Consider the following 115,343-nt stretch of genomic DNA (forward strand, 5'->3'; position numbering starts at 1 on the left):
AATTTATCCTTATATTTTCTAAGCCCTTTAAACTGACCAAAAACTTTAAAGTTCTCGTAAGCATACTTGATGGTCTTTTGGGTAACATTTACTTCGTCCATTCCGGAAAGGGGCGCAAGGCCCATGTTTACGGAGGTGTAACCAGCAGCTTTGAGATAGAGGAAAGTTTTAGCCAGTAGCATGTCCAGTATGCCGTTAGGTGCGTCAGAAACTTTACGGATCAGGTCGTAGGTTGCCTCTCCGGCTGCATAATCCGGTACAAGATTTAAAAAAGCATAAATTTTCTCTTCTTCATCTTCTATGGTTAATATGGTCTGTTCTTTTAAAATAGGGATGTCAAATACCCCCTGAGTAAAAGCAACTTCCTTTTGATTTAAATCCTTAAGCCACTCCAGGGATACGCTTTCCAGTTTTTGCAGTACGCCCTCTTTAACAGGTGCCTGATATACCTTGAGCGAATACCCCTCGGCAGATAAACGGTTTACAGCACTCCGGGTAGTTTTCATTTTTCCGCCATCCATTGTAAAAGTACTGAGGTCTAAAATGGCTTCTTCACCAATCGGAATTGCTTTGCGTCCGGATGATTTGTAAAATTCCAATGAAGATTCTGGCACCCTGTAGTATGCACTAATGAAGCCGTTTTCCTGACAAAACTGTTCAAAGCTGTGAAGCATTTCGAGTTTAATCTGCTCGTTTTCCGCAACAGGGTCTTCCAGCACAATAGCAAAATGCCTGGTTACCTTAAAACTGATGAAAGCCGTCTTTTCAGCATTAAAATACAAAAATTTATCTGGGTAGGTTTTGAAATAATCCAGCGCAGAGGTGCCGAATTTTTTAAGTAATGCCCCGGCAATTTTAAAATCTTCTTCTGTATTGTAAGGCTTGGAAAAATAAGGCTTTAGCAGACTAAAAATTACAAACATGATCAAGCCGGCCCCGGCAGCGTAAATGGAATATTCAAAGCGTTCACCAAACTTTGTCCTTGGAATTAGTGCAGAGTCATCTACCAGGAAAAATAATTTAATGACGGCTACAATTGCCTGATCGAGGTGAAAATCTAACCCAAAATGTCTTTTGTCTATAAAATAAAAGCCAAGTACCCCATAGGCCAATACAGCCAGTACAGCGTAAAGTAAAACGAGAAAATTAAAAGAAATGAACCTTGGATGGGGCCTTAGTTTGTAGAAACTTCTGGTGTACCACAAGGATGAACCCGCAATAAAAGCAAGAATTGCCTCTTCAAAATCTGCTGCTTTAATGAGATGCCCAATCACCGAGAAAGCTGTAAGGGTTAAAGCTACATACCAGGCTCTTTTTGAACCCTGCAGCAGAAAGATACTAATCATCACCAGGATCAGTCCGAATACAAGTACCAGTGCATTACTGGTAATGATTACATCTTCTGGCAAAAGGTCCTTTACTAATCTTAGTCGTGTGGGTATAGCTGGCGTAATTGCTGAAATGATATTTACAATGCCTAAAACAAGAATGATACAGGCGGGTAGAATCCGTAAGATAAGGTTGTCTTTCTTTGTGATAAAACTTAAAATGCCGGCTAGTAAGGGAAGCCAGAATTCAAAAAATCTAAAGAGTAGAGTGATGGTTGCGGCAGCGAGTACCGGAAAGCCAAATTGCTGTAAGATGAAGGTAAGCGAAATTTCTATCGTGCCAATTCCTCTAAGAAAGGGGGAGGCAATAAGCAAGACCACCATAACCATATAGCCAATAATGGCGGCTGGCCAGCTTGCGTTCAAGCCTAAGGCCAGCATCGCAATATACAGGTGTACAATGCCAATCAGTTCGATGCCAACTGAAACCAGTAAAGTCATCCAGAATTGCTTGCGGTTTACCTTTTCATCAATCATATCGTCGAGAATGGTGACGATAGAAGGACGGACTGCGCCCAGCCATTTGTAGGCAACCCCTTTTTTAGCAATAGAATAAATTAAGAAAATGAGTGTTGCGGTTAGCAACAGCAAAAAGGCAAAGCTAAGTAGTTCCGCAGTTCCTAAATGGGTAAAAAGTAAGGCAATACCAATGACGGGAATTCCAACCAGCACCACAGATAGAATACCGCAAAAACCAAACAAGGTAGAGGCAAGATGGATTTGAGATTTTGTGATGTTTCGGGCTTCTATTTCTTTGGTGAAAAATACCAGCGAAGAGAAACCGCCTGCAGGAAGAAAAATGCTGATTAAATTTCTTTTTAAAAAAAGCCTTAGGGCAAGTGAAAGCGGTATTTTCTTATTTAACGCAGAAAAGCTGTGTACATACATTTGTGCCTGTGCCAGTACATATACGATAGTTAAAACGAGGCCGATACCTATAAAAAAAGGATCGCTATGCTCCAGCTGTTCTTTAATCTTAATCACCTCCAGGTGCTCTTGTCTGATGAAGAAGGCAGCCATGCATAACATGAACATTGCAGCGAAAAATTGCCAGAAGAATTTGTTATAGATAAGTTTTGACAGGTATTGTTTAGCCTTGTGCATAACTGCAATTTTAAAAAAATTAAGGTTAAGTTTCTTAAAAATCTAATTGCCGACTTAGGAATTGTAAAATCTATGATATAATTGATTTTAATTTCGCAATTTTACAGCCATTAACAAGGTATGGGTAAGAAGATAATTAAGCTTTTAAACAACAGGTATTTCATCTTGTTTGTTTGGCTGCTGCTGGCAGTAGTAGTTGCTTTAAAACAGTACCATAAAGGAACGTTTAACAATTACCTCATATTCAAGTATACTTTTAACCATGCCCTTGAGCAGGTCAATCTTTATGCTGAATATCCAAATGAGTACCAGGATAGTAATCATTATGGTCCTTTTTTTAGTCTGCTGATTGCACCTTTTGCCGTATTGCCAAATTGGTTGGGCATTTTGCTCTGGCAGATTGCAAATACTTTATTTTTATATTTTGCCATTAAGCAGTTGCCATTAAGCAGTTCAAAAGTGAATGCTGTATATTGGATTGTAGTACATGAATTGTTAACAGCAATGTTTGGGCTGCAGTTTAATGCTTCTATTGCCGCGGTAATTATTTTGGCTTATACATTGATTAATAGAGAAGAAAACTTTTGGGCTGCCTTTTTTATTGCCTTTGGAACATTTGTAAAGCTTTATGGTATTGTAGGACTTGCCTTTTTCTTTTTTGTCAAAAAGAAGCCTCATTTTATTGCTTATTGCATTTTCTGGGGACTGGTATTTTTAATACTACCAATGTTTTTCTTCTCTCCTCAATATATTTTATCACAATACCAGGAATGGTACCTTTCTCTTTCAGAAAAACAGGGTCAGAATGCCTCATTGGTATCTATGCAGGATATTTCTGTAATGGGAATGGCCAGGAGGATCAGCGGAAATGCAGGATTGTCAAACTTGCCTTTCCTGCTAACAGGCATAGTACTTTTCACTTTACCTTATCTTCGTATCAGACAATATAAATCAGAAATTTTCAGGATGATGTATTTGTCTTCCGCTTTGATCTTTGCCGTAATCTTCAGCAATTCATCCGAGTCGCCCACTTATATCATTGCATTTGTTGGCGTTGCCATTTGGTTTATGATCCAGGATCGCCCTGTAGGTCCTGTAATTATTGCTTTGTTTATTTTCGCATTGCTCTTAACCAGCCTATCTCCCTCAGATTTGTTTCCTGCCTTTGTAAGAAATAATTATATCAAGCCTTATTCTTTAAAGGCCCTGCCATGTGTTTTAATCTGGTTATTTTTAACTTTCCAAATGCTGACTAAAAATTACGTTTCCTCAGCACAGCCCCTTAAAAATGGATAAATTGATTTCTGTAGTAATTCCTGCTTATAATGAAGAAGATAATATTGTTGTCATCATAGATCGTCTTGAGCAAATTTTAATGCAAAGAACTTATGCTTTTGAAATTATTCTGGTGGATGATGGAAGCAGAGATAAAACACTGTCCGTAATAAAGAAGATGGCGGCTGTAAAACCGAATATATTCTATATTGAGTTCTCCCGAAATTTTGGTCACCAGGCAGCTTTAAAAGCAGGTCTTGATCAGGCAAAAGGAGATTGCGTCATCTCCCTTGACGCTGATTTGCAACACCCGCCAGAGCTGATTTTACAAATGCTGGAAAAGTGGGAAGAAGGATTTGAGGTGGTCTATACCCGCAGGCAGGAAGATAAATCTTTGTCTTATAAAAAGAGAAAATCATCTGCCCTTTATTATAAATTACTCAATGCCCTATCAGATATTGAAATAGAATCCGGTACGGCAGATTTTAGGTTGCTGGATAAAAAAGTGATTGATGTATTCAGGGATTTTGGCGAAAATGAGCCTTTTATCAGAGGGCTGATTAAATGGTTAGGATTTAAGCAATTTGCCATAGACTATATTCCCGGAACACGCTACGCCGGTTCCAGTAAGTACAACCTTCGTAAAATGATGAAATTAGCCATTCATGGCGTTACTTCTTTTAGCATTAAGCCCCTATATTCCGCGGTATATTTAGGTTTCATTTTCTCTGGTTTATCTATATTGTATGTTCCCTATGTACTGCATGCTTTTTACCGGGGCGAAGAAGTAGATGGATGGGCATCTGTCATCATGACCATTGTGTTTTTTGGTGGTTTACAGCTCATCATCTTAGGCATTATTGGAATCTACATCGGCAAAATGTTTATGCAAGGCAAAAACAGGCCAACTTACATCATCAGCTCATCAAATTTGAAAAAGGACTAAATGGTATTGTTAAGTTTTGACATTGAAGAATTTGATATGGCCTTTGAATATGGCCGTACAATTAGTTTTGAAGATCAGATTAGTATTTCTACTAAAGGAACCAATCTGATTTTAGATCTACTGGCTAAGTATCAGTTTAAGGCGACATTTTTTTGCACAGCCACTTTTGCACAGCATGCACCCGAAATTTTGCGCCGGATTAATGATGAAGGGCATGAACTTGCCTCACATGGATATTACCATTCTAATTTTATACCAGAGCATTTGTTGACATCCAGGCAAGAACTGGAGCGCTTGTCGGGCCGGGAGATAAAAGGTTATCGTATGGCCAGAATGATGCCTGTTGATGAGAAAGAAATTAAAAAAGCAGGTTATGTGTATAACAGCTCAATTAATCCTACCTGGCTACCCGGAAGGTACAATAACCTGAAAGTATCAAGAACGTATTTTGATCAGGAGGGTGTAATACAAATTCCCGCTTCGGTAAGCCCGATGCGTTTTCCTCTATTCTGGCTCTCATTTCACAATTTGCCCTTATGGTTATATAAATACCTGGTTAAAAGAACCTATAAAAAAGATGGTTACCTGAATGTATATTTTCATCCCTGGGAGTTTACAGATCTCCATGATCAGGAACGTTTTGGTTTTCCTGGCTATGTAAGCCGTAATTCGGGTGTGCAGATGGTGACAAGAATGGATAATTTTATGCAATGGATAAAGTTAAACAACTATCCAACTGGTACAATTAGTGCTTTTGTTTCTTCTTTGTAAATGTAACGTACGTTTGGAAGAAGTAACTAAAAAGGGATAAAATGACTATAATTAACGCTTGTGCGGGGGTTGCCCACATTTTCAGGTAGCCCACCAGGAAGTGGAGCAATGCGTAATCAAAATAAATACTCATTGCGGTAACCGTTGCATACCTGAACAATTGTACTTCTGCTTTTAAATCTGATTCCTGAAATACAATATATTTATTGAGTAAAAAGCCAACAGGAAAGCTGAAAGATAAAGCTATGGCATATGCGGCAATGTATCTGGTTAGTGCTATGTTCCCGAAATAAACGACATTATCTGTGAATATGAAATTATAACTGAGGAAAAATATACATAGATTGAGTGCTGCGTTACTTCCCCCGGAAACGGCATATCTGAACGTCTGCCGGGGGATATATTTTTCAAAGGGAGGGTAAAAGAAATCGATTATCGCGTGTATTGCTTTTTTCATCAGCTTTTATGTGCTTTAAGATCATGCAGTTTCAGCTTTATTCTCGTTATTGTTCCCCTGCCTTTCATTTGCTAAAGATAATTAATCTTTCAACATGTTAGTTCCTGAATTCCTCATACAGGTGGATGAGTTTATTTTGAAGTATCACAATTTCATTTTGAAGGCCACTAATTTTTATCTGTTGCAGAGAGATGAATGTCTTTGTGTCGTCTTTAGGGTCGGCATTGTCCAGGAAAAGTTCATGTAATTTGACACCGTAAATTTCGGATAGTCGCTTTAATTTGGTGTAAGAAATGTCTACCGTGCCCTTTTCCATTTTACAATAGGAAGCAACGGAACATTGTAGTTGCGTTGCAATTTGAATTTGTTTAAAATTGTTGCAGCGTCGCAATTCTTTAAGTTTTGAGGTGATTAATTTCATATATTTTATGAATAATGATAACTCCAGTGTTATCAATCTGTATTTTGTTTTTTATTTTTCGAAAAACCACAATTTATTTTAAAATTCTTACATCATGTCTATAGAATCTTGAAGATAAGCTGGGCTAAACTTTAAGGTAAGCAGGAGGAAAGTGGAGGTTTAGCTCAATCTTTAAATGCTTTTTAAACGGTGTCTCATCGGTGTTTCTTCGCTTATAGACGAACAAACCCCGATGAAACTGCGACTAAAAGACGATGTAATCTTCCGGTTTCCTTCAACTTACCTTTCACTTACCTTCGGATTACCCCTAACTTTTCTTCATCTTGATGCTGGTTTTGTGATTTCATGCGTTTTTTATTTTCCTTCATTAAACCAATTGAGAGTTGAACAGTCTTAAAGGTCAAAATTGAGAAAAATGAGTAAATACATATACACTGTTGGTACGCTTGCCCTAATTGGATTTTTAAATACTGCAATAGCGCAAAAAATGCCTGATGTGCAGGAAATAAGTAAGTTGGCTCCTGCTGGCATTAGGATAGATGGTAAAAATTTAGAATGGAACAATACTTTTGAAGCCAACAATAAAAGAACTGATTTGTCTTACAGCATGACTAATGACCAGAAAAATTTATATCTGGTGATTAAATCTACAGACATGACCAACAATTCAAAAATCATGGCTGGCGGGATTACATTGTCCATAAATCCGGATGGAAAAAAGAAAGAAAAGGAGAGTATCACGTTAACCTATCCTTTAATCAATACGGCTAATTTGCGTAATGCTGCAGGAAGTGGCAATGGAAGAAGAATGGGAGCGATGATGATGGGCATGAGCGGTGGTATGCGTCCGGGACAGATGGATACCAAACAAAGAGATTCTATGATGGCTGCAATGCAGAAAACACAGTTGGCGGGTGTAAAAGAAATTAGGATTAGTGGTTTTAAAACCACATCAGATACACTGGTTTCCATTTACAATGAGTACGGGATTAAGGCTGTGGCTAATATTGATAAAGACAATTCTTTTTTCTACGAATTGGCTATTCCATTGGAGGCATTGGGTATTTCTGTAGATGCGGCAAAGGAATTTGCTTATAATATTAAATTGAACGGTCTGCAAATGCCTGGCCTTGATGGTGGCGGTTTTGGTGGTGGCGGTGGCGGCCGGGGTCCTGGCGGTGGCGGTGGTCGTGGCCCAGGTGGCGGTGGCGGCGGTCGCGGAGGTTTCGACTTCCAGGCAATGATGAGTCCAACAGATTTTTGGGGAAAATATACTTTAGCTAAATAACATTGAAGTACTCCATCCAACTTTCGAAAAAGCTGTTTAATTTACAGACAGCATTACTTGGTATTTTATTAATATTAACTATAAGAGCTTCTGCACAAGTACCTAAAGGTACATTACCTCCGCCGCTCCCTGCCAGAGAAGTGAGCGGTATTGTAAAAGACAGTACTGATTTGGGCGTAATTGGTGCTACTGTTAGCCTTACCTCAGATAAAGATACTTTAAAAGCCAGCACAAATACAGACGGTATTTATGTGTTTAAAAATGTAAAATCGGCAACTTATACCATTTCAATTACAAGTATTGGTTATCAGGCCTCTCCTGTAATGCGTTTTAAGCAGAACGATGCCATCCCAAGAATTGTGATGGATCCGATTGTGCTAAAAGAGGAATCCAACACGTTAAATACAGTGGTTATTAATGGTACACCCTCCATTACTTACAAAACCGATACGGTAGAATACAAGGCAAGCGATTATATTGTACGAAAAAACGCAACCGTAGATGAGCTTTTAAAGAAAATGGAAGGTATGGAAGTAGGTTCGGATGGAAGTTTAGTACATCAGGGTGAAACTGTAACCAGGGCTAAATTAAACGGCAAGGAATACCTTGGAGGAGACATTGCTACGGCGATTAAAAACCTTCCGGCAGAGATTGTGGATAAAATTCAGATTGTGGATGATTATGGCGATCAGGCAGCGCGAACTGGAATTAAAGACGGTGATCCGCAGAAAATATTGAACATTACCACCAGAACAGATAAATCAGTTGGTAATATGCTAAACGTTAACGCTGCGGGTGGAACTGACGAACGAAAAGATGTAGGTTTATTTGGAACCCGGATTAACGGAAACCAGCAAATCGGCCTCAATGCAAATTACAAAGATTTCGTAAATTTAAGCGCCGTGGAAGGTTCTACAGAGACCACCGGGGCAAATTTCAGTATTCGTGACAAGGTTAAGGATAAGATTGAATACAACCTTAATTATAAGCTTAACAATTCAAATAGTGACAATGTAACCAGGAGAGAGTCTCTTGTGAACACCATTAGGGGTCCATTGTTTAGCCGTACTACAAACAATGCGCTGGCAAATTCTAAAAGCCATGAATTGAAGCTGGAATTTGAAGTAAATCTGGATTCTAATGATTATTTGAAAATTATTCCTACCTTCAAATACACTTCTTCTGATAATAGTGGTAATTCGGAAACCATTCAAAGACTCACGCCCAGGGACAACGTTAATCCGTATGACGGTAGTCAGGATCAGGATCGTAACAGCAGAAATTCAAGTTCAAGGACAGCGCCTGAGTTAGGTATTTCTGCTTTTTATCAGCATACCTTTAAAAAATACAGAAGAAATTTTTCCTCTCAAATAGACCTGAACCGAAATAACCAGGATCAGGACCAGGAACAATACCTGAGAAATTTCACCTACCTGACTACGGGAGGAACCGAAATTATTACCAATAATATTATAACACGTAAAAGCTTACGGAATAATTATAGAGGAAGTTTTACCTACGTGGAACCTTTGGGTGTGAATACGCAGTTTGAAGTAAATGCCCAGGTAAATTACAATGGATACGATAACAATGCCACCACAAGAAATATTATGGCCGATGGTTATTCTGGTGTAATTGATTCATTGAGTAATATTTACAAATATTCGTTTACACAGGGCCGGGTAGCCATGAATTTTAGATACGGCATGTCAAACATGTCTAAAGTTAGGTTCTCTATCGGCGTAACAGGTGTTCCGGCTTTGTTGTCCGGTACAAAAGTAAGTTTAGGTACCAGTACTAATCGTAGTAGTTTTAACCTGATACCAATAGCTAAGTTCGATTATTTATGGTCCAGACAGCAGAAAATTTCCTTTAATTATTCTGGAAGTGCAGTAGAGCCAACATTTGATCAAATTCAGCCGGTAAGAGATGTAACCAACCCCCGGAGTCCGGTTGTAGGTAACCCGGATCTGGCGGCTACCTTTGTTCATACGCTCAAGGCAGATTATAACAATTACATTGCCAATTCAAAACTAAACCTTTCATTTAACGGAACAGGTGCCTACACTAAAAATGCCGTAATCAGGAATTTAGTAGAGGTTAGGGATATTGACGGTGCATCGTTGAATGAAACCCGTTTTGTAAATGTAAACGGCGTTTATCGGTTAACTGGTAACTATAACATTAGTAAACAACTTAGTGATCGTAAATACAATTTGCAGCTTAATGGTACCATAAACTATAACCATAGCCTAAGTATGATCAACGGGCAATTGAATACCGCAAATATTACCTCTATCAATCAGCGATTTGGTCCACGGTTTACACCTACAGATTGGTTTGAGACCAATGCAAATTTTGGCTATCGTTATGATAAAACGGTGAGTTCAATTGCAGGGTTTGGTACAAGTAATCGCACCTTATCTGCCAATTTGGATGGCCGTATTTATTTATGGGATGTGTGGATGCTGAATTATGATGCAAGTAAACAGTTTATTAAAGGTATTTCAGGAAATACAAACAATAGCCCGCTGGTTATTAATGCAAGTGTGGAACGTCAGTTGTTTAACCGCAGAGGGCAAATCACCTTTCAGGCATTTGATTTGTTAAATCAAAATAATGTGGTGAGTTTCGAGGCAACCGATAATGGTGGTTATACCAATACTTTTGTAAACGAGACCAGCCGATATTTTATGCTGAAGTTAAGCATGAAACTGCAGAAATGGTCTGGTGCAAAAGGCCGTAACGGACGTGAAATTAGACGCCGTGGTGATGGTAGCTTTATGTAGCGATAATTCGCATTAAATTATAAAACAATCTGCTGTCTTTTTCCTTTTAATCTTAGTATATAAATAGGAAAAAGATGGACAGATTAATTATAGAATCGATATTAGCAGATGCTAATGATATTTCGTTATCGGATGATGAAAGCAATGAAGTAGGGGGTCCTTTACTTGTCTTGGGGTTCAGTCCCCCACATGCGGAACAGGTTGTTCATGCATTCAATGCCTTAAAGGAATTGATAAAAGATACTGCCGTCGATTTTGTAATCTGCGAGACGCTTGTATCCGGAATGTATGACCTGCAAATTGTTACGGATGCGCTGGATGAGCCCATTAGGATAGTTAACAAAGTGATAGGGAAAGAATTGCTAGCTGAATTGGAAACCTATGTGGCTAAAGAAATTAAGTTTTCCTTAACTACCGATGCTTCTGAGATAGGCGAATCGATCAAATTACACAAGGTTCAGTTAAAAAATTGTGTAGCCAGCGAATAGGCTTTGAATTTCAAATTACTGTCGGTTGATGTAAAATGGTTTTGCATCAACCGACAGTAATTTGTTAGTTTTTAGTATGTTTTTTGATTAGAATGAAAAGTCATCAGTAGATTGTTTCAACTCTGATACTTCCTGATGCTCAGAATACTCGTATCTTTTTTCGGTTACCTCCTGATTGTCTCTGATATACGCAACGGTTTCATTTAATCCCTCAGCAAATTTTTCGAAGTCTTCTTTGTACAAGAAAATCTTGTGTTTCACAAATACACCGTCATCCAATCTTTTTTTGCTCTCTGTAAGCGTCAGATAGTAATCTCCTGAACGTGTTGCTTTTACATCGAAGAAATAAGTTCTTTTACCTGCTCTTACTTTCTTAGAAAAAACCTCTTCTCTCTCTTTGTTGTCAAATTCTCCCATGGTTGGTACTCATCTTTGGTTTGGTTCCGGTAAATATAATGGAATATATATGAAAGTTCAAGAAGAGAGAGAATTATTTAAAATAATTATAAAGATTGATTTTCTTCCTCTAACAGTTGATTTTGGTACATTTCCTCGTAGGTTCCCTGCAATTTAAGGAGTTCGGAATGTGTGCCTTGTTCAATTATTTTTCCATCCTGTAGTACGATGATCTTGTCGGCATTTTTAATCGTGGAAATTCTATGTGCAATTAATACACTTGTTTTTAGCCGCATCACTTTTCCAAGGTTATTCAGGATCTCTTCTTCAGTTTTCGTGTCGACAGCCGACAGGCAATCATCAAAAATCAGCAGCTTTGGCGATTTAATCAAAGCTCTGGCAATTGAAACCCGTTGTTTTTGCCCTCCAGAGAGTGTGATGCCCCGTTCACCAAGCATTGTCTCAAACTTTATTTCAAAGTTAAGGATGTTGTCATATACAGCTGCGTTTTTGGCTGCTTCTTCAATTTCTTCAGTTGTCACTTCATCAAGTCCAAATGCGATATTGTTCTTTATGGTGTCTGAAAAAAGGAATACTTCCTGCGGAACAAAACCAGTCTGGCTTCTGTAATCATTAAGCTTAACATCTTTAAGGGCTTTGTCATCTATATATATACTGCCTTCGGTTGCATCATACATCCGCATGATCAGGTTGGCCAAGGTAGATTTTCCTGAACCTGTTCTTCCAATGATTGCCACAAACTGTCCTTGTTTAATTTCAAAGCTTACCTCTTTTATAGCGGTTATTCCAGTGTCGGGATAGGTGAAACTTACATTTTCAAAACGGATGTTGCCCTTAAAATCAGGTAATGCAATAGCGCCTGAATTGATATCTGGTTGCAATTGCAAAAACTCGTTGATGCGTTTCTGAGAGGCAGCTGCCCGCTGTATCAATGTGGTTACCCAGCCCAGCATGGTTACAGGAAAAGTGAGCTGGTTTACATACACAATAAATTCGGCTATGTTTCCTGCAGTAATTGCTCCATTTATCACTTGCTTGCCACCAATAAAGATGGTTAAAATGGTACTGAGGCCAACAAGCAGCAACATGGTAGGGTAAAAGAAAGCCTGTACTTTTACCAGGCCCATAGAATTCTTTTTGTATCCTTCACTTTCTTTCGCAAATACATCTTTGGTATGCCCTTCCCTTACATAAGATTTGATGACCCTGATTCCTGAAAAACGTTCCTGAACAAAACTAGAGAGGTTAGACAATTGCTCCTGGATCTGTTCGCTTTTTTTATTGATCAGTGTATTTACAAAATAGATAGTTACCACCAGAACAGGTAAGGGGAGCAGGCAAAACGTAGCCAGTGTAGCATTTACATCGTACATGGAGGTGATGATCAATAGAAAAAGTACCGCTGTGTTGATGGTATACATAATGGCTGGCCCTACGTACATTCTAACCCGGTTTACATCTTCAGTTGCCCTGTTCATTAAATCACCAGTATTATTTCTCCTGTAAAAGCCCAGGCTAAGTTCCTGGTAATGCGCGTAGATTTCATTCTTCATGTCAAACTCAATATGCCTGGACATCAGGATGAGGGTTTGACGCATAAAGAAAAGAAACAGGCCGCGCAGCAGGTAGAGCACCAGTACAATAACCCCGAAATAGAAAAGGCTATAGCTAAAAATAGTATAGACAATGGGTTGCTGGTTAAAACCGGCAAACAGGCTGTAAATCTCAATGTTTTCTGTGATAAGGTTAAAGGCGTGGCCGATGACCTGGGCGGGTATTACACCAAATATATTAGAGATGATGACAAAAAATACACCTGGAATGATCCACCATTTATACTTGTAAAAATATTTATTTAAAAAAAGGAGGTGTCTCATGAGGAGGCAAAGTTACTAAACCACCTTATTTTTTTTAAACTCTTTAGTTAAAACTAGGTAAAATAATGTTTTTATGCTAATTTTGCCGACCAAATGATAATAATTAACAATACAGCTTATCACTCGTTCTTACCTATATGTTAAACAGGAGACACCTACGAATTAAAGCGTTGCAAAACATTTTTGCATGGCAGATGACCGATAAAAGAGACCTCGCTTCTTCTAAGAAGGCCTTGATGAAAAGTATCGATGATGTATATGAAATGTACATACGCATGCTCGCCCTCTTATCGGAAATTACAGAGTACACGGCAATTGATGCCATAGAAAGGGCTAATAAACATTTCCCTACTGCTGAGGACCTTAATCCCAACCAGAAACTTTTAAACAACGAATTTATTGTGCTTTTGCAAAAGAACCCTGATTTTCAGGCTGCAGTCAATAAATATCAGGTCAACTGGAACGCTGATCCGGAGTTCATCAAAACCATTTACAACAAATTAAAAGCAACGCCAGAATATACGGCTTATCTAAATGATGGTCTTGAGGGGATTGAAAATTCTAAGGAAATTATCAAGTTCATTTTCAGAAAAATCATTTTAAAGAGCCAAAACATCATTCAGGCTTTTGAAGATAAATTTATCAACTGGTCTGTAGATAAAGAAGTGATGCAGGGTATGGTGGCTAAGACCATTAAAAACTTTGTGAATGAAGATCCTTTTAAAAATAAGCTTACCCCGATCAGTGCAGACTGGGCAGAGGATAGCAAGTTTGTAGAAGATTTGTTTGCCTATACCTTGAAAAACGATGCTAAATATCAGGAAATGATTGCTGATAGGACAAAGAACTGGGAATCTGAGCGTATTGCTTTGATGGATACCATTTTGATGAAAATGGCCATCTGCGAACTGATGAATTTTCCTTCTATCCCGGTTAAGGTAACTATTAATGAATACCTGGATTTGTCAAAAGATTACAGTACTCCGAAAAGTAATTCATTTATAAATGGCATCTTGGACAAAATTTTAGGAGACTTAAAGCGGACTGATACCCTTCATAAAACAGGCCGTGGATTAATTGAAGAATAATATGAAACAAATTTTAGTATTGGCAATTGCAGCGATGACATTCGCTTCTTGTCAGCAAAAAAAATCAGATTCAGCTGCAACTAACACTGCAGATACTACTTTAACTATGACAGGTGCCGCTGCGCCTGCATCAGCAGATGCACCTGTTTTGGTTTTTGATAAGAGCGTTTTTGACTTTGGGACCATCAAACAAGGCGAAAAAGTACATTACGATTTTAAATTTAAAAATACGGGTAAAACACCTTTAATTGTCTCAAACGCTACAGCTAGTTGTGGTTGTACGGTACCAGAATCACCAAAAGAGCCTATTGCGCCTGGTGCAGAGGGTGTTATTAAAGTGGTTTTTGATAGTACAGGTAAGAGTGGTAAACAAGATAAAGTGGTTACAGTGAGCTCAAACGGTAATCCGGCGGTAAACGAAGTTCATTTGATTGGTGAGGTAACAGCACCTTAAATTTTTCAATACAAAACAAAATATATGATAAGTACAGTAATTTTACAAGCCGGCGGTAGTACCTTAAGCACTACCATTATGATGGTTTTAATTATGATCGTGTTTTATTTCTTTATGATAAGACCGCAGGTTAAAAAAGCTAAAGACCATAAAAAACTGGTTGAAGATTTGAAAAAAGGTGATAGGATTGTAACTACTGCTGGAATTCATGGTAAAATTGTAGACATGAACGAAACTACATTTTTAATTGAAGTTGAAGGTGGTACTAAAATCAGGTTTGATAAATCTGCCATCTCCCTGGAAGCTACTAAAGCCGCAGTCCCTAAAACAGTTGAAGCCAAAGTAGATTCAAAAGCTGAGGTTAAAGCCTAATTGCAACGTTTTTTATACAGAAAAGCCGCTACCTAATTTGGAGCGGCTTTTTTGTTTGATTAGATTTGTTTAATTTCAGCCATGCCATTCATTAAACTTACAAACATAGAGCGAAAGCGATTTCTGGTATTTATATCCTGTTTGCTACTTGCTGTTGCTGGCTGGCTGTTCCTTGCCTTAAATAATAAATACGTTTATACGGCTAAAACGGTGCTTGTTTATACCAATTTCCCTCAAAAAAAAGCGTTCCATCCTTTGCAGTCTGATACCGTAGATTTACAGGTAGAAGGTACAGGATGGCAGTTGATCTTTGCTAGGCTGCGTATTAATCCCCAATCAATTTCTGTAAGTTTAAATAAGCTGAATGCAAGTAATTTTGTCCTGCTTTCCGAACAACTGTATAATGTTAACCGTCAGCTGGAGAGTTCTCAAAAAATTATATCGGTTATACCTGATACGCTTTATTTTGATTTCTCAAAACGAAGTGTAAAACGTGTACCCGTAAAATTATCTTCAAGATTTGATTTCGCACATCAATATGGAATTTCCTCTTTGATAGAAATCACCCCGCGGTATGTTACGCTGTCTGGTCCACAAAAAGAACTTGAAAAGATCAAATCCTGGGATACGGATACGTTAACCTTACACAACCTTCAAAACACCACCACCACAAGGCTGGCGATGAAGCAAAATAAGCTCAAAAATGTGAACATCTTTCCAAATAGCGTAGAGGTGAAGATTCCAATAGATGAGTTTACGGAAAAAACAATAGAGGTGCCGCTAAAAGTAATCAACAATACAGAGTATTATGACCTGAAGTTATACCCTAAAAAGGTTAAGGTTACATTTTTAGTGGCATTATCCAGCTATAGCAGAATTAACGACGATTTTATAGAAGCCAGGGTAGATGTGAATGAATGGAAGCAACTTAACCATCATCAACTAACAGTACAGCTTTCCCGCTTTCCTGATTATTGTAAAATGATTAAAATAGTACCTAATAAAATAGATTTTATCATAGAGAAGTGATGTTGAAAATTGGAATCACAGGCGGCATTGGAAGTGGTAAAACTACGGTCTGCAGAATTTTTGAAACCTTGGGTATTCCTGTATTTTATGCAGATACGGTAGCTAAAGAAATTATGACCCAGGATCCGGTTTTGATCTCTGGCGTTAAGGATACGTTTGGCGGGGAAAGCTATTTTGCAGATGGCAGCCTAAATAACAAACACATTGCAGGTATTGTGTTTAATGATCAGGCAGCGCTAGCTAAACTTAATGCACTGGTGCATCCTGCAGTATTCCGTGCGTTTGACAGTTGGTTGGAAACGAATGCTTCTGCTGCACCTTACATCCTGAAAGAAGCCGCTTTGTTATTTGAAAGTGGCTCCTATAAAATGTGTGACCTCAGTATTTTGGTGTCCGCACCCTTATCTGCCAAATTAAGCCGTGTAATGCAACGCGATGGTGTAACCGAAGCACAGGTATTGGCCAGGATGGATAAGCAGTTTACAGATGAGAAAAAGATGGAAATGGCCGATTTCTACATTTCAAATGACGAAACAACTTCTTTGATTGTACAGGTACTGGCCTTGCATGAGCAGTTTTTAAGCCGGATTTAGGATGATACTTGATGATTTTGTCGTTCAAACTAAAACAGGACTCTACTGTGTGTATGGCGATTTTTACCTGGATCCAAAAGTACCTGTAAAAAATGCCGTCATATCTCATGCACATGGTGATCATGCTATTCCTGGTAATTTCAATGTGTATAGTACCCTATCAACTTTTCTGTTTATGAAGTACAGGTACCGTAATGATGCCGCTGTTAATCTATTTACAAAGGCTTATGATGAGCATTTTATGCTGAATGGTGTTCGCATTACATTTATTCCTGCTGGTCATATTTTAGGTTCTGCCCAGGTATTGATGCAGTATGAAAACATTAGATACCTCTATACCGGAGATTACAAGCTTCAGCCTGATGATACTTGCGAAGCAATGAAATTTGTAGCGGCAGATGTACTGATCACAGAAACCACATTTGCCGATAAAAATACCCGTCATCCTGATGCGGAAACAGAAATTCGTAAGCTTAATGATACCAGCATGAATGTGATGCTGGGTGCATATGCCCTGGGTAAATGTCAACGTCTGATCAGTTTAATGACGCAGCACTGTATAGAAAAAAGGATTCTTGTGCATTACAGCATTGTACCTTTTATAAAAATTTATGAATCGCAGGGCGTAACTGTGGGGAAGTATGAACTGTTTGACCGCCGGATTTTAAAAAAGAACAAGAGTGGGATAATTTATCTTGTACCACCCATGGTTTTTAAAAGCAATAGTGGCGCTGCTAATTTGATAAGGGCTTTTGCTACAGGCTGGAAGGATCTTCAGGTTGCTAATGGGATCGCTTTATATATATCAGACCATGCCGACTGGGATGATATTATTTACACCATTGACCGGGTTAAACCTTCCCAGGTTTGGACTACGCATGGTGATGGTTTGCAACTTCAAAAACATTATGAACATAGTTTGGTCGTTAAATTGCTTTCATCATGAAGTCGGAGACCGATTTTTATTTCAATGAAGAAGGATTGATGGTTTTTACTGCAGAATATCATCTAAAAAGAGGATATTGTTGCAAAAATAAGTGTAAGCACTGTCCCTGGAATTATGGAAAGAAAAAAGAGGCGTTAAAAAACGATAAATAAGGGAGCTCAGGTAATGAATTTGCAAAAAGAAACCAAAACGAAGAAATTTGAGAATATATTTCAGCAGTCAATTGTAAATGTGATGTTTACTTACAATTGGTGTAATGAGCGTGTTAAACAAGCCGTTTTACCCTATGATATTACTGCGCAGCAATTTAATGTTTTGCGTATTTTAAGAGGACAGTATCCGAATGCCTCCACCATCAATTTGATTAAAGAACGGATGTTGGATAAGATGAGCGATGCTTCCAGGATTGTAGACCGCCTTAAACAGAAGGAGCTGGTTATAAAAGAAACAAATGGTGCCGACCGCAGGGCGGTAGACATCATGATTAGTGATAAAGGTTTGGCACTTTTGAAAAAAATGGACAAAAGCATCAGTCTGGCCGCTATTGTTGAACCAAATTTAACCAGTGATGAGGCAGAACAGCTAAACGTTTTATTGGATAAACTTAGGGGCGGGGAAGAGCCTACACTTTAATGTGCGTGAGCTGCTGTAAAATAACCAATCAATGCAACAGCTATACCTAGTAGTACCGCAACCATTTTCCTTTTGCTAACTTTATGGTCAACACTCGATTCAAAAAGAATGGTGGTTGAAATGTGTAAGAAGATCCCGATGACAACACCCATCATTTTATTGAAATACGCCTCTACGCCTCCAATACTCCCGTTGCTGATGCCGTAACTTACATAAAAGCCTAAAGGTGCCATTAAAGCAAAAAGGCTGATGTATAACATGATCTGTGGTTTTTTGAAATGGTTTTGTACCAATATACTGGCCAGCGCAAAAGCTGCCGGGATGTGGTGTAAAGCAATTCCGAAAATTAATTCATTGTGCTGATCTTTTGCCAGTGGCATCCCTTCTAAAAAGGCATGCAGGCAAAGGCTAACCATAATTCCGTAAGGAAATGCCTGTCCCTCATGGTGCTTATGAATATGTCCATGCTCAACCCCTTCAGAAAATTGTTCCAGAAATACCTGGAGTAAAAAACCAATTAAAATAAAAATCCCGATTTCTTCTTTATCAGTGCCACTGTAGGCATCCGGAATAAGGTGTAAAACGGTAATTCCAAAAAGATAGGCCCCGCTAAAAGAAAGGATAAGTTTTAACAATTGCGATTTATCGCTTTTAACCATGAAAATAGCCGTACCTCCTAAAAATGCACAGAAGAATAAAACCAGTGTTTTCCAGATTTCCATTAATAACGTGAGATAAATTTTTTATAAAGAAATGAAGTAAAGAGACCAATACAAGTGCCCAAAACAGCGCCAACCATGGTATCAACAGGATAATGGACACCTACATAAATTTGCGCAAAAGAAATCATGAATGCCCAGAAAAGTCCCAAAGGTAAAATTGGTTTCCAACGATCATAAAATAGCACAATTAAAAACACAGCGATGGCGAAATGATTGGTAGCATGAGAGGAAGGAAAACTAAAACCTGTGCCACAAGGTACACGGTGTATGATGTCATGAACCAGTGTAATTTCATTGCAAGGCCTTAATCTGGCTACCAGTGTTTTAATAATTCTCGAAGAAATCAGGTCTCCCAGGGCAAAAGTCAGCAAGATCATGCCGATGATGTATAAACCTTGTTTTTTATATTGTTTATAGCAAAATACAACAATAAACAGATACAGCGGCGACCAGAAAAAACGATTACGGACCAATGGAAGCAGCCAGTCAAAAAAACCGTTAGAAAGCCCTTTATGGATCTTCAAAAATAGTTCAGCATCAAAGGCTTGTATGCTCTCTATCATGCTTTTTTGCAAACTAAAATTAAGCGGTCTGATTTAAGCTCGTCGTATTCATCCAGCTTGTAGTTGCCAAATTTCGCGGTAACCCTAAGGCCGCTTTTGAGCAACATACTGTCAAAATCGGCTAAAGTAAAGGCCTGTACACGCTCTTCAAAGGCAAAAGCTTTGCCTTTGTGTTCAAAATTGATGTGCTTAATGATCTTTCCTTCAGATACAAATTTGTGCAGGTTAAATTCAATTCCCTCTATTGTTTTTGTTTCCTGATGCGTTAAATTGTTCAGGATTTTATTGGTGTTAAAATAATCAAGCACAAATGTTCCGTCATTTTTTAAACTCTTCCTGAAAGATTTTAATGCATTTACATGTTCTTTTTCAGTTTCAAAATAGCCGAAACTAGTAAAAAGGTTTACAGCAACATCGTAGTAATTAATGTATGATAACTTCCGCATGTCATGCACAAAAAAGTGAAGGCGTTTGTTCTCAAACTGCTTCGCGTACTTTATACTTTGTTCAGACAGGTCTATACCGGTAACATCATATCCTTTTTTGTTCAGGTAAACGGCATGTCTTCCTCTGCCACAAGCAATATCTAATACCCGCGCATCGGTTGAAGGGGTTAGGAAACTGAATAAATTGTCGATTAAAAATTCCGCTTCGGCATCATTCCGCTGACCATAAAGTATATGATAATAAGGGGAGTTGAACCAAATTTGAAACCATTTGCGCTGCATAGAGCTGATGTTAGGGTGTGATATAAAATACAAATATAGGATTTTCAAATGCAACCAAGTGTATTATTTGAATTCTGCAGGTAGCCCTTAAATTTTTGCTATGCTAATATCCTACACGACTTTGAGGAAATAATACATTAATACCGATGGAACGATAACTATATTTGAAATTTGTATTTATTCACCAAATATAAAGAGTTGGCTTAATCTGCTGCTTGTATAGAACTTAATGAAAAAACTATTCTTCTTCATCTGCCTGTTATCTATTCCTTCCTTCCTTACTTTTGCCATTTCACCTTTGCAAAAAAAGAGTCAAACCATTGTTATTGCAGCGCAAAGCAATGTTAGGATTAAATATGGCGTAGAAAAACTTTCTAAGGCGCTTAGCCTGGCTGGTTACACTGTAAAAGTGCTTTCGCAGGATAAGGTGCCCGGAGGAAAAGGACTAATTGTAATTGGTGTGGAAGGAGAACGTTTGCTTGCAGATAAAAAACTTTCTGCCACAAAGCCTGTAACACAAGGAGTAAAAGAAGGTTTCGGGATCAGTCATTTTTCCGGTAAAGGGATTGTAGTTAAAGGGACAGATTATTCAGGTGCTTTATATGGCTGCATGGAATTGGCAGATCAAATTAAAGCACAGGGAAAAGTTCCTGAAGATATTTCATTGACAGAGCAGCCGGAAATGGTATTACGCGGTACCTGCATTGGGATGCAAAAGCCAGATTACCTTCGCGGGAGGGATGTATATGAGTATCCTTATACGCCGGAAAGTTTTCCCTGGTTTTATGATAAGGAGTTGTGGGTTAAATACCTGGATATGATGGTAGAAAACCGTTATAACTCACTATACCTGTGGAACGGTCATCCATTTTCTTCTTTGGTGCGCCTTAAAGACTACCCGTATGCGGTAGAAGTTGACGATGCTACCTTCGCAAAAAATGAAGAGATCTTTAAATTTCTTACTGCAGAAGCAGATAAACGCGGCATCTGGGTAATCCAAATGTTTTATAATATTTTAATTCCTAAGCCATTCGCAGAAAAACATGGCTTAAAAACACAGGATAGAAACCGTCCAATCCTGCCCTCAATTGCAGATTATACACAAAAATCTATTGCCGCTTTTGTAGAGAAGTATCCAAACGTAGGTTTAATGGTTGCTCTGGGAGAGGCTATGGAAGGTGTGGGTCAGGATGATATTGACTGGTTTACTAAAACAATTATTCCCGGTGTTAAAGATGGATTAAAGGCTGCAGGGATAACCCATGAACCTCCAATTGTTTTAAGGGCCCATGATACAGATGCACCTGCTGTAATGAAGGCCGCATTGCCATTATATAAAAATTTATACACCGAAAATAAGTTCAATGGCGAGGCCTTAACTACGTATCAGCCGAGGGGTAGCTGGGCTGAACTCCATAGAAAACTGAGTGCTGTTGCTCCGGTACACATTGCTAATGTCCATATTTTGGCCAATCTGGAACCTTTCCGTTATGGCTCTGCAGATTTTATACAGAAGTCTGTACAGGCCATGCACAACATTTACGGCGCAAAAGGCTTACACCTTTACCCACAGTCTGGTTTCTGGGACTGGCCTTATACGGCAGATAAAGTTGTGGGCAGGGAATTACAGGTAGACAGGGATTGGATCTGGTACAAGGAATGGGGCAGGTATGCCTGGAATTCAAGAAGGGACAGGAGCCAGGAAATTACGTATTGGGGCAAAGAATTGGCTGGGAAGTATGGTACAGATACTATCGCTGGTAAGGAAATCCTAAATGCTTATGAAGAAGCGGGAGAAATTTCGCCCAAATTGCTGCGCCGTTATGGCATTACGGATGGCAATCGCCAAACCTTAACCCTGGGTATGCTGATGACCCAGCTGATTAATCCATTTCGCTACGGTTTGTTTACCTTGATGTATGAATCTGAAGCGCCGGAAGGAGAAATGATTATAGAATATGCAGAAAAGGAATGGAAGAAACAGGGCCACATTGGCGAAACACCTGTCCAAATTGCCAAAGAAGTAATTGAGCACGGACGTAAAGCAATTGAGTCTATAGAGAAGGCTGCCCCCGGCGTAACCAAAGACAAGGAAGAATTTGAAAGGTTAAAAAATGACATGTACTGTTACGATGCCATGGCAAATGCCTATGCAGAAAAAGTTAAAGCGGCGTTGTGGATTTTAAGGTTCAAGTATTCTCATGATGTTGCAGATTTGGATAAAGCAGTACCTTTTCTTCAAAAAAGTCTGGAGCAATACACCAAACTTGCCGCGTTCACAGAAGATCATTATCTATATGCTAACAGCATGCAAACCAAGCAACGTAAAATCCCGATGCGTGGTGTAGATAAGACCTTTATTCACTGGAGAGAAATGGTTCCGGTATTTCAAAAAGAATTGAGCCATTTTACTCGGAGCATTGATTCTTTAAAGTCAAGTAACCTGGCGGCAGAAAAAACTGTTCCTTTTAAAAATGCGGAAGTAAAAATACTTTGGGGCACAGAAGGTACGTATACCCTCGCTAAAAATGCAGTGGTTTTTGCTGATACAGCGGCTACCGTTAGTCTTGTTACCCAGAAGCTGAGCGGATTAAAGGCTTTGAAAGTTTCAAAAGCGCAACAAATTGCCTCGGGAACAAAAATCAGGTTTAGTACCTCAAAGCCGGTTAAATTATTGGTTGGCTTTTTTACCGAAAAGAGCCGCACAAACCTGACGCCGCCAATTCTGGAAATTGATGCAAGCGCAAATGATTACGGACAGGCAGAGATTAAAATTTCCAATGCCGTTGTGGTAAAAGATTTTGGCCCTGTAAATGTTCATGCTTATTCCTTTATACCAGGGATACATACGTTAACCCTGGCGAAAGGCGCATGTTTGTTACTTGGATTTATAGACGATAAAGAGGAGATTCGCGTTTTCAATGCAGGTCTTGATGGCAAAGGGAAAGATATTGACTGGTTGTTTGAATAACATGATGGTAAGGAAAAATATAATGGCAATTGCACTATTCCTGATTTTGGGAACCGGTGCTTATGCCCAACAGAAATTAGTTTCGGGAACAGGAAAGCTTAAGCAGTATGTAGATTATTTTAATGCTATAGATACAGAAGCGGTAAAGAATTTTGTTCCGAATTCGGAATCATTTGAATGGCTGTCTCAAAATGTTCCTTTGTTGGAATGTCCTGATGAAGTGATTGAAAAGAATTATTACTATCGCTGGTGGTCATTCCGCAAGCATCTGGTAAAAACTCCTGAAGGATTTATTTTTACGGAATTTATTGAGCCGGTAAAACACGCAGGTAAATACAATTCCATCAGTTGCGCCGCCGGACACCACATCTACGAAGGGCGCTGGTTAAAGAACACCAGTTACCTGCAGCAATATATAGATTTTTGGTTTTACAAGGCTGATGTTGGACAATCTAAACAACGTTTCCACCAGTTTAGCAGCTGGATAGATGATGCCATTTATCAGAACTTCCTGGTTAAGCCTGATCAGGAATTTGTAAAGCGACTTTTGCCTGCAATGGATGCGGATTATACCAAATGGGAAGAGCAGCGTAAGCTACCTAATGGTTTGTTTTGGCAGTTTGACGTTAAAGACGGCATGGAAGAATCTGTTAGTGGTTCTCGTAAAGACCAGAACATGCGGCCAACCATTAGCAGCTATATGTATGGCAATGCTGATGCTTTGGTAAAATTGGCTGCCATCAGCGGAAATGATACTCTTGTAAACAAATACAAACTGAAGGCTGCAAAACTAAAAAAGCTTGTTCAGGATAGCCTTTGGGACGGTAATGAAACTTTTTTTAAAACCAAACTGGCCAAAGGTGGCTTTGCAGGAGCCAGGGAGGCCATTGGTTTTATTCCATGGGCTTTTAACCTGCCGGCTGACCGTGCTGATTATGCGAAAGCATGGAGCCAGGTATTGGATACCGCAGGTTTCAACGCGCCCTGGGGTTTAACTACCGCAGAGCGGAGAGAGCCTACATTCAGAACCAGGGGAACAGGACATAGTTGTGAATGGGATGGTGCATTATGGCCATTTGCAAGTTCTCAAACTTTAAAAGGCATGTCTAACTTACTGAGCAATTATAAAAAACATGGTGAAATGAACACAACTGTTTTTTATAAGGAGCTGCGTAAATATGCTGCATCGCATCAAAAGAATGGCAAGCCATACCTGGGCGAGTACCAGGATGAGAAGAATGGGGAATGGCTTAAAGGTGATAATCCGAGAAGCAGTTTTTACAACCACTCCACTTTTTGTGATCTGGTCATCAATGATCTGATTGGTTTAAAGCCAAGGGCAGACAATGCCATTGGTATTTATCCTTTGTTGCCAAAAAATCAGTGGGATTGGTTTCTGCTGGATCAGGTGTCTTACCATGGCAAGATGCTTACTATACTTTGGGATAAGACAGGGAAAAAATATAACAAAGGAAAAGGATTCCACATTTATGCAGATGGGAAAGAAATCTATACCTCAGGTAGTTTAAAACCCGCTATAATTACATTGTAATCTATTTAACTACACATGAAACTTTATAAAAATACGATAACGAGTACACTTTACAGATTAATGCTAGCTGTTGCTGTGTGTACAATGGCAGTTTTTTCCAGTGAAGCAAGCGCACAGCAGTATTATAATGTACTTAAATACGGTGCAAAAAATGATAGCAGTAAACTGGCTACAACAGCTATTAAAAATGCCATTGAGGCAGCTTCGAAAGCCGGTGGTGGCACTGTTTATTTCCCCGCTGGGAAATACCTGACCGGTGCTATACACCTGAAAAGCAACATTACCATTTTTATTGACGCAGGTGCGGAACTTCATTTTAGTGATAATTTTGACGATTACCTGCCAATGGTAAAAAGTCGTTATGAGGGCGTGGATGTAACCAGTTTTTCTCCCTTATTTTATGCTTATAAAGCTGAGAACATCACGATTATGGGCCGCGGGATAATAGATGGACACGGTAAAAAATGGTGGGATTTTGTAGAAGGGTATAAAGAGGGACAAGCGCGTTCAAAATGGCAGCATACTTTTGATGGTTTAAATAAAGATATTCTGTTGCCCGATGATCCCAGACAAATGAAAAGGGGCTTTTTACGTCCCCCTTTTATCCAGCCTATGTTCTGTAAAAATGTATTGATAGAGGGAATTACCATTAGGAATTCGCCATTCTGGACCGTTAACCCGGAGTTCTGCGAAAATGTAACGGTACATGCTGTAACCATCAATAATCCACATTCACCAAATACAGATGGCATCAATCCAGAGTCCTGCAACAACGTGCACATTTCCAATTGCCACATCAGCGTAGGTGACGACTGTATCACCATCAAATCTGGTAAAGATGCACCGGGAAGGAAAATGGCTACTCCTGCACAAAATTATACCATCACCAATTGTACCATGTTATCAGGACACGGCGGTGTTGTGATTGGCAGTGAGATGTCTGGCGATGTGAAAATGATTACCATTTCCAACTGTGTTTTTGACGGTACAGACCGAGGCATCCGCATTAAAACTGCCAGGGGCAGGGGAGGTGTGGTAGAAGACATCCGTGTGGATAACATCGTCATGAAAAACATCCGCCAGCAGGCCATTGTACTTGACATGCAATATGCCAAATCAGAGGTAGAGCCTGTATCTGAACGTACGCCAAGGTTCAGGAACATTCATTTCAGCAACATTACCGCCCAGGCCAACCAGGCAGGATTTATCAACGGTATTGAAGAAATGCCTATAGAAAATATCACGTTTAATAACATGAATATTGATGCGAAAAGAGGCTTTACCATAAGGGAGGCTAAGAACATCAGGTTTCAGCAGTTTCAAATTACTTCCGAAATAGGTCCTGCAATTGACGCTAAAAACGTAAAGCAGTTTACCATTGACGGCGTTGTTAAGGATTACTAATTAATACTAAATGAGGTGTTCACAGTTTATTGTACTTTCCCTGTTTGCCTGTTTATTGCTCAGCAATGTAGTTTACGGTCAGGATCAAAACACACTTTGGTACACTAAACCTGCAGAAAAGTGGACTGATGCCTTGCCAATTGGCAACGGCAGGATAGGCGCGATGGTTTTTGGTACCATAGCAACCGAGCACCTTCAGTTTAATGAACAGACGCTTTGGACTGGCGGACCTCGCGATCCCAATCATAAGGGAGCGTCAAAGTACCTGCCTCAAATCAGACAACTACTTGCCGATGGAAAGCAGTCTGAGGCAGAGAACCTGGCAGCAGAGCATTTTATGGGTATTAAAACAGCCGCTGGAGATAAAGAGCAGTGGTTTAAGGCCATGCGCGCCTTACAAGGCATGGTCGGCAACCCCGCACTTGAAAAGTATGATGATCGCTCCTGGAAAGAAATAGCTGTACCTAGCTATGAGGGATGGGAACAGGTGGGTTTAACAGATGTAGATGGTGCAGTTTGGTTTAGAACAACCATTGATGTACCTGGAAATTGGTTAGGTAAAAATCTTGTACTCGACTTAAACCGTGTCAGAGATCAGGATTTTACTTATGTAAATGGGGTATTGATTGGCAATACGGACGGAACAGCTGCCAGAAAATATACCATACCGGCAAAGCTGATTAAAAAAGGCATAAATACCATTGCTGTACAAGTGCTTAATTACTTTGATAAGGGTGGAATTGCGGGATACAAGGATACCAAAAGGCATATTGGTGTTTATCCGGAAGGAGAAAATATAAATGAGGGGATCTCGCTGGTTAAATCCTGGAAATATAAAATTCAAGACAATGAACCTCCTGCTGTAGCACAGTTTCAAGCCAGTTACCAGCCCTTTGGTGATTTGTACCTGGACTTTAAGCTGCCAAAGGCTGTGCCGCTTCATTATAAAAGATCATTGGACTTAAGCACTGCCCTGGCCCGGACTTCATTTGAGCTTGCTGGTGTAAATTATGTGAGGGAGTATTTCGCCAGTCAGCCAGATCAGGCCATTGTCATTCGGCTCAATGCCGATAAAAAGGGCAGGATCAGTTTCAATGCAAGATTAATCAGCCCACATCATTATGCTGTACTTAAAAAGATTGATCCTCATACCGTAGCACTTTCCTTTCAGGTTAGCAACGGGGTTTTAAAAGGTGAAAGCAGGTTGCGGGTTCTTGTAAAAAGCGGTACAGTTCAAATTAAAGGAACTGAATTGAGCATTAGCAATGCAGATGAGGCCACACTTTACCTTAGCGCAGGAACCAATTTTGTAAATGATCATAATGTAACAGCGAAGCCTGATGTACAGTGCATTAAAGCACTAGCCGGACTTAAATCTAAATCTTATCAGCAAGTAAAGGCTGCTCATGTAAAAGAGTACCAGCAGTATTACAATCGTTTTGCGATTGATCTAGGAAAAGGGGAACATGAAAACTTACCTACTGATGAAAGGATAGCTTTATTTTCAAAATCTAATGACCCTTCATTTGCTGCCTTATTTATGCAATATGGCCGTTACCTGCTCATTTCCAGCTCAAGACCAGGTTCAGTAGAACCGGCAAATCTTCAGGGCATTTGGAACGATTTGCTAACACCACCCTGGGGTAGTAAATACACCACCAATATAAACCTGCAAATGAATTACTGGCCCTCAGAGGTACTGAACCTTTCAGCGATGAATGGGCCTTTGTTCCATAAAATAAAAGCATTGGCTGTTAAAGGTGCTGTTACTGCTCAAGAACATTATGCGGCTAAAGGATGGGTGCTGCACCATAATACGGATATATGGAATGCTACCGCACCCATTAACGCCTCAAACCATGGTATTTGGGTTTCGGGTGCAGGCTGGTTAAGTCAGCACCTGTGGGAGCATTACTTGTTTACAAAAGATCAAAAGTTTTTGGCTGAAGAGGCTTACCCAGTCATGAAACAGTCGGCAGAATTTTTTCTTGATTTCCTGACTAAAGATGCCAAAACTGGATGGCTGATTAGCAGCCCTTCAAATTCGCCTGAAAACGGAGGTTTAGTGGCGGGTCCCACAATGGATCACCAGATTATCCGTACGCTGTTTAGAAATTGCATTGCCGCGGGTAAGGCCCTGGGCACAGACGCTGCATTTAGTCAAGTACTGGAAGATAAAATTGCGCAGATTGCACCGAACCAGATTGGAAAATACGGACAGTTGCAGGAATGGTTAGAAGACAAAGACGATACCACCAATAAACACAGGCACGTGTCTCACCTTTGGGGTGTACACCCTGGAAATGACATTACCTGGAATACTCCAGAGCTGATGAAAGCAGCCAGGCAATCGCTGATTTATCGGGGAGATGAAGGTACAGGCTGGAGTTTGGCATGGAAAATTAATTTCTGGGCCAGGTTTAAAGAAGGCGATCATGCCATGAAAATGATTAACATGTTGATTAGTCCGGCGGCTACCGGGGGAGGTGCTTACGTCAATCTGTTTGATGCTCATCCTCCCTTTCAAATTGATGGTAATTTTGGTGCGGCGGCGGGTATAGCCGAAATGCTGGTACAAAGTCATACAGGACTGATTGAATTGTTGCCAGCTTTGCCCTCTGCTTTACCTTATGGAGAAGTTAAAGGCTTATGTGCCCGTGGTGCTTTTGTACTCGATTTTGGCTGGAACAATGGAAAGTTGCAGCATTTAAAAGTGACTTCTTTAGCGGGGGGCAGTTGTAAACTTAGTTACGGAAATAAAACAGCAGTTCTGGAAACCACAAAAGGTGCAACGTATACACTTGACGGAGATTTAAAATAATGAATAGGGTATTGAAAGTTTTAATGCTTGGTTTTTTCCTGCTTTTTGCTGGTCAGGACTTTGCTCAGGAGAGAGTAAGAAAAGATATTTTACTAAAATACGATTGGCACAGTGTGGCTGACGATCAAAAAGATGCTTTTACTGGATTTGAAAATCCCTCGTTTGAGGAAAAAAACTGGAAACGTGTTGATGTTCCGCACAATTGGGACCAGTACGAAGGCTACCGCAGAATGTTGCATGGCAACAGACATGGCTATGCCTGGTACAGGCATACTTTTACTACCGTAGAAAAAAAGCCCGGTAAACGTTTCTTTCTTTATTTTGAAGGGGTGGGCTCTTACGCTACCGTCTGGTTAAATGGAAAGAAAGCAGGTTATCATGCGGGCGGACGAACCACTTTTACAATAGATGTAACCGATATCATTAAATTGAACGGGCAGTCCAATGTACTGGCTGTTCGTGCTGATCACCCGGCAAATATCCAGGATCTTCCATGGGTTGATGGAGGTTGTTCTACTGAACGCGGTTTCTCTGAAGGTTCGCAGCCAATGGGGATTTTTAGGCCGGTCCATTTAATTGTGACCAATCCGGTTCGGATTGAGCCTTTTGGCGTGCATATATGGAACGATGAAAAGGTTTCCGAAAAGTCGGCAGTGCTTAACATGACAACCGAGTTCAAAAATTATTCCGGGGTCACAAAAGACATTACTGTAGTCAACCAGTTGTTTGACAGAGCTGGAAAAAAAGTTGAAGAGTTAAAGACGGCTAAGAAGGTCCTTGCGGGTGAAGCAGTAGTGGTTGCACAGCAGACCTCCCTGCTTAAAAATCCAACTTTATGGTCTTTGGAAAATCCCTATCTATATACTTTAAAAACGCTCATTACCGAGAGTGGTAAAGTGGTCGATGTATTACGTACCCCTTATGGAATTCGCTGGGTCAGCTGGCCTATTGGCAGCACCGTTAACAATAAACAGTTTCTGTTAAATGGTAAGCCGGTATTCATTAATGGCATTGCAGAATACGAACACCTGATCGGTCAAAGTCATGCCTTCAATTATGAGCAGATAGAATCAAGGGTAATGCAGATTAAAGCCGCCGGTTTTAACGCTTTTAGGGATGCACACCAGCCACATAACCTGTTGTATCAAGACTATTGGGATAAACTAGGGATTTTATCCTGGACTCAAATGGCCGCCCACATTTGGTATGATACGCCAGAATTCAGAGCCAACTTTAAAAGACTGCTTACGGATTGGGTAAAAGAAAGAAGAAACAGTCCTTCTGTGGTTTTATGGGGACTGGAAAACGAGAGTACGCTGCCAGAAGATTTTGCCAGAGAATGCACAGCACTGATTCGTAAACTTGATCCTACAGCCTCATCGCAGCGAAAAGTAACTACCTGTAATGGTGGAAAAGGGACAGACTGGGATGTGCCTCAAAACTGGACAGGAACATATGGTGGTAACCCGCTGGATTATGCAAAAGATGTAGAACGCCAGGTGCTGATTGGTGAATATGGCGCATGGAGAACGCTTGACTTGCATACCGAAGGGCCTTTTGTACAGAACAGTGCCTACAGTGAAAATAACATGACGCAGCTCATGGAGACTAAAGTTAGGCTTGCTGAGTCGGCGAAAGACAAAACTGCGGGACATTTTTTCTGGTTGTTCAGCTCACATGACAATCCGGGTAGGGTACAGGGCGGAGAAGGGATGCGGGAACTTGACCGTATTGGCCCCGTAAATTATAAAGGTCTTTTTACACCATGGGAAGAGCCATTGGATGTATTCTATATGTTTAGGGCTAACTACGCACCTAAAACTACGGAGCCCATGGTTTACCTGGTTTCTCATACCTGGGCAAACAGATGGATGAAAGCGGGCAAAAAGGACAGCATTACCGTATATTCAAACTGCGATGAAGTAGAGCTTTTTAATGATGTTAACGGAAGCTCACTGGGTAAAAGAACCCGCAATGGTATTGGGACCCATTTTCAGTGGGATGCTGCAGATATACGTTATAACGTACTATATGCCGTTGGTTATATAGCCGGAAAGGCAGTAGCGAAGGATTATATTGTATTGAACAATTTGCCACAGGCACCTGGTTTCAGCAAATTTTATGCAGGTGCTAAAAATGTAACTGCTGGAGAAAAAGGTTACAACTATATTTATCGCCTCAATTGTGGTGGCCCGGAATATAAAGACCACAATGGTCAGGTTTGGTCGGCCGACAGGCAATTACAAGGCGATAATGCTTTTGGTTCTTCTTCATGGACGGCAGATTTCCCCGGCATTCCTGCTTTTTTTGCGAGTCAGCGTAGAACATTTGATCCTATTGCCGGCACAGAAGACTGGAAGCTTTTTCAAACTTTCCGCTACGGACGTGACAAACTAAACTTTAATTTTCCTGTACCGGACGGTGAATATCTAGTAGAATTGTATTTTGCTGAACCCTGGTTGGGTACAGGCGGGGGACTGGACTGTAAAGCTATGCGGCTGTTTGATGTTGCTATCAACGGAGAAACCAAATTGAGAAATGTTGATATCTGGAAAGAAGCGGGGCACGATGCGGCGCTGAAAAAAACAGTTCGTGTAAAGGTTAAAGGGGGGCGTTTGTTAGTTTCTTTTCCTACGGTAAGGTCAGGACAGGCTTTGATTTCGGCCATTGCCATTGCCAGTACAGATCTAACCTTAAAGCCAGCACCAGAAAGTCCTTGCTTAATTGAAGAATTAACCGGTACGGGATTAACTGCAAAAACCTGGATGGATATGGGCGATCAGCAGTATTCAGATCAGGATGTACAGTTCCATTCGTTGCCTTCTAATTTATATGGTGCCGAATGGATCCAGACTGCTGGTACATCGGCTGATGTAAAGTTTAAACTACATGCTGATGCTGATGTTTGTGTAGCCTTGTCTGTTGCCATACCGCAAAAAACTGCTTGGTTAAACGATTATGAAGACACAAATACCTTTATTGAAAATAATAAAGGGAATAAATTCCGGGTGTACCGAAAGCGCTACCTGAAAGGACAGCAGGTTATACTGGCAGAAAATGGCGCATCGGCAGAGATGTATACGATAGCTGTATTGCCTGTTAGTAACCTGCAACCTGCATTCGATTTAAAAACTGTAAGCAGTTATAAGGCCACAAAGGCCAGCTTATCTGGCGCTGCCGTAAAAGAAGTACTCATAGAGAAGGAGCGCGTAACCTTCAAAAAACCAGCTGGAGCTGCCATAGAATGGACCATATCTGTAGGGGTTGCCGATACTTATTCTTTGACCATCAAATACCATAACCCGTTTGAGCATACTTTAAAAGGCAAGCTGGAGTTTTTAACGGCAGATGGGATTGTGATGAGAACTGTAGAGGATATTGAGTTTAGCAGTACCAAAAAAGGGAAGTGGAATTATTTCAATAGCAGTACCGGGAGTATGGTAAATGCGGGAACATATAAAGTACGGTTAACAGCAGTTTCTGCAGAAGGATTGAGCCTTGATGCGCTGGATGTGCAATAGAAGATTTGTAATACGGTAATATCCTACAATAGATAGCCAAAATATTATATTAATATAGGTGTCTACGCCATGATATTTGTTTTAACCAATTTATAATCCATCCGATAACCAAATGAAGGGTCTTCCCATTTTTGATTTAGCTATTATAGTCGTTTACCTTATTGGGATGATTTTGGTTGGGATTTATTTTTCCCGCAAAAACAAGAACTCGGAACAGTTTACTAAAGCATCAGGCCGGATTCCGGGTTGGGCAATCGGGATGTCTATTTACGCCACTTTCCTAAGCAGCAATACCTTTCTGGGCGTTCCTGGTAAAGCTTTTGGCGGAAACTGGAATGCTTTTGTGTTTAGCATCTCTATGCCACTTGCCGCCTGGGTAGCCTCAAAATACTTTGTTCCTTTTTACAGGGGTACAGGTGAAATTTCTGCCTATACTCATTTAGAAAACAGGTTTGGTTCATGGGCCAGAACTTATGCCGTAGTCTGTTTTTTACTGACCCAACTGGCCAGAATGGGCTCTATTTTTTTCGGTATTGCGCTAAGCTTACAGGCACTTACAGGCTATTCTATGTCTATGATTATGATTATAATGGGGATATGTATCATTATATACACGGTGTCGGGCGGAATAGAAGCGGTAATCTGGACAGAAGTAGTGCAGGCAGTAGTAAAAACTTTTGGTGCCGTGCTGATATTGTATCTTATTATCACAAATATGCCCGGAGGCGTACCTAAAATTATGGAGATTGGAAAAGCCGACCACAAGTTTAGTTTAGGTTCTTTCTCTCCTGATTTTGTAGGTTCTTCTTTCTGGGTGGTATTGTTATATGGTTTTTTCATCAACCTTAACAATTTTGGGATGGACCAGAATTATATCCAGCGTTACCATACGGCCTCTTCTTCTAAAGCGGCATCCAAATCCATTTGGTTGTGTGTATGGTTATACGTCCCGGCTTCATTGATGTTTTTTATTATAGGATCATGCCTGTATGCGTATTACGATGTGCATCCTGAACTGGTTGCTGTGATTAAACACCAGGTAGCCCTGGAGCGCTTACCTTTAAATGCCTCGGCAGCACAAGTGCTGAGTATGGAAAACTCGCTGTTGCCTACCGATTACGGCGATAAGATTATGCCTCATTTTATGGTGACCAAAATACCGGTAGGATTGGTTGGCTTAATTGTTTCGGCCATACTTTCGGCAGCAATGAGCACCATTAGTTCTGGAATGAATTCTTCCGCAACTGTTTTTACGGTTGACATTTATAAGAGATACTTTAAACCTGAGATCACTGATAAAGAAAACTTGTTTTTGCTGCACCTCTCTACCGTAGGTTTTGGCTTATTGGGAATGGGAGCGGGGATTGCCATGATTGGGGTAAAGAGTATACTAGATGTATGGTGGGAATTGTCAGGGATTTTTGCAGCAGGAATGCTGGGGCTCTTTTTACTCGGCATTGTAAGCCGGCAAACAAAAAATCACGAAGCCTTGCTGGCCACAATGGTTGGGATTGTGGTGATTTTATGGATGACTTTTTCTCCCCACATTTCAGATACTTATGCATTTTTACGTAGTCCGCTGCATAAAAATATGATCATAGTAGTAGGTACACTCAGTATATTTTTGGTGGGAATCCTTTTAACAAAACTCAAAAACAAAAATTTAAAATCGGCAGATTGAAGCACTGTTGAGGCTTAAGCCAGAAAATTCAAAATATTTAAGAAACTTATAGAAAATTAGAAATGGAAAACTCATCTAAAGGGTTCATCCCGGTAATGCTCACGCCTTTTTCTGCGAACGGAAATATCGACTATGATGCACTAACTCAGCTTACTGAGGTTTATTTACAGGCTGGCGCCTCCGGATTATTTGCCAATTGCTTGTCAAGCGAAATGTTTGAATTGAGCGATGAAGAAAGGCTGCAGGCCATTAGGCATGTCATCAAAATAACCAATGGTACGGTACCCGTGGTTGCTACAGGAACTTTTGGCGGCGCAATAGGAAAACAAGCCGATTTTGTAAAAAGGGTAAATGACCTTGGTACCGAGGCGGTAATTGTAATTACCAGCTTGCTGGCTGCAGAAAATGAAAGTGACGAGGTTTTTGATGGACGCGTATTCGATTTGCTGGATCAGACAGAAAAAATTCCGCTGGGCTTTTATGAATGTCCCGTGCCCTATAAGCGTGTTTTAAATGCCGCGCAGTTAAAGTCATTTGTAGATACAGAGCGGGTAATTTACCACAAAGATACCTGCCTGGACCTTGATGATATTAAAGCGAAGCTAAGTGTTACCCAGGGACATAAATTTGGCCTGTATGATGCCTATATGGGACATGCTGTGGCTTCTTTAAAGGCTGGGTCGGCAGGATTATCTTGCATTCAGGGCAATTATTTTCCGGAGCTCATCACCTGGCTGTGCCAGAACTATAATGACGAGGCACTGGCGGATGAAGTGCAAAGGGTACAACAGTTCCTGATTGACAACATGGATGTGATGCACAATGTGTATCCGGTAGTTTCCAAATACTTTTTGCAGCGAAGGGGATTGAACATCTCCACTTTTACGCGCAGGGATGTGGGTACATTTACCACTTCTATTGTTAAGGAAATAGAGACGCTTTTTGCAGATTATACCTTGCTTAAAGACGATTTAAATATCCGTTTATTCTTGTAATGCATTGCCTGTCATTTTGAAATGAGGGGGCTCGTCATCTCGAAATGAGGCACGATTGAGAGATCTATTATGCGATAGATAGATCTCTCCTCGCTATGCCCGTTCAAGATGGCGGCAAGAAAAATTACTCATTCAGGTATTTTCTTTTGTAGTTTAAAGGCGTCAATCCAGTAACCTTTTTAAAATGGCGGTAGAAATTGGATACGTTGTTGAAGCCACAATCAAAGCAAATCATCTCTGTAGGTAGTTTGTTTTCAATTAAAAAGCGGCAGGCATGACTTACCCTGATTTCAATTAAAAAGTCGTAGTACGTTTTTTTAGTCATTAATTTAAAGTAACGACAGAAAGAGGTAACGCTGAGGTTGCTTAAGGAAGCAATTTCCTCCAGGCTAATGTCTTTTTTGTAATTCGCTGAAGTGTAATTCCAGATTTTGTTTATCCGCAAGGTTTCTGACTCATTAGACTGGTAAAAGGCGTTCTTTCCATTTACGATGGTCTCGTATTCATCAGTCTCAGCCAGTGCCTTTAATATCGACAGCAGGATAATAATGCGGTCAAGATTGGTGGCTTCTACTGCCGATTTCATGAGTTTGGCCAATTTGCTTTTTGCTTTTCCTGTGATGAGCATACCACTTTTTGCTTTTTCAAAAAGTTTGGGCAGGAGGTAGGCTTCGGGAAGATTTAAAAGGTAATCACCAAGACAATCCGGTAAAAAATGGATCACCATAGCCTCGATATTTAAATCAGGATTTCCCTGAAAGTATTCTTCCTTACAGCGCCAGGTATGTGGAACATTTTGGCCCAATAAGATCATTTCATCAGGAACAAAGTTGCTGATGTTGTCTCCTATGAAACGAACACCTTCACCTTTAATGATATAGTGGAGTTCAAGTTCAGGGTGGTAATGCCAGATGTTTCCAAAATCAGGCTTAATGTCATGCCGAATGCTGAAAGAGCTTTGCAGCGTAATAGGTACTTTGTGGAAATGAGGTTTCATGGGTGTGTGTTGCTGTTTTTTCGCTTCAGCTTGGTTTTCAAGTGTTTTACATTTAAAAGTTCGGCAATATGGCGGGCTTCAAAGGTATAGTGATTTATGATAATATCCTATATTAATTTGGTAAAAATTATGATAAAATAGTAATGCCGAATGTGGAGTTTTGTACGTGCCTGAATGGTACCAACCAAGATATAAACCAGCGATGCTTTTCTGGTAGAAAAGTAATTGTATCTGATAAATATGGAAAAAAGGGTAAACAAAGAAATTTTATTGGTCTCCAGCGGTGATTTGCGTTTATCAGCTAATCAAAGTTGCTGGGCTGCACAGGAGCAAATGGAAAGCCAGTTAACTGCTGCATTGGCCAACCTGGGCTGGACTGTAAAACGTGCACATCCTTACGATTCTGTTAAGAAACATGGTTTTATTGATTCCCAGCGAATGGGAATGGATATCTTTAGAAATATAGATCCTGAGCAGCCACTTATCGTGGCAGAAAGTGTTTGGCAATATTCGCATCATGTACTTGCTGGTTTAACCACACATCGTGGCCCAATCTTAACATTAGCAAACTGGAGCGGTCAATGGCCAGGACTGGTAGGTATGCTCAACCTAAACGGTTGTCTTACCAAGGCAAACGTTACCTACAGTACTTTATGGACTGAAAATTTTAACGACGACTTTTTTATTAGAGGATTGGAGCAGTGGCTGGAATCTGGAACCATTGGACATGACCAATCGCATGTAAGGCCTTTTGATCTTTCCCTTATTCCTTCTGCTGATGCAGAAAAAGGAATCAGCTTCGCAAAAGAGCTGCGTGATAAAAAAGTAATCATGGGTGTTTTTGATGAAGGTTGCATGGGAATGTATAATGCCATTGTGCCCGATGAACTTTTACATAAAACAGGTTTCTTTAAAGAACGCCTTAGTCAGTCGGCACTTTATGCTGGTATGACCAGGGTTAAAGATGAAGAAGCAGAAAAAGTGCTGCAATGGATGTTGGATAAAGGCGTTCATTTTAACTGGGGTTCTCAACCGGAAACAGAATTGACCAGGGCACAGACCTTAGATCAATGTAAAATGTACATTGCTGCCGTTCGCATAGCTGCTGAATTTAGCTGTGATACCATCGGGATTCAATATCAGCAAGGCTTAAAAGACCTTACGGTAGCAAGTGACCTTGTAGAAGGACTATTGAATAATCAGGACAGACCACCGGTATTTTCAGAAACAGGAGTAGAGTTGTATGCGCAAGAAGCTTTGCCGCATTTTAACGAAGTTGATGAATGCGCAGGTTTAGATGGATTGGTGACCTATAATCTTTGGAGATCGCTTGGTTTTGCGGGAGAAAACACATTGCACGACATTAGATGGGGTGAACATTATAAAGGTCAAAGTATAGATGACTTTGTATGGTTGCTATTGATATCAGGTGCAGCACCTGCGGCCCACTTTATTGATGGTTATGCAGGAGCAAGCAGTGAAAGGCAGCCGCCGATGTATTTCCGTTTAGGTGGAGGTACACTTAAAGGCATTAGCAAACCAGGTTTCATTGTTTGGAGCAGGGTATATGTTATCTATAATGAATTGCATTGTGATCTTGGCGTTGCTGAAGTTGTAGCATTGCCGGCCGAAGAAACAGAAAGACGTTGGAATGAAACAACGCCTGAATGGCCAATTATGCACGTGGTACTTAAAGGCATTACGCGCGATCAAATGATGGCGAGACATAAAGCCAATCACATACAAGTTGTGTATACAGATACAGAAGCAGGTGCACATGAAGCGTGCCGTATTAAGGCAGCTGCCTTAAATGAACTTGGCCTCAAAGTCCATTTCTGCGGAGAGGTAAACTAATCAAATAAAATACTTAAATTTAACTAACCAAATCATATACCTATGAAAAGATATTGCATCGTATTGTTTTTATGCTGCTGCCAGGCAGTTTCATTTGCACAAAAAAACACAAGCCCAAAAGAAGATCGTGAAGCATACGTAAAGGTAATTACTGAGCGTGCTGGGAAAATAGTAGCCAAAATGGATCTTGCAGATACTGTTAAGGCAGCTAAGGTGACTGTGATCATCAGAGACCAATACAGTAACCTTAATGACATCTATGATGAACGCAATGCCAACATCAAAGAAATTAAATCAAAAAACGAAGGTGATAAAGTAGCCATTGAAAATGCATTGAAAGAGCAGAATGTTGAAGTTGACAAGAAACTGAACAAACTGCACAAAAAGTATTTGGCTAAACTCTCTAAACAATTGAGCGATGAGCAAATTGAGCAAGTAAAAAATGGTATGACTTATAATGTAATGCCTAATACTTATCAAGCTTATCAGGATGAACTTTTGAACTTAACAGAAGCTCAAAAGAAACAAATCTATACCTGGTTAGTTGAGGCCCGTGAGCATGCTATTGATGCTGAATCTTCAGATAAGAAACATGCCTGGTTTGGAAAATACAAAGGTAAAATCAATAACTTTTTATCTGCCGAAGGCTATGACCTAAAAAAAGAAGGTATAGAGTGGGAGAAAAGAAGAAAAGCTTCAGCACAGAATAAATAAATCGGACTTAATAAATTAATTATTAACCAAATAATCAGTATGAATTCAAAACTTTTACGAAAAGTTAAAGGCATCGTCCTTTTATCCATTTTTTGTTGCGCATCGGCGTATGCCCAGCAAAAGAAAATCACAGGAAAGGTTACAGATGGTGGTGATGGTGGCCCAATACCGGGAGTGAATGTCAGCATTAAAGGTAAACCTAGTAATGTCAGTACAAATGCACAAGGGGTTTATGTGATTCAAGCTGACCCTGCAGTTGATGTATTGGTATTTTCCTACATCGGATTTGTTAGACAAACGATTACTTTAGCTGGAAGAGCAACGGTAGATGTAAAACTTGCTTCGGATAACCAGACGCTAACGCAGGTAGACATCGTTTCTGTAGGTTACGGTACGAAAAAGAGATCTGAGATTCTGGGTTCTGTTGCTACGATTACGGGTGCAGAGCTTCAAGATATTCCGGCTACAAATTTGGCTGGAGCGATGAGAAATAAAATTGCTGGTGTGGGAGTTAGTCAGGTTTCTGGCCGACCGGGAGCTCCTATTACATTAAATATAAGGAATTCCACCGCAAGTAGTACGGCTTCTACTCAAGTTGAGACTACAGCCGAACCTCTTTATGTTGTTGATGGTATCACTGTTACTCGAGAAGCATTTGACAATATTGATGCGTCAATGATTGAAAATCTAACATTTTTGAAGGATGCTTCAGCCGCAATCTATGGGGCTTCAGGTGCTAAAGGTGTAGTCTTGGTAACTACAAAAAAAGGTAAGCTTGGCAAACCTAGTATTACTTATAATGGTTATTTGGGTGTTTCAGACGCAGCTAAAACACCTGATATGTTAAGTGGTTATGACCATGCCGTTCTTTTAAATGAGACTTACCGAGCTCAAAGTGCTCCATTTTCTAGCTTATTCCTACCAGCGGATTTGGATTATATCAAAAATCTGAATTATAAAAGTTGGTACGACGAGGTGTGGCAATCTGCGACGACGCAAAGACACAATCTTGGGATATCAGGTGGTACAGAAAAAATTACTTTTTTTGCTGGAGGAAGCTATCAAAGTGAAAATGCTAATTATGCGGGATTGAAATTTGATAAGTATGCTTTTAGAAGTGGCGTTGTTGCGAATATTGCCAATGGTTTGACTGCAGACGTAAATTTCAATGTGGATTGGAATATCAGGAATGCCCAGCATAACCAGACTGATAATGATGCAGCTTTTTTTGAACAAATTGTAAGTGTTCCAAGATGGGTTCCAATTTCGATTGACGGTAAAAATGTGAATTTTAACAATGGGGCTGCCGTAAACCCACAAGCGATTTTAGAGTCAGGATACTATGACAGACGGCAATCTAAAGGTTATCGAGTAAATGGAAGTTTGAGTTATCAACCGACATTTTTAAAAGGTTTTACAGCTAAGCTGCAAGTATCTCAAAGTAGTGGTTCAACTAATAGCCGACTATATCAACCTCCATATTCAACATATAATTTCTTAAGGACAGGAAGTAATGGTCAGTTATATTCAGAACAGTTACAACTTAATCCTACAACGGGAGCTCCGGTTATGTTTGATGCAAGAACCGCACAAAATGCAAGTGTCACTCCTAGCTTGTCTGATAATAACAGCTATCAAGGGTTCTTAACACTTCAGTACGCTAAACAAATTGATAAGCACTCTTTCGGTTTACTAGCGGGTGCTGAGCAGAGTGAATCAAATGGTGAAACCGTTGCCGTTCGTTATACAAATCAATTAATTCCGGGTGGTGAGGAATATTGGGCTTTCGATGCAACATCATTGGCTCGTCAAGAATTTAGTAAAGTTGCAACGTCAAAAAGATCCTTTTTTGGTCGTATAAATTATGATTTCGATAAAAAATATCTATTAGAGGTAATCACTCGTGTCGATGCATCATCTAATTTTGCGTCAGGTAATAGGTGGGGAGTGGCGCCAAGCGTTGGTTTAGGTTGGGTAGCCAGCCAGGAGAAATTTTTCAAAGAAACTAATTGGTTGAGTTTTGTAAACTTTTTAAAATTAAAAGTAAATGTTGGTGTAACGGGAGACGATAGAGTTAGCCAAAGATTATGGCAAGATAGGTTTCTAATTGATGTTACAAATGGATATCTTTACGGTAGTTCTAATCAAAATAGCTTAAACCGATCGCGCTTAGCCAACCCAGACATTACTTGGGAAAAAAAGAGGACAATCAATGTTGGCTTAGAGTCGTCAATGTTTAATAGTAAATTAGATTTTAGCGTAGAGGTTTTCCAAAATTATACTTATAACCAATTTGATTTGGGTGCCAATCAATTATATCCTTTATATGCAGGTTTTGCGGCACCAGTTGTCAATTATAGACAGCTTTACAATTGGGGATCTGAATTTAGTATTGGTTATAAAGCAAAACTTGCGACCGACCTGAATCTGAGTACAAGTATTAACTTTGCTTACGGCAGTTCAATTGTGGATAGAACTATATATGCGCCTGGTAGTTTAATCAACAACGTTGCTCCAGATTGGCTAACGTCATTTGGAACGGATCCAAACTACTATAACTCAAATAACATCGGATTGAGAACAATCGGTATGTTTAGAACACAAGGGGAGGTAGATCAGTGGTTGGCAAAATATCCTAATTATAGAGTGTATGATCGTGTTCCACAACCGGGATGGTTATATTACGAAGATACAAATGAAGATGGAATCATAAATGATTATGATATGAAACCATTATATAATACGACCAATTCTTTCTTTTCTTCCGGTATTTCTTTGAATTTAACATATAAGGCCTTTGCTCTAAATACAAATATCAATGCTAGATTTGGTGGTAAAGTATTTTATGATAGCAGAGCTAGAATAGCACCTTCTGCTACAAGAAATATTCTGTCTATTTGGAATGATCGTTGGACTCCTGAAAATCCAATGGATGGTAAATTTCCTAGGTTTGATGATCCATCATTGACTAGAAATTCAGACTTCTGGGCTGTGGATGGAACTACAATACGTATCAATTCAATGACTTTGAGCTATAAGGCACCTACTTTCCTGACTACAAAACTTGGATTAGGAGGAGCTAGAATAATGCTTACAGGAAATAATCTTTGGACATTGGTGAATCCTCTTAAATATAAGGATCCGTATACATCAAGTGCATATGATTATCCCATCTTAAGAACTATCTCATTAGGTTTAAATGTTAATCTATAATTCTAAAGTAATGATAACACAAAATAAAAGAGCCTTAGGCAAGTATTTAATGCTTTTGGTTGCGACTATCGCTTTGCTTTCATGCAAAGTTAATGATGATAAATTTTTTGAACTACCTGACACTGGTGGTATTGATGCAGCAATTTGGAATTCTGAAGGGTCTGTTCAATTACATTTAAATAGAGTCTATGATGTAGTTATTCCAGCCTTTCCGTTACAATTAGCTCCGGATAGATATGGAGTACATGCAGCTAGTGATGAAAATTATTTTCCCAGTGCAGATGCGAATGCAAGGGCTGCTTTGGGCATGCAGGGGTCACTAGGAAATGATGATGTGAGGTATACAGGTAATACCTATAATGGTAATGCAGGAAGTAATAAATACTGGGATATTGCTAGATGTAACGATGCTATAACCAATATTCCCTTGGGAACAATGCCTCAAGCAACGCAACGTACCTTATTAGGGCAATATTATGCTTTGAGAGCAATGGTTTATTTCGAAATGGTTAAAGTATATGGCGGTGTTCCATTAATATTGGTACCTCAAACACCAGAGTCAATTTACACAGATGGTAGAAAAAGCGCAAGAGAGTGCATTAATTCGATTATTAGCGATTTAGATAACGCTATAGCAATGCTTGATGGATTTACTCCGACAGATGATAGTGGAAGGGGTAAAATGACCAAACTTATTGCGACTTGTTTAAAAGCAAAAGTATTGTTTTATTATGCAAGCCCACAATTTAACCCACGAAATGATCCGAGACATCCTTATGATCCAGAAAGATGGAATACTGCTTTAGCTGCGAATAAACTTGCCTATGACATGTGTATTGCGGCAGGAAAACGATTGATGACTAATTATGCAGATATTTTTCGCACTGAAGGAACAGCAAACACAGAAGCAATTTTGGTAAGAACTTACTCTAACAGCATTAGTTCTAGAGGACATGATGGGGAATATCGCGTGAGACCGGCTTCGGAGGGTGGAAGTGCTAACCCTTATTATTTAGCTACTACGAAATTGCTTAATGCCTATACAACAAGAGATGGTAATAAAATCACAAACGCAACTGCTCAATATCCATATGATGCAGTAATGTTTTGGCAAAATAGAGATCCTAGATTTGAGGCTACCATAGCTTATAATGGAAGTAGCTGGCCTTTAAGCGGTAATACAACTAGAAAGCAATGGACTTATAATGCTGCTTTAGCAGAGACAACCGGCAATGGTGTATACTGTAAACGTTTCAGTACTCCTGGTTTGGCTTCTGGTAATGTTAGGTATAGTAATAATCTGGGCGGAAGCGGTATGGATTGGATTGAGTTAAGACTTGCCGAAATAATGTTAAATTATGCGGACTGCGAAAATGAGGCTCCACTAGGAAATATATCAATTGCGAAAGATATGGTTAGACAAATCAGAGTAAGGGCAGGCATAGTTCAGGGAGTTGGTACTAATGACTATGGACTAGGTGTTGCAGGAGATGTTGCTACGATGAGAGATCTAATTCTGAATGAAAGAATGGTAGAATTTGCTTTTGAAGGTAAACGTAATTCTGATTTGAGAAGATCTCGTCTAATGTATACTTTAAATGAGCCTATGACTAAATTGGAAATTAGATTAGTGCGTCCTTTTGTTAGTACTTCTAATCAAGGAGATAAGGCTGTTCTAGAAGCAGTTACAAACGGTGTTATGTTTAGAGAGACTCTTAATATAAACGATAAGACAACCTACCAAAGGTATTTTATCAACTTCGAATATACCGATCCAAACTATTTACCATATAACGTGCCTACATTTCATAATTTTTATACTTTTCATAATGATTTCGTAAACAATGGGATCAATATAGCTCCAACAATAGGTTGGGCTGGCGGTACTTTTGACCCACTTGATTAAAATAGAAATAATTGAAATTATATCATTTAAAATATTAAGAAATGAAAAATAAAAATTTTCAAAAATTGCTCTTTGGCGCAATATGCATATTATCTTTTTCCTCTTGCAAAAAGGATACGGAAAATATTTTTACGATGTTTGACGACGTCACCGTGACATATAATAATAGTGATCCAAGATGTGTTACCGATTATAAATTGGTAAATGATGGCGAAGAAGTATGGATCGATTACACAATAAATTCAGCTTCTGAAGATATGTATTCTATTATTGTTGAAAAGTCTGCTGGAGCAGCGCAGAATGGTACTTATGAACGTACCACTGTTGTAATCTCAGACAATAACAGGCGTAGAAGTTACTCTGATATTATAAAATTTACTATGAGTCGAGATGGAAAAACGAGCTATCGTATTTGTGCATTGAACAAGAAAGGAACTTTTATTGGTGATGGATACAAGAAAGTGACAATCGAACAAAATCCGAGTTATACTATTATTGCAAATAAAAATATTTATTTGCCAGATACAGTTGCGAAGGTATTACCCTCATTCTTCTCCCTTAGAGATGGAACTACCTACAGCTATACAAATGGTGCAGCAAATGCTTCTAACATAGATTTTGGTATCTGGAGACGACCAAATACAAATTCAGATGCTATAACTAATCCTTATATTTACAATCTTTATTCAATTAGTACACCTACTAGTCCTTTCGCCAACATTTATGATATAAGTGCATGGATTCCGAAAAGGGCGACACTATTCAGCACCCCAGTAACGTCCCAATCTAATATTTTTGTTTATACTGCAGTTTCCAGTTCAACAATCGGTACGCTGGCAAGGGCACGGACAATTAATCTTACAGCAACTGCCTCAACTACTTTTGCTGCCGGATTGGCGGCTGGTAATGCTATCTTTTTCCTTACCCCAGAAGGAAAGTATGGAATGATGCTGATAAATGCGGTAACAACAGATTATGATAGAAAACCTTACATTAACGTAAGTGTTAAGGTACAGAATTAGGTGTTAGGATTTAAATGACAAGGTTTTAGTGCCGATTATTATATTCCAATCCCGTTGCCAAATTCATCGATATCTATGGCAACGGGATTTTTTAAACCACTAAATAATATCGAAAACTTAAATTCAAGCTCATCAATTCTTTTGCAGTCATAAGTCAAATCTATTTGACATTATTGTACTGTCCGTAACTCGCTATCTCAACAATAACAACCAAATAAACAAGTATGAATTCTAAACTTTTACGAACGATAAAAGGCATTTTCCTTTTATCCCTAATTTTCTGTGCATCATCATATGCCCAGATTAAAAAAATCACAGGTAAAGTTACCGATGGTCCGTATGGGGGACCGATTCCCGGTGTTAATGTGAGTATTAAAGGTAAGCCAAGTAATGTAAGTACTAATGCGGAGGGTATTTATGTTATTCAGGCAGATCCTGCCGTTGATATTTTGGTATTCTCTTACATAGGCTTTACGAGGAGAATGATCAATATTGAAGGTAAGGCTACACTAAACGTTGCTCTAGTTGCGGAAGATAAATCGCTTGATGAAGTTGTTGTAATTGGTTATGGCAGTGTTAAAAAGCGTGACTTAACAGGATCGGTGACTAGCGTAAAGGCTGATGACATTGTCAGAAGTCCTGTAAGTAATGCTATGGAAGCCTTGCAAGGAAGAGTTGCTGGTTTAGATATCCAAAGAGGCAGCGGACAGGCCGGATCAAATCCTGCAGTTTTGTTGCGTGGAAACAGATCATTTCTAGCAAGCCAGTCACCATTGTATGTAATTGATGGCGTGCCTGCTGGAAGCATTGATAACATCAATCCAAATGACATCGAAAGTATTGATGTGCTTAAAGATGCTTCTTCCACTGCAATTTATGGGGCCGCTGGAGGCAATGGAGTGATTATGATCACCACTAAAAAAGGCATTGCGGGTAAAGTGACCATTGACGTGAATAGTTATTATGGCGTAAATGGATTTGCTACCTTTCCCAAACCTCTTATGAGTGATCAGTGGATTTCTTACTTGAACGATCGGTTCGCAGCAGATAATAATGGAAAGCTTCCTAATAGTCTTCTTGATCTTGGTCTAAGTGCCCAGGTAAGGGATGCTATTGATGCAGGGCATTGGGTGGATTGGGTAGACGAAAGTCTAAGCACCGGTACACAAGAAAACCATCATTTATCTTTACGAGGTGGTTCGGATAAGGTTCAGGCATTTTTGTCTTTCGGTTATATAGGTGAGAAAGGCATTTATAAATTTGATAAAAATCAGGCCTATAATGGCAGAGCGGGAGTTGATATTCGCTTTAACAAATTTCTTAAAGCGGGTGTCCAAACTAATATAAACTTATCAAATAGTGATGCAACAAATAGTAGAATCAATCAGGCTTATAGTTTAGCTCCTGTAGGCCTTCCTTATTTGGAAGATGGCTCAATTAACCTTTATCCTGTAGCAGGAACTTCCACTGTAAGTCCCTTGGCAAATTTAGCCCCCGGTGTTTTTGTTAACAACAGTAAAAACTTTTATTTGACAGCTAACCCTTACGTGGAACTTAACCCAATTAAAGACCTGTCCATACGCTCTAACTTTGGTGCAGTTTTCAGTTCTTCAAGAAATGGAAAATTTGCGAACGAGCGCTCTTTTAACATCGCTACGGCAACAGGAACTACACCGTTTAAAGAAGCAACATATACCACCGGTTTAAACCAGTCGCTAGTATGGGAAAATATTATTAACTACAATTTCACAGTAAACCAAGATCATAAGTTTACGCTAACAGGGATTACCTCTATGGCGAAAAATAAAGCTGAAACTTCTTTTGTAAGTGGAAATGGTATCGATTATGATGAATATCTCTACTACAATATGGGTGGTGCAAAAACTATAACGGGCGTTGGGTCAACCTACGAAGATGGATCAAGGTTATCATTCGCCGGCCGTCTGAATTACAACTATAAAAGTAAATATTTATTAACTGGATCCGTAAGGCGTGACGGTGTTTCCCAACTGGTAAAAAAATGGTCTACATTTCCGTCTTTTGCAGCCGCATGGGTAATAAGCGAAGAGGATTTTATGAAGGAAACCAAATCCTGGTTAGGCAATTTAAAATTGAGGGCTGGATGGGGTATTGCAGGTACAGCGGGCATACCGGCTAATGCCCGTACAACAGAAGTAGTGACAAAAACGGGGACACAAATCACACTTGGTGGGGCAGGTATCCTTCCAAATTATGTGTTGAAGCAGACTTTGGCTAATCCTGAATTGACCTGGGAAAAGGCTCACACAACTAATATTGGTATAGATGCATCGTTTTTTACTAATAGGATTGAACTGAATGCAGACTGGTATCATACCCAAACAAAAGGGGTATTGTACAGTAGAAAGTTACCTTTTACATCCGGTGGATACGATGCTAAAAATCCATACCTCATTTATTCTAATATTGCTTCTACAGATAACAAAGGATTAGAATTATCAATAAATACAAAAAACATTGAAAATTCTAATTTTCAATGGAATTCTGCCTTTACATATACAAAATACAAGGAGAAATTGGTAAATATTAATTTAGGCAATTCATTAACGCCAACTGAGCTCATCTCCGAAGGATTATTTTTGGGACAACCGTTATTTAACATTTATGGTTATAAAAAACTTGGTATATGGCAGTTAGGAGAAGAAGTTGAGGCTGCTAAATATGGAGCAAGACCTGGTGACATTAGGATAGCAACCGTACCTAGGGATGTAAATGGGGTATCTGACAATGGTGTACACACCTATTCTGCAAATGACAGAATGTTAGTAGGACAAAAAAATCCAGTTTGGACTATGGGCCTACAAAATACATTTGTGTATAAAAATATAGACCTTACTATTTATGCGCTGGCAAGGTATGGACAAATGATTGATGCCCCTATTTTGGGCTATTACAATAGGGTAGCACAGCCATCATCGTACAATTATTGGACCCCTAATAATCCAACCAATGATTTTCCCCAACCACACCAAACGGCACCAGGTATTAATACTACGGTAATGTCGGCATTATCAATTGTTGATGGGTCGTATTTTAAGATAAAAAATATAACATTAGGTTATAGCATACCAAAAGCATTTGGTCAAAAAATAGGCTTATCAAGGTTTAGAGTATATGGAACGGCGTATAATCCTTTTATTTTTGCTAAAAGTAAAATGCTTAGAAATGTGGATCCGGAAACTGGTGGTACAGACTCATTTCCGCTTTATAAACAAATCGTATTCGGTTTAAATGCTTCATTTTAATTACGTTAAAAAAATAAATTATACGGATGAAAAACTTATATATAAAATCTGGCACCTTTTTTCTTATGTTAGGAATGTTGGCCAGTGGTTGCGAATTGAAAGAATATAATCCCAGTACACAATCTGTAGAAACTGCTTATGGTAACAAAGTTGGTTATGAAGGTTTGATTAATTCTTGCTATGCTGATCTTTACTTTTTACATGGTAAGTCGGATATTATCGGCCCAACGGAGGCTGGAACAGATAGCTGGGTTAATACAGGTAGTAATGAAATTGGATTGTCATTGTATGATAACAGCCTAAATACTTCCACGGGAACCGTAAGGGTTTTGTGGAACGCTTTGTACGCAATTTCAAATTATTGTAATACCGCAATTGAAGCTGCTAAAACTGTTAAGGGATACAATTCTGCTGCAGAAGTAAATGCTAAGGTTGCTGAGGCATATTTTATTCGTGCGTATGCAAATTTTAATTTGGTTGAGCAATTTGGCGGGGTAACTTTACAAACGAATTCACCAGTTGAATCCGGACCGAATACAGCTCCAACGCGAAGTACAGAAAAGGAATTCTATGACTTGATATTTTCTGATCTGAAGTTCGCATGTGACAATTTACCAGTAACCCAGACTTTAAGAGGCAGGGTTACTAAAAAGGCGGCTTACGCATTAATAGCGAAAGCTTATTTGCAGCGGACGAGGTTGGGTGAAAAGGAGCAGTATGCTAAACTTGCTCTGGACGCTGCTGAAGAATTGATTAATAGGCAAGCATTTTACAATTGCTCGCTATATTTAAGTGATGCGCAAAAATCGGGCTTTACTAAATTATGGGAAGGTGCAAATAATAAGAATAATACAGAATCATTGTTTTTACAAGCGGTAGATATTACAGGATTGAACCCTGAGGGCTATAATAGAGGACGTATGCGTCAGTATTATTTGCCAGATCTAGGGAGTCGAGGTGCTGAATGGGGTACCCGTGAAACAAGTATTCTGTATGGAAGAAGTAATTCCAGATGGTTTAAGCCAAGCAAATATCTTTTAACCAGTGTGTTTGAGCCAAGTGCAACTACGTCTGATACAAGGTTTGCACAAACATTTACTTATAAGTTTTATGCTAACACAGATAAATTGATTACTCAGGCATTAGCGACTACTTTTAAAAAGGATGCTTCTGTAGTAGGAAAGACAATTTTAGGAACCACGGCAGCCTACACTGGTCTTTTTGGAACCCAACAGCTCGAAGAAGAAAAAAACATGGCAAATGATGCTGGTTTAGCAGTCTTTACACCAAATTGGACAATTGATGAAGTCACCAAATCAAAGATGCCGATGTTAGTGGCTGATCCAAGTGATATTTTTGATCCTGTAACCGGCGACTATAAAGTTGTGGCTACCATTCCTGCCACAGATATTAACTATACGAATATGTATCCGGCAATGAAAAAATACTCAAGTAAAATGTACGATCAATCTAATCAATATTGGTTAGGTGATATTCCCATTATAAGATTAGGAGATATTTATTTAGTGGCCGCTGAAGCCGCATTACTATACAACAATGACCAGACTAAAGCAGCAGGATATGTGAATACTATTAGAAAAAGAGCGGCCTTATCTACCAATGAGGGTGCCATGGTTGTTTTACCTGGTGCAATGAATATAGATTTTATTTTGAAGGAAAGGGCCAGAGAATTGACAGGTGAACATTGGCGCTGGTATGATTTAAAGCGAACTAATAACCTAACCAAAGCTTATTTGTCTGTCACCAATCCAATTGTAGGTGCAAACTTCATTGACAGCAAACATAAAGTTCGTCCTGTACCGCAATCTCAACTGGATGCAATTACCAACGCTGCTGAGTACGGCACCAATGGTTATTAATTTTAGTTAGAAAAATACTAAGTTTAAGTCCTTATCAATTGCAGTTGATAAGGACTTTTTTTAAATAATCCCAACTGTTACGGATCCGGGTTGTTTAGTAGTAGTTACACCTCATCTTTGGCTATCCATTTACCCACAACAGGTGCTTCATAATTCGCCATTTGATCTAACAAATCATTAATATCATTATTAATTAGCAACATACTTTGATTAACTGGCTTCAGAAAGCCTTTTTTTACCATCGTTTCTATCATGGCAATCAGCTCATCATAAAAACCGTAGATATTTAAAATGGCAATTGGTTTTTTGTGCAGGCCAAGCTGTGCCCAGGTCAGCATTTCAAAAAACTCTTCTAAAGTTCCAAATCCACCAGGCAGTGCAATCACACCATCGCTAAGGTCATTCATTTTTGTCTTGCGTTCATGCATAGTTTCTACGAGAACCAGTTCTGTTAACCCTGTATGGGCAATTTCTTTGTTTTGAAGAAAATGAGGTAGTACACCAATTACTTCGCCACGGTTTTCAATCGCTCCATTTGCCACGGCACCCATTAAGCCAACATTGGCTCCACCATATACCAATCCGATATTTCTTTCGGCTAAGGTTTTACCTAATAAATACGCCTGTTCTTCATATTCTATTTCTGTTCCAAAACTAGAGCCGCAAAACACTGTGATCTTTTTCATCTGTATCGTATATCTAAAGTATTATTCAATCTCCCGCAAATTTAGAAAAAATGGCTTTACCGAATAGATTGGCCCCTTTAAAACATAGACAACTGTCCTCGCTGCTTACTTAATGTTGTACTTTTTTTTGTAAATGTTATAACTTTATAGAATGATAGTAAAAAGAAAGATAACTATTGAAGCTGTAGTGGAGCCTCGCAAGGACTGGGAACAACAATTTATTTGCCACAGTTCGATCATCGTTCGATCACAGGTTATGAATAATACTACTTACATATGGGTATGGTAGGACTTTCCTAGGTGTCGGCTACCTTTAGAAGCATATAATAGGAGTAGAAGAACGAAGTTCTGCGGGAGGCTAAAAAGGCGTGTGGAAGAAGGTGGATATAGGCTTGATTGAAGAAAGATTAATTCAGCCACTGTAACATCCTTAACACCAAAATGCGCTTTACGTGTGATTATGACACTTAAGGTAATATCCTATAATACCATGTGAAAATTATACATTAAACACAGTTTAATACGTTGCATATTTGAAATTACATACATTCTAACCAGATTACTCACCTACAATGCCAAAGATTATCAGCAGCCCATTAGTAAACAACCACTATTTTTTAACGGCGATTTAAAACTCAATGCAAATTTTTGGAAACTAACTTATTCAACATGAACATGAAACCCTCATTGATTTTGTCTATCATTACTGATGTCAACATTAAGAAGGTTCTCCACAATTAAAAAACATTTATAAAAAAGATGAAACATAGATTCTTGCAAATTGCTCTCTTAGCCTCCATGCTTACCGCAGGCAACCACGCATTTGCCCAATACCCTAAAATTCCTGCAGATGTAAAAAAAGCATCTGATGACATGATGGCTGAGGCATACAAACAGTCTGATGTGGCTTGGTTAAAAGCCTTGCCTACTATTCAAAAAGAGGAGAAAGAAGGAAAACCATACATTCCATGGGCAGGTCGCCCGACAGATCTTCCACAAGCTGAAATTTTGGCTTTCCCTGGTGCAGAAGGTGGTGGTGCCTATAGCTTCGGTGGTCGTGGCGGTCGCGTAATCGTAGTAAAAAACTTAAATGACAGTGGTCCCGGATCACTACGTGATGCTTGCGAACAAGGTGGCGCAAGGATCGTTGTTTTTAACGTATCCGGAATCATCCGCATTAAAACGCCATTGATTATCCGTGCCCCTTACATTACCATAGAAGGGCAAACAGCTCCTGGTGATGGTGTTTGCGTGGCAGGTGAGTCTGTATGGCTAAATACCCATGACGTAATTGTACGTTACATGAGATTTAGAAGGGGGGAGACTTTTGTTGGTCGCAGAGATGATGCCATTGGTGGAAATCCGGTGGGTAACATCATGATCGACCACGTTTCGGCGAGCTGGGGACTGGATGAAAACATGTCGATGTACCGTCACATGTTTAATGACAGTACAGGTAAAGCGGAAATTAAGCTGGCGACTGTTAACATCACCATCCAAAACTCCATCTTTTCTGAAGCTTTAGATACCTGGAACCATGCTTTTGGTAGTACTTTAGGTGGTGAAAACTGCTCATTTGTACGTAACCTTTGGGCAGATAACGGTGCGCGTAACCCATCTATTGGATGGAACGGAATTTTCAACTTTGCCAATAACGTAATCTTCAACTGGAACAACAGGTCTACAGACGGTGGTGATTATACTGCATTGTATAACATCATCAACAACTATTACAAACCAGGACCAGTAACCAATTTAAAAGATCCAATCAGTTACAGGATTTTAAAACCAGAATCTGGCAGGAGCAAACTTGCTTATGTTGTGTTTGGAAGAGCCCATGTATCAGGGAATATCATTGAAGGCAATGAGCAGGTAACTAAAGACAACTGGAACGGAGGAGTACAGTTGGAAGATAAAAAAGGTGAGTTGATGACTTTTGAGCAGGCTAAACCTTATTTTGCGGCAATGCGTGTAGATAAACCGTTTCCTATGGCGCCGATGACCATTTTACCAACGATGGATGCGCATAAATATGTATTGGCAAATGCTGGTGCAACCTTACCTAAAAGAGATCCTGTAGATACTCGTGTAATTGAACAAGTTAAAACTGGTATCATAGTAACCCCTAAAAACGTTAAATTATCTGATAAACCGGATTTTGAGCACCGTCGTTTACCCAAAGATTCATACAAAATGGGCATCATTACAGATGTTTCTCAAGTTGGTGGTTACCCTGTTTACAAAGGAACACCTTACAAAGATTCAGATGATGATGGTATGCCAGATGATTATGAAAGCAAAAATGGCTTGAACCCTAAAGATGCATCTGATGCAGCTATAATCACAAAAAGTGGTTATTCAAATATCGAAGTTTATTTAAACAGCATAGTTCCAGTTAAAAACGTAAAACCATAAAATAATGCGTGCATTACCATTTTTAGCCTTACCCCTTATCGTTTTAGGTATCAATAAGCCTGCCCATGCCCAGTATCCCGTGATACCCGAGGCCATGGAAAAAAAGGCAGACTCCTTACTTGAAAGCATTAAGCAACGTTCAGACCTTCAATTTTTAAAGGTCAAAGATGTTATAGATAGGGATGCTAAAAATGGTAAGCCTTTTATTCCATGGGCTGCAAAGCCTGAAGATTTACCGCAATCCAAACTCCTGGCTTTTCCAGGTGCTGAAGGTGGTGGTGCATACAGTTACGGCGGTCGTGGTGGAAAAGTATTTGTGGTAACCAGCCTGGAAGATGAAGGTAAAGGTACCTTGCGTGAAGCATGTGAGCAGGGCGGTGCCCGCATCATAGTATTTAATGTCGCCGGAATTATCCGCTTAAAATCCCCTTTGATTATCAGGGCTCCATACATTACCATTGCCGGACAAACCGCTCCGGGTGATGGCGTTTGTGTTGCCGGAGAATCTGTATGGATCAATACCCATGATGTAGTGATCCGCTACATGCGTTTTCGCAGGGGCGCCACCGATGTAACCAGACGTGACGATGCCATTGGCGGTAATCCGGTTGGTAACATCATTATCGACCACGTTTCTGCAAGCTGGGGATTGGATGAAAACATGTCTATTTACAGGCATGTGTATGATCCAAAAGATGGCTCGAAACCGGTAAAACTGCCTACTGTAAATGTAACCATTCAGAATTCTATTTTCTCTGAGGCTTTGGATACCTACAATCACGCTTTCGGAAGTACCATTGGAGGTTTAAACAGTACGTTTATGCGTAATTTATGGGCGTCCAACATCAGTCGTAATCCTTCTGTGGGTATGTACGGTGACTTTGGTTTTGTAAATAACGTGATTTTTAACTGGTGGAACCGAAGCGCTGATGGTGGTGATAATGCCTCCTTTTATAGTTTCATCAATAACTATTACAAACCAGGTCCTATTACGCCTGCAGGTGAACCAATCTCTTATCGTATTTTAAAACCAGAATCGGGTAGAGACAAACGTTTTACGAACGAATTTGGTAAGGCATATATCACCGGAAACATTGTAGAAGGAAATGAAAAGGTAACTAAAAACAATTGGGATGGAGGTGTTCAGCCTGAAAGTAAACGCGATAAACAAAAACTGCTGGATTCTATTCGTGTAAATAAGCCTTTGCCAATGGCAAAAGTTTCTGTTATGGATACAAAAAAGGCTTACGATTACGTACTTGCCAATGCCGGAGCTTGCTTGCCTTTAAGAGATGCGGTTGATAAGCGTATTGTAAACCAGGTGAAAACCGGGAAAATTGAACACGTTGAGGATGGTAAACTGCCTGCAAAACAGAATTATGTAAAACGCCGTTTGCCAGATGATTCCTATAAAAAAGGCATTATTTCGGATATTGCACAAGTGGGCGGCTACCCGGAATACAATGGAAAACCTTATGTAGATTCAGACAACGACGGTATTCCTGATGCATGGGAAATTAAGAATGGCCTGAATCCCAAAGATGCAAGTGATGCGGCAAAAATCACCAAAAGTGGCTATGCCAATATAGAAGTCTATTTAAATAGCATCGTACCTTCAAAAATTTAAGCCTGAAATTTAATGGTGGTAAATAAAATCAAAATACTGCTTTTGTGGCTTGGCGTTTTACTTTGTATAAACGCCATACCTGTTTTTGCCCAAAAGAAAAAGGTGGTAGAACCGCCAAAACCAATTTTTAAAGCTAAGGATGGCAAACTTGCCTACACACCTGATGAGAAAGGTAACCGGATTCCGGATTTTTCCTATTGCGGATACAAAGGTGGTGACGAGGCTATTCCGGCAGCTGTAGTAAAAGTAGTTGTTCCGCTAAAAACAGGGGATGCCACTTACAGGATTCAGGCCGCTTTAAATTATGTAGCCACTTTGCCTAAAGGAAAAGACGGTTTAAGGGGAGCAGTCCTGCTTGAAAAAGGAAGCTATCAGGTTTCAGGCTCTTTAAAAATGAATGCTTCCGGTGTAGTATTGAGAGGTAGTGGTGCAGGGAAAGATGGCACCGTACTCTTTGCTGATGGCCTCGATAGGATGGGTGTCATCATCATTTCAGGGAAGGCTGATCAGTTGAAAGCTGAAGCCGTTGCCATTAAAGATACTTATGTTCCTGTCAATGCGTCAAAACTTACTGTAGCTAATGCAAATGGCTTTAAAGTTGGAGACCAGATCAGTATTCACCGTCCCTCTACCGTAAACTGGATTGCCGACCTTAAAAATGAACATTTTGGCGGAGGCATTACTTCTCTGGGCTGGAAAGCCGGACAGCGTGAAATTTACTGGGACAGGAAAGTCCTCAGTGTAAATGGTTCTGTACTCACGTTGGATGCGCCGTTAACTACGGCTTTAGATACCACCTATGGCGGAGGAACCGTTCAAAAATATACCTGGAATGGCCGCATTCAGCAGTCCGGTGTAGAGAATATGAGCATCAAGTCTGACTTTGATGCTAAAAACCCTAAAGACGAATACCACCGCTGGACTGGCATATCTTTACAAAATGTGCAGGATGCCTGGGTACGCCAGGTTGTATTTGAGCACTTTGCAGGTTCTGTAGTCAATGTTCAGGAGAGTGCCAGCAGGATTACCGTAGAAGATTGTAAATCTTTAAATCCGGTTTCCGAAATTGGTGGCGAGCGTAGGTACACTTTTTTTACCGCTGGTCAGCAAACACTTTTTCAGCGTTTATATTCAGAATATGGTTACCACGATTTCGCAGTTGGCTTTTGTGCTCCAGGCCCTAATGCCTTTGTGCAATGTCAGGCTTACCTGCCTTACAGTTTTAGCGGCGCAACAGACAGTTGGGCGTCAGGTGTACTTTTTGACATTGTAAATGTAGACGGACAGGCATTACGCTTTTCTAACCGTGCACAGGATGGTCAGGGTGCCGGATGGGCTGCTGCAAACAGTGTGTTTTGGCAATGTACCGCTGCTATCATAGAATGTGACCGTCCGCCAACTGCTCAAAACTGGGCCTTCGGCAGCTGGGCGCAATTTGCTGGTGAAGGGTACTGGGACATGTCTAATGAGCAAATTCAGCCCCGAAGTTTATATTATGCACAATTAAAAGACCGTCTGGGTGAGCAGGTAGATGCAAGGGCGATTTTGCTACCTGTAGAAACTGAAGCTTCCAGCAGCCCACCCGTAGATGTTGCTCAAAAATTAACGCTGCTCTCTGTTAAACCTGCTATACAGCTGAGCGATTTCATTGACGAAGCAGCAACACGTAATCCACTTCCTTTGGCTGCAAATGGTATTAAAACCATAGACCAGGTTGGGGTTCCAAAAGTTAAACCCCTAACATTGGCGGGCACGATGTCCATTAAAGATGGTTTACTTTTAAGGGGAAATACCTTAATCACTGGAGACCGTCAAGAAGTGCCCTGGTGGAACGGTACGGCCAGGCCATATGGTGCAGGTAAAGCAAAGTCGCACATTACGCGTTTTGTACCCGGTAAAACTGGTGCCGGACTAACTGATGATCTTGAGGATATTACCGATTCCATGCAAATGGGGACAGTAAAAATATTAGACCATAATTATGGTTTATGGTACGACCGTCGCCGTGATGACCACGAACGCATCCGGAGAATGGATGGCGAAGTATGGCCACCATTTTACGAATTGCCATTTGCACGCAGCGGACAGGATAGAGCCTGGGATGGATTGAGTAAATATGACCTTTCTAAATATAACCTCTGGTACTGGGACCGCCTTAAACAATTTGCAAACCTTGCAGATCAAAAAGGATTGGTACTCATTCACCAAAATTATTTTCAGCACAACATCATAGAAGCCGGGGCACATTACGCCGACTTCCCATGGCGTTCTGCCAACAATATTAATACAACTGGTTTTCCGGAACCTGTTCCCTATGCAGGTGATAAACGGATCTTCATGGCAGAGCAGTTTTACGATGTTAGCAACCCTGCACGCCGTGCCCTGCACCGCGCTTATATCCGTAAATGCCTGGACAATTTTTCAAACAACAATGGTGTCATCCAATTAATTGGTGCCGAATTTACCGGCCCGCTTCATTTTGTTCAGTTTTGGATAGATGTGATTAAAGAATGGGAAAATGAAACAGGTAAACATCCGGTTATTGGATTGAGCGTAACGAAAGATGTACAGGATCAAATCCTCGCAGATAAAGAGAGGGCCTCTGTAATTGACCTCATTGACATCCGATATTGGCATTACCAGGCAGATGGCTCTGCTTACGCGCCAAAAGGCGGTCAAAATCTTGCGCCACGCCAACATGCACGTTTACTAAAACCTAAAAAGACTTCTTTTGAGCAGGTGTACCGTGCCGTGTCAGAATATAGAAGCCGGTTTCCTGAAAAAGCCGTGTTGTATAATGGCGACAATTACGATGCCTATGGTTGGGCGGTATTTATGGCTGGAGGTTCTTTGCCTGATATTTCAACTTTTAACAGCGCATTGGCAAAAGTAGCGTCCGCATTAAAATCTTTTGAACTAAAAGGCAAACCTGCAGGGCAATACGCAAGGGCAGAAGAAGGCAAAACCTATGTCATTTACAATACAACTGACGTAGCCGTTAGTTTAGACCTCACAAAAGTCTCCGGCAATTTTAAAGTACAAAGGTTAAATACTCGTACCGGAGCCTTTAGCAATGAAGAACGAATCAAAGGTGGTTCAGAATCGAAATTTAAAAAATTATCTTCAGGTGATGAAATGATCTTCATCCATAAAATTTAAAAACAATGTACAACAGGATTCTTTTATTTGTAATCATCTCCATGGCCATACTTAGCTGTACGGCCAAAAAAGAAGTATCGGGTCTGCAAGACTTAAAAGTTTCTGCAAATGGCAGGTATTTGATGACGGCTGATGGCGAACCTTTTTTCTGGTTAGGCGATACTGGCTGGTTATTGTTCAATAAAACCACTCGGGAAGAAGCCAATCAATATTTAGAAGACCGAAAAAATAAAGGCTTCAATGTGATACAGGTTATGGTACTGCATACCGTACCATCTGTAAATGTATATGGTGATTCATCCATCAGGAATAGCGATGTGTCCATGCCCGATACGACTAAAGGAAGCCTGTACTCGGACTCTGTGCAATATGATTTTTGGGATCATGTAGATTACATCGTAGATAAAGCTGCGGAAAAAGGATTGTACATGGCTATGGTGCCTGTTTGGGGTACAAACGTTAAAGATGGAAAAGTAAGCCCTGCACAAGCAGAAAAGTATGCTGTTTTTCTTGCCGAAAGGTATAAAAATCGTAAGAACATCATTTGGCTAAATGGTGGCGACATTAGAGGTACAGAAGGGATGGAAGTTTGGAATACGATCGGAAGCACCATTAAGAAAAATGATCCCGGTCACCTGATGACATTCCACCCAAGGGGGAGGACAAGTTCTACAGACTGGTTTCACAACAGCAGCTGGTTGGATTTTAACATGGCCCAGTCTGGTCACCGTCGTTACGATCAGGACACTACCGCTAAAGAAAAGTGGCACCATGGCGAAGACAACTGGAAGTTCATCGAAGCAGATTATAAATTAACGCCTGTTAAACCCGCAATTGACGGCGAACCATCTTACGAAGGGATTCCACAAGGATTACACGATACCACAGAGGTACGCTGGAATGACAACGATGTGAGAAGATATGGCTATTGGTCAGTATTTGCAGGCGGATTTGGTTACACCTATGGAGACAATGCGGTGATGCAAATGTACCACAAAGGTGATAAAAAGAGCTCATACGGGCCCAAAGAGACCTGGGATGTTGCGTTAAATGCAAAAGGTGCGGGACAAATGATTCATTTAAAAACCCTGATGCTGTCGCGCCCGTATTTTGAGCGTGTGCCAGACCAGTCGATAATTGCGGGTACCAATGGCGAAAAATACAACAGGTTAATCGCCACAAGAGGCAAAGACTACCTCTTCATCTATACTTATACAGGCAGGAATATCAGTCTGAACATGGGTAAAATTGAAGGAGAAAAAGTTAAAGCATCCTGGTTTAATCCAAGAGACGGCAAAATTACAGCAGCTGGAGAAATAGACAACAAAGGAACACACGATTTCGATCCTCCGGGAACAGAACAAAATGGTAACGACTGGGTGTTGATCCTGGATAAAATATAGGCTACAGCTATGAACTTAAAAAGATCACGTTCTGTAATTTACCTCGGCTGTTTGGTATTGCTGTTTTTTAGCTCATGTGCTAAAAAGGGCTATGTATTTACCTCATTTCACGAACCTGCCAATGAAGGTTTGCGTTTGATGTACAGTAACGATGCCTATAAATGGACAGATCTGGGAAAAACCTTTTTAAAGCCGGAGATCGGTCAGCAGAAAGTGATGCGCGATCCATCTATGGTTCAGGGGCCAGATGGTGTTTTTCATTTGGTATGGACCTGTAGCTGGAAAGGCGACAAAGGTTTTGGCTATGCGAGTTCTAAAGACCTGATCCATTGGTCGCCACAGCAATTTATACCCGTAATGGAGCATGAGCCTACCACGGTAAATGTTTGGGCCCCAGAACTATTTTACGATGCGGACCTGAAACAATACATCATCATCTGGGCCTCTACAGTGCCCTTCCGTTTTGAAAAAGGTGTAGAAGAGGAAGACAATAACCACAGGATGTATGCGGTAACTACCAAGGATTTTAAAACCTTTAGCAAGGCACAGCTTTTTCTTGATCCCGGGTTTAGCGTCATCGATGCTGTAATCCTAAAAAAAGCGAAGGACGATTATGTACTGGTGTTGAAAGACAATACCCGTCCAAACAGGAATATAAAGGTTGCTTTCGGCAACAAGGCGTTAGGCCCATATACTGGAGTTTCTGCACCATTTTCGGGTAAACTTACCGAAGGCCCAACTGTAGTTAAAGCTGGAAAAGATTGGCTGATTTATTATGATGCCTATGGTGAAAAGCGTTATGCCGCCATGAAAACAAGAGATTTTAAAACTTTTACCGACGTTTCTTCAGAGACGGTTATACCCGAAGGGCATAAACATGGTACCATAGTAAAAGTTAAAAGAAGTGTGATTAAAGAGCTTATTAAATGAAGATACTAAAGATTTGTATAGTACCTCTGCTGGCCGTATGGGTACAAACTACACAAGCACAGGATACCGTACGTTACACTGGTACTACCATTGTAAATGCCGACTACCATCACGGTCAGCTTGCCCCGGCGGTGGGTGTTCACAACATTCAGGTATTTCGTGCCAACAGGGAGCATCCTGAATTGGCCGATGGATTGAATTGGACATATAACCATGCGCCTATGCTGGCCTATTGGAACAATACTTTCTACCTGGAGTACTTAAGTGATCCTGTTGGTGAACATATTCCGCCAAGCAGAACTTTACTTCAGACATCTAAAGACGGTTACAACTGGTCTAAACCAGCCATCATTTTTCCGCCCTATAAAATTCCTGACGGATGGAAAAAGGAAGGTGTAGAAGGAGTTGCTAAAGATTTATATGCTACGATGCACCAGCGCGTAGGATTTTTTGTTTCCAAAGCAGGCCGTTTATTCGCACTGGCTTATTACGGAATAGCCATGGATAAAACCGACGATCCTAACGATGGAAAGGGAATAGGACGTGTGATCAGAGAGCTAAAAAAAGATGGCACTTACGGAGCTATCTATTTTTTAAGGCCCAATTCAAGCTGGGACATGAAGCATGCCGAATACCCATTTTATACGAAAAGTAAAGACAAGGGATTTGTGGCTGCTTGTAATGAAATTTTGGCCAGTCCGCTGATGATGCAGCAAATGGTGGAAGAATCTGACCGCAATGATCCTTTAATTCCATTAAACAGACCCGTAAAAGCATTTAGCTATTACCATTTAAACGATGGCAGGGTGGTTGGTTTATGGAAACACGCCCTAACCTCTATTAGTAAAGATGGTGGTAAAAATTGGGACTACAGTCCATTAAGGGCTCCTGGATTTGTGAACAGCAATGCTAAAATCTGGGGTCAGAAAACCTCGGATGGACGTTTTGCAACGGTATACAATCCTTCGGAGTTTCGCTGGCCATTAGCTGTTTCTACCAGTGATGATGGCCTGAATTATAAAGACCTTTTACTGGTTAACGGAGAAATTTCGCAAATGCGTTACGGTGGTAATTACAAATCTTACGGTCCGCAATACATCAGGGGTATTCCTGAAACAGATGGTAAACCTGCAGATGGAAACATGTGGCTTACCTACAGCATGAACAAAGAGGACATTTGGGTAGCTAAAGTACCGGTGCCAGTTACCGTTAAAATTGCGGGGCAGGCAAATGAGGTATTCAATAGCCTCCCTGCAGGGGAAGAACTAAAATTATGGAATACTTTTAGTCCGCTTTGGGCCTCTGTAAAAATAGAACAGGCAGCAGACGGTACAAAAGCATTGACTTTACGTGATAAAGACCCTTATGATTTTGCCAAAGCAGAAAGGGTGGTTCCGGCAGCAAGAAAACTAATCGCTGAGTTTATCGTAATTCCTGCTCAAAACAATACAGGCTCATTGCAGGTAGAATTTCAGGACGCCAAGGGAACAGCTGCCGCAAGGTTGATTTTTGGTGCCGATGGAGAGCTGAGGGCGAAGGTAGGCTACCGAGATTCTGGAATCATGAAATATGAAGCTGGAAAAACCTATAACATTAAGGTTGAACTAGACATGAACAAAAGAATGTACAACCTTAATATAAATGGTGAAGACAAAGGACCAAGATTGATGTTTGTTCCAGTTTCTGCTTTTGAAAGGGTGGTATTCAGAACGGGAGATTTGCGTCGTTTTCCTGACGTAGATACGCCTACAGATCAAAACTTTGATTTAAAAGATCCGGGAACGCCAGTTAAAGAGGCCATTTATTATATCAAATCGCTCAAAACACGGACCTTTTAATTTGTATTGGAATGAACTTTAAAAGATATTTTTTCCTGGTTTTAATTTTGGCCCTTGCGGTAAAAGTTGATGCCAGGATTTTATTGCCTCAGGTCTTGTCAAGCAATATGGTACTGCAACGCGATAAGCCAGTGACCATCTGGGGATTTGGTGCAGCAGGTGAGCCTGTTAGTGTAAGTTTTGCTGGTCAGATGAAACAAACCGTTACAAATGCTTCAGGTAAATGGAAGGTACTGCTGGATCCCCTAAAAACCAATGCTGTCCCCGCAACCATGACCATTAAAGGAAGCAATGAAATTTTGCTGTCTAACATCCTTGTAGGTGAGGTTTGGCTTTGCTCCGGACAATCCAACATGGAATATCAAATGCGCAAGCTGGTTAAAGTAAAAAAACCTTTAAATCCCAAGCTTGGGGCACCTATAGACGAAGTTGAAAAAGCACATAACCCTTTGATCAGGATTTTCCTGGTAAACAGGAAAGAATTGGCCAAGCCAGATTCCATCCATAAAAGCTGGAGCATAGCAGAAGACTCTGCTTTGCGGGCTTTTTCTGCTGCTGGTTACTTCTTTGCAAAAGAGCTGCAGGCACAGTTGGGCGTACCGATCGGCATGATCTCCTCAGCGGTAAGCGGCAGCGCCATTGAGCCCTGGATCCCTAAAGAGCGATTAGCAGCCGGTTACTTTCAGGACAAAAAGACAGGTAACGATCCCGGAAAGTTTTATACCCCAATGATTGAACCCTTAACACCACTGGCCATCCGTGGATTTTTATGGTATCAGGGAGAAACCAATTGCTTTTTAAAAGAAAACATCAGTTATACTTATAAAATGGATGCACTGATCAACAGTTGGAGAACAGCATGGAAAGATCAGGAGATGCCTTTTTACTATGTGCAGATAGCACCGTTTAACTATTCGGCCACTAAAAATAAGGTGGTTTTAGATGAAAATACCGAACCTGAATTTTGGGAAGCACAGGCACAAATTATGCGTTTGCCCAATACAGGAATGATTGTAACTACAGATCTGAACGATTACAATGACGACCTGCATCCTAATTACAAATGGGTAATAGGCCGCAGGCTGGCCAATTGGGCGTTGGCAAAAACATACCAGAAACCTATAGTGTATTCCGGGCCAATGTATAAAAGTGTAAAATTTAAAAATGGAACTGCCGAAATTACCTTTGACCATGTAGGCGAGGGACTCGTAGCAGAAGATGGTAAAGCCTTATCGGGTTTTGAACTTGCGGCTGCAAATGGTAAATTTATGCCTGCTAAGGCTGTAACCAAAGGACAGAAAATCCTCGTGTCGTCTAAAGGCCTTAAAAAAGCAGTTAACCTGCGTTTTGGATGGTCTGAATCTAAGACATCTAATTTATACAATACAACAGGCTTGCCTGCAATGCCTTTTAGAACCAATAATCCGCTAATCAACCAGTATAAACCGTATAACCTTAATTAATGAAGCTTAGACCGATCCTTATCTTTTTTATTCAACTGCTGATCCTTGCTTCCGCAAACGCGCAGCAAACCCGTAAAATGTATTTGTCGGGCACCGGAAATGACCATACCGTTAACTGGGATTTTTTCTGTACGGCAGGCATGAATTCAGGAAAATGGTCTACCATTCCAGTTCCGTCAAACTGGGAATTACAGCGTTTTGGCAAATATGATTATGGATTTTCAAAGGACAGTGTAAGGGGTAAAGAGCTGGGCTTGTACAAACACAATTTCCAGGTTCCAGCCGAATGGAAAGAGCAAAAGATCAATATCGTTTTTGAAGGATCCATGACTGATACCGAAGTGAAAATCAACGGTAAATTGGCAGGTGCAATTCATCAGGGTGCATTTTATGTATTCCGATACGACATCAGTAAGTTATTAAAATACGGTTCGGCTAACCTGCTGGAAGTAAAAGTGGCCAAACATTCGGCCAATAAATCTGTCAATGAAGCAGAGCGTAAAGCTGATTTCTGGTTGTTTGGTGGTATTTTCAGACCGGTTTACCTGGAGGCTTTACCTGCATCAAATATAGAAAGGCTTTCCCTTGACGCAAAAGCAGATGGACAGTTCACAGCAGAAGCCTACCTTGCTGGAAATGCAGATCGTTTAACGGTACAGTTATATACTGCCGATGGCAAAAAGTATGGCGCAGCGCTCAGCAATTCGATTAAAAAAGGGGCAAGGGTAGCCAATGTTTCCGGTTCATTTGAAGCGCCACAGTTGTGGTCTTCAGAATTTCCGAACCTCTATACCGCAACCTTTACCCTTTATCAAAAAAATAAAGCTCTGCATACCTTATCCAGGAAAATAGGTTTTAGGACCATAGTAGTTAAACCACGAGATGGCGTGTATGTAAATGGCGTTAAAATTAAATTTAAGGGTGTAAACAGGCATTCATTCCGTCCGGCATCCGGCAGGACACTCAGTAAAACCAATAGCATAGAAGATGTAGAGCTGATCAAGGAAATGAACATGAATGCCGTTCGCATGTCACATTACCCACCTGATGGTCATTTCCTTGAGGTCTGTGATTCCCTGGGTTTATATGTCATGGACGAACTTGCGGGCTGGCACGGAAATTACGACACCCCAACCGGTACCAAACTGGTTCAAGAGATGATGAGAAACGACCAGAACCACCCTTCTATTATTTTTTGGGCTAACGGGAATGAAGGTGGACACAATCGCGAACTGGATCATTTATTTGCAGAAGAAGATTTGCAAAAACGCCCTTTGATTCACCCATGGGAAGATTTTAATGGCTTTGATACCCAGCACTACCGTGAGTACAATTATGGGATAGCCAATTACAGACATGGCCACAGCATTGTGATGCCAACGGAGTTTTTGCATGGGATGTTTGATGGTGGGCATGGTGCCGGTCTGGAAGACTATTGGAACGACATGTTGTCGAACCCGCTTTCTGCCGGTGGTTTTCTTTGGGATTTTGCAGATCAGGGTGTAGTACGTACAGATAAAAACAATATCATTGATGCCGATGGAAACCGGGGTGCAGATGGTATTGTAGGTCCGTACCATGAAAAGGAGGGCAGCTTTTTTGCCATCAAAGAAATTTGGAGCCCTGTGTTTTTTGAGCATACAGAAATGACAACAGCGTTTGATGGCGTCTTTAACATAGAAAACCGTTACCATTTTGCTAACCTGAGCACTTGTCGCTTTGACTGGAAATTGCTAAACCTTCATAATAAAGAAGAGATCAGAGGAACAGCCAGTTCGCCAGATGTAAAACCACTTGAAAAGGGTAAATTGAAGGTGTCGCTTCCTGCAAACTGGAGCGCTTACGATGTATTGTATGTAACTGCTACAGACCTGCGTGGCAAAGAATTGTTTACCTGGAGCTTTCCGATTACGCTTCCAAAAACAGAAGCATTGCTTAAGGTCAAAAAAGAAGGGAGCACTGTAGTAAAGATTCAGGAAAAAGATTCCCTTTATACAGCAATTTCAAACGGCATTTCCGTAAGCTTTAGTAAAAAAACGGGCATCCTTCGCGAAGTTCGAAATGAAAAAGGTGTTATTCCTTTTACCAATGGTCCGATCGTTCAGGAAGGAGCAACGAATTTCAGGAACATCAAACACCGTATGGCAGGCAGCAACCTGATCATTGAATCTGCATTTGATAGAAAGGAAGCTTATAATACTTTACAGTGGACAATCTATCCATCAGGAATGGTAAAGCTGAATGTGAAATATTTTCCTGCAGAATACCTGACAAATTTTGCGGGACTGAACTTCTCCTTTCCGGAAGATCAGATGAAAGGGGTAGAATATATGGGTAATGGCCCTCAGCGGGTTTGGAAAAACCGTTTAAAGGGCAACCAGTTTGGCGTATGGAAAAAAGACTATAATGCAACAGAGACAGGGGAGGCATGGGTTTACCCGGAATTTAAAGGTTATCATTCCAATCTGTACTGGTGTAAGTTCATTACAAAAGACCAGCCTTTTACCGTAATCACAGAAAATGAAGATCTGTTTTTGAGGCTTTTTACCCCGGCCTATAAAACCGACCAGTGGCACAATTACGAACCTCTTTTTCCTTCTGGCGACATATCGTTTATGCAGGGGATTTCGGCAATAGGGACCAAAACACAGCGTGCCGACAGGACAGGGCCAATGTCTATGAAGAATATTTTTTATGATTATGAGAAGGAACCGGCAAGGGCATTAGACATTACACTCTATTTTGATTTCTCAGTAAGTAAATAATTCGTAAATTGAAGGATAATTCTAGCCAGATGAAGTTTAAACAGTACCTCTTAACAGCGATTTTAATGCTCAGCCTTAACGGTGTTTTTGCACAGGTATCGCTGCAAAACCTGCGCTGTGAACTGCTGCAAAATCCTTTGGGAATTGATGTCCTTCAGCCGCGTTTAAGCTGGGAAATTACTTCAGGACAACGGGACCTGAAACAAACCGCTTACCAGGTTCTGGTTGCTTCATGTATGGATAAGCTGAACGAAAAAGATGCCGATGTTTGGAACTCTGGAAAGGTAAAATCAGCTGAATCTATTTATAACACCTATACTGGTCCGGGATTAAAAAGTAAAAATAAATATTACTGGAAGGTAAAAGTTTATACTAGCCAGGGCGATAGCGAATGGAGCGCTGCTGCTTTTTGGTCCATGGGCTTACTGCATTACAAAGACTGGGAAGGCAGATGGATTGGTTTTGACCGCTTTTTCCCTTCCGACAATGAGGCTGAAGGTCGTTTATCTGCACGTTATTTTAGAAAGGAGTTTTCAACCGATAAAACTGTAGCATCGGCCACTGCTTACATTATGGGCATGGGTTTGTATGAACTTTACATCGATGGAGAAAAAATAGGAGATCAGGTTTTAGCACCTGCACCCACAGATTACACCAAAAATATCAAATACAATACACTGGACGTTACAGCACAGCTTAAACAGGGCAAGCATGCTATAGGTATAGTGTTGGGAAATGGACGTTTTTTTGCCATGCGACAAGCCAAGCCTTATAAGATTAAAACATTTGGCTTCCCAAAATTACTGGTGCAGCTGGTGATTAAATACACCGATGGCTCTACCGCATCTATAAAAACAGATGAAAGCTGGAAATGTACGGCAGAGGGCCCAATTTTAGCCAACAATGAATATGATGGCGAAAAATACGATGCCCGAAAAGAATTTAAAGGATGGGACCAGCCTGATTTTAAGGACAAGGAATGGTTAAAAGCAGAATATGTGCAGGAGCCGGGTGGAACTTATGAAGCGCAGATGAACCAGGGCATGAAAGTGATGAAAAACATTAGCCCCGTGGCCATCACCAAAAGACCAAACGGAAACTACATCCTGGATTTTGGGCAAAACTTTGCCGGCTGGGTAAAATTTAATGTTAAGGGAGCTAAAGGAACTACAGTTTCTTTACAGTTTGCAGAATCGTTGGAAAAAAGTGGCGACTTGTTTAGGACAAACCTTCGGGATGCAAAAGCTACGGATACCTACACGCTGCGTGGAGCTGGAACCGAAACCTGGGCACCAAGATTTACCTACCATGGTTTCCGTTACGTAGAACTGATTGGCTATCCCGGAATTCCTCAAAAAAGCGATTTTACCGGATGCCTGGTGTACGACGACCTGAAAACAGCAGGAACATTTGAATCTTCCAATGCCTTACTTAACCAGATCTTTAAAAATTCCTGGTGGGGCATTGCTTCTAACTATAAAGGAATGCCTGTGGATTGTCCACAACGGAATGAGCGTCAGCCTTGGTTGGGCGACAGAACCGTTAGTGCTTATGGGGAAAGCTTTCTGTTTGACAATACTGCGTTGTACAAAAAATGGTTGAGCGACATCCGTTATGCTCAAAAAGAAGATGGGGCGATCCCCGATGTGGCACCTGCCTTCTGGAAATATTATAGCGATAACGTAACCTGGCCGGCTACCTTGCTGTTTGTGGCGGATATGCTGTACCAGCAAACCGGCGATATCACTGTGATACAAGAAAACTATCCTGCTGTAAAAAAATGGATGGCTTACATGAAAGATAGATACATGAACAATGAAGGCATCATGACTAAAGACAGTTATGGTGACTGGTGCGAGCCCCCGGTAACAGCTGAGGATGGCAAGGGCGTAAATGCAGACCAAAAACATCCAAGTGCTTTAATTGCTACTGCGTATTACCATCATCTTGCCACCATGATGATCCGTTATAGTACGCTTACAGGCAATGAAGCGGATGGTACTGCTTACACCGCATTGGCTTCGGCACTCAAAAAGTCTTTTAACCTTAAATTTTATAATGAAAAGGGATTTTACGGAGAGAATAAATTAACGGATAACCTATTGCCCCTTTATTTTGAAATGGTTGATGAGGCCAATAAGGCAAAAGTAGTACAGCAAATCTGCAGTATTATTGAAGAGAAAAATAATGGGCACCTGAGTACGGGGATCATTGGTACAAATTTTCTGATGCGTACTCTAACCGAAAATGGCCGGGCAGACCTGGCTTACCGGATTGCTACCCAAAAAACATATCCTTCATGGGGTTATATGATTGAAAACGGAGCTACAGCCATATGGGAATTGTGGAACGGAAATACTGCAGCCCCTAAAATGAACTCACAGAACCATGTGATGATGCTGGGCGATTTGCTGGTTTGGTATTATGAAAACCTGGCTGGAATTAAAGCCGCAACTCCGGGTTTTAAAAAAATAGAAATGAAACCCGAACTGATTAAAGGACTGGATGCAGTAAATGCAAGCTATAACTCCGTTCATGGCGTGATAAAAAGCAACTGGACAAAATCTGCCACTGCTTTTAAATGGAACATGAGTATCCCTGCAAACACCAGTGCTACAATCCGTATTCCGGCTAAATCGGTTTTAAAAGTAAAGGAAAGCGGGAAAAAAGCGATGGAGGTAAAAGGTATAAAATTTATAAAAATGGAAAGTAACCGTGCTGTTTTTGAACTGGCATCGGGAACCTATTCATTTGTAGCAGAACAGTAATACAAATTATGAAGAAGATAAAATTAAGTATACTAGCATTAATGCTTGTTTTTACTGCAAGCGGATTAAAAGCCCAATCCCAAAAATGGCGTTCGGGAATTGTGGTAGATGAATTTTTATATGAAAAGGCAGCTTTTCCTTCCTGTCATTCTGCAACCATTGCAGAAACCCCAACAGGTTTGGTGGCGGCTTATTTTGGCGGTACAAAAGAACGCCATCCTGATGTGGAGATTTACGTGAGCCGACAGGTGGACGGCAAATGGCTGGCACCAGTATCTGTTGCCAACGGCATACAAAATGACAGCTTAAGGTTACCAACATGGAATCCGGTATTGTACCAGGTACCCGGTGGCGATTTGATCTTGTTTTATAAAATTGGGCCTAAACCTTCTGAATGGTGGGGCATGAAACGTACCTCAAAAGACGGCGGCATCAGCTGGTCGGCTGCAGAAAAACTGCCCGATGGTTATATTGGCCCTGTAAAAAATAAACCAGTATTGCTGAGCAACGGCAACCTGTTTGCTCCTTCAAGTAAGGAAGGGAAAGGCTGGACGCTACATTTTGAGGTGACAAAAGACAATGCTAAAACATGGAGAACAGTAGGACCCGTTCCTGGAAATGGATTAGATGCCATTCAGCCAAGTATATTAGATCATGGAAAAGGCAAACTTCAGTTGCTTGCCCGAAGTAAAAACCGTGCTTTGCTTACTTCATGGTCGACAGATAACGGCGAAACATGGTCGCCATTGGAAAAAACAAACCTGCCCAATAACAATTCCGGTACGGATGCCGTAACCATGAAAGATGGGCGTCATGTATTGGTTTACAATCATGTATTGCCTCCCGGTGAACTGGCAAAAGGACCAAGGACCCCATTAAATGTTTCGGTTTCTAAAGACGGCATCAACTGGTCGGCCGCTTTAATTCTGGAAGATTCTCCAATCAGTCAGTATTCTTACCCTGCGGTAATTCAGACCTCAGACGGAATGCTCCATTTTATCTATACCTGGAGAAGGTTAAAGATCAAACATGTGGTGGTAGACCCCTCAAAATTAAAACTTAAAAAGATCAAGAACGGCATTTGGCCAAAAATGAAAGGCTATACAGCACCTGTAATTAAGGATGCTAAAGATGAGGAGCAATAAGATGAAGAAAATAACCGCCCATCTGGTTTTTACGTTTCTGATGGTTTTGCAGGGCATGTCTGTTTTCGCTCAGCAGGATACAGATCATCAATACAGGCAGCCATTAAAAGACGTGATTGCTGAAGTAGAAAAACGGTTTAACGTCAAGATTAAATATTCAGAACCCCAGGTAAAAGATCGTTGGGTAAACTATGCTGGTTGGCGTTTTAGGCCAAGTCTGGATGAAACCCTGACCAATATTCTGATGCCCCTGGACATGAAAGTGAACAAGGAAAAAGACAAAGTTTATAAGCTGAAGGAATACGAGTACCACCGCTGGGCGGTACAGGATGGCTGGGATACTTTGGATAGTCTTGCCAGTTTATACCATGACCAGGCCAGTTGGGAAAAAAGAAAAGCACTCATTAAGCCTTGTTTGTATGAGGCCTTACAATTATCGCCATTGCCGGCTAAACCAGTTTCAAAACCAATCATTACCGCCAGAAGGACGATGGACGGCTATACCATTGAAAATATTGCACTGGAAATATTGCCCGGTCTATACATCAATGGTTCGCTTTACCGGCCTTTAAAATTTAAAGGAAAGATACCTGTAGTACTTAGTCCTGATGGACATTGGGGGCAGCAACGTTACCGTGCCGATTGCCAGATCCGTTGTGCCATGATTGCACGGATGGGAGGAATGGCTTTTAGCTATGATCTTTTTGCCTGGGGCGAGTCCTTATTGCAATTTAAAAGTGAAGACCACAGAAGAAGTTTGTCACAAACCATTCAAACGCTTGGAGGGATCAGAATCTTAGACTACGTGCTGACATTGAAAGAAACCGACCCGCAAAGGGTAGGTATTAGTGGTGGATCAGGCGGTGGAAGTCATACGGTGTTAATGGCTGCGATGGATAGCCGGATTAAGTTAAGCGCACCGGTAGTTTCCCTATCTTCCTGGTTTTACGGTGGCTGTCCTTGCGAAAGTGGGATGCCCATTCATTTCTGTGCCGGTACAACAGACAATGTAGAACTGGCGGCTATGGCCGCGCCAAACCCGCAACTTGTGGTTTCTGATGGTAAAGACTGGACTGCAAACATGCCGGAGCATGATTTCCCTTATCTTCAAAAAATGTATGGATATTATGGCAAAACAGCCCTGGTAGAAAATGTACACCTGCCGGAAGAAGGACATGATTTTGGTACCAACAAGCGCATTGCTTTGTATGATTTTTTAATTAAAAATTTTAAACTCGCTGCGGCAGCTGTAAAAGGTGCCGATGGAAAATACGATGAAAGTAAAGTAACGATTGAAAAAGAACCAGCGATGTATGTTTTTGGAGAAAAAGGTGAAAAACTCCCTGCAAATGCAATACATGGTTTTGAACAATTGGAGCAGGTATTTAAAACAAGAAAATTCTAATGGAACAGATAGAAAACCGTCGCCAGTTTCTGGGCAAACTTGCCTTATTTACAGGAGGCCTTGTGCTGGCAAATCAGGCCTCATGGGCTTTGACAGTTGTACAGGAACGTTATAAGGTAGGTGTAATTGATCTGATGCTGCTGAAACGGCAAAAGTTGAGTGCATTGGCTTTGAGTAAAGAAATTGGTGCCAATGGTATTGAACTGGATATGGGTGGATTGGGAAATCGGGATACATTTGAGAACAAACTCGCAGATCCTGCCATCAGGCAGCAATACCTGGAGCAGATCAAGTCTCTTAACATAGAGATTTGTGCCCTGGCCATGACTGGTTTTTACGCACAATCTTTTGCTACACGGCCTACCTATCAACAGATGGTGGGCGACTGTATTGATACCATGAAAGCCATGAATGTGAAGGTTGCATTTTTACCTTTGGGCGTACAAGGGGATTTGGTTAAAAACCCGGAATTGCGCCCTGCCATTGTGGAACGCATGAAAGTGATCGGTAAAATGGCCAAAAAGGCGGGTGTGGTTATCGGCATCGAAACAGCCCTTGACGCCAAAGCCGAATTGAAATTGTTGCAGGATATCGGTTCAAAAAATATTAAGAGTTATTTTAACTTTTCCAATGCCATTAAAAATGGACGTGACCTATGTGAGGAATTAAGGATTTTAGGAAAGAAATACATTGTTCAGATCCACTGTACAAATGACGATGGGGTATGGCTGCAGAATGATCCTAAGATTGACATGGCAAAGGTGAAAAATACGCTGGATGACATGGGCTGGAAAGGTTGGCTGGTGATAGAACGTTCAAGAGATGCTACAGACGCAAGAAATGTAAAACGAAATTATTCGGCCAATACTGCTTATGTAAAATCCATTTTTCAACCTGTAAATCCATTTTAATGAAACTACTTAGGTTCTTTTTGTTCCTGCTGATCTTTGTACCAGGCATCACTGACATAAAAGCTGCCGATCTATTTGTATCGCTAAAAGGTTCTGACCGCAATGCCGGTACTAAAGAACAGCCTTTCGCAAGCCTTGGTCCTGCAATACGTAAAGCACGTGAATTGCGCCGCCTAAATGACCCTTCTATAAAAGGGGGCATAAATATTTATGTGGAGGCAGGAGTTTATAAACTGGAAGAACCCATAGTACTGCGGCCTGAAGATTCTGGTACTGCAGAAAGTCCTACCCAAATTATCAACATCTCAGGCCAGCAAGCAATTTTAAGTGGCGGTGTGAGGATAGGGAACTGGCAAAAAGTAAAAGGTAGCATCAAAGGGCTGCCAAAATCGGCCGTAGGCAAGGTTTGGGTTTCAGATGTACCCACAGCAGCAGGAAGCGTATTGGAATTTAGGCAGCTTTGGGTAAACGGAAAAAAGGCCACTCGTGCCAGAGACTGGAATGAGGGGAAAATGGATAGAATCCTTTCCTGGGATGCCGTAGCACAGACTTGTCGCATTCCTTTGCCAAAAGACAAAGACCTGAAAAATGTAGAAGGAATGGAAATGCTGATCCACCAGATGTGGGCAATAGCAAACCTAAGGATTAAAGCTGTGGAAGTAAAAGGACAAGAGGCCGAATTGCATTTTATGCAGCCAGAAAGCCGCATACAATCAGAGCATCCCTGGCCGGCGCCTTTCATCTCCAAAAAGGCTGGCAACTCTGCATTTTACTTGAGTAATGCCATACAGTTTTTAGATCAACCCGGTGAATGGTATGAAGACCTTAAGAGCAGAAAAATCTATTATTGGCCAAGAAAAGAAGAAGTGCTTGCGGCGGCAAATGTGGTTGTCCCTGTTTTAGAAACCCTGGTTAAAATTGAAGGTACCATAGACCATCCGGTTTCTTACGTATTCTTTAAGGGAATTTCCTTTCAGCATTCCAGCTGGTTGCGTCCGGCAAGGCAGGGGCATGTTCCGCATCAGGCAGGCATGTATATGCTGGATGCCTATAAATTAAAAATCCCAGGAACTCCTGATAAAAAAACACTCGAAAACCAAGCTTGGGTTGGTAGGCCTGCTGCTGCGGTAGAGGTATCCTATGCCCAGCATACTGGCTTTGAAGCTTGTCGTTTTGAACACCATGCTTCTACGGGATTGGATTACAAAATTGGTACTCAGCACAATGAGATCAAAGGAAACCTGTTTAAAGATATTGGTGGAACAGGTATTTTGGTAGGTACATTCTCTGATGAAGCGACCGAGGTTCACTTACCTTATCATCCTTCAGATTCCAGAGAGATTTGTACGAACGAAAGTATTGTTGGCAACCTGGTTACCGATGTGACCAATGAAGATTGGGGGGCAGTTGGTATTGGAGCAGGTTATGTGAAGGGCATCAAAATACTCCATAACGAGGTGACTGAGGTTTCCTACTCGGGCATCAGTATGGGCTGGGGTTGGACAAAAACCAACAATGCGATGAGCAACAACACTATAAATGGCAATAAAATCCACCATTACGGCAAACACATGTATGATGTGGCCGGGATTTATACGCTTTCTGCACAGCCTGGCTCTGTGATCAGTAACAACGTTGTGGACAGTATTTACAAAGCACCTTATCCGCACGATCCAGTGCATTGGTTTTACCTGTATACAGATGAAGGCTCTTCTTATTTCACCGTTAAAAATAACTGGACACCAGAAGAGAAAAATTTGCAGAATGCAAACGGGCCAGGAAATGTATGGTTAAATAACGGGCCTATGGTAGCTGATAGCATTAAAAATGCTGCAGGATTACCTTCAGTTTATGCCGGTTTATCTAAATACCGCTCGAATAAAAATGACGGGCAGTCTATTAACCATCTTGTAGTAGAAAAACCAAAGGTATTTGAACTGGTACTGAAGAACAAAAAGGCTACCGACCGGGCATCACTGGAAAAGATTTGCCTGGCAAATGGCATTCCGGCATCGGCAATCTACCAGTGGGAAAATCATTGGTTGATTTTTAATGAAGTGAAAGACCCCAAGCTTTTGCAGCAGCAATTGGCAGCTGCTTTTAATGAGGCTGTGCTGAAAGTTTATGACAAGCCATTTTATGAATTCAACAGGCAGAAGAACTGTCGTCTCGAGCCAGCTAAAGAATGGGACCATGTGATTTTAAGTGCTAATCTTGTTAAAGATGAAAAAATGCAAAAGGAATACCTGGATTACCATGCCACGCAGTTTGAGAAGTGGCCGGAGTTATCTCAGGGATTTTGCAATGCCAGTTTTCAGCGTTTGCTGATCTTTAAAAATGGCAGGCAGCTAGTGCTGGTGATCAGTATTCCAAAAGGTGCAAACCTGGATGAATTAAATCCGCGCACCACTTTGAATAATCCAAGAGTGGATGAATGGAATGCCTTGATGAAGAAATATCAGGAAGGAATTGAAGGTACTAAAGCCGGTGAAGTGTGGGTGTTTTTTAATAAGAATTAAGGAGCAGGGATTAACGAATAAAGAACAAGGATTAAAGATATAATATGTTAAAATTAGGAATTTTAGGCCTTGGCGAAGGTCGAAGCACCATGTCGGCCGCATTGGCAAGCAACAAAATTGAACTGGTAAAAATCTGCGATGCAAGTTTGGAAGTGTGTGAGCAGCGCGCAAAAGAATTTGATTTCCCACATTATACTACCAGTTATCAGGAAATGCTGGACGATGTCAATATAGACATGATTGCGATTTATACGCCAGATCATTTGCATGCAAATCATGTAAAACAAGCCCTTCTACATGGTAAACATGTGGTGTGTACCAAGCCATTTATTGATAACTTGCATGATGCCAATGAATTGATCGCTCTTTCTGCATCAAGCGGTAAAAATGTATTTATTGGCCAAAGCTCCAGGTTTTTTGAACCAGCTAAGCGCCAGCGTAAAGATTTTGAAGCTGGACTTATTGGCGATCTGATTACGATTGAAGCACAATACCATGCAGATCACCGCTGGTTTCTGGAAAAACCATGGGCCTTAGAGCAAGCTTTTAAATGGCTGTATGGCGGCTTAAGTCACCCGGTCGATTTTATTCGCTGGTACTTGCCAAATATTGATGAGGTGATGGGTTATGGTATGATTAGCAGTAATGGTAAAACGGCTGGCTTGAAAAACGAAGATACCATGCATTTTATATTTAAGGCGACTGATGGACGTATTGCACGTGTAAGTGGCTGTTATACCGGTCCAACACAACCTGCGCAACGTGACAGCGGCATGAGTACCATCCTGCGTGGCACAGTAGGGGCTTCACAAGCTGATTACCATGAACTGCGTTATGCGGTAACTGATAAAACCGGCGAAGAAAAAATTGTAGTTTGGGGCGATTCTACCTTGAAATATTACTTCCGTTTTGAGGGACAAAGTCACCATGCTGGCGAGTACCAAAACTACCTTGAATATGTATCTGATTGTCTGGAAAGCGGGCAAACTGCCTATCCTGATATTAAGGAAGGCGTTGGTACTGTGGCCCTTTTGCAAGCTATGGACCGCTCGCTGCAGACTGGTAAGCCTGTAAAGATTAATGATATTCTTGCCGAGTTTGGTATCTCAACAGCTACACTTCAGGCCTGATGAACACCATGGGAAATATTGTAGCACATTTAACTGTACTTGATTATGCCATTGTAGCTGCCTACTTAGGGGTGCTGATGTTTTTAGGGATCCAGGCCAGTAGGAATAACCGTAAGCGTGGCGACGATGAAACTTTGTTTTTGGGTGACAGGTCGCTGGGTTGGCAAAGTATCGGCTTTAACATGTGGGGCACCAACGTTGGCCCTTCTATGCTGGTTGCATTTGCCGGGGTTGGCTTTAGCACAGGGATAGTGGCCGTTAATTTTGACTGGTATGCCTTTGTATTCCTGATGCTGCTGGCACTGGTATTTGCACCGCGTTATCTTGCGGCTAAAGTAAGCACCATGCCCGAATTTATGGGGAATCGCTATGGTGATTCAACACGTACTATCCTGGCCTGGTATGCGCTCATTAAAATTCAAATCTCCTGGTTGTCTTTAGGCTTGTATGCCGGCGGTACTTTAGTAAGGCAGATTTTAGGCATTCCGATGTGGGAATCTGTGATTGTGCTGGTTGCATTTGCGGGTTTGTTTACCTACATGGGTGGTTTAGCGGCCATTGCCAAAGTAAATGTTTTCCAGATGCTGCTATTGATTGCCGTGTCTATCCTCCTTACTGTCCTTGGATTGCAACGTGCCGGTGGCTTATCTAATGTGGTTGCGCATGTGCCAGGTAATTTCTGGAACCTTTTCCATCCGGCTAGTGATCCTGCTTACCCCTGGTATGCCATTATACTGGGTTATCCTGTGGCTGCGGTTGCCTTCTTTTGTACAGATCAGTCTATGGTACAATCGGTTTTAGGCGCTAAAAATCTTGAGCAGGGGCAATTGGGCGTAAATTTTATAGGCTGGTTAAAAATACTTTCCCTGCCATTGTTCATCTTTACCGGAATTCTGTGCCGTGTAATTTTTCCCGACCTGAAAGATGAAAACCTGGCCTATATGACAATGGTGACTAACTTGTTTCCTCCGGGTTTAAACGGTTTGGTGATCGTGGTGCTGATAGCCGTGTTGGTGGGTACCATAGGCTCCTCACTCAACTCCTTAAGTACTGTTTTTACCATGGATATTTATGCAGAACGCATCAATAAACAGGCAAGTAATAAACAGCTGATTAGCGTTGGTCGTATGTCCATCATTGTAGGTTGTATTTTATCGGTTGGTGTTGCTATCGCCTTGGATAGTATTAAGGGGCTTAAATTTTTCGATGTATTTCAGTCCATACTTGGCTTTATCGCACCGCCTTTGTCGGTCGTTTTTCTGCTCACCGTATTCTGGAAACGTACCACTATGCTTGCCGTTAATACTGTGTTGTCGGCGGGCTCAGCATTTAGCCTCTTGATTGGTGTGCTCTATCTTTGGGTATTTCCAAAAGATATTTACACTTTTTGGCCACATTACCTGATGCTTTCCTTCTACACTTTTGCTTTCTTACTTGTAGTGGCCGTCATTGTATCCCTATTAGACCGGAACCCTAAAGTTTACCTCGGCAGTGCCAACGAACAACGCGATATGCCGAAAACATCGAACAAGGTAAAAATAGCATGGGGCCTGCTGGCGCTGGTAATGGTTGCTTTATATATTTTTTTTAACGGACATTAAATTAGTTTTTTATGAAATATTTCTATGTATTTGCCCTTTGCCTGGTGTTTGGCTTAAAGCCAGATCTTGTCCAGGCTCAAAAAGCATCCTGGATTTGGTATCCTGGCGATTTCGACATTTGGATGTCGAACAAAATGCAAAACAGAAGGACGGAGCGGGGCTCTTTTCTTCCTCCTTTCTGGAAAATGGACAGTCATTACGTACTGGTAGACTTCCACAAGGAATTTGATCTTGACAAGGCGGAAGAAGTAAAGCTATATGTAGAAGGACAATACAATGTAAAAATTGATGGACAGGCCCTTACAGGTTACCCTAAAACCATCAGCATTCCTGCCGGACACCATAAACTGAGCTTAAAAGTTTATGCTCAGGATAGGGTTCCTTCTATATTGGTTAAGGGAACCAAAGTGGTATCAGACGATACCTGGCTGGCCACATTTGAAGATAAAGAATGGATTGATGCGAGTGGTAAAGTCTCTGATAAATCAGGAACCATATTTGTTTCTGCTGGTTCCTGGAACATGACAGATCCGTTGATGCCACCTTCCAAATTTCAATTGCCTGTAGTTCCTGCTTTTGCAGTTAACAAAACTAAGCAGGATAAAGGTTTGATTTCAGACTTTGGTAAAGAGACCTTCGGCTTTATTAAGCTGCATGGGCTTAAAGGCAAAGGAAAGCTGAACATTTACTATGGAGAATCTAAAGAAGAAGCTTTGTCGAAAGATCACTGTGAAACCCTGGATCTTTTGGAACTTGACATCTCTGGCGTTAAAGATTCTGTGATGGCGCTTTCTAAAGCATTCCGCTATGTGAACTGTCAGCCAGAGGGTAATGTATCCCTTGATTCTGTGAGCATGTTATACGAATATGCACCTGTTACAGAGAAGGGGAGTTTTGCCTGTTCAGACCCACAGATCAACAAAATCTATGATGTAGCCAAGTATACCTTCCACTTAAATACCCGTGAGTTTTTTATCGATGGCATTAAGCGCGATAGGTGGGTATGGTCTGGCGATGCGTACCAAAGTTACCTGATGAACTATTACTCTTTCTTTGACTCGCCTACGGTAAAGAGAACTTTATTGGCACAAAGGGGTAAAGATCCGGTAACGGCGCACATCAATACCATTATGGACTATTCTTTTTACTGGTTTCTTGGGATTAATGATTATTATCAATTTACAGGCGACAAGAAGTTTATTGTAGATGTGTATCCAAGGATGAAAGCCCTGATGGACTATGTATTGGGACGTAGAAATAAAGATGGCTTATTGGAATGGATGCCGGGAGACTGGATTTTTATTGATTGGGCCGATGGCTTGAGCAAGGATGGTGCAGTGAGTTTTGAGCAATTGCTTTTTTGCCGCAGTTTAGAAAGCATGGCCCTTTGTGCTGATATGGCTGGTGATAAAGATGGGGCAGCAAACTACGGTCAGCTTGCAACAGAATTGAAAGCCAAGATATTTAAATTGTACTGGAACGAAAATAAACATGCGCTGGTACACAGTCGCATTGACGGAAAAGCTACAGATAATGTAACCCGTTATGCTAATATGTTCGGCATCTTCTTTAATTATTTCAATCCTGCTCAAAAACTGGAAGTGAAACAACATGTATTGCTAAATGATAAGGTAAATAAGATTACTACGCCGTATATGCGCTTTTATGAATTGGAGGCTTTATGCGCCATGGGCGAGCAAGATTATGTCCTTAAAGAAATGAAAGACTATTGGGGCGGTATGCTGAACCTGGGTGCTACAAGTTTCTGGGAGGAGTACAATCCTGCTAAAAAGGGTACAGAGCATTTGGCGATGTATGCCCGTCCGTTTGGAAAAAGCCTTTGTCATGCCTGGGGTGCGAGTCCAATCTACTTACTGGGCAAGTACTATTTGGGTGTAAAACCACTTTCGCCGGGGTATGAAACTTATGAGATTGAACCTGCTCTGGGCGGTTTGCAATGGATGGAAGGTAAAGTTCCGGTTCCTGGCGGCGAGATTGCGGTATATTGCAGCAAAAAAGAAATTAAGGTTAAATCTGCCAGTGGAAAAGGTTTGCTTAAATTTAAAAGCAATTCAAAACCATCTGTAAAAGGCGGGGTTATCGTGGCCAAAGGAAATGGTAGCTATGAATTAAGCGTAGAAAAAGGAAAAGATTATACGGTTAAGTACAGTATATAATTTATTCTAACATTGTAAAAAGGGGTTGGAGGACTAGATGGTTTTTCAGCCCTTTTTTGTTGTAAGCCGGATTTATTGTGGTTCTGCGAACATATTTTGTTTTTTTAACTTCTGTAGGCAGTGCAGAACGTTATCAGACTATTAATCTGGAAGACTTAAAAGATGCTTTAAACAAGCTTCATCCATTAAAATAAGCCGCCAAAATAATATTTATATATCTACTATGCGTGAAACGAATACTGTATCCATACCTGATGAAGTGGTTATGAGTAAGATCTATGTCATCCGAAATCAGAAAATAATGCTGGATGAAGATCTGGCTGAATTGTATGGAGTGGAAACAAGGCGCTTGAATGAGCAGGTGAGAAGGAATCCTGACCGACTTCCTGAAGACTTTTTCTTCACTTTAAATGTGCAGGAGTTTGCAGACTTGAAGTCGCAAAATGCGACATCAAGTTGGGGCGGACAACGTAAGTTGCCAAATGCTTTTACTGAACATGGGGTATCGATGCTTTCCCAGTGTGCTGAACAGTAAACAAGCTATTCAGGTCAATATACAGATTATGCGCATCTACACCCGTATACGTGAAATGCTATTAGCACATAAAGATGTGTTTATACGAGTTGAGCAGGTTGAGAAACATCTTATGAAACATGATCAAAAGATAGAGTTGTTGTTTACCTATTTGAGTAAATTCATTGAAAAAGAAGATAAACCAAGGGAAGAAATAGGCTTTAAGAGAAAAGGTAAATAACTTTCCAAGTCTCCCCAACAGCTCAAAGCCAGTCAGTTCGCTGAGCTTATACCATGAATATTTTAGCGAATCACTAAAGAGAAGAGACGGTTAGTTATTTCCTAATCATTGGCAGGTACTTTTCCTTATTTTCAATCATTACCCAGATTACAATGGCAATCAGTACAAATACAATAGGCAAGCCAGATGGAGCCATGCTGATATTAGCAAGAAGTATACCTGTTAAAAGTGGAACCAGAACTATAGCACCAAGAGCTCTTGTTCTGCCAAAAATCAATAATACACCACCTAGAACTTCTGTTACACCTACGAGAGGCATAAGCCAGCCTATTTCTGTAAATGCAGTAAATGCTTTCATCATTTTTTCAGGCATTTCCTTTGGCATTGGCATGTAATGAAAAAACTTATCCAAGCCGGCATTAATAAACATTAGGCCAGTTAGCAGGCATAAAACAAAGAGGATTTTACTTTTCATAATTTTTTAAATTGTGGTGTATATAATTTGTTTGATAAGTTAACTCAAATATAGAGGTCAACAGTTAATTACACAAATTTAAATTCTTTAGCCTACTCATTTTTAGTCTCTTGTGAATATTAGTTCTGCGTTTAATGTTCTGTACGACCGGTATTAAAGTATTACTAAAGTATCCGATTCGTTCAGGAGGGGATAGTAGTTTGTGCTCGCTTTGCACTAACAGTATATGGTTATAACAGCAGCGGCATAGCAAAGGTCCCGTATGGCATGGTTTCCTTATATCTGGTTCGTAGTTGCTGCATAGTTGTTTCGTTTGCAAGCGAAGCAAATACGAATCAGATAGGAATGAAACAGGACTTAAATATGTCAAGGATGAAGGTTGCTGAGCTGTTGGTGCGCTTTTGCTTTACTTTTCACTACGATGTGTGGCGCTAATGGTGAAAGCAGTGCCAACAGTGCTTATTTTGGAAGCGTGGTATTCTAATGAATAAGATATAGCATCTAAACTAACTAAGCGGTTTGGATGCCAATTCTTTCTTCAATTTTTTTGACACATTTTCTTGCTTCCGAAAGCGCAACTTCGTTGCCGATATTCTTATTGATGTTTATGGTCGTTAGGCGGGAGACGGTAACACAAGCAATGATGCCTGAATTTACGTTGCCAACCGGTACGGCAATGTCAACTACACCCTCTGCAAGATCACTTGATCTAATGTATGCACCTTCTTTGCGGATTTGCGGTAATGATTCCAGAAAATGATCCTGCTCTGCTTTTGTGAAATTTTCATAAAATTCATTTGCAGTCAATGAATTACGCTGTTCCTTTTCTTCCATATAGGCCAGTAATACCTTACCAGAGGCAGTTAATGGCAATGGAAATAAATTCCCTTCCTCGATAGACAAAGCAATAGGTTCCGGACTTTTTGCATGCACAACCACCATAACCTGATTTAAATATAAAATACTCAAATGGCAGGATTCCCGGATGGTGTTGGCCAATTCCTCCAAAGGAGATTTGGCAGCCTTTATCAATTCATCTATAGGCGAATGCCTGTGCGAAAGATAAAACAGCTTTAAAGACAATCTGTATTTACCAGATACATCATCCCTTAAGATATAGCCCCTGCTCTCAAGACTCATCAGCATTCTATAAATCTCATTCGGATTTCTATCTATGCCAATCCCGATCTCTGTTTGAGATTGAGGTATGGACTGAGCGGAGAGGTATTCAAGGATATCTAATCCTTTATCTAAAGCGGGCGCCTGGTATTTATTTTCGGTCTTCATTGACATAGCGTATATACAAACATAACGAATAATGGTAAACGGCAATTGGTATAACGATAACATAAATGATACATTCAAATATGAAAACTCTATTTATATTTGAATATACCAAATGTAAATATGGGAGGTAATCTACACTCCTGAAAATTTATTTAATAGAGATAATGAACAGAGTTTTCAACTTAATCCAATTAAATTAGAACAGCTTTAGCAAAAGCAAATGAACAGGAATTATTTCCTATTGATGACCATATAATAGACAGGTCATTTCCAATTAATCTAACCAAATTAAAAATTTCATGTATGAACTCAGTTAGACTCAAAAGCTTTAATAAGCCGGGCAGCGCTTTACTATCTAAAATCTTTACCTTTTTGCTAATGTTTTATACTTTGCAAGGGGTAGCTCAACAACCCGCTACATTTACTGTAAGTGGGGTCATCAGTACCAATTCTGGAGAAACATTACCAGGCGTTAGTGTAAAAGTTAAAGGAACAACAGTCGGCGCGGTAACAGATGTAAGTGGAAAGTTTACATTATCGGCTCCTTCCTCCACTTCAATCCTCCAGGTTTCTTACGTAGGATTTCAGATCCAGGAGATCTCCATCAACGGAAGAAATGTGATCAATGTTAAATTACAGGAAGACCAGACCTCATTAGATGAAGTATTGGTAGTGGGATATGGTACGCAGAAAAAGGCAAATCTTACAGGTGCCGTAGCTACGGTTTCAGGATCTACCCTAACGCAAAGGGCATCACCAAATGCCGCTAACTTAATTCAGGGCAGGATTACAGGTGTTCAGGTAACGCAGCCTTCTGGTGAGCCAGGAAGAGACAATCCTAACTTTTTAATTAGAGGACGCTCTACTTATGGAGGTAGTACAACTCCTTTAATTTTAATTGATGGAGTTGCAGGCTCATTTAATAATCTCTCTCCTGACGACATTGAGAATGTTACAGTGCTCAAAGATGCTTCTTCTGCAGCTATTTATGGTGCACGGGCAGCCAATGGGGTGATATTGGTAACAACAAAAAAAGGTAAAAAGGGTGAAACTGTAATTAGTTACAGGGCAAATATAGCAAGGCACGTAGCTACTGCGCTACCTGATCTGATTACGAACTCAGCAGAGTATATGGAAATGTACAATACGGCTGCTACAAGATCTGGAATTGCTTACAAATATCCAGCAACAGAGATTGAAAAGTATAGAAATTCAAATGGTGATCCACAATATCCGAGTTTTGACAATATAGACTACTATGTTAATCCTGCAACTGTGATGAATCATAGTTTATCTATTTCAGGAGGATCGGAAAAAAGCACTTTTAATATTTCTGGAGGTTATCTTGATCAGGATGCGGTATTTAAAGGATACAAGTTTAAGCGCTACAACGCTTTATTGAACTATAGTAGTCAGCTCAGTAAAGCCATTACTGTAGGAACTATTATGAATATGACTTATAAGGACCGTAAAGAACCACCTTTCACCGGTGAAAATATGGCCTTATTGGTTTATGCTGCAGGACCATTATATGGACCGTTTTTACCTGATGGCAGTGGTCGAGTTGTCTCAAGAGCTTACGAGTTGGAGGGAAGAAATAGAAATCCGCAGGAAGCATATGCGATGGGAGAGCAGACAACTAAAGAATATAACCTTAATGCTCAGGCATATATTGATATTAAACCTTTTAAAGGGCTGACCTGGAGCTCAAAAATAGCCATCAACTATACGGATGAATACTATAAAATGTATCAGCATCCTTATGATGCCTACTTGTTACAGAAGCCAGCAGGCGGGAATAGTTACGTAACAAACTCTTTTGGTCCGGATATTCTTGGTGTTACGGATCAATATGCCAAAACCTTAAATCCGACAATATACTCTACTTTAACTTATGAAAAGACAATTGCTCAGGATCATAACTTTAAGGCATTAGCTGGATATGAACAACTGTTTAATAAATATCAAAGCTTAAGGGGTAGGAGAACAAATTCTGTAGCTCCAATTCTTGAAGATCTTACTGGATATTCTGCTTCAGGCGAATCACTATATTTTAGTCATCCAAGACTTCCTTCTTTGGCTGGCCCATCAGAATGGGGTATGCGTTCTTTCTTTGGTCGTATCAATTACGACTATAAAGGAAGGTATTTAGTAGAAGGTAATCTTCGGTATGATGGTACCTCAAAAGTATCTCCCGAATATCGCTGGGGAGTTTTTCCTTCTTTTTCATTGGGCTGGTTGCTAACAGAAGAAGATTTTATGAAAGAAAAATTTAAATGGCTAAGTAGTTTTAAAGTGCGGGGGTCTTACGGTACTTTAGGGAACCAGGACATTGGTACCTATCTTTACCAGAACAACATTATTCTTACTGGTGGATATCCTTTTGGAAACGCGGGATTTTTGCAGGGAGGTACGATTAATGATTTCAAAGATCAAAGTCTCCGTTGGGAATCTACAACTAGTATAGATCTTGGTTTCGATATGAGCGTTAAAAATGGTCTTTTGGGACTTACTTTTGATTGGTTTAGAAGGTCTACTTACAACATTTTGGCTGCGCCTCCTGTACCGCTTAGTATGGGACTTAATGCGCCAACCATCAATAACGGAAAAATGCAGAGTCAGGGCTTTGAGTTGGCATTAACACATCAAAATAAAATCGGAGAAGTAAGTTATGGACTGAATTTCCTGATTTCAACTGCAAAAAATAAAGTAATAGAGTTGCTTGTACCAAGTAAGGGTACTACGATTAACCAGGTTGGTTTACCTTACGGATCGCATTATCTTTATCAATGGGATGGAGTTTTTCAAGTGGAGGATATTGGTAACCCAAGCGTTCCAAAACACGCCCTTAATGCAAATCCAAAAGCTGGCGACTTAAAAATGAAAGATATCAATGGGGACGGAGTTGTTAATCCTGATGACCGAGTAGTAGTAGATGGTGCTTACCCTGATTTTAATTATTCCTTTGGCTTTAATGTGGGTTATAAAAGATTCAGTATGAATGCCTTCTTTCAAGGTGTGTCAGGAATTAAGAACCGTGTAAATAACTGGGGAATAGATCCGTTTATGCAAGGTACAGCGCCAACAACGAAATGGAGAGACGCCTGGACACCTGAGAATAGAAGCAATACTTTGCCTGGAATTTATGTAGCTGGTTATAGCCCCACTGCTAATTACGCTGGATCAACATTTTTTCTTCAGAATGCTTCATACCTAAGATTAAAGAATATCATCTTAAATTATGATGTACCTGTTGGCATATTATCTAAAATTGGTATTAAAAACCTGGGAGTATACGTTTCTGCCGATAACCTGTTTACAATTACCGATTATGAAGGTGGTGATCCTGAACGATCTAGTGTAACAGGAAATTTTGCTCAATACCCTCAAACCCGTATTTACAATTTAGGTTTCAACGTTAAATTTTAATCCTATCCACATGAAAATTAAATATATCATCCTATGTGCAGTAATGCCATTGCTTACTGTCACTTCCTGTAAAAAGGATTTTTTGGATAGAAATCCTTTAAATAGTGTTTCTGATGCTGCCTTTTGGAAATCTGAAACAGATGTTAAAACCGCGCTGGCTGGTGTATACTCACGGCTTCAGCAAAATTTTCTGGGTTATGAAAGGGTTTACCTGGATGCGCTTAGTGATAATGCTTTTGCATTTCAAAATACCAATCAACCTTTCTTATTGGATTTAACAACAGGTAGTATTTCTCCAGGTCTTACTGGTGCACTCCCAAATATGATGTCGTCGCCTTACAGGGCAATTACTTCTTGTAATTATTTTTTGGATAACATCGATAAGGCGCCTATCAGCGATACTCAAAAAAATGGTTACGTTGCACAGGTAAGGTTTATACGTGCCCTCGCATATTTTGATCTTGTACAAACTTTTGGAGGTGTTCCACTCAACAAACATTACCCGAAAACAGTTGATGAAGTTAAGATTCCCCAAAGTACAAAGGCTGAAGTTTATGCATTTATAAACGAGGATTTAGATTTTGCCATAGCTAATTTGCCTGATGTAAAATATACAGGATATGCTGTTAAGGGTAGTGCACAAGGAATTAAAGCTAGAGTGTTGATTACACAGCAGCGATGGGGAGATGCAGTCGTTGTACTTAAACAAATTATGACGGATAATAGGTATGCACTTTCTAATAATTATGCAGCATTGTTCAAAACAAGTGGACAGGCTACTGCATCAGTAAATACTGAGATCATGTTCTCTACTCAATACCAGGCACCCACTAACCCGCAACGTACCAGTCCGGGCGCAGCAGGCATGGATATCGAATTAGGTTGGTTTTCTTTGATTCAACCTTACAAGGATTTGATTGATGATTATGAGATGACGGATGGGAAAATGCCTTCTGAGTCTGCCTTGTACAATCCATTGACTCCTTATATTAACCGCGACCCAAGGTTAGATTTAACAGTTAAATTGCCAAATGAAGTGTGGAGTAATTCTTTAAATGTAGTATGGAATGGTTATACTCAGTCTTCTACTGGATTTTTGATGGAAAAGTATGTAGATCTTTCCAGGGCTCCATTTACATCAAACACGGCAGCTTCTACAGATCAGGATTATATCCACTTACGTTATGCAGACATTTTGTTAATGTATGCCGAAGCACAAAATGAAGTCGGAGGTCCTGATGCTACCGTTTATAAAGCTATAGATGATGTGAGGGGAAGGGTTGGTATTGGAATGCCGCCAGTAGACAGGGTGAAATATGACCTAAAAGATGAATTGCGTGATTATATCCGTCATGAAAGGCGTATTGAATTTGCACTGGAAGGGCAAAGATATAATGATTTAAAACGTTGGAATATCGCGCACATCAAACTCCCTACTTTGAAAAGTCCGGCGGGAACACCTCTTGTATTTTCAACAAAAAACTACTTGCTTCCATTTCCTTCTTCAGAATTGGATAACAACCCACAACTGAAACAAAACGATTATTAGTGTATTGTCCAAAGCTGATGTACTCAGGTCATCAGCTTTGGACAATCATTGTTGTTACAAAGATAATATCTTACAATATGAAGTCAACTTTATATAAAAATGGCTGTCGTATCTCCTGTATTTTTGTAGCTTAGGTATACTTTAAAAACCAAATATTTTATCTAAATCACCTGTTTTGATTAAAAATTTGAAATGTTATTTTAGTTCTGGGTTATATCAGGTTATAATCGTCTTTTTAGTAGCATATTACCCTATGGGGGTTTTTTCTCAAAACCTGAAAGTCGTAAACCTGCGTACTGAATATAAAATCAATCCCCTTGGTATTACCAATTCAAATCCTTCGCTAAGTTGGGAATTACAATCTCCTTCAAGAAATGTTTTGCAATCTGCCTACCGCATTTTGGTTTCTGACAATGAAAATAAACTGCAAAAAAATGAGGGGAACATTTGGGACTCTGGTAAAGTAAAATCATCCTCCTCCATTCAGCTGCGATACCAGGGGAAACTCTTGTTAGCTGCAAAAACTTATTATTGGAAAGTAATGGTTTGGGACAATAAAGGTCAGGTTTCTCCATGGAGTGCTTTACAGCAATGGCAAATGGGGCTTCTGGGCCTGTCTGACTGGAAAAATGCAAAATGGATTGCCTATGAGAAACTGGCGGACTCCAGTATAGATGTATTGCCTAAAGACAATAAAAAAGATACATATTTTGGCAGCAATGTACTACCGCTTTTAAGAAAAGATTTTGTGGTAAAGAAACCTGTGGCCAAAGCAAGTATGTTCATTAGCGGCCTTGGGCACTTTGATATGAGCCTGAATGGTAAAAAACAGGGAGATCATTTTCTGGATGCTGGTTGGGTAAAATACGACAAGGAAGCATTGTACGTAAGCTTTGATGTTACCAAAGCCCTGCTTAAAGGCAGTAATACCATTGGTGTTATGCTGGGGAATGGTTTTTATTATGTACCTCCCGTAAAAGGCAGGTTCAGGAAATCAAAGCCTGCATTTGGTCTTCCAAAAATGATTTGCAGGTTGCTGGTTGAGTATAAAGACGGTACCACGGAAAATATCGTCAGTGATCAAAGCTGGAAAACTTCTCCGGGTCCAATCACTTTTTCCAGCATTTACGGGGGTGAAGATTATGATGCCCGTCTGATCCAAAAAGGATGGGATATGCCGTCGTTTAAAGATAAGCATTGGAAAAATGTATTGATTGTAGATGGGCCGCCAGCCATCAAAGCACAGCAAGCAGAACCACTTAAAATATTTGAAAATTTCAGCGCAAAGTCGGTTACCGAAATTTCAGGCAATAATTGGGTGTACGATTTGGGTCAGAATGCATCCGGCATCATTAGCCTGAAGGTAAAAGGAAATAAAGGTGACACCATACGCGTATATCCTGGAGAACTGCTCAAAGATGGTAAAGTAACCCAAAAATCTACCGGAGGGCCTTTCTATTTTGAATATGTACTAAATGGAGCAGGGATAGAAACCTGGCAACCACAATTTACTTATTATGGATTTCGGTATCTTGAGCTTAGAGGTGGCAGGCCATCGGGTAAACAAGGTACTGGCAGGCTGCCAGAAATTCTGGAATTAAAAGGCCTGCACACCAGAAATGCAGCGGCTAGGGCAGGGGAGTTTAGCTCTTCAAACCAGTTGTTTAACAAAACTGATCAATTGATAGATTGGGCCATTAAAAGTAATATGGCGAGTACGTTTACGGACTGTCCGCACCGTGAAAAACTAGGCTGGCTGGAACAATCTCATTTAATGATCTCTTCTGTGATGTATAGTTACGATGTAGCCACGCTAGCCAATAAAGTAGTAGGTGATGTGATGACCTCCCAGCTTGACAATGGGTTGATTCCGGAGATTGCACCTGAATACATTCATTTTACCTGGGGCGGCGATATGTTCCGCGATTCGCCTGAATGGGGAAGTACAGGGATTATCCTGCCATGGTACCTGTATCGATGGTATGGGGATACGGGAGTTTTAAAAAATGCGTATCCAACCATGCAGCGTTATATTGCATATTTGCAGAAAAAGGCAGAAAATAACATTTTAAAGCAAGGGTTAGGCGACTGGTATGATATAGGGCCTGAGCGGCCTGGTGTTTCTCAGCAAACGCCAATGGGTGTAACCGGCACCGCCACTTATTATTACAACCTTTGTATTTTAGAGAAAATTGCCAACGTACTAGGTAAAAAAGCCGATGCTGAGCAATGGGCTAAGCTTGCATCCTCGGTAAAGCAATCTTTTAACAATACGTTTTTTAACAGGGAGACTGCACAATATGCTACCGGAAGTCAGACTGCGAATGCTATGGCAATTTACATGCAATTGGTGGAACCTGAATATAAGGACCGTGTGTTTGCAAATCTCATCAAAGACATCCGCGATCGAAAAAATGCTTTAACGGCTGGCGACATTGGTTACCGTTATGTACTGCGGGTGTTAGAAGCGGAACACCGCTCAGATATTATTTTTGACATGAACAGCAGGAGCGATGTGCCCGGCTATGGTTATCAATTGGCACACGGGGCTACAGCTTTAACTGAATCATGGGCGGCTATATCAGAAGTATCTAACAATCATTTCATGCTTGGCCATATTATGGAATGGTTTTATAGTGGAATCGGCGGCATCAGGCAGGAGGATAATTCCGTGGCGTTTAATAAAATTCGGATCTATCCGGAAGCTGTTGGAGATCTCATTACAGCAACCACCAGTTATCATTCCTCATATGGTCTTATTAAGACGTCATGGAGGAAAACAGCAGCAACTTTCGAGCTTGATGTAACCATACCTGCAAATACCACAGCAATGATCTACCTTCCCGCCCTTTCTGGCAAGAGAATCAGCGAGGCGAATAAAGAATTAGATAACGTACCGGAAGTTAAAATGATGGGTTTTGAAAAAGGAAGAGCAATACTTAAAGTAGGTTCCGGAGTGTATAAATTTAAAGTCCAGGATTATTTATAATGAGAAGATTTGCATTTTTTTCCCTCTTGCTTTGCTTGAATTTGTCTGCCTCCGCACAGCAGGAAATTTCTGCCGCTAAAATGCAGGAGATTTATGAAGAAGTAAAAACGCCATACAAATATGGCTTAGTAATGGTGCCTGAAGACGAGCAGCATAAAATGGACTGCCCCACGGTGTTTCGCGAAGGCAAGTTTTGGTACATGACTTACCTGATCTATAGTGGACGCGGTTACGAAACCTGGCTTTCTAAGAGCAAAGATTTGCTGCATTGGGAAAATATGGGCCGTTTGCTTTCTTTTGGTGATGCTGGGAACTGGGACGACAACCAAAAGGCAGGGTACAACGCTTTAACAGATACCAAATGGGGAGGAGCTTACAAGCTAAGCAAATTCAATGGCAAATATTGGATGTCATACTTTGGTGGAAAAGAAAAAGGGTATGAAACGGAGCCTTTGTCTATAGGCATGGCCTACACTGAAAAGAGCCCGGCACAGGTTCAGGAGTGGACCAGAATGCCGGAACCCGTATTGAGTGCGCTGGATAAGGATGTAAGGTGGTGGGAAAACAGGCATAAGCTTTTTAAAAGCACGGTGATTGAGGATAAAAAACGTTTAACGGGGCACCCTTTTGTCATGTATTATAACGCAGTAGGGGATTCGCTGGAAAATAATAAAAAAACCAGGTGGTACGAGCGGATTGGTATGGCCGTATCTGATGACATGGAGCATTGGCAAAGATTTGGCAGGAACCCGGTTGTTCATCATCCGGTTGGAATTACCGGCGATGGTGTGATCCAGAAAATAAAAGGTGCCTGGGTGATGTTTTACTTTGGTGCCTTTTGGCAGGATAGAAAAGGCTCATTTAACAGATTCGCAGTTTCTAATGACCTTGTGAACTGGACCGATTGGAACGGCGATAACCTGATTGAATCTTCTGAAAAATATGATGACCTGTATGCCCATAAATCTTTTGTGTTAAAGCATAAAGGTGTTGTTTATCATTTCTATTGTGCTGTAAATAAAAATGACAAGCGGGGAATTGCAGTGGCAACTTCCAAAGCGCTCGGCAAAAGTTCTGTTAATTTTATCAAATCTACTAAATAACGATCCTTATGAAGCTGAATAGGATAAGCGCGATATGTAAAATTTTAATGCTGATGTTATTCATCGGTCAGACTGCTTTTGCACAATCACGCAAAATAAGTTTTAACGAGGGTTGGAAATTTTATTTGGGCGACGTAGCAAATGCCAAACTGGTTGCATATAATGATTTGAAATGGCGGAAATTAGATCTTCCGCATGATTGGAGCATTGAAGGTGAATTTGATGAGAAAAATCCGGCTAAACCAGAGGGAGGAGGCTTACCCACAGGGATTGGATGGTATAGGAAAACTTTTATACTTCCCGCTACGGCGAAACTGAAAAACACCAGTATAGAATTTGATGGCGTTTATAAAAACAGTGAAGTCTGGATCAATGGAAAATACCTTGGTAAACGTCCTTACGGATATATTTCTTTTAAATATGAGCTCAGTGCTTATTTAAAGCCGGGCAAAAATGTTATTGCTGTTCGGGTAGACAACTCCGCCCAACCTGATTCACGCTGGTATTCTGGCTCGGGGATTTATAGGAACGTATGGCTGCTAACCACGGATAAGATTGCGGTTGACCATTGGGGTACTTTTGTTAGCACGCCAAAAGTATCGGCAGCGGCAGCAACCGTTCAGTTAAATGTACAGATCAAAACCAGTACCCTGAAAACGAAAGTTGATGTAAATTCTGTAATTTACGATCAGCAGGGAAATGAAGTAAGTTCTGCAAAGCGTACTGGGATTGTGCTGGATAAGTCGCAGTATAGCTTTACTCAGTTGTTTGACTTAAAAAATCCTCATTTATGGTCTGTAACAAACCCTCATTTGTATAAAGTAGTCACCAAAATATATAGTGGGAAGGTATTACGGGATACGTACGAGACGCCACTAGGGATCCGTTATTTTAAGTTTGACGCAAAAACCGGCTTTTCTTTGAATGGTCAGGCGATGAAAATATTAGGGGTGTGTATGCACCATGACCTGGGTGCATTGGGTGCTGCCGTTTATACGCGTGCAATTGAAAGACAGCTGCAGATTTTAAAGAAAATGGGCTGTAATGCCATCAGGACATCACATAATCCTCCGGCACCTGAAATGCTGGACCTTTGTGATAAAATGGGCTTTCTGGTAATGGACGAGGCTTTTGACATGTGGAAGAAGAAGAAAACCTCCAAGGATTATCATTTGAATTTTCCGGAATGGCACCGTGCTGATTTGGAGGCCATGATTAAGAGAGACCGGAACCATCCTTCTATTATCATGTGGAGCATTGGCAACGAGATCCGCGAACAGTTTGACAGTACTGGAATAGCCATTACCAAGGAGCTGGTCGGTATTGTAAAAAATTTAGATACCACCCGTATGGTTGTATCTGCCTTAACGGAAACAGTTGCAGAAAAAAACTTTATTTATCAGGCTAAAGCGCTGGATTTATATGGGTTAAACTATAACCATAAATTATACAAAGATTTTCCGAAGAATTATCCCGGGGAGATTTTTCTCGCTACAGAAACCACCTCGGCTCTAGAGACCCGTGGTTTTTATGACATGCCAACAGAAATGCCATCAGACAGCATCCGCAGGTGGCCAAAAGACGGGAAGACTAAATTTATAGAGGGTAATATGGAGTGGGCTGTCTCTTCTTATGATAATGTTTCTGCCTATTGGGGATCAACGCATGAAGAAACCTGGAAAGAAGTTAAAAAATACGATCATGTTTCAGGATTGTTTGTTTGGACAGGTTTTGATTACCTGGGTGAGCCACTTCCTTATCCATGGCCTGCAAGAAGTTCGTATTTCGGAATCGTTGACCTTGCCGGTTTTCCAAAGGATGCTTACTACCTGTATCAGAGTGAATGGACCAATACACCAGTATTGCATTTGTTCCCACACTGGAATTGGGCTGCGGGCAAAACAATAGATGTTTGGGCCTATTACAACCAGGCTGATGAGGTAGAGTTATTTCTCAATGGTAAGTCATTGGGCGTCAAATCTAAAAAAGGCGAGGATTTGCACGTGTCCTGGCCGGTGAAATATGAAGCAGGTACATTAAAAGCTGTATCCCGTAAAAAAGGTAAGGTTATACTGACCAGAGAAATTAATACAGCAGATAAAGCCACCAAAATTGAGTTGCAGGCAGACCGTAAACAGATTAGTGCGGACGGTAAAGACCTTTCTTTTGTAACCGTAAAGATTCTGGATGCCAATGGCAATCTCGTTCCCGCTGCAGAAGATCTTGTGCAATTCAAAGTAGAAGGACCAGGTTTTATCGCCGGAGTAGACAATGGCTTCCAGGGTAGCGTAGAATCTTTTAAAGACAACAAAAGGAAAGCTTACCGTGGGCTTTGCCTGGCCATTATACAATCAAATGGAAAGCCGGGAACGATCACCTTAACTGCTACAGCAAAAGGATTAACCTCACAAAGTATCCAAATTCAGACCATTAAATAATGAAACCATCCATCAATAAAATAAGCTTGAGTCTTTTATTCGGTCTGATCAGTGCGGCAGGCTTTGCCCAGTTGGTAGATAAAACACCAACGGCAATTCCGCATGTGCCAACAGTGTATAACAGGGAGCCATGGGAAGATCCATTGGTGAGTGGCATTAATCGTGAGCCCTCAAGGGCAACGGGTTATTCTTTTCTGAATTTAGCTGATGCCATTGCTGGCGACCGGAGCAAAACCTCCCGCATGATTTCTTTGAACGGGGAATGGGATTTTTCTTTTGCGATTAAACCAGCAGATGCACCGAAGGATTTTTATAAAAGCAGGGTTAGTGGCTGGAAAAAGATTTCTGTGCCCTCCAACTGGGAAATGAAAGGTTACGATAAACCCATTTACAAAGGTGCTGTTTATCCCTTCCGTCCGGTAAATCCTCCTTTTGTGCCTCAGGATTACAACGGAATGGGCAGTTATCAGCGAACTTTTACGTTGCCTGATGACTGGAAAGACATGAATGTAACCCTGCATTTTGGTGGCGTAAGTTCAGCTTATAAAGTATGGTTAAATGGTCAGTTCTTGGGATACGCGGAAGACAGCTTCCTTTCTTCGGAATATAACATTAGCCCTTATTTAAAAACTGGCGAAAATATTGTTTCTGTGCAGGTGATCCGCTGGAGTGATGGTAGTTTTCTGGAAGACCAGGACCATTGGCGTTTGAGTGGCATCCACAGAGAAGTGATGTTACTGGCTGAACCTAAAATACGGATTGCAGATTTTCACTGGCAGGCTAAACTGGATAAGGACTACAAGGATGCGGTACTGAGTATCCGTCCACGGATAGAAAACCTAACTGGAAAGGCTATAAAAGGCTATAAGGTAAAAGCTGAGCTGTTTGATAAAAATGGCAAAAAGGTAACCGCGCAGCCTATGGAGCGTGATGCGGAAAGCATCATCAACGAGATTTACCCAAGGTTAGACAATGTGAAATTTGGCTTGCTGGAAAGTAAAATCAGCAATCCGGAAAAATGGAGCGATGAGGTTCCAAACCTGTATACACTAGCGATTTCATTGGAAGATAGTGTCGGTCATGTACTGGAGGTAAAAAGCTGTAAGGTAGGTTTTAGAAGTATTGAGTTTTCCAAAACTAATGGCAAATTGCTGATCAATGGAAAAGAAACTTATTTATATGGTGTGAACCGTCCGGATCACCATCCTGTAAAGGGAAAGGCTTTAGGACGCGAAGATATATTTGAAGATGTAAGGACCATTAAACGTTTTAATTTCAATTGCATTCGTGCCAGTCATTATCCAATGGATCCTTACTTATATGATTTATGTGATGAATTTGGAATTTTGGTGATTGATGAAGCCAACCTGGAAACCCATGGTCTTGGTGGTAAATTGAGCAACGATCCGCAATGGACAGGCGCTTATCTGGAAAGGAGCAGCCGCATGGTGATGCGGGATAAAAACCATCCAAGTATCATCATCTGGAGCCTGGGTAACGAATCTGGCCGGGGGCCTAACCATGCAGCGATGGCGGGCTGGATCCACGATTTTGACATTACCCGCCCGGTTCATTACGAGCCGGCAATGGGTAACCCGAGATTAGAAGGTTATATGGATCCTTCAGATCCAAGATATCTGAAATCCAACGACCATTCGCATCGTTTACAAAATCCTCAGGATGCTACCTATATTGATATGGTGAGCAGGATGTACCCTGGGATTTATACGCCGGCACTATTAGCTGGACAGGACAATGGCGATCAGCGTCCGATATTTTTTGTAGAATATGCTCACGCCATGGGTAACTCTGTAGGCAACATGAAGGAATTTTGGGATGTTTTCCGTACTACGCCACGCGTGATTGGAGGCTGTATCTGGGAGTTTAAAGATCAGGGAATTTTGCAAAAGGACAGTGCGGGTGTAGAATATTACGCTTACGGTGGTGATTTTGGCGAAAGATATTTTGATAACTTTACCATTAAAGGCGCAGTAAATTCTGACGGTACCCCTAAATCTGCTATGTACGAATGCAAACGTGTTTATCAGGGCGCAGAAACGGTGTGGGCAGATGCTAAAAAAGGCATTTTAAAAATCACCAACCGCCATTCGGTTAAAAACCTGAATGTATACCTTGTAAACCTTATTGTTCGTAAAGATGGGGTAGTTATAGCCCAAAAAAACCTGCCTCGCATCAACTTACAGGCTGGAAAAGATAGCTTGATTAATATTTCAGCTTACTTGCCTAAAATGGAAGCAGGTGCAGAGTATTTGGTTGATATTCATTTTAGCCTGGACAAAGATGAGCTTTGGGCGCCTAAGGGTTTTGAATTGGCTTCTAACCAGTTGCCCTTAACAGGTTTGGCAGTAAGCAAATCTGTAACGAAAATTTCCCCTCCAAAATATGCGCCAAATGCTAATCAGGAGCTATTTTCAGGTGGGGATTTTGAAATTGCCATCAGCAAAGTAAATGGTGCTTTAACTTCTTACAAATGGAAAGGCCAGGAGCAGGTTTTTGCACCGCTGTTGCCTCATTTTACCCGTCCTTTGACAGATAATGACAAACGTGGCTGGAAATCCAATAAGAAATTGAAACAATGGTATCAAAATGATTTGAAGTACCTGGGCTCAAACTTGGGTAAATTTGATGGTGCTGCGGGATCAGGAATGGTGGTAACGAGCACTTACAGTCTGATCAATGATAGCGCAACTGTAAAGATAAGTTACTGCGTAGCCAATACAGGCACTGTGAAAGTTGAATTTAAACTGGATGTTAAACCAGGTTTGCCTAACCTGCCAAAGGTGGGGATGCAAATGGGTACTGTTCGTGGTTACGACAATATTACCTGGTACGGAAAAGGACCTATGGAAAATTATATAGACAAACGGTATGGTTTTGATGCTGCGGTTTATACCCAGGGTATCAAAGACTTTATGGAGAACTATGCTGTTCCGCAGGAGAATGGAAACCGTACAGATGTGCGCTGGATGTATCTTGCAGACAAGCAAAAAAACGAAGGCTTACTGGTAGCAGCTGATAGTCTGTTGAGTATGAGCGCTTGGCCTTATACAGATGAAAACATCCAAAATGCAAAACACACCAATAAGTTAAAAGATGCGGGATATTTAACCCTAAATATAGATTTGATTCAAATGGGCGTAGGTGGAAATGACAGTTGGAGCGATGTAGCTGCACCTTTGGCACAATACCAAATTCCTTCAAAATCTTACCAATATAGTTTTTACCTTGTTCCGGTAAAAGCCGCAAAAGAAGCAGTACCTGCATTAGTAAAAAAGATAAAATTTTAGCAAGATATAGTCATGACTGACAAAATAATTTTAAAGGGAATAACCTGGAACCACAGTCGTGGTTTGGTACCTATGGTTGCTACAGCGCAACGTTTTTCAGAACTCCATCCTTCTGTAGAAATTACCTGGGAAAAGAGAAGTTTGCAGCAATTCGCTGATTTTTCTATACAGCAGCTTGCAGAGCGTTTTGATTTGCTGGTAATAGACCATCCATGGGCGGGTTTTGCAGCGAAAACACAATCCATTTTTCCTTTAGATACTTTCCTTTCTGCAGATTACCTCAAAGATCAGGAATTGAATACCGTAGGACAGTCTTTTGAAAGTTACAGTTACGACGGACACCAATGGGCATTGCCTATTGATGCCGCCACACCGGTGGCAGCCAGCCGACCAGATCTTTTAAAAGCGAAAGGACTGGAACTGCCAAAATCTTTTGAGGATCTTTTGGCTTTGGCAGACCAGGGTTTAGTTGCCTTTGCAGGGATTCCAATTGATGTGCTCATGAATTTTTATACGCTTTGCTGTTCATTGGGTGAAGATCCTTGTCAGCAGGAAGACCTGGTGATTTCTGAAGTCATTGGAATCCAGGCCCTGCAAATGTACCGTGAACTGGCTACAAAGATCCATCCGGATAACTTTAAGAGAAATCCAATTCAGGTATATGAGGCGATGACTTTAACGGATGACCTGGCTTATTGTCCATTTGCTTATGGGTATTCAAATTATTCGAGAAGAGGATATTCGCGCAAGTCGCTTCATTTTCACGACATGATTTCAGTGGACGGGAAAACAAACCTGCGCAGTACCCTTGGTGGAACTGGATTGGCAGTGTCTTCTGGCTCTGCACACAAAGAGATGGCGGTAAAGTATGCGGCCTATGTGTGTTCTCCGGAATGCCAGCAGACTGTTTTCTATGAAAACGGTGGTCAGCCAGGACATTTAAGCGCATGGACGGACGAAGAAGTAAACAGACAGAGTCAGCAATATTTTTTAAATACTTTGCCCGCTTTACAGCGTGCTTTCCTGCGTCCGCGTTACCATGGAAGTATGTTTTTTCAGGATCATGCAGGCGATGTAGTTAGGGATTACCTGATGCAGGGCGGAAATGAAAAGGAAGTTTTAGCAGCTTTGAATAAATTATATGTGGAATCAAGAAAGTTGCAAGTATCATGACAAGACCATTAGAGGGACTTTTAGTACTGGAATTTTGCCAGTTCCTTGCAGGACCTTCGGCAGGGTTAAAACTGGCCGACCTGGGAGCAAGGGTAATTAAAATTGAGCGTCCTGTAAAAGGAGATGCCTGCAGACAGCTGGCCATTAAAAATCTTTTTGAAGGCGATGATAGTTTGCTCTTTCACACCATTAACCGCAATAAGGAATCTTATGCTGCCGATCTTAAGAATCCTGAAGATTTGAAACGGGTGAAACAATTGATTGCCAAAGCGGATGTAATGACCCATAACTTCAGGCCAGGGGTGATGGAGAAGATTGGTTTGGATTATGTGAATGTGCAAGCCCTCAACCCTAATATTATTTATGGTGTGGTAACGGGTTACGGTAATGAAGGTCCCTGGGCCAATAAGCCGGGACAAGATTTATTGGTGCAATCTATGTCTGGCCTTACCTACCTTTCTGGCAGTGATCAGGATGGACCTGTTCCTTTTGGACTTTCAGTATCTGATATCATGTGCGGAAATCATTTGGTTCAGGGTATTTTAGCCGCACTGATTAAACGTGCCAAAACGGGTAAAAGCGTGTTGGTGGAAGTGAGTTTGTTAGAGTCAACTTTAGATTTACAGTTTGAAGTATTGACCACTTATCTTAATGATGGCGGTCAGCTGCCTAAACGCAGTAGCGTGAGCGGTAGTGCGCATGCCTATTTAAGTGCTCCGTATGCCATTTATCAAACAGCAGATGCTTATCTGGCTTTAGCAATGGGCAACTTGCCAAAGATCAGTAACATCATTGGTTGCGACATTTCTTCTGTATATATTAATGCAGACTCTTCATTTGATCAGCGAGACGAATTGCTGAACTTATTAGGAGAGACCTTTAAAACGCAAAGCAATGCCTTTTGGTTGAGTTTAATGGAGCCTGAAGATATTTGGTGCGCCGCAGTTTTAAATTACAAGGAAGCAACTGAACTGTCTGCATTTAAGGATCTTGAAATTAGACAGACTTTAAATCTTGGTAACGGACAAACATTGGATACCACAAGACTGCCTATCCAGATTAATGGAAATAAGCTTTGCAGTGACAAAGCCGCGCCAGCAATTGGTGCAAATAATGGAATAATCAATAGCGAATTTGAGTTAGTATAAATATGAAACCACTTGAAGATTATTTGGTCATTGATTTTAGTCAGTTTCTATCCGGCCCTTCTGCAAGTTTAAAGCTGGCAGATATGGGGGCCAGGGTGATAAAAATTGAGAAACCTGAAACGGGTGACATTTGCAGGACCCTTTACATTTCAAATTTGGTGATGAATGGAGAGTCTTCCGTATTTCATGCCATCAATAGAAATAAAGAAAGCTTTGCAGGAGATTTAAAGATTAAAGAAGATTACCACACTATTCTGGAACTTGTGCGTAAGGCAGATGTGATGATTCATAATTTTCGTCCCGGAGTCATCAACCGCCTTGGTTTAGATTATGAAACGGTAAAAAAACTCAATCCTTCTATTATATATGGTGAGATTTCAGGCTACGGTAACGAGGGAGACTGGAAATCTAAGCCGGGTCAGGATTTGTTGCTGCAGTCGGTTACCGGTTTAACCACATTAACCGGAAATGGCGACAGAGGGCCATTGGCTATGGGACTTTCTATAGTTGATATGTTGGCCGGTGCACATCTTGCACAGGGAATTTTGGCTTGTTTATACAAAAAGGCCATTTCTGGTGTGGGTGCCAGTGTACAGGTGAGTATGATGGAATCGGCTTATGATTTTCAGTTTGAAACCATTACTACTTTTATGAATGATGGCGGTGAACTTCCAAAGCGATCCTTAAAAAATAATGCCAATGCCTACCTTGGGGCTCCTTACGGGATTTACAAAACAAGCGATGGGTATATGGCCCTGGCCATGGGGTCCATTCCGGTATTGGCAACTTTGTTAAATTGTCCGGAATTAATCCCTTTTGAATCTCCTGCGCAAGCTTTTAATGAAAGAGATCAAATTAAGGCGATTCTGGCTGCGCATCTTTCCGGTGATACGACAAAAAAATGGCTTTCTGTTCTTGAACCTGCAGACATCTGGTGTGCGGATGTATTAAATTGGGATACTTTGGTTGCACATGAAGGCTTTAAAGTGCTGAATATGGTTCAGGAAGTAGAAATGAAAGATGGTTATAAATATAAAACCACAAGGTGCCCAATACGGATTGATGGTGAACTGCTGACTTCGTCAGTTGGGTCGCCTAAATTAGGGCAGGACAATGAAAAGATCCTAAAGGAGTTTATGATAGCAAATGGAGAAGATTAATCATCAGCATATTTTAAGGATTGCAGTACGCAAATTTGCCCCATTTGAATCTACTATGGACAAATTGTGGGCGAGTTATTGTGCAGTATCGGGATGTGAACTGAAGGCCGAATTTATTGCGATGGACCTTCATGAACTCCATGAAACTACGCTACTCGATAAAGGACTGGCTGATGGGTCTTGGGATATTGCACATTTAAATACTGACTGGTTACTTGAAGGCTATGAGGATAAAGCGATAGAAGACCTTAAGCCTTACCTGGATGAAAATCCTCCTGAAGGTTTTCCTGGAGCCTGGAGTAGTTCTTTGCTCAGTTTACAGCAATTTGATAAACAAGTGCTTGGTTTGCCTTTTCACGACGGGCCGGAGTGTTTGATCTATAGAAAGGATTTGTTTGAAAACCCTGAAGAGCAGGAGGCTTACTTTAAACTATATGGTGAAAAGCTGGCACCGCCTACAAGTTGGGCGGGTTTTCTTCAACTCTCACATTTCTTTCACCGTCCTGAACAAGATTTGTATGGTTCTGTTTTTGCAGGTTATCCGGACGGCCACAATACTGTTTTTGATTTCTGTTTACAGCTATGGAGCCGTGGCGGCCAGCTGACCAATGAACAGGGTAAAATCAATATTGACAGCCCTGAGGCTGTTGCAGCTGTAGCGTTTTACAGGCAGTTGTTAAATGATGATAAAGCTGTTCATCCTGGCTCTGCTGACTTTGATTCGGTAAAGGCAGGCGCAGCATTTTCAAGAGGAGAAGCGGCATTGATGATCAACTGGTTCGGTTTTGCTTCAGTTTGTGAAGTAGACGCAGCATCAAATGTGAAAGGAAAAGTTGGCATTACCACATTGCCGGTGGCAGAAGGTCATGTACCGGCATCACTAAATGTGTATTGGCTGTACACCATTGGATCTGGTAGTAGAAATAAAGCTATTGCTTACGATTTTATACGGCATGCGGTGAATAAGGAAAGTGATAAACTGTTGACGCTGGAAGGTGGCATTGGTTGTCGGATTTCTACCTGGAAAGATGAAGAAATCAATCAAATTATTCCTTATTACCACCAGCTGGAGCAACTGCATGTAGGTGCAAAATCGCTTCCTCAAAAAAGAAACTGGGCTGCTATTGCAAGCATTGTAGATCAAATGGTACTTAAGGCTATGGGTTCGGCTGTAAGTACTGAAAGTTTGCTGAAAGAGGCACAAGCTCAAATTGATTCAATTGACAATTAAGTTATGGATATAAATTATAAACCGGAATTACCGGAAACCAATCAACCTATTATTATCATCGGCGCAGGCGGAATTGTTGCAGATGCGCATCTTCCTGCCTACGTAAAAGCGGGTTTTACTGTTCATGGCATTGTAAATCGTACCCGGGAACGTGCAGCGAAACTTGCTGAGCGGTTCGGTATTCCGAATGTATACGCCAACGTGGCTGAAGCAGTGGCTCAAGCTCCTGAGCATGCGGTATACGACCTGACCATTATGCCTGAGCAATACCTGGAAACATTGGAGCAATTGCCGGATGGAGCAGCGGTGCTGATCCAGAAACCTATGGGCGATGATTTTAACCAGGCGAAGGAAATTCTGGAATTGTGCAGACGAAAAAAACTGGTTGCCGCAATTAATTTTCAGTTGCGTTATGCTCCCTTTGTAAGTGCTGCCAGAGACCTTATAAATAAAGGTTTGATTGGGGAACTGTACGATATGGAAGTACGGGTGACGATAAAAACACCATGGGAAATCTTTCCGCATGTGATTGTTCACCCAAGGCTTGAAATTCAATACCATAGCATCCACTATGTAGATATGATCCGTTCCTTTCTGGGCGACCCAAAAAGCATTCTGGCTAAAACGTTGAAACATCCGGCCAAAACCCTGTCTTCGTCCCGTTCTACTATTTTGTTTGATTATGGAGATACCATGCATGCAGTGATCAATACCAATCATGACCATGATTTTGGGCCTGATCATCAAGAAAGTTTCATTAAATGGGAAGGTACTAAGGGCGCTATTAAAGCCAAGATGGGATTATTGATGGATTACCCGCATGGTGTACCTGATGTATTTCAGTATTGCATACCTGAAGAAGGAAAAGCGCCGGAATGGAAAACCGTTGAATTGGAAGGTAGCTGGTTCCCTGATGCATTTGTAGGCACTATGGCGGCTTTGATGCGTTTTAAAGAAGGTTCTTCTGAGGTATTGCCTACCAGTGTAGAAGATGTAATTAAAACGATGGCGACTGTAGAAGCCGCTTATACTTCCAGTGATAACGGAGGCATTTCATTAACCAATATTGAACAATAAAAAATAAGCAGATGTATTTTAAATCTATATTTTTCGAAGACTATCAATTAGAAGATAAACGTGTTACCCTTGGACGCACCATTACAGAGACTGATTTTGTAGTGCATGCCGGGCATACAGGTGATTTTTTTCCGCACCATATGGATGCAGAATGGTGTAAAACACAACCCTTTAAACAGCGTATTGCCCACGGCACGATGATTTTTAGCATAGGCATCGGACTAACCGCTTCGGAGATCAATCCTGAAGCCATGTCAAAAGGTTACGATCGCCTCCGCTTTATAAAACCAGTTTTTATTGGCGATACCATTCATTCGGAAATCACCATATCAGAAAAAATGGAAGCTAAAAAGCCAGAATACGGAACGGTAACGGAACACGTAGAGATCGTTAACCAGCATGGTGAAGTAGTAGTGGTATGCGATCACCTGTTACTGGTAAAAAAGAAATAATTATTATTTAATAAAATCAAGATATGAACCCTACATCAGCACCCGAAGTAATTGCAAGCGGAGATCCGGCAGCGGGTAAAAAATATTTAGTACCTTTTATCCTGGTCGTGAGCTTATTCTTCCTTTGGGGAATGGCACATAATCTGGATTCCATTTTAATACCACATCTTAAAAAGGCATGTAACCTGAACAACAGACAATCTACCTTAATAGATACCTCTGTTTTCCTCGCCTACTTTTTAATGGCCATTCCAGCAGGGGTGATCTTAAAGAAATGGGGTTACAAATCGACCATGATCACTGGCTTATTAGCATTTGCTTTTGGTGCATTTCTTTTTGTACCGGCAGCAAATAACCTTTCTTACATTACCTTTCTTGTTGCGCTCTTTATCATCGGATGTGGCTTAACCCTTCTTGAAACATCTGCAAATCCTTATGCCACAATTTTGGGAAGTCCGGATAAAGCAGCATGGAGGCTAAACCTTGCAGCTACCTTTAATGGTTTGGCAGCACCTTTGGCTACAGTAGTTGGAAGATTTATCTTGTCCGGAAAATCTCATACGCAAGAGGAATTAGCGGCAATGACTGATGCAGTAAGGAACAATTATTTCCTGACAGAAGCGTCTACAGTTAAAGTCCCTTACATTATTCTGGGCACAGTATTGGTTTCTGTTGCTGTATTGTTTTATTTTATGAAGTTACCTGAAATAAAAACCACCAGCAAGGATGGAATTTCAAAAGGGAGTTTCTTAGGTGCCTTAAAACACAAACATCTAAGGTGGGCTGTGGTTGCGCAGTTCTTTTATGTTGGTGCTCAGGTATGTGTAACAAGTTTTTTCATTAGAGCCGCTCAACAAGCAGGTGGCTTTGATGAGTATACTGCGTTATATTATCTTGGATTGTATGGTACTTTGTTTTTAGTCGGACGTTTTGTCGGAACCATTTTACTACGATACATTGCCTCAAACAGTCTCTTAGCCATTTACGCTGTAATTTCGGTTTTACTAAGTATTGTTGCAATTTTTGGAGACGGTGCTTATGTTGTTTACGCATTAGGTGGTTTGGGATTTTTTATGTCTATCATGTTTCCAACCATCTTTGCATTGGGAATTGATGGCATAGGCGATGATACTAAACCTGGATCTTCCTGGTTAATTATGTCGATTGTTGGCGGTGCCATTCTTCCATACGCAATGGGGACTTTAATTGACATGAACCATGATAATATACAAATTGGCTATAGTATTCCCTTGGTTTGTTATTTAATCATTATGCTCTTTGGGTTAAAAGGATATAAAATAGTTGCTAGATAATTATGAACTTTAAGTCAGGTAAATTCCTTTTTTTCTTGTTGCTGCTTAATTTTTATTTTGCTAATGCTACACAGGCGCAGCACACTGAAACCACTAAACCCTGGGTTTTCTGGTATTGGATGCAGGCTGGTGTTTCTAAAGCTGGCATTACAGCAGATTTAACGGCAATGAAAGAAAATGGAATTTCGGGTGCCTACCTGATGCCGATTAAAGGTGAAACCACACCACCGCTTTATACGCCCTCGGCACGGCAGCTGAGTCCGCAGTGGTGGAGTATGGTAGAATTTGCCATGCAGGAAGCGAAACGCCTGGATTTGAAACTAGGAATGCATGTCAGCGATGGTTTTGCCCTTGCAGGTGGACCATGGATTACACCTGAGCTCTCTATGCAAAAGGTAGTGTATAGTCAGTTAAATGTTCAGGGAAATACCAAAGCCAAATTGTCATTACCTCAGCCGGAAACTGTAGAAGGTTATTTTAAGGATATCGCAGTGTATGCTTATCCTTCTCCCGAGGGTACTGGCATATCTACAACAACTGTTGTCCCTAAGGTAAGCAGCAGTAATGGTATTGATGCCAGCGGATTGACTATTCCTGGAAATAAAAAGAATTTCACCAGTAATGAACCTTGCTGGATCCAATATGAATTTGCGCAACCTTTTACTGCCCGTACGGTTACTGTTAGGACAACGGGAAATAATTATCAGGCAGAGCGTTTAGCGATTGAAGTAAGTGACGATGGGCAGCATTTTCGCTCAATTGGTCGCCTGCAGGCACCACGTCATGGATGGCAGGATATTGATGCCGATGTTACACATTCAATTGCTCCTGTTACCGCAAAATTTTACAGGTTTGTTTACGATAAAAATGGTTCTGAACCGGGAGCGGAAGATTTAGATGCCGCCAAATGGAAACCGACATTAAAGCTTGTGAACCTGGAACTATCTGCCGAGCCACGTATCAATCAGTTTGAAGGCAAAACCGGGGTAGTATGGCGGGTAAGTAAATATAGCAATCAGCAACAGCTGCCGGCGCAGTTTTGTATCCCTTTAAATAAGATCATCAATATTACCTCTCAAATGAATGCTGATGGGACGCTAAACTGGAAAGCACCTAAAGGAAACTGGACCATTTTGAGAATGGGACATACCTCAACAGGACATAAAAATGATACCGGTGGCGGTGGGATAGGACTGGAATGCGATAAGTTTAATCCGGCGGCGATCAAATTACAATTTGACAGCTGGTACGGAGAAGCTTTAAGGCATGGAGGACCGGACATTGCAGGGAAAGTACTCAATACTTTTCATGTAGATAGCTGGGAATGTGGAAGTCAAAACTGGTCGACCGAATTTAGTGCTGAATTTAGAAAACGCAGGGGATATGATCCAATGCCTTACCTTCCGGTAATGGCAGGCATTCCTGTTCAAACTGCTGAAATTTCAGAGGGGTTTTTGTACGACCTAAGGAAAACAATCTCGGAACTTGTAGTGGACAAATTTTACCTTACGCTTGCTGCATTAGCTAAAGAGAAAGGCGTAATATTTACTGCAGAAAGCATTGCCCCTACGATGCTGAGCGATGGATTGGCGCATTATAAAACTGTGGATGTACCAATGGGTGAATTTTGGATGAACAGCCCTACGCACGATAAACCAAATGATATGCTGGATGCCATTTCTGGTGCCCATATTTACGGTAAAAACATTATACAGGCCGAAGCTTTTACCACAGTCCGTATGGATTGGAGCGAGCAGCCTGGAAATATGAAGACCTTACAAGATAGAAACTATGCATTGGGCATTAACAAACTGGTATACCATGTATTTACCCACAATCCATGGATGGACAGAAAGCCCGGGATGACACTTGATGGAGTAGGGTTGTATTTTCAACGTGACCAAACCTGGTGGAAGCCGGGAAAAGCCTGGATCACTTATGCAGAACGCGCACAGGAATGGTTACAAAAGGGTGTTCCGGTAACTGATATCGCTGTTTTTATAGGTGACGAAATTCCGAGGCGATCTGTATTACCAGATAGGTTGGTGAATGTGCTTCCAGGTATTTTTGGTAAAGAGGTAGTGACGGCAGAAGCTGCCCGAATGCTGAATACAGGAGAGCCGCTTAGGCAAAAGCCTGCTGGTGTTACCCATTCTGCAAACATGGCCGATCCGGAAAATTGGGTGAATCCATTGCGAGGATATGCTTATGATTCTTTTAATCCGGATGTTTTGGCGCAGGCTGAGGTTAAAGACAAAAACGTTGTTTTTCCTGGAGGCGCCCGTTACGGCATTCTAGTAATTCCTGGCAAGCAGGCTTTAAACCCGAATTATGAATACATGAGTTTTGGGACAGTGAAAAAGTTGCTTGAACTTGTTAAAGCGGGAGCAACGGTTTTACTTAATGAAAAACCGCTTCAGCAAACTGGCTTGCAGCGCGGAAATGAAGCCAGTTTTTACAAGATGGTAGATGAATTATGGGCCGGTGGCCAAATAGGTTTGGGAAAAGTAATTTTAGGGCCTTACCAGGCAGATACCTTTAATGAACTTGGACTTGAACGGGATTTGTACATTGCTGAAGAGGCTGAAGCTGCCTATGCTAAACATGTTGCTTATACCCATCGTAAAACTAAGACAGAGGATATTTATTTTATCGCTAATCAACTGGACAAATCACGTATCTTAAACTTTTCGTTTCGTGTTGCCGGTATAAACGCGGCACCAAAATTATACGATGCTGTTTCTGGCGAAACAACTGTAGCGAAAAACTGGTCTGCTGTAGAGGGCAGAATAGAGCTAAGGTTAAAACTGGAAGCTAATGCTTCTGTATTTGTTATTTTTGACCAAACAGCTCCATCTTCAACTGTTAAAGCCAACTCAGAGAACTGGAAAGAATTTAATACTGTTGAGGTCTTGAAAAACCAATGGGAAGTAAGCTTTGATCCGGCATATGGCGGCCCTGATCAACCAAAGGTGTTTAAAACATTAACTGACTGGAGCAAGCATGACGATTCTGGAATTAAATATTATTCTGGTACAGCTACCTACAAAACCAGTTTTAAAAATACCATTACAACAGGTAAACAGGTATGGCTAGACCTTGGAGAAGTTGCGGATATAGCTGTTGTAAAAGTTAACAATATAGACTGCGGTACGGTATGGACTGCTCCTTACCGGGTAGACATTAGCAAAGCCTTAAAAAAGGGCAGCAACCAAATTAGCATTGAGGTTACCAATACCTGGGCAAACAGGCTAATTGGCGACCAGAAATTGCCAGAAGCTAAACGCGTTACTAAAACTACAGCCCCCTTCCGGTTGGAAGGTAAACCTTTGTTAAAAGCAGGTCTTTTGGGGCCGTTGCAGCTACAAGTAGCAAAAGAAAACTGAACCATAATACAACCTAAAATATAAACTATGATAAGGATTAAAAAACAAGCAGGCGGCATTTTTAGGTATGGCCTGTTGGCGGCTTTACTTTTTGAGGCATCCCCAGGGCAGGCACAAGACAAGAGTTTGGTGAATACCAAACAAAGTCTGCATGCCAAACTGCACAGTCCGGATATGAAAGATGTAACCTGGACAAAAGGTTTTTGGGCGGACCGTTTTAAGGTTGCCAAAGAAACCATAGTACCCAATATGTGGGACATTTACAATGATGCCAAGATCAGCCATGCATTCAAAAACTTTGAAATTGCTGCCGGACTAGATACAGGTTCGCATTCCGGACCTTCTTTTCATGACGGTGATTATTATAAAACACTGGAAGCTGTTGCCAGCATGTATGCTTCTACGGGAGATCCAAAATTAAATGTAATGATGGACAAGGCTATTGCGGTCATAGCAAAATCTCAGCGGGCCGATGGCTACATCTACACCAAGGCGATGATAGAGCAGCGTAAAACCGGCTCAAATAATCAGTTTCAGGACCGGTTAAGTTTTGAAGCTTATAACATTGGCCATTTGATGACTGCTGCTTGTGTACACTATAGGGCTACAGGTAAAACCAATTTGCTTGAAGTAGCGAAAAGGGCAACAGATTACCTGTACAATTTTTACCAGAAAGCCTCACCAGCATTAGCCAGGAATGCCATTTGTCCTTCGCATTATATGGGGGTCATTGAAATGTACCGTACTACTAAAGATCCGAGGTACCTTGAGCTTGCTAAACACCTTATTGCCATTAAAGGGAAAATTGAGGATGGTACAGATGATAACCAGGACAGGATTCCCTTTCTAAAACAAACCAAGGCTATGGGACATGCCGTAAGGGCAAATTATTTATACGCGGGTGTTGCCGATCTTTATGCAGAGACAGGAAATGATTCGCTGATGCATTCCCTTGATTTAATGTGGGATGATGTGAACCAGCATAAGATGTACATTACCGGTGGCTGCGGTTCTTTGTATGACGGTACTTCTCCTGACGGAACCTCTTACAACCCTACTGAAGTTCAAAAAATACACCAGGCTTTTGGTCGTGATTACCAATTGCCAAATTTTACGGCGCACAACGAAACCTGTGCCAATATTGGCAATGTGCTTTGGAACTGGCGTATGCTGCAAATTACCGGAGACGCCAAATATGCTGATGTGATGGAGCTGGCATTACACAATAGCGTGCTATCGGGCATTAGCCTTGATGGCAAGAAATTCTTATATACCAACCCTTTAAGTTATTCAGACGACCTTCCTTTTCAGCAACGCTGGTCTAAAGATAGGGTTCCATACATTGGATTGTCTAACTGCTGTCCCCCAAATGTAGTGCGCACCATTGCTGAAGTAGGAGATTATGCTTACAGCATCTCTGACAAAGGTTTGTGGTTTAATTTGTATGGCGGCAATAAGATTAACACCAAATTGAATGATGGTTCGAAGGTTAGTCTGAGCCAGGAAACCAATTATCCATGGGATGGCAACATTAAAATTCAGGTTAAAGAAACCGGGAATAAAGCCTATTCTATGTTTTTCCGGATTCCGGGATGGACAGCAAATGCGCAATTAAAGGTGAACGGAAAAACAGAAAGCATAAACCTGACTCCTGGTACCTATGCGGAACTGAACCGTAAATGGAAAAAAGGCGACCAGGTAGAACTGGTATTGCCTATGGAAGCACAACTGGTAGAGTCTAACCCGCTGGTAGAAGAAAACCGTAACCAGGTAGCGGTTAAACGCGGGCCGATTGTATACTGCTTGGAATCACCTGATCTTCCCGGTAAGCGAATCTTTAATGTATTTATTCCCTCTGGCATCAATTTAAAAGCTACTCCAATTAACATTGATGGAGCAAACATGATGAGCCTGGAAGGCAACGCACAATTGATTGAAAATAAAGACTGGAAAAATGTACTATACCGTCCGCTGAACCAAAGCAATATCACTACGCCGATAAAGCTGGTTCCTTATTTTGCCTGGGGCAACAGAGGACATTCTGAAATGTCTGTTTGGTTACCTGTAAGCAGATAAAATATCTTAAGATGGAAAGAATAACTGCAAAATATTATATAGAGACCCCGCTGGATTTAGAAAAATCAGCGCAGGTTTTGGCCGGCGAGCAATCTTCAGGAACTTTTATTGCCGTTCCGGGAGAGACAGCAGAATTGAAACAAAGATTTGCGGCCAGGGTTGAATCTATTACCCCCCTGGATGTGGTTGCTGAACCTTCTATTCCTGGTGTAAAAGCCGGAGCTGGAAAGTACCAAAGGGCAATGATTGAAGTATCCTGGTCTGTAGAAAACTTTGGCTATAATTTGCCTGTGCTGGTCTCTACACTACAGGGTAATTTGTATGAGCTTACCCAGTTTACAGGCTTAAAATTGATGGATATTGAGTTGCCTGATTGTTATGCCAGTGCTTTTAGCGGGCCTAAATTTGGTGTTGAGGGCTGCAGAAAACTGACAAATGTTTACGGTAGGCCTTTGATTGGTACCATTATAAAACCAAGTATTGGAATGAGTCCTGAACAAACTGCTGAACTTGTTAAAACTCTCATTACGGCGGGAATTGACTTTATCAAAGATGATGAATTACTTGGCTCTTCTGCGAATTCACCATTTGACAAGCGTGTTGATGCGGTAATGGAAGTGATTAATGCACACGCGGATAAAACAGGCAAAAAGGTGATGTATGCCTTTAACATCAGTGATGATATAGACCAGATGCAGCGCAACTATGAAAAGGTAGTAGCCGCTGGTGGTACTTCTGCAATGATAAGCCTAAATAGCGTTGGTCTGGCTGGCGTTAAAAAGATCTGCGATATTGGGACACTCGCTATTCATGGTCACCGGAATGGTTGGGGAATGTTAAACCGTCATCCTTTATTAGGGATAGAATTTCCAGCCTATCAAAAGTTATGGAGACTTGCCGGAGTAGATCAGATCCATGTTAATGGTATACAAAACAAGTTCTGGGAATCTGATGATTCTGTAGTGCGTTCTATAGAAGCCTGTTTAAAGCCAATGCTTGGCGGATATTCGGTATTGCCGGTTGTATCATCTGGTCAGTGGGGTGGCCAAGCGCCTGAAACTTACAGGCGCACCCAAACAATTGATTTATTGTATATGGCCGGTGGAGGCATTATGGCCCATCCAGATGGACCGGCCGGAGGTGTGGTTGCTTTACAACAAGCCTGGCAGGCTGCGGTAGATGGCTTATCTGTAGAACAGGCCGCGGTAAAATATACTGAATTTAAGAAATCTGTTGCAGTTTTTGGAAATGTAAAGTAGGGCTTATGGAAACGATGCAAAATGGCCGCTTGTTAATGGCTTTTTATGGTGATGATTTTACTGGTTCTACTGATGCTTTAGAGTTTCTGAGCAGGGCGGGTGCAAAAACTGTACTTTTTATAGAACCGCCTAAGCCGGAGCAATTGGCCAGATATGAAGGTCTGCAAGCTTTAGGCGTGGCCGGAATGAGCCGTACCATGACACCTGCAGAAATGGAAAAGGAATTGCGGCCTGCTTTTGAAGCTTTGGCAAGACTAAATCCTGCACATGTACATTATAAAGTTTGTTCTACTTTCGACTCTTCCGCAGAAACCGGAAGTATAGGTAAAGCAATTGATATTGGTGCTGAGGTGTTTAAATCTTCTTACGTACCTTTATTAGTGGCTGTTCCTATTTTTGGCAGATACTGTTTATTTGGGAATTTGTTTGCCAGAATGGGCATCGGATCTGAGGGTGTAATTCATAGACTGGACAGGCATCCATCAATGAGCAAACATCCGGTTACACCTGCAGACGAAAGTGATCTCCGTTTACATTTGGCTAAACAAACAGACAAGCGCATTGGTCTTTTCGATATACTTGAGGTGCATAAATTTCAGGATCAGCAACAAAATGCTGCTGAAAACCCAAAGGGAGTTCCTTCGCCCAGACTTTCAAGTTTAATTAAGGACGGGCATAAAATTATACTTTTTGATGCTGTAAAAGAGGATGACCTTGGTAGCATAGGTTCCATAATTGATGCCAATGCTACTACCGAAAATATCATCTTTTCTGCCGGTTCTTCTGCTATTGAAATGGCATTGGGTGTAAACTGGCAGGAGGAGGGCAGCATTGTTGCAAGGGAAGAATGGGCTGCTTCTGAATTTGAAGGGCCGATATTAATAGGCTCGGGTAGCTGCTCTCCAGTTACTTCTGGGCAAATTAAGTACGCGCTAAAAAACGGCTTTGCTGAAATTGCCATTGAAACTGAAATTCTGGCCAATTTAATTTCCTCGACTGAGATTACTGAATTTTCTGCGGTTCTTGAAGCTTCGGTGGAACAATATGCCTTTAAGGCGGCTGCATTTATAGCGCAAGGAAAAAATGTGCTCATACATACGAGTGTAGGCAATGATGACGTAAGGGTTTCCAGAACAGACGAAATTTTAAAGCAAAAAGGCTTTGGAAAGTCAACCACGGCATTGATGTACGGTGTACTACTTGGTAAAGTGGCCAGAACCGTGGCGGAAAGAACATCCTTGCAGAGGATTATTATTGCCGGTGGTGATACTTCGAGTTATGCCGCAAGGGCAATGGGGATTGAGGCTGTTGAAATGATTGCTCCTTTGGCCCCTGGTGCGCCTTTGTGCAGAGCGTATGCGCCGGGCTCGGCAATAGACCAGTTACAAGTTGCCTTTAAGGGCGGACAGGTAGGTAAGGAAGATTTCTTTGTTACCTCCACAAAATAAAATGATAACCTAATATAACCAATAATATGAAAGCTAAAACTCTTGGACTTATCCATACTTCAGCCACGCTGGTGCCTGTTTTCCAAAACCTTTGTACGCAATACCTTCCTGATGTGAAGGTGTTTAATATTGTTGACGATAGCCTGATTAAGGATGTTATTGCCCGGAACGAGCTGACAAAACTGACTTCCAGACGTGTCGTAGATTACGTAGGTTCTGCGGAAGCTGCCGGTGCAGATTTTATCCTGGTTACCTGCTCCTCTATTGGTGCTGCTATAGAAGCTGCAGCGGAATTGACTGGCGTACCAGTATTACGCGTAGACCAACCGATGGCTGATCTAGCTGTAAAAACGGGAAAAAGGATTGGCGTAATTGCAACCCTGCCTACTACGTTAGGACCAACGAGCGATCTGGTAAAACGCCGTGCAATATTGGCAGGAAAAGAAATTGAATTGACTTCAAAGCTTTGTGATGGTGCCTTTGAGGCTTTAATGAGCGGTAATGCAGCGCAACATGATGAAATGGTAGCTAAAGCATTGATAGAACTATCTGCTGTAGTAGACGTAATCGTGTTGGCACAGGCTTCCATGTCGCGCGTGGTAGATGGTCTTTCGGAAGAGCAGAAAAGAATTCCTATTCTTGCCAGTCCGGCACTTGCCATTCAACATATTGCTGATTTACTTAAATAGCTAAGTGATGAACAGTTTCCGCAGACTTTGTCTGCTGATCAGTGTGCTGGCTTTGCTGGCGCTGGTTATAGGATTATTTCGTTCAAACATGGCCTTATGGCAACCCTCGGCGGTTATTTTAGCGGTAAGTTTTGCCATTGGGATCGGCGTGCTTGAATCTTTAAAAAACTACCAGTACACCGCCTGGATTATTACAGCGGTGGTAGTGGGAATGCTATATCCTGCTGCCTTTTTAAAATGGGGAGAGGTAGACCTTCGTAATAAATGGTTAATCCTTGTGGTGGTGCAAATGGTGATGTTTGGGATGGGGATCCAGATGAGTTTAAAAGACTTTTCTGGATTGGCAAGTACTGGAAAAGGGATTTTAATTGGCTTGTTATGTCACTTTTCTATTATGCCCCTGATGGGGTTTTTACTTACCCGCATCTTTCATTTTGAAACTGAAATTGCGGCAGGGATCATTTTGATTGGCTCCTGCTCCAGTGGATTGGCTTCTAATGTAATGGTGTACATTGCAAGGGCAAATTTGGTGCTCTCGGTAGCAGTAACCGCAATGGCTACGTTGATTGCACCTTTTATGACACCTTTACTCATGAAATTGCTGGCTGGTACGTTGATAGACATCAAGTTCTTTAACATGATGATGGAAATTATTAAAATTGTAATTGTACCTATAGGGGCAGCATTGGTGCATGATTATTTAAAAACCGCATCTCCAAAAGGCTGGAAAAAGATACAGTTGATATCGGTGATTTGTGCTATTTGGCTTGTTGCATTGCCTTTTGGTTTGTGGAGTGCATTGCAAAGCCGGTTATCTGAAGATGCCATGTCATCTATAGAGATATTGAGTTTCTTTGCCGGAGCACTACTTACAGGTTTATTTTATCATGTGTGTACCCGTAAATTTCATCAGCTGGATGGTATCATGCCTTATTTATCTATGTTTGGAATTGTATATTTTACCACAGTTACAACGGCCGCGGGGAGGGACAATTTATTAAAAGTTGGCTTTCTGCTGTTTCTGGCATCGGTAATCCATAATGGTGCTGGATATTTGTTTGGGTATTTACTAAGCCGTATTTTTGGTCTTGACAAAAAATCTTCACGTACCGTGGCTTTTGAGGTTGGATTGCAAAATGGAGGGATGGCTTCTGGTTTGGCAGGTTCAATGGGTAAATTGGGGACTGTGGGACTTGCCTCAGCTGTATTCAGTCCCTGGATGAACATCTCTGGGTCTATATTGGCCAACTATTGGAGGAGAAAAGCTTTAAAAGAAGAAGAGGAAGAATTACAAAAATCTTTACAACATACAAATGAAACCATTTAGACGTGCTTTGCTGACATCGGTAATTGCTACTTTACTCCTTAACTTTCAGTTTGCAACTGTGCTTGCAGAAGTAAAACCAGCAGCTATTTTTACAGATCATATGGTGCTTCAGCAAAATAGCAATGTGGCCATATGGGGTTGGGCGAAAGCCAATACAGCTATAAA

General features: G+C 40.9%; 78 protein-coding genes (2 of these 78 cut by a window edge). 66 read left to right on the plus strand and 12 right to left on the minus strand.

The window, feature by feature from the left end; all coding sequences use genetic code 11:
* Positions 1–2,492 carry the 5' portion of a phosphatidylglycerol lysyltransferase domain-containing protein gene (locus LPB86_RS13785; protein ID WP_230644894.1) on the minus strand. Its footprint begins 97 nt before the window's first position, so 2,492 of the gene's 2,589 nt are visible here — the first part of the coding sequence; the start codon lies at positions 2,490–2,492; its stop codon lies off the left edge, out of view.
* A 120-nt stretch (positions 2,493–2,612) separates the two neighbouring features.
* Between LPB86_RS13785 and LPB86_RS13790 the strand changes: the two genes are divergently transcribed.
* Genes LPB86_RS13790 through LPB86_RS13800 form a run of 3 tightly spaced genes read left to right on the plus strand, consistent with a single transcriptional unit; the run spans position 2,613 to position 5,484 of the window.
* On the plus strand, positions 2,613–3,788 hold the full coding sequence (locus LPB86_RS13790) for a glycosyltransferase family 87 protein (protein WP_230644896.1): 1,176 nt from the start codon (positions 2,613–2,615) through the stop codon (positions 3,786–3,788).
* Positions 3,781–4,713, plus strand: coding sequence for a glycosyltransferase family 2 protein (locus LPB86_RS13795; RefSeq protein WP_230644898.1), 933 nt, complete (start codon positions 3,781–3,783; stop codon positions 4,711–4,713). The genes LPB86_RS13790 and LPB86_RS13795 overlap by 8 nt, the downstream gene beginning before the upstream one ends.
* Positions 4,714–5,484: a polysaccharide deacetylase family protein gene (locus tag LPB86_RS13800; protein ID WP_230644900.1), complete on the plus strand. Its 771-nt coding sequence runs from the start codon at positions 4,714–4,716 to the stop codon at positions 5,482–5,484. It begins immediately after the preceding gene.
* Here the strand turns inward: LPB86_RS13800 and LPB86_RS13805 are convergent.
* Together LPB86_RS13805 and LPB86_RS13810 are read right to left on the minus strand one after the other, a co-directional pair.
* Positions 5,459–5,941: a GtrA family protein gene (locus LPB86_RS13805; protein ID WP_230644902.1), complete on the minus strand. Its 483-nt coding sequence runs from the start codon at positions 5,939–5,941 to the stop codon at positions 5,459–5,461. The two genes, LPB86_RS13800 and LPB86_RS13805, sit on opposite strands and share 26 nt — an antisense overlap.
* A gap of 97 nt (positions 5,942–6,038) precedes the next feature.
* On the minus strand, positions 6,039–6,362 hold the full coding sequence (locus LPB86_RS13810) for a helix-turn-helix domain-containing protein (protein ID WP_230644904.1): 324 nt from the start codon (positions 6,360–6,362) through the stop codon (positions 6,039–6,041).
* Positions 6,363–6,777: 415 nt separating this feature from the next.
* On the opposite strand from LPB86_RS13810, the gene LPB86_RS13815 reads away from it, so the two are divergent.
* The 3 genes from LPB86_RS13815 to LPB86_RS13825 all read left to right on the plus strand — a co-directional run bounded on the left by LPB86_RS13815 (position 6,778) and on the right by LPB86_RS13825 (position 10,927).
* Positions 6,778–7,650, plus strand: coding sequence for a hypothetical protein (locus tag LPB86_RS13815; protein WP_230644905.1), 873 nt, complete (start codon positions 6,778–6,780; stop codon positions 7,648–7,650).
* A 2-nt stretch (positions 7,651–7,652) separates the two neighbouring features.
* Complete coding sequence (locus LPB86_RS13820) at positions 7,653–10,439, plus strand: outer membrane beta-barrel protein (protein ID WP_230644907.1); 2,787 nt, start codon at positions 7,653–7,655, stop codon at positions 10,437–10,439.
* Between the two features lie 74 nt (positions 10,440–10,513).
* The gene (locus LPB86_RS13825) at positions 10,514–10,927 is read left to right on the plus strand and encodes a hypothetical protein (RefSeq protein WP_230644908.1); all 414 of its coding nucleotides are present in this window, start codon (positions 10,514–10,516) and stop codon (positions 10,925–10,927) included.
* Positions 10,928–11,014: 87 nt separating this feature from the next.
* Here LPB86_RS13825 and LPB86_RS13830 read toward each other — a convergent pair whose 3' ends face one another.
* Together LPB86_RS13830 and LPB86_RS13835 are read right to left on the minus strand one after the other, a co-directional pair.
* On the minus strand, positions 11,015–11,344 hold the full coding sequence (locus LPB86_RS13830; protein ID WP_230644910.1) for a DUF3276 family protein: 330 nt from the start codon (positions 11,342–11,344) through the stop codon (positions 11,015–11,017).
* A gap of 86 nt (positions 11,345–11,430) precedes the next feature.
* Positions 11,431–13,221 carry an ABC transporter ATP-binding protein gene (locus LPB86_RS13835; RefSeq protein ID WP_230644912.1) on the minus strand — a complete coding sequence of 597 codons (1,791 nt, stop codon included), beginning with the start codon at positions 13,219–13,221 and terminating at the stop codon, positions 11,431–11,433.
* A 194-nt stretch (positions 13,222–13,415) separates the two neighbouring features.
* On the opposite strand from LPB86_RS13835, the gene nusB reads away from it, so the two are divergent.
* The 8 genes from nusB to LPB86_RS13875 all read left to right on the plus strand — a co-directional run bounded on the left by nusB (position 13,416) and on the right by LPB86_RS13875 (position 18,336).
* The gene (nusB, locus tag LPB86_RS13840) at positions 13,416–14,309 is read left to right on the plus strand and encodes a transcription antitermination factor NusB (protein WP_230644914.1); all 894 of its coding nucleotides are present in this window, start codon (positions 13,416–13,418) and stop codon (positions 14,307–14,309) included.
* Between the two features lies 1 nt (position 14,310).
* Positions 14,311–14,763: a DUF1573 domain-containing protein gene (locus LPB86_RS13845; RefSeq protein WP_230644916.1), complete on the plus strand. Its 453-nt coding sequence runs from the start codon at positions 14,311–14,313 to the stop codon at positions 14,761–14,763.
* Between the two features lie 24 nt (positions 14,764–14,787).
* Positions 14,788–15,135, plus strand: a complete 348-nt coding sequence (yajC, locus tag LPB86_RS13850) for a preprotein translocase subunit YajC (RefSeq protein ID WP_230644918.1) — start codon at positions 14,788–14,790, stop codon at positions 15,133–15,135.
* Positions 15,136–15,216: 81 nt separating this feature from the next.
* Positions 15,217–16,164, plus strand: a complete 948-nt coding sequence (locus LPB86_RS13855) for a YbbR-like domain-containing protein (protein WP_230644920.1) — start codon at positions 15,217–15,219, stop codon at positions 16,162–16,164.
* Complete coding sequence (coaE, locus tag LPB86_RS13860) at positions 16,164–16,757, plus strand: dephospho-CoA kinase (protein ID WP_230644922.1); 594 nt, start codon at positions 16,164–16,166, stop codon at positions 16,755–16,757. The genes LPB86_RS13855 and coaE overlap by 1 nt, the downstream gene beginning before the upstream one ends.
* A 1-nt stretch (position 16,758) precedes the next feature.
* Positions 16,759–17,703: an exonuclease gene (locus LPB86_RS13865; protein WP_230644924.1), complete on the plus strand. Its 945-nt coding sequence runs from the start codon at positions 16,759–16,761 to the stop codon at positions 17,701–17,703.
* Positions 17,700–17,855, plus strand: coding sequence for a DUF5522 domain-containing protein (locus LPB86_RS13870; RefSeq protein ID WP_255695544.1), 156 nt, complete (start codon positions 17,700–17,702; stop codon positions 17,853–17,855). The genes LPB86_RS13865 and LPB86_RS13870 overlap by 4 nt, the downstream gene beginning before the upstream one ends.
* 13 nt (positions 17,856–17,868) lie before the next feature.
* Positions 17,869–18,336 (plus strand): MarR family winged helix-turn-helix transcriptional regulator, encoded by a 468-nt coding sequence (locus LPB86_RS13875; protein ID WP_230644926.1) that lies wholly within the window; start codon positions 17,869–17,871, stop codon positions 18,334–18,336.
* Here LPB86_RS13875 and LPB86_RS13880 read toward each other — a convergent pair.
* From LPB86_RS13880 to LPB86_RS13890, 3 genes are read right to left on the minus strand one after another with little or no spacing between them, the layout of a single operon-like run.
* Entirely contained in the window at positions 18,333–19,001 is a 669-nt protein-coding gene (locus LPB86_RS13880) for a ZIP family metal transporter (protein WP_370632833.1), read from the minus strand. The genes LPB86_RS13875 and LPB86_RS13880 overlap by 4 nt on opposite strands.
* Positions 19,002–19,057: 56 nt before the next feature.
* Positions 19,058–19,621 carry a phosphatase PAP2 family protein gene (locus LPB86_RS13885; protein ID WP_230644930.1) on the minus strand — a complete coding sequence of 188 codons (564 nt, stop codon included), beginning with the start codon at positions 19,619–19,621 and terminating at the stop codon, positions 19,058–19,060.
* On the minus strand, positions 19,618–20,349 hold the full coding sequence (locus LPB86_RS13890) for a bifunctional 2-polyprenyl-6-hydroxyphenol methylase/3-demethylubiquinol 3-O-methyltransferase UbiG (RefSeq protein WP_230644932.1): 732 nt from the start codon (positions 20,347–20,349) through the stop codon (positions 19,618–19,620). The genes LPB86_RS13885 and LPB86_RS13890 overlap by 4 nt, the downstream gene beginning before the upstream one ends.
* 229 nt (positions 20,350–20,578) lie before the next feature.
* Here LPB86_RS13890 and LPB86_RS13895 point away from each other — a divergent pair, with 229 nt between their 5' ends.
* The 7 genes from LPB86_RS13895 to LPB86_RS13925 all read left to right on the plus strand — a co-directional run bounded on the left by LPB86_RS13895 (position 20,579) and on the right by LPB86_RS13925 (position 35,294).
* Entirely contained in the window at positions 20,579–23,320 is a 2,742-nt protein-coding gene (locus tag LPB86_RS13895) for a hypothetical protein (protein WP_230644934.1), read from the plus strand.
* Between the two features lie 22 nt (positions 23,321–23,342).
* Positions 23,343–24,872 (plus strand): glycosyl hydrolase family 65 protein, encoded by a 1,530-nt coding sequence (locus LPB86_RS13900; RefSeq protein WP_230644936.1) that lies wholly within the window; start codon positions 23,343–23,345, stop codon positions 24,870–24,872.
* A 15-nt stretch (positions 24,873–24,887) separates the two neighbouring features.
* Positions 24,888–26,276 (plus strand): glycoside hydrolase family 28 protein, encoded by a 1,389-nt coding sequence (locus LPB86_RS13905; protein ID WP_230644938.1) that lies wholly within the window; start codon positions 24,888–24,890, stop codon positions 26,274–26,276.
* A 10-nt stretch (positions 26,277–26,286) separates the two neighbouring features.
* Positions 26,287–29,097: a glycoside hydrolase N-terminal domain-containing protein gene (locus tag LPB86_RS13910; protein WP_230644940.1), complete on the plus strand. Its 2,811-nt coding sequence runs from the start codon at positions 26,287–26,289 to the stop codon at positions 29,095–29,097.
* On the plus strand, positions 29,097–32,618 hold the full coding sequence (locus LPB86_RS13915) for a malectin domain-containing carbohydrate-binding protein (RefSeq protein ID WP_230644941.1): 3,522 nt from the start codon (positions 29,097–29,099) through the stop codon (positions 32,616–32,618). Before LPB86_RS13910 ends, LPB86_RS13915 begins: the two co-directional genes overlap by 1 nt.
* A gap of 112 nt (positions 32,619–32,730) precedes the next feature.
* A complete protein-coding gene (locus tag LPB86_RS13920; protein WP_230644943.1) occupies positions 32,731–34,299 on the plus strand; it encodes a sodium:solute symporter in 1,569 nt (522 codons plus the stop codon).
* A gap of 62 nt (positions 34,300–34,361) precedes the next feature.
* Positions 34,362–35,294: a dihydrodipicolinate synthase family protein gene (locus tag LPB86_RS13925; RefSeq protein ID WP_230644945.1), complete on the plus strand. Its 933-nt coding sequence runs from the start codon at positions 34,362–34,364 to the stop codon at positions 35,292–35,294.
* Between the two features lie 124 nt (positions 35,295–35,418).
* Here LPB86_RS13925 and LPB86_RS13930 read toward each other — a convergent pair whose 3' ends face one another.
* Complete coding sequence (locus LPB86_RS13930) at positions 35,419–36,291, minus strand: AraC family transcriptional regulator (protein WP_230644947.1); 873 nt, start codon at positions 36,289–36,291, stop codon at positions 35,419–35,421.
* A gap of 240 nt (positions 36,292–36,531) precedes the next feature.
* Between LPB86_RS13930 and LPB86_RS13935 the strand changes: the two genes are divergently transcribed.
* From LPB86_RS13935 to LPB86_RS13965, 7 genes are all read left to right on the plus strand, one after another.
* On the plus strand, positions 36,532–38,145 hold the full coding sequence (locus LPB86_RS13935) for a fucose isomerase (protein ID WP_230644949.1): 1,614 nt from the start codon (positions 36,532–36,534) through the stop codon (positions 38,143–38,145).
* Positions 38,146–38,187: 42 nt separating this feature from the next.
* Positions 38,188–38,859 (plus strand): DUF3826 domain-containing protein, encoded by a 672-nt coding sequence (locus LPB86_RS13940; RefSeq protein ID WP_230644951.1) that lies wholly within the window; start codon positions 38,188–38,190, stop codon positions 38,857–38,859.
* Positions 38,860–38,898: 39 nt separating this feature from the next.
* Entirely contained in the window at positions 38,899–42,072 is a 3,174-nt protein-coding gene (locus LPB86_RS13945) for a SusC/RagA family TonB-linked outer membrane protein (RefSeq protein WP_230644953.1), read from the plus strand.
* The gene (locus tag LPB86_RS13950; protein WP_230644955.1) at positions 42,059–43,978 is read left to right on the plus strand and encodes a RagB/SusD family nutrient uptake outer membrane protein; all 1,920 of its coding nucleotides are present in this window, start codon (positions 42,059–42,061) and stop codon (positions 43,976–43,978) included. Before LPB86_RS13945 ends, LPB86_RS13950 begins: the two co-directional genes overlap by 14 nt.
* Positions 43,979–44,019: 41 nt before the next feature.
* A complete protein-coding gene (locus LPB86_RS13955) occupies positions 44,020–45,000 on the plus strand; it encodes a hypothetical protein (RefSeq protein WP_230644957.1) in 981 nt (326 codons plus the stop codon).
* Between the two features lie 224 nt (positions 45,001–45,224).
* Positions 45,225–48,284 carry a TonB-dependent receptor gene (locus LPB86_RS13960; RefSeq protein ID WP_230644959.1) on the plus strand — a complete coding sequence of 1,020 codons (3,060 nt, stop codon included), beginning with the start codon at positions 45,225–45,227 and terminating at the stop codon, positions 48,282–48,284.
* 26 nt (positions 48,285–48,310) lie between these two features.
* Positions 48,311–50,164: a RagB/SusD family nutrient uptake outer membrane protein gene (locus tag LPB86_RS13965; protein WP_230644961.1), complete on the plus strand. Its 1,854-nt coding sequence runs from the start codon at positions 48,311–48,313 to the stop codon at positions 50,162–50,164.
* Between the two features lie 104 nt (positions 50,165–50,268).
* Here the strand turns inward: LPB86_RS13965 and LPB86_RS13970 are convergent, their stop codons facing one another.
* Complete coding sequence (locus LPB86_RS13970) at positions 50,269–50,850, minus strand: TIGR00730 family Rossman fold protein (RefSeq protein WP_230644963.1); 582 nt, start codon at positions 50,848–50,850, stop codon at positions 50,269–50,271.
* A gap of 759 nt (positions 50,851–51,609) precedes the next feature.
* Between LPB86_RS13970 and LPB86_RS13975 the strand changes: the two genes are divergently transcribed.
* The 18 genes from LPB86_RS13975 (at position 51,610) to LPB86_RS14060 (ending at position 80,861) form a co-directional block, all read left to right on the plus strand.
* Positions 51,610–53,265 carry a polysaccharide lyase family 1 protein gene (locus LPB86_RS13975; RefSeq protein WP_230644965.1) on the plus strand — a complete coding sequence of 552 codons (1,656 nt, stop codon included), beginning with the start codon at positions 51,610–51,612 and terminating at the stop codon, positions 53,263–53,265.
* 4 nt (positions 53,266–53,269) lie between these two features.
* Complete coding sequence (locus LPB86_RS13980; protein ID WP_230644966.1) at positions 53,270–54,892, plus strand: polysaccharide lyase; 1,623 nt, start codon at positions 53,270–53,272, stop codon at positions 54,890–54,892.
* A gap of 12 nt (positions 54,893–54,904) precedes the next feature.
* Positions 54,905–58,051 (plus strand): DUF6298 domain-containing protein, encoded by a 3,147-nt coding sequence (locus LPB86_RS13985; RefSeq protein WP_230644968.1) that lies wholly within the window; start codon positions 54,905–54,907, stop codon positions 58,049–58,051.
* A 5-nt stretch (positions 58,052–58,056) separates the two neighbouring features.
* Complete coding sequence (locus LPB86_RS13990) at positions 58,057–59,454, plus strand: glycoside hydrolase family 140 protein (RefSeq protein WP_230644970.1); 1,398 nt, start codon at positions 58,057–58,059, stop codon at positions 59,452–59,454.
* Between the two features lie 9 nt (positions 59,455–59,463).
* Positions 59,464–60,384, plus strand: coding sequence for a glycoside hydrolase family 43 protein (locus LPB86_RS13995; protein ID WP_230644972.1), 921 nt, complete (start codon positions 59,464–59,466; stop codon positions 60,382–60,384).
* Positions 60,381–62,222 carry an exo-alpha-sialidase gene (locus LPB86_RS14000; protein WP_230644975.1) on the plus strand — a complete coding sequence of 614 codons (1,842 nt, stop codon included), beginning with the start codon at positions 60,381–60,383 and terminating at the stop codon, positions 62,220–62,222. Before LPB86_RS13995 ends, LPB86_RS14000 begins: the two co-directional genes overlap by 4 nt.
* 11 nt (positions 62,223–62,233) lie before the next feature.
* Entirely contained in the window at positions 62,234–63,685 is a 1,452-nt protein-coding gene (locus LPB86_RS14005; protein ID WP_230644977.1) for a sialate O-acetylesterase, read from the plus strand.
* On the plus strand, positions 63,685–66,450 hold the full coding sequence (locus tag LPB86_RS14010; protein ID WP_230644979.1) for a glycoside hydrolase family 2 TIM barrel-domain containing protein: 2,766 nt from the start codon (positions 63,685–63,687) through the stop codon (positions 66,448–66,450). Before LPB86_RS14005 ends, LPB86_RS14010 begins: the two co-directional genes overlap by 1 nt.
* A gap of 29 nt (positions 66,451–66,479) precedes the next feature.
* The gene (locus tag LPB86_RS14015) at positions 66,480–69,218 is read left to right on the plus strand and encodes an alpha-L-rhamnosidase (protein ID WP_230644981.1); all 2,739 of its coding nucleotides are present in this window, start codon (positions 66,480–66,482) and stop codon (positions 69,216–69,218) included.
* 8 nt (positions 69,219–69,226) lie between these two features.
* Complete coding sequence (locus LPB86_RS14020) at positions 69,227–70,363, plus strand: exo-alpha-sialidase (RefSeq protein ID WP_230644983.1); 1,137 nt, start codon at positions 69,227–69,229, stop codon at positions 70,361–70,363.
* Position 70,364: 1 nt separating this feature from the next.
* Complete coding sequence (locus tag LPB86_RS14025; RefSeq protein ID WP_230644985.1) at positions 70,365–71,768, plus strand: DUF4974 domain-containing protein; 1,404 nt, start codon at positions 70,365–70,367, stop codon at positions 71,766–71,768.
* Positions 71,768–72,679, plus strand: coding sequence for a sugar phosphate isomerase/epimerase (locus LPB86_RS14030; protein WP_230644987.1), 912 nt, complete (start codon positions 71,768–71,770; stop codon positions 72,677–72,679). Before LPB86_RS14025 ends, LPB86_RS14030 begins: the two co-directional genes overlap by 1 nt.
* Positions 72,679–75,198, plus strand: coding sequence for an L-rhamnose mutarotase (locus LPB86_RS14035; RefSeq protein ID WP_230644989.1), 2,520 nt, complete (start codon positions 72,679–72,681; stop codon positions 75,196–75,198). The genes LPB86_RS14030 and LPB86_RS14035 overlap by 1 nt, the downstream gene beginning before the upstream one ends.
* 44 nt (positions 75,199–75,242) lie before the next feature.
* Complete coding sequence (locus LPB86_RS14040) at positions 75,243–76,328, plus strand: Gfo/Idh/MocA family protein (RefSeq protein ID WP_230644992.1); 1,086 nt, start codon at positions 75,243–75,245, stop codon at positions 76,326–76,328.
* An 8-nt stretch (positions 76,329–76,336) separates the two neighbouring features.
* A complete protein-coding gene (locus LPB86_RS14045; RefSeq protein ID WP_230644994.1) occupies positions 76,337–77,929 on the plus strand; it encodes a sodium/solute symporter in 1,593 nt (530 codons plus the stop codon).
* A gap of 11 nt (positions 77,930–77,940) precedes the next feature.
* Positions 77,941–80,106, plus strand: a complete 2,166-nt coding sequence (locus tag LPB86_RS14050) for an alpha-rhamnosidase (protein WP_230644996.1) — start codon at positions 77,941–77,943, stop codon at positions 80,104–80,106.
* A gap of 223 nt (positions 80,107–80,329) precedes the next feature.
* Positions 80,330–80,641 carry an ORF6N domain-containing protein gene (locus tag LPB86_RS14055; RefSeq protein ID WP_230644998.1) on the plus strand — a complete coding sequence of 104 codons (312 nt, stop codon included), beginning with the start codon at positions 80,330–80,332 and terminating at the stop codon, positions 80,639–80,641.
* 28 nt (positions 80,642–80,669) lie between these two features.
* A complete protein-coding gene (locus LPB86_RS14060; protein WP_230644999.1) occupies positions 80,670–80,861 on the plus strand; it encodes a hypothetical protein in 192 nt (63 codons plus the stop codon).
* 94 nt (positions 80,862–80,955) lie between these two features.
* Here LPB86_RS14060 and LPB86_RS14065 read toward each other — a convergent pair whose 3' ends face one another.
* Together LPB86_RS14065 and LPB86_RS14070 are read right to left on the minus strand one after the other, a co-directional pair.
* Positions 80,956–81,336 (minus strand): DoxX family protein, encoded by a 381-nt coding sequence (locus LPB86_RS14065; protein ID WP_230645000.1) that lies wholly within the window; start codon positions 81,334–81,336, stop codon positions 80,956–80,958.
* 510 nt (positions 81,337–81,846) lie between these two features.
* Positions 81,847–82,623 carry an IclR family transcriptional regulator gene (locus LPB86_RS14070; protein WP_230645002.1) on the minus strand — a complete coding sequence of 259 codons (777 nt, stop codon included), beginning with the start codon at positions 82,621–82,623 and terminating at the stop codon, positions 81,847–81,849.
* Between the two features lie 303 nt (positions 82,624–82,926).
* On the opposite strand from LPB86_RS14070, the gene LPB86_RS14075 reads away from it, so the two are divergent.
* From LPB86_RS14075 to LPB86_RS14170, 20 genes are all read left to right on the plus strand, one after another.
* Positions 82,927–86,052 carry a TonB-dependent receptor gene (locus LPB86_RS14075; protein WP_230645004.1) on the plus strand — a complete coding sequence of 1,042 codons (3,126 nt, stop codon included), beginning with the start codon at positions 82,927–82,929 and terminating at the stop codon, positions 86,050–86,052.
* Between the two features lie 10 nt (positions 86,053–86,062).
* Entirely contained in the window at positions 86,063–87,601 is a 1,539-nt protein-coding gene (locus LPB86_RS14080) for a RagB/SusD family nutrient uptake outer membrane protein (protein WP_230645006.1), read from the plus strand.
* 253 nt (positions 87,602–87,854) lie between these two features.
* On the plus strand, positions 87,855–90,590 hold the full coding sequence (locus LPB86_RS14085) for a family 78 glycoside hydrolase catalytic domain (RefSeq protein WP_230645008.1): 2,736 nt from the start codon (positions 87,855–87,857) through the stop codon (positions 90,588–90,590).
* Positions 90,590–91,693, plus strand: a complete 1,104-nt coding sequence (locus LPB86_RS14090; RefSeq protein WP_230645010.1) for a glycosylase — start codon at positions 90,590–90,592, stop codon at positions 91,691–91,693. Before LPB86_RS14085 ends, LPB86_RS14090 begins: the two co-directional genes overlap by 1 nt.
* Before the next feature lie 8 nt (positions 91,694–91,701).
* The gene (gene galB / locus LPB86_RS14095; protein ID WP_230645012.1) at positions 91,702–94,131 is read left to right on the plus strand and encodes a beta-galactosidase GalB; all 2,430 of its coding nucleotides are present in this window, start codon (positions 91,702–91,704) and stop codon (positions 94,129–94,131) included.
* The gene (locus LPB86_RS14100) at positions 94,131–97,439 is read left to right on the plus strand and encodes a glycoside hydrolase family 2 TIM barrel-domain containing protein (RefSeq protein WP_230645014.1); all 3,309 of its coding nucleotides are present in this window, start codon (positions 94,131–94,133) and stop codon (positions 97,437–97,439) included. The genes galB and LPB86_RS14100 overlap by 1 nt, the downstream gene beginning before the upstream one ends.
* A 12-nt stretch (positions 97,440–97,451) precedes the next feature.
* Complete coding sequence (locus LPB86_RS14105; protein WP_230645016.1) at positions 97,452–98,612, plus strand: ABC transporter substrate-binding protein; 1,161 nt, start codon at positions 97,452–97,454, stop codon at positions 98,610–98,612.
* Positions 98,609–99,760, plus strand: coding sequence for a CaiB/BaiF CoA-transferase family protein (locus LPB86_RS14110; protein ID WP_230645017.1), 1,152 nt, complete (start codon positions 98,609–98,611; stop codon positions 99,758–99,760). Before LPB86_RS14105 ends, LPB86_RS14110 begins: the two co-directional genes overlap by 4 nt.
* Before the next feature lie 2 nt (positions 99,761–99,762).
* Entirely contained in the window at positions 99,763–100,920 is a 1,158-nt protein-coding gene (locus tag LPB86_RS14115) for a CaiB/BaiF CoA-transferase family protein (protein ID WP_230645018.1), read from the plus strand.
* Positions 100,907–102,151, plus strand: coding sequence for an extracellular solute-binding protein (locus LPB86_RS14120; RefSeq protein WP_230645019.1), 1,245 nt, complete (start codon positions 100,907–100,909; stop codon positions 102,149–102,151). Before LPB86_RS14115 ends, LPB86_RS14120 begins: the two co-directional genes overlap by 14 nt.
* Positions 102,152–102,154: 3 nt before the next feature.
* Positions 102,155–103,228, plus strand: coding sequence for a Gfo/Idh/MocA family protein (locus LPB86_RS14125; protein WP_230645021.1), 1,074 nt, complete (start codon positions 102,155–102,157; stop codon positions 103,226–103,228).
* An 11-nt stretch (positions 103,229–103,239) separates the two neighbouring features.
* Positions 103,240–103,680, plus strand: coding sequence for a MaoC/PaaZ C-terminal domain-containing protein (locus tag LPB86_RS14130; protein WP_230645023.1), 441 nt, complete (start codon positions 103,240–103,242; stop codon positions 103,678–103,680).
* A gap of 23 nt (positions 103,681–103,703) precedes the next feature.
* The gene (fucP, locus tag LPB86_RS14135) at positions 103,704–104,993 is read left to right on the plus strand and encodes an L-fucose:H+ symporter permease (RefSeq protein ID WP_230645025.1); all 1,290 of its coding nucleotides are present in this window, start codon (positions 103,704–103,706) and stop codon (positions 104,991–104,993) included.
* 2 nt (positions 104,994–104,995) lie between these two features.
* Positions 104,996–108,379: a glycosyl hydrolase gene (locus LPB86_RS14140; RefSeq protein ID WP_230645027.1), complete on the plus strand. Its 3,384-nt coding sequence runs from the start codon at positions 104,996–104,998 to the stop codon at positions 108,377–108,379.
* A gap of 27 nt (positions 108,380–108,406) precedes the next feature.
* The gene (locus LPB86_RS14145) at positions 108,407–110,455 is read left to right on the plus strand and encodes a glycoside hydrolase family 127 protein (RefSeq protein WP_230645029.1); all 2,049 of its coding nucleotides are present in this window, start codon (positions 108,407–108,409) and stop codon (positions 110,453–110,455) included.
* 11 nt (positions 110,456–110,466) lie between these two features.
* Positions 110,467–111,714 carry a ribulose-bisphosphate carboxylase large subunit family protein gene (locus LPB86_RS14150; protein ID WP_230645031.1) on the plus strand — a complete coding sequence of 416 codons (1,248 nt, stop codon included), beginning with the start codon at positions 110,467–110,469 and terminating at the stop codon, positions 111,712–111,714.
* A 5-nt stretch (positions 111,715–111,719) separates the two neighbouring features.
* The gene (locus LPB86_RS14155; protein WP_230645032.1) at positions 111,720–113,162 is read left to right on the plus strand and encodes a four-carbon acid sugar kinase family protein; all 1,443 of its coding nucleotides are present in this window, start codon (positions 111,720–111,722) and stop codon (positions 113,160–113,162) included.
* Positions 113,163–113,188: 26 nt separating this feature from the next.
* Complete coding sequence (locus LPB86_RS14160) at positions 113,189–113,851, plus strand: aspartate/glutamate racemase family protein (protein WP_230645033.1); 663 nt, start codon at positions 113,189–113,191, stop codon at positions 113,849–113,851.
* Between the two features lie 7 nt (positions 113,852–113,858).
* Entirely contained in the window at positions 113,859–115,178 is a 1,320-nt protein-coding gene (locus LPB86_RS14165; RefSeq protein ID WP_230645035.1) for a bile acid:sodium symporter family protein, read from the plus strand.
* Positions 115,165–115,343, plus strand: the 5' end (the start) of a protein-coding gene (locus LPB86_RS14170; RefSeq protein ID WP_230645036.1) for a sialate O-acetylesterase. 1,267 nt of this gene lie beyond the right edge of the window; only the first 179 of its 1,446 coding nucleotides appear in the window; its start codon is at positions 115,165–115,167; its stop codon lies beyond the right edge, outside the window. Before LPB86_RS14165 ends, LPB86_RS14170 begins: the two co-directional genes overlap by 14 nt.

It is taken from the genome of Pedobacter sp. MC2016-14 (genome assembly GCF_020991475.1).
Lineage (GTDB): Bacteria > Bacteroidota > Bacteroidia > Sphingobacteriales > Sphingobacteriaceae > Pedobacter.

Coding starts and splice junctions, on each gene's coding strand:
- LPB86_RS13790 (WP_230644896.1), top strand. CDS start 2,613: ATGGGTAAGAAGATAATTAAGCTTTTAAACAACAGGTATTTCATCTTG.
- LPB86_RS13795 (WP_230644898.1), top strand. CDS start 3,781: ATGGATAAATTGATTTCTGTAGTAATTCCTGCTTATAATGAAGAAGAT.
- LPB86_RS13800 (WP_230644900.1), top strand. CDS start 4,714: ATGGTATTGTTAAGTTTTGACATTGAAGAATTTGATATGGCCTTTGAA.
- LPB86_RS13805 (WP_230644902.1), bottom strand. CDS start 5,941: ATGAAAAAAGCAATACACGCGATAATCGATTTCTTTTACCCTCCCTTT.
- LPB86_RS13810 (WP_230644904.1), bottom strand. CDS start 6,362: ATGAAATTAATCACCTCAAAACTTAAAGAATTGCGACGCTGCAACAAT.
- LPB86_RS13815 (WP_230644905.1), top strand. CDS start 6,778: ATGAGTAAATACATATACACTGTTGGTACGCTTGCCCTAATTGGATTT.
- LPB86_RS13825 (WP_230644908.1), top strand. CDS start 10,514: ATGGACAGATTAATTATAGAATCGATATTAGCAGATGCTAATGATATT.
- LPB86_RS13830 (WP_230644910.1), bottom strand. CDS start 11,344: ATGGGAGAATTTGACAACAAAGAGAGAGAAGAGGTTTTTTCTAAGAAA.
- LPB86_RS13835 (WP_230644912.1), bottom strand. CDS start 13,221: ATGAGACACCTCCTTTTTTTAAATAAATATTTTTACAAGTATAAATGG.
- nusB (WP_230644914.1), top strand. CDS start 13,416: ATGACCGATAAAAGAGACCTCGCTTCTTCTAAGAAGGCCTTGATGAAA.
- LPB86_RS13845 (WP_230644916.1), top strand. CDS start 14,311: ATGAAACAAATTTTAGTATTGGCAATTGCAGCGATGACATTCGCTTCT.
- yajC (WP_230644918.1), top strand. CDS start 14,788: ATGATAAGTACAGTAATTTTACAAGCCGGCGGTAGTACCTTAAGCACT.
- LPB86_RS13855 (WP_230644920.1), top strand. CDS start 15,217: ATGCCATTCATTAAACTTACAAACATAGAGCGAAAGCGATTTCTGGTA.
- coaE (WP_230644922.1), top strand. CDS start 16,164: ATGTTGAAAATTGGAATCACAGGCGGCATTGGAAGTGGTAAAACTACG.
- LPB86_RS13865 (WP_230644924.1), top strand. CDS start 16,759: ATGATACTTGATGATTTTGTCGTTCAAACTAAAACAGGACTCTACTGT.
- LPB86_RS13870 (WP_255695544.1), top strand. CDS start 17,700: ATGAAGTCGGAGACCGATTTTTATTTCAATGAAGAAGGATTGATGGTT.
- LPB86_RS13875 (WP_230644926.1), top strand. CDS start 17,869: ATGAATTTGCAAAAAGAAACCAAAACGAAGAAATTTGAGAATATATTT.
- LPB86_RS13885 (WP_230644930.1), bottom strand. CDS start 19,621: ATGATAGAGAGCATACAAGCCTTTGATGCTGAACTATTTTTGAAGATC.
- LPB86_RS13890 (WP_230644932.1), bottom strand. CDS start 20,349: ATGCAGCGCAAATGGTTTCAAATTTGGTTCAACTCCCCTTATTATCAT.
- LPB86_RS13895 (WP_230644934.1), top strand. CDS start 20,579: ATGAAAAAACTATTCTTCTTCATCTGCCTGTTATCTATTCCTTCCTTC.
- LPB86_RS13900 (WP_230644936.1), top strand. CDS start 23,343: ATGGCAATTGCACTATTCCTGATTTTGGGAACCGGTGCTTATGCCCAA.
- LPB86_RS13905 (WP_230644938.1), top strand. CDS start 24,888: ATGAAACTTTATAAAAATACGATAACGAGTACACTTTACAGATTAATG.
- LPB86_RS13910 (WP_230644940.1), top strand. CDS start 26,287: ATGAGGTGTTCACAGTTTATTGTACTTTCCCTGTTTGCCTGTTTATTG.
- LPB86_RS13915 (WP_230644941.1), top strand. CDS start 29,097: ATGAATAGGGTATTGAAAGTTTTAATGCTTGGTTTTTTCCTGCTTTTT.
- LPB86_RS13920 (WP_230644943.1), top strand. CDS start 32,731: ATGAAGGGTCTTCCCATTTTTGATTTAGCTATTATAGTCGTTTACCTT.
- LPB86_RS13925 (WP_230644945.1), top strand. CDS start 34,362: ATGGAAAACTCATCTAAAGGGTTCATCCCGGTAATGCTCACGCCTTTT.
- LPB86_RS13930 (WP_230644947.1), bottom strand. CDS start 36,291: ATGAAACCTCATTTCCACAAAGTACCTATTACGCTGCAAAGCTCTTTC.
- LPB86_RS13935 (WP_230644949.1), top strand. CDS start 36,532: ATGGAAAAAAGGGTAAACAAAGAAATTTTATTGGTCTCCAGCGGTGAT.
- LPB86_RS13940 (WP_230644951.1), top strand. CDS start 38,188: ATGAAAAGATATTGCATCGTATTGTTTTTATGCTGCTGCCAGGCAGTT.
- LPB86_RS13945 (WP_230644953.1), top strand. CDS start 38,899: ATGAATTCAAAACTTTTACGAAAAGTTAAAGGCATCGTCCTTTTATCC.
- LPB86_RS13950 (WP_230644955.1), top strand. CDS start 42,059: ATGTTAATCTATAATTCTAAAGTAATGATAACACAAAATAAAAGAGCC.
- LPB86_RS13955 (WP_230644957.1), top strand. CDS start 44,020: ATGAAAAATAAAAATTTTCAAAAATTGCTCTTTGGCGCAATATGCATA.
- LPB86_RS13960 (WP_230644959.1), top strand. CDS start 45,225: ATGAATTCTAAACTTTTACGAACGATAAAAGGCATTTTCCTTTTATCC.
- LPB86_RS13965 (WP_230644961.1), top strand. CDS start 48,311: ATGAAAAACTTATATATAAAATCTGGCACCTTTTTTCTTATGTTAGGA.
- LPB86_RS13970 (WP_230644963.1), bottom strand. CDS start 50,850: ATGAAAAAGATCACAGTGTTTTGCGGCTCTAGTTTTGGAACAGAAATA.
- LPB86_RS13975 (WP_230644965.1), top strand. CDS start 51,610: ATGAAACATAGATTCTTGCAAATTGCTCTCTTAGCCTCCATGCTTACC.
- LPB86_RS13980 (WP_230644966.1), top strand. CDS start 53,270: ATGCGTGCATTACCATTTTTAGCCTTACCCCTTATCGTTTTAGGTATC.
- LPB86_RS13985 (WP_230644968.1), top strand. CDS start 54,905: ATGGTGGTAAATAAAATCAAAATACTGCTTTTGTGGCTTGGCGTTTTA.
- LPB86_RS13990 (WP_230644970.1), top strand. CDS start 58,057: ATGTACAACAGGATTCTTTTATTTGTAATCATCTCCATGGCCATACTT.
- LPB86_RS13995 (WP_230644972.1), top strand. CDS start 59,464: ATGAACTTAAAAAGATCACGTTCTGTAATTTACCTCGGCTGTTTGGTA.
- LPB86_RS14000 (WP_230644975.1), top strand. CDS start 60,381: ATGAAGATACTAAAGATTTGTATAGTACCTCTGCTGGCCGTATGGGTA.
- LPB86_RS14005 (WP_230644977.1), top strand. CDS start 62,234: ATGAACTTTAAAAGATATTTTTTCCTGGTTTTAATTTTGGCCCTTGCG.
- LPB86_RS14010 (WP_230644979.1), top strand. CDS start 63,685: ATGAAGCTTAGACCGATCCTTATCTTTTTTATTCAACTGCTGATCCTT.
- LPB86_RS14015 (WP_230644981.1), top strand. CDS start 66,480: ATGAAGTTTAAACAGTACCTCTTAACAGCGATTTTAATGCTCAGCCTT.
- LPB86_RS14020 (WP_230644983.1), top strand. CDS start 69,227: ATGAAGAAGATAAAATTAAGTATACTAGCATTAATGCTTGTTTTTACT.
- LPB86_RS14025 (WP_230644985.1), top strand. CDS start 70,365: ATGAAGAAAATAACCGCCCATCTGGTTTTTACGTTTCTGATGGTTTTG.
- LPB86_RS14030 (WP_230644987.1), top strand. CDS start 71,768: ATGGAACAGATAGAAAACCGTCGCCAGTTTCTGGGCAAACTTGCCTTA.
- LPB86_RS14035 (WP_230644989.1), top strand. CDS start 72,679: ATGAAACTACTTAGGTTCTTTTTGTTCCTGCTGATCTTTGTACCAGGC.
- LPB86_RS14040 (WP_230644992.1), top strand. CDS start 75,243: ATGTTAAAATTAGGAATTTTAGGCCTTGGCGAAGGTCGAAGCACCATG.
- LPB86_RS14045 (WP_230644994.1), top strand. CDS start 76,337: ATGGGAAATATTGTAGCACATTTAACTGTACTTGATTATGCCATTGTA.
- LPB86_RS14050 (WP_230644996.1), top strand. CDS start 77,941: ATGAAATATTTCTATGTATTTGCCCTTTGCCTGGTGTTTGGCTTAAAG.
- LPB86_RS14055 (WP_230644998.1), top strand. CDS start 80,330: ATGCGTGAAACGAATACTGTATCCATACCTGATGAAGTGGTTATGAGT.
- LPB86_RS14060 (WP_230644999.1), top strand. CDS start 80,670: ATGCGCATCTACACCCGTATACGTGAAATGCTATTAGCACATAAAGAT.
- LPB86_RS14065 (WP_230645000.1), bottom strand. CDS start 81,336: ATGAAAAGTAAAATCCTCTTTGTTTTATGCCTGCTAACTGGCCTAATG.
- LPB86_RS14070 (WP_230645002.1), bottom strand. CDS start 82,623: ATGAAGACCGAAAATAAATACCAGGCGCCCGCTTTAGATAAAGGATTA.
- LPB86_RS14075 (WP_230645004.1), top strand. CDS start 82,927: ATGAACTCAGTTAGACTCAAAAGCTTTAATAAGCCGGGCAGCGCTTTA.
- LPB86_RS14080 (WP_230645006.1), top strand. CDS start 86,063: ATGAAAATTAAATATATCATCCTATGTGCAGTAATGCCATTGCTTACT.
- LPB86_RS14085 (WP_230645008.1), top strand. CDS start 87,855: ATGGGGGTTTTTTCTCAAAACCTGAAAGTCGTAAACCTGCGTACTGAA.
- LPB86_RS14090 (WP_230645010.1), top strand. CDS start 90,590: ATGAGAAGATTTGCATTTTTTTCCCTCTTGCTTTGCTTGAATTTGTCT.
- galB (WP_230645012.1), top strand. CDS start 91,702: ATGAAGCTGAATAGGATAAGCGCGATATGTAAAATTTTAATGCTGATG.
- LPB86_RS14100 (WP_230645014.1), top strand. CDS start 94,131: ATGAAACCATCCATCAATAAAATAAGCTTGAGTCTTTTATTCGGTCTG.
- LPB86_RS14105 (WP_230645016.1), top strand. CDS start 97,452: ATGACTGACAAAATAATTTTAAAGGGAATAACCTGGAACCACAGTCGT.
- LPB86_RS14110 (WP_230645017.1), top strand. CDS start 98,609: ATGACAAGACCATTAGAGGGACTTTTAGTACTGGAATTTTGCCAGTTC.
- LPB86_RS14115 (WP_230645018.1), top strand. CDS start 99,763: ATGAAACCACTTGAAGATTATTTGGTCATTGATTTTAGTCAGTTTCTA.
- LPB86_RS14120 (WP_230645019.1), top strand. CDS start 100,907: ATGGAGAAGATTAATCATCAGCATATTTTAAGGATTGCAGTACGCAAA.
- LPB86_RS14125 (WP_230645021.1), top strand. CDS start 102,155: ATGGATATAAATTATAAACCGGAATTACCGGAAACCAATCAACCTATT.
- LPB86_RS14130 (WP_230645023.1), top strand. CDS start 103,240: ATGTATTTTAAATCTATATTTTTCGAAGACTATCAATTAGAAGATAAA.
- fucP (WP_230645025.1), top strand. CDS start 103,704: ATGAACCCTACATCAGCACCCGAAGTAATTGCAAGCGGAGATCCGGCA.
- LPB86_RS14140 (WP_230645027.1), top strand. CDS start 104,996: ATGAACTTTAAGTCAGGTAAATTCCTTTTTTTCTTGTTGCTGCTTAAT.
- LPB86_RS14145 (WP_230645029.1), top strand. CDS start 108,407: ATGATAAGGATTAAAAAACAAGCAGGCGGCATTTTTAGGTATGGCCTG.
- LPB86_RS14150 (WP_230645031.1), top strand. CDS start 110,467: ATGGAAAGAATAACTGCAAAATATTATATAGAGACCCCGCTGGATTTA.
- LPB86_RS14155 (WP_230645032.1), top strand. CDS start 111,720: ATGGAAACGATGCAAAATGGCCGCTTGTTAATGGCTTTTTATGGTGAT.
- LPB86_RS14160 (WP_230645033.1), top strand. CDS start 113,189: ATGAAAGCTAAAACTCTTGGACTTATCCATACTTCAGCCACGCTGGTG.
- LPB86_RS14165 (WP_230645035.1), top strand. CDS start 113,859: ATGAACAGTTTCCGCAGACTTTGTCTGCTGATCAGTGTGCTGGCTTTG.